We start from the raw sequence: 87,689 nt of genomic DNA on the forward strand, positions 1-87,689 counted from the left end.
TTGCACTTGACCTGACAAGTTTAAAAAGCAGTCTGTATAACCTTATCTTCTCTTGAGTAGATTTTGAAACCACAAACCGTCAAGTCGGTATCATATCAGAAAAAAGAATAGAACTCGACGTCACCATGCAACGCAATCAATCCGCACGAGATGTTGAATAAAACCAAATTACTTGGGATTTTACATCAAAAAAAAAAGCACTTCAATCGAAGTGCCTTAGTATATAAAATAAAAAAAATAACAAACTGTACCGCTACAAACACTCTGATAGCAGAACTTTTCAACCCGTGTCTGCAAACTGCTTCAAAACAATTATACAAATTTTCTCCATAAACTCATCAGCATACAAACACAATCCATTAAAATCAGTGCAATCCGAGGCAAAAACCTTGCGCAAAAACCCTAAAATCCAAAAAACCCAGCAAAATCAACCCTTTGCAGACCAGTTAGACGCGTTTGCAGACCAATTAGACAAGTTTTAGTCTGAGTAGTGTTGTTACAACGCAGCATAATAGTAGTGTTTATAAGGGTTTTGGAGGTTTTTTGGTTTTAAATGATTGAAATTTTGTTGAAAACTATGCCAATCTGGGGACATTAAATGCGAATTCAACGACCTTAAACACATTAAATTACAATCAGACGACCTTAAACGTCAATTTAACGACATTAAATTGCAATCTGACGACCTAAAATTGCGATTTCTTGACCTTATAACGTCATTTTTGGCTGTTGTATTTGCAAAAACGGCTTGTAAAGGATGTTTAAAAGTTAACCCTAGATGAAGGGAATGGATATGGTTAATCTTTTTTTAGAGTTGCATTAAAAATTGGATGGTATCCACATTATCCGCATAATCCCAAAGTTCTGGTTTTTGGGTTTTTCCAAAAGGAATGCTGTTTTCAACAATGTCATTGGAAACAATACATTGAATTTGCTCTGCGTCATTTTTTAATTGTGATTTTAGCACTTCAATATCGTCATAATATTCATAGAACACTGATGAGATAGGCGAGGCGTAACTGCTATCTTCTTTTAAAGTAAGAAACTCATTGTCCAATAATTTAAAATTACTCATCAGGAAAACCGCTTTGTTGTAATCGTAATTGTTGGAATATTTTTCGTAATAAATCACATCTTTATATTCGTAGATGGCTTCAAAAAAAGCTTTGAAATCATAGTCTTTTGGAACAAATAATTTGGACACATTTCTACAACCTAAACCAAAATACCTGAAAATATCTTCGCCAAGATTAATTAAATCCTCTTTAGTTTCATCACCAGTCAAAACAGCAACCGAATTTCGGTTTTTACGAATAATACTCGGTTTATCTTTAAAGTAATATTCAAAATATCTTGCCGTATTGTTGCTTCCGGTGGCAATTACAGCATCAAAATTTTCTAGTTTTCCGTCAGTAAAAGTGATGTACTTTTCAAAATCAGGATTTACAGCCATTAGATAATTCGCTAAAAACTTAATCAAATGCTGATCATTGGAAGAAGTTTTAACCAAAACTTTATGTCCAGAAATCAATACCGAAAGAAAATCATGAAACCCAACTAGTGGAATATTTCCAGCAAGAATTAACCCGACGGTTTTAGTTGTTACATTTGAAAAATTATAAGCAGACAACCATTTATTTAAGTTTTCATCTGTTAACGCATTTGCCCACGATTGCACTGAAAAATAAACTTGCTCTGGCGTAAACCAACCATTATGCGATTGTGATAAATGAATTAAATCTACAAAACGGTCAAAGTACAAATCGTTGTGAAGAACAGCTTCGTTTTTACGGTTATTATCTAATGAAAACTGACTTAAAAACTTCCCTAATTCAATAAAACACTTTTTTTTATCGATTTGTAACATGTGTAACTTGTTTATGAATGGTTTTGATTGTAATTTTGCACAAAAATAAGATAATAGAAAATAGAATATAGATAAAAGATGTAATTTTCAATAAAAGAAATTAGTTCTAATCATAAGTTGAGCATCAAAATCTAATATTTTGATATCTAAAATTTAATATTAAATAGCTATGGCAATCATAATAACTGACGAATGTATCAATTGTGGAGCATGTGAACCGGAATGTCCAAATACAGCAATATACGAAGGCGCTGACGATTGGCGTTACAAAGATGGAACCGCGTTAAGAGGAAAAATTGTTCTTCCTGATGGAACAGAAGTAAATGCAGATGCTGCACAAACTCCAATTTCGGATGATATTTATTATATCGTTCCAGGAAAATGTACTGAATGTAAAGGTTTTCACGAAGAACCACAATGTGCGGCTGTTTGTCCTGTAGATTGTTGCGTTCCCGATGATAATCATGTTGAAAGCGAAGAAACACTGCTAAACAGACAAGCTTTCTTACATAACGAATAAAAAATCTTCCCTTCAATTACCAGAAGGGATTTTTTTTGAAATATTTTTTGTTAATTTGTTACAAATGACCAATTAGTGAAAAAAACATTACTCTTACTTTTTTTAGTTTTTAGTTTCACTATTTCCGCTCAGGAAGTTGAGCGTTCTATTATCATTAAAGATGCCGATACCAATAATCCAATAGAAGACGTTTCTGTTTTTATAACCAAAACCAAACAGCTTTTACTCAGTAATTCCGAAGGAAAAGTCACCTTTGATTTGAACGGAATTTCAAACATTCAAGTATCGCATTCGTCTTATGTTACCGTAAATATTCGTTCCTCAGCATTATTGAAAACCGATAACATCATTTATCTAAAGAATAACACTAAAGATTTGGATGAAATCATAGTTACCAAACAACATCCGCAGAAAATCTTGAAAGCATTAGTTCAAAATTCCATCAAACAACTTACTGTTCCAGCACGATTAAAAGTCTATTCCAGAGAGTTTTTCAAGATGAACGGAACGTATTCGTATTACAACGACGGATTGATGAATTTTCAAATCTTTGGCAGAGATAAAAACTTTAAAAGCAATATTTTAGTAGAGCAAAATCGTTCCATTGGCTTGATAAATGAAGAAATTAGTGGTGATGTTTTGGGTTATAATCTAAACAACATTATGGAGAATTATTACAATTTCAAATACTTAGAACCTATTCTTGTTGAAAGAGCAAAAAAAGACTATGAATTTGTGATTAAAGTCTATTCGGCTAACAATAATTACAACTTAATTTCAGCAACGCCATTAGACGAAGGCAAAGGATTGAAAGACGATTTTACGATAATTTATGATCCCAAAAAGAAATTAATCATCGAAGTAAGTTCCATCATTGCACCATCTAGTTTAACTCGTTCCAAAGAAAAAACAGCAGTTGGTTCCAAAAATATTTATAAGTCTATTTTCAAAACTATTTACCGAACCGATACTCAAAACTATTATTTAGCTAGTTCTAAGGAAGAAATTGGTTTTGAGCGAGTTGACAAAAATAATATTACAACGGATATTGAAGTTCGCAATTACTTTGTCACGACTAATTTTAGCAATCAAAATTACATTTATAAAGAAAGCGAAGTCTTTAAAGAAAAAACACTTTATAACAAGAAAAACGTCATTCTTTCCGACTATTGGAACGTTTCTGGATTAGCCGCAACTGCTGAAGAAAAAGAAATAATTGATAAAATTGAATAGTATTTTGATTTTTTTATGCTTTTCAATTACTTAGAAGTATATTTGCAAACTTTTAAAATATACTTCATTCATGAAAGCAGGAATTGTAGGATTACCAAACGTTGGAAAATCAACTCTATTTAATTGTTTATCAAATGCTAAAGCGCAAAGTGCTAACTTTCCGTTTTGTACAATCGAACCTAATATTGGTGTTGTAAACGTACCCGATCCAAGAATAAATCGTTTAGAAGAATTAGTAAAACCAGAACGCGTTCAAATGGCAACTGTTGATATTGTTGACATTGCTGGTTTGGTTAAAGGCGCAAGCAAAGGCGAAGGTTTAGGAAATCAATTCCTAGCAAATATTAGAGAATGTAACGCAATTATTCACGTTTTACGTTGTTTTGATAACGACAATATTGTTCACGTTGATGGCAATGTAAACCCAATTCGCGATAAAGAAACTATCGATATCGAGTTGCAATTAAAAGACTTAGAAACGGTTGAAAAACGTTTGGAAAAAGTAAATCGCGCTGCCAAAACAGGAAACAAAGAAGCACAAGCTGAAAAAGCACTTTTAGATAGAATTAAAGAAGCTTTATTACAAGCCAAATCAGCTCGTACCGTAATTCCTCAAAACCAAGATGAAGAAGTTTTGATGGAAGAATTTCAACTAATTACCACAAAACCTGTTTTATACGTTTGTAACGTAGACGAAGGTTCGGCAGCAACAGGAAACAAATATGTTGACCAAGTTCGTGAATTAGTAAAAGACGAACAAGCCGAAGTAATTGTGCTTGCCGTTGGTACAGAAGCCGATATCACGGAATTGGAAACCTATGAAGAAAGACAAATGTTTTTAGAAGATTTAGGGTTAAAAGAACCAGGAAGTTCGGTTTTAATTCGTGCGGCTTACAAACTTTTAAAACTTCAAACGTACTTTACCGCAGGTGTGAAAGAAGTTCGCGCTTGGACAATCAACATTGGCGATACAGCACCAAAAGCTGCCGGAGTAATCCACACCGATTTTGAAAAAGGATTTATCCGTGCCGAAGTTATTGCTTTCGAAGATTATTCAACTTTAGGATCAGAAGCTAAATGCAAAGAAGCTGGAAAACTTCGCGTAGAAGGAAAAGAATACATCGTGAAAGATGGCGATGTGATGCATTTCCGTTTTAATGTGTAGTTGAGAGAAAAGAAAAAAGAATAAAGAAAATAGATTAACCGCAGAAGAGATTTTGCGGTTTTTTTGTTTAAAGTATTTTGGAATTAAAAGTTATCCCAAAAATCCGGATCTTGTTGGTCTAAATCTAAATTTTCATTGTAATAATCATTCTCTCTTTCGTATTCATAACTTGCTACTTCATGTTCGTTTAATAGGTCATTTAATTTATTTTCTTCATCCATTATTTTCACATGATAAAATGAGTTAGTACTATTTTCAACTTCAATAAAAAAATCTCTATTTTGATCAATCATTTTTGTGAAATCTTTTATTAGGTTTACGATAGGGTAATTTATCAAACCATCTTTATTAATTTGCATATCAACAACATTAATATAAAAACTTATAAAGTTTGAAATGTTTGCACTTTTGTAATAAAAATAGTTTATTAAAATGTTATTCAATTTTTCTTCATCTAATATTAAATAATTTGGATTATCTATTTTTTTATACATTTCATATAAATAAAGTAAGGAGTTATAATCCGTATAATTTTCTACAAAATTTTGATGAATGATTTGAATATATTTAATTCCATTACTTTTTTTAATTTTAGCACTTAAATACTTTAGAAAAGTATGTTCTTCTTGAAATTTAATGGTTTTTTCATAACTTATTTTTAAGTTATAATCATCTTCCAACTGATGTAAAGCGATGGTTTTTAGTAAATTTCCAAAAAAATCTTCATTAGATTTTAGATAAATATCTACATACTTTAAAGTCCAATGCTCATTATTATTTGTACAAAATAAACTAACAAAAGCTAATGAAAAAACTAGTTCGTCATCTTCTGTTCCGTTTAAATCTTTGAAAAAAAAATCTTCTAACTCGGAATCAATTTGTTTACGATTTAAACAATTTATAAAAATTAAAGCTTTTTTGAAATATTCAGATGAATTAAGATAGTTTGTTTTTTTATAAAAATTCAAGCCAATCTCTAAATAATATCTACCCAAAGACTCAAAGTTTTTAGTTAAAATATAGTTATTTTCTCGATAAGGATTTTTGTTTTTCATTTTTAAGAGATGATGTCCAAATCAAATGTAAATAAATTTTTATTGTAAAAAATAAAAGTTCAAATATATTCTAAGTAATTAACATAGTTTTTTTAATTTCGAGTACTTTTTTTGTCAATATCATTCTTAATAACTTCTTATTGCGCGTCTTTTAAAAACGCTCGTTTTCCACTATATTAGCAAAGAATCGATAGTTTTTAAAATGGCTCAAGAAACACAATATAACGAAGATAATATTCGTTCACTCGACTGGAAAGAACACATCCGAATGCGTCCAGGAATGTACATCGGAAAACTTGGCGACGGTTCTTCGCCCGACGATGGAATTTACATTCTCCTAAAGGAAGTAATGGACAACTGTATCGATGAATTTGTCATGGGTGCAGGAAAAGTGATTGAAGTAACCATCAAAGATAAAATGGTTACCGTTCGCGATTATGGCCGTGGAATTCCTTTAGGGAAAGTGGTTGACGTAGTTTCCAAAATGAATACCGGAGGAAAATATGATTCTAAAGCCTTTAAAAAATCGGTTGGTTTGAATGGAGTTGGTACGAAAGCGGTAAATGCATTGTCCAATTATTTCCGTGTAGAATCAGTTCGTGATAACCAACAAAAAGCGGCCGAATTTTCCGCTGGAAATCTTACTCTCGAAGAAGATGTTACTGAAACAACCAAACGAAAAGGAACCAAAGTTTCTTTCGTAGCCGATGAAACCATTTTCAAAAATTACAAATACCGAAATGAGTATATCATTCGTATGCTCAAAAATTACTGTTACTTAAATCGTGGCTTGACGATTTATTACAACGGTGAAAAATACGTTTCGGAGTTTGGTTTAAAAGATTTATTGGAAGAAACCATTACTGAAGAAGACATGCAATATCCAATCATTCATCTGGAAGGTGATGATATCGAAATTGCTTTGACACACAGTAAATCACAATATTCCGAAGAATACCATTCGTTCGTCAACGGACAAAACACAACGCAAGGTGGAACGCATCTGGGTGCTTTTCGTGAAGCGATTGTAAAAACCATCAAAGAGTTTTACAACAAACCTTTTGAAGCTTCGGATATTCGTAAATCGATAGTTTCGGCGGTTTCCATAAAAGTGGAAGAACCTGTTTTTGAAAGTCAAACGAAAACGAAACTAGGCTCAACGGATATTGGTCCGAATGGTCCAACAGTACGAACATTTGTAAATGATTTTATCAAAACAAAATTTGATAATTTTTTACATAAAAATCCCGAAACAGCCGATTTATTACTTCGTAAAATCCTTCAAGCCGAACGTGAGCGAAAAGAATTATCGGGAATTAGAAAATTAGCCAAAGACCGAGCTAAAAAAGCCAGTCTTCATAATAAAAAATTGCGCGATTGTCGTGTGCATTTAACCGATGCTAAAAATCCACGAAGTTTAGAAAGTACACTTTTCATCACCGAAGGAGATTCTGCTTCGGGTTCGATTACTAAAAGTCGTGATGTGAACACACAAGCCGTTTTTAGTTTGCGTGGAAAACCGTTGAATTCCTATGGAATGACCAAGAAAATTGTATATGAAAACGAAGAGTTTAATTTACTTCAAGCGGCTTTGGACATCGAAGAAGATATGGGCGATTTGCGTTATAACAATATCGTAATTGCTACCGATGCCGATGTCGATGGTATGCACATTCGCTTGTTGTTGATTACGTTTTTCTTGCAGTTTTTCCCAGAATTAATCAAAGACGGACATTTATATATTTTGCAAACGCCATTATTCCGTGTGCGAAATAAAAAAGAAACGATTTATTGCTACAGCGAACAAGAACGTGTTAATGCTATCGAAAAATTAAAACCAAAACCCGAAATCACCCGATTTAAAGGTTTAGGAGAAATTTCACCAGATGAGTTCAAGCATTTCATTGGCGAAAGCATTCGATTGGATCCAGTTATGTTAGATAAAGCCACAAGTATTGAAACCTTACTGGAATTTTATATGGGTAAAAATACACCAGACCGACAAGATTTTATTATCAATAATTTGAAAGTGGAATTGGATGTGGTGGAGAAATCGTAGCACGAAGTTTCACAATGTTTAGCACAAAGTCACACAAAATGATTTTTTAAAACTTGGTGGAACTTAGTGAAAATCTTTGAGTAACATTGTGCTATAAAACAAACAATTATGACAGAAGAGAATGAAATTAGCCGAATAATTTTAGATTGTGCATATAAAGTTCATACGAAATTAGGTTCAGGATTGTTGGAAAAAGTATATAGGGAATGTTTGGCTTATGAATTGATAAAATGCGGATTAGATGTTCAACAAGAAAAAGCCTTTCCAGTTATTTATGAAGACATAAAAATGGATTGCGGTTACAGGGTTGATATTATTGTAAATAATAAAGTAATTATTGAATTAAAAGTAGTTGAAGATTTTACAGTTGAACATACAGCTCAATGTTTGACCTATATGCGACTTTCAGAATGTAAATTGGGATTACTTTTAAATTTTTATAAAAAATCATTAAAAGACGGAATAAAAAGATTAATACTATAACATTGTGAAACTTTGTGAAAACATTGAGTAACATAGTGATACAAAAAACATGAAAGACGAAGAAGAAGATAACATCATTCCAAACGACGACGAGAACAACGAGCCGATGGAAAATAGCAATGAAAATGATTTTGATGAAGAAGTGCGACTTTCTTCGGGCAGTCATTTTTATGAAAACGACGAAAATCCAGAAGATACCATTACCAAAGTTACAGGAATGTACAAAGATTGGTTTTTGGATTATGCTTCCTATGTAATTCTGGAACGTGCTGTTCCGGCGATTGAAGACGGATTTAAACCAGTTCAACGTCGAATTATGCATTCCATGAAAGAATTGGACGATGGTCGTTACAATAAAGTGGCAAACATTGTTGGACATACGATGCAATATCATCCACACGGTGATGCCAGTATTGGTGATGCGATGGTGCAAATCGGGCAGAAGGATTTGCTTATCGACATGCAAGGAAACTGGGGAAATATTCTAACTGGTGATAGTGCGGCAGCTTCACGTTATATCGAAGCACGTATTTCTAAATTTGGTCATGATGTTTTGTATTCGCCAAAAATTACACAATGGGGAGTTTCTTATGATGGTCGTCGCGCCGAACCGATCAATCTTCCAGTTAAATTTCCTTTGCTTTTAGCTCAAGGTGCTGAAGGTATTGCCGTTGGTTTATCTACCAAAGTGTTGCCTCATAATTTCAATGAACTGATCGATTGTTCTATAAAAATATTAAAAGGAAAATCATTTACCTTGTATCCTGATTTTCCAACAGCCGGAATTGCGGATGTTTCCAATTACAATGACGGAATGCGTGGCGGACGAGTTCGTGTTCGTGCCAAAATCAATCAATTGGACAAACAAACCTTGGTAATTACACAAATTCCTTTTTCAACTAATACTTCAACTCTTATTGATAGTATATTGAAAGCCAACGAAAAAGGAAAAATAAAAATTAAAAAGATTGAAGACAATACTGCTGCCGAAGTAGAGATTTTAATTCATCTTCCGCCAGGTGTTTCTCCCGATAAAACGATTGATGCGTTGTATGCTTTCACTGCTTGCGAAACTTCGGTTGCGCCATTGGGTTGTGTGATTGAAAACCACAAACCGTTGTTTATTGGTGTTTCGGATATGTTGAAAATTTCGACTAATCGAACAGTAGATTTACTCAAACGTGAGTTGGAAATTCAATTGGACGAACTCGAAAATAAATGGCATTTTTCTACCTTGGAAAAAATCTTCATTCGTGAAGAAATGTACATCGATTTCAAATTGTATTCTGATAGAGAATCGCTTTACGAATACATGTATAATCGTTTCAAACCGTTCGCAAAATCGTTTGTTAGAGAAATTAACGACGACGATTTACAAAAATTGACACAAATTCCAATGATTCGCATTACGCGTTTCGATTCGGATAAAGCCGATGATGCCATTGCAAAATTGGAAGCCGAAATGGAAGAAGTAAAGCATCATTTGGATCATATTATTGATTTTACGATTGATTTTTTCCAAAAACTGAAAGACAAATATGGAAAAGGTCGCGAACGCCAAACGGAACTACGAAATTTTGACACGATTGAAGCTACGAAAGTGGTTCTCCGAAATACAAAATTGTATGTCAATAAAGAAGAAGGTTTTTTTGGAACTGGTTTAAAGAAAGACGAATACGTTGCCGATTGTTCGGATATTGATGATGTGATTGTGTTTTTGCGTGACGGAAAAATGATGGTTTCCAAAGTAGATGATAAAAAATTCGTTGGAAAAGACATTATTCACATAGCAGTTTTTGACAAAAACGATAAGCGAACCATTTACAACATGATTTATCGCGATGGTAAAAATGGTTCGGCGTTTATCAAACGTTTCAATGTTTCGGGAATAACTCGTGATAAATTCTACGATTTAACTCAGGAAAAAGCTGGAAGTCAAGTACTTTATTTTTCGGCTAATCCAAATGGTGAAGCAGAAACAGTTACTATTTTGCTACGTCAAGTTGGAAGCGTTAAAAAACTAAAATGGGATGTTGATTTCTCTGATATTGCCATAAAAGGTAGAGCTTCGCGAGGAAATACGGTTACCAAATATCCGATTAAAAAGATTGAACTAAAGGAAAAAGGAATTTCCACATTGCGACCAAGAAAAGTTTGGTTTGACGATACTGTTCAGCGATTGAATGTAGATGGTCGAGGCGAATTGCTTGGCGAATTTAGACCAAACGATAGATTGCTTTTAATCAATCAATCAGGGAAATTGAAAACAATTATTCCTGAATTGACAACCCATTTTGACGAAGATATAGTTGTAATGGAAAAATGGAATCCAAAGAAACCAATTTCGGCGATTTATTATGATGGTGAAAAAGAACGTTATTTCATCAAACGCTTTTTGGTTGAAAACGAAAACAAGGAAGAAATCTTCATTACGGAACACGAAAAATCACAATTGGAAATTGTTTCTACCGATTGGCGACCAGTTGCCGAAATTGTTTTTGCTAAAGTAAAAGGTGTTCAAAAAGACAACCAAACTATTAATTTAGAAGAGTTTATTGCAGTTAAAGGAATTAAAGCTTTAGGTAATCAATTAACAACGGATAAATTAAAACAAGTCAATTTATTAGAACCATTACCGTTTGAAGAACCGGAAGAAGAAATCCCAGAACAAATGGAAGTAACGGATGAAAATAATGTTTCCGAAAACATTCAAACTGAAACCGATGATGATGGTCAGATTACATTAAGTTTGGATTAAACAAAGATATTTAAGGTTAACTTTTTAGCCCCGATTGAAGTGGAAATAAAAAACCTTTCTGGTGTTCAGAAAGGTTTTTTTATTGTAACGAAAAGCGGGAATTGCGTTTACTGATAAATCCCGAGCGATTCGCTTCTAATTTTTAAATTATTCAATTTTTGTTACAGTTCCGCGTTGTTTTTTTGCATCGCCTACAAAGGCATATTCAAATGTATAGGTATTGTTTTGGGTAAACAAGATTTTCATGCTGATGGCTTTTTTTTCTTGCATATTTTTTGGATGTAGTTTTTGCAATACAAATTCGCAGTCGTTTACCCAGCGAACCGAAGCTGTATCAGTCTTTCCGTTATAGGTTTCGATTTGTAAATCGGCTGTTCGGGTAAAAACAGAAGTGTGTTTTTTGCCATCGATTTCTTGAGAGAATTCAAATTTTCCGGTTTTGAAATCGGCACATTTTCGTTCTTGTTCATAACACGAAATCATCAAAAAAGAGAGTAGAAGTAAGGCTGTTTTTTTCATAGGTTTATTTGAGACACAAATTTCACGAATTTTCACAAATTATTTTCTAGTATTTTGATTATTTATCACCATCAAAAAAAGCATCGGTTATGGTTTTTATTCCTTTGAAAGCAAAAAACACCGAAGTGATACAAAGTATAATTCCAATGGCTAAAACCAGGTAATGCCAATTGGTGTGTTGATTCATAAAAGCGTTATAAATCACACTCGGACCAAGAAACATCAACGGTAATGAACCCGCAAGATATTTAACGCCTTTTGCTAGTAAATCTCTATTTGTTGGCATGTTTTTTATTTTTTTTTACCAAATAAGGCACTTAAGGTCATATAACTTACATGACCTTAAGTGCCTTATATGTTTAATTTCTATGATTTTCAACTGCTTTTCTAACGCTGCCAAATTCTTTCAATAATTCAGCAGCTTTTTCATAATCCACTGGAATTTCACTCATAATCATTTTCACACCACGATCGACTAATTTGTCGTTGCTCAATTGCATATCGACCATTTTGTTGCCTTTTACTTTTCCGAGTTGTATCATCGTTGCAGTAGAAATCATGTTCAGCACCAATTTTTGAGCTGTTCCAGCTTTCATTCTTGAACTTCCGGTTACGAATTCTGGACCAACAACTACAACAACTGGAAATTGTGCTGTTAAAGCCAATGGACTTCCATCATTACAAGTAATACAACCAGTAATGATATTTTGCTCATTGCATTTTTCCAAACCGCCAATAACATAAGGTGTTGTTCCCGAAGCCGCAATTCCAATCACAACATCGTTTTTACCAATGTTTTCGTTTTGTAAATCAATCCAGGCTTGTTCGCGGTTGTCTTCTGCATTTTCTACAGCGCGACGAATGGCTTTGTCACCACCGGCGATAATTCCGTTTACTAAATCAAAAGGAACACCAAATGTTGGCGGACATTCCGAAGCATCAACAATGCCTAATCTTCCAGAAGTTCCAGCGCCAATATAGAATAATCTGCCGCCAAGCTTTAGCTTTTCGACTACTTTGGCAACTAAATTTTCAATTTGTGGTAATGCTTTTTCCACGGCAAGTGGAACGGTTTTGTCTTCTTTGTTAATATTGGTCAATAAATCAATAACCGACATAGTTTCTAAACTGTCGTAATGCGAAGATTGTTCAGTGGTTTTGGTGAAGTTCATTAGATTTTAATTTTTGGCAAAAAAAGCTATTCTGTCGTTAAATGGAAATTTGATATTGGTTACATACTCCAAAGTGTCATTTTTTAAGTAAAATTTGTCATTGGTAAACGTTGTATAATCACCATTTCGTTCATCTGGTTTGCAATCCTTTATTGAGGTTTCAAGTGTAAAATCTTCTCCAAATTTTGCAACTCTACAGTTATTACCAAAACCATTTACATATTGACATTCTTTAGAAGGAATACTATTTAAAATTAAGGTATCCTTTATGATTTTCCATGTTCCAAAAGAATTTGAACTCCATTGACAACCACTATCTTTATAATCAAAAGTGTTATCTGATTTGATGTTTAAGTGAGCTTTGTGAGGAATAATCGACTTTCTAGATTGCCATATTTTGACAAATTCATTTTTAGAAACGTCATTATCGTTGTGTTTTTTACACGAAGTAAATATTAATATTAGAATAATAATATAGTAATGGTTTTGAATTTCACTTATACTTTTTTTGAATAAACCATTAACCGACATAGTTTTCAAACTGTCGTAATGCGAAGATTGTTCGGTGGTTTTGGTGAAGTTCATTGTTTTTTTTTAATAAATACTTTCAATATGATCTTCTTTGGCTATGATAAATCTACAATTTTGAATTTCTCTTTCAATAATTGTCCAATTGGAATTAAAATAGGCGTGAAGTTGTTTTAAGGAACAATTCCCAATTTTGAAATAAACTATTTTTGGAAATGTATCTGATAAAAGAAATTTTGAATAAAAATCAGCATCTTTTGTTAGAATGATTAAATTATTTTTTAAAGCATAATTCCAAATTTCAGTATCAGTCATTTGCAAATTGATATCGGCTACAAAAATGAAATTATCGTGATTAAAAAAACTGAAGTTTTTAGGCAAATTAACATCTACTAGAAACAAACTCATTTTAACTGGCTAATTGAATGTCGTTTCTTTGTAAAGATAAATTCTTGAGTGCAAAGGCAACAGCAGCTTGAATATCTTCTTTTTCTAAAAAAGGATAGGCTTCTAAAATATCTTCAGCAGAATCACCTTCAGAAAGAAATTGAAGAATGGTTTCAACAGTAATTCTCAATCCACGAATGGTTGGCTTACCATTGCATAAATCTGGTAATATTGTAATTCTATCTAAAACTGTATTTTCCATAGTTTTATCCGTTTGATACAAATTTAGTTAAAAAAACAATATGATTTTACACAAAAACCGCCAACAAAATCCCCAAAATAATCATTGAAATTTTAGCAATATTAAATTTGTGTCCTTCACTGCTTTCAAAAATAATGGTAGATGAAATATGAAATAAAATCCCAATAACAACCGCTGTAATTTCGGTGTAATATTGCGTAATAAACGGAACATTATCGGAAACAAAAGTTCCTAGCGGTGTCATAAAAGCAAAAGTCAGCATGAAAATAAACAACGCTGTTTTATTCAATTCGGCATTGATGAAAAAAGTCGTCAAAATAATAGCGATAGGTAAGTGGTGAATGGCAATTCCATAAGCCAAATCATGATGATGACCAACTGGAAATCCTTCTAAAAAGGCATGAATGCACAAACTAATGAACAATAACCAAGGTATTCGAGCAATTTTATCATGACCATGAACGTGACCGTGTTCTGCACCTTTGGAGAAAAATTCTAAAATAATTTGGAACAAAATTCCAACCATAATAAATATTCCAACACTATGGCTATGAGTTTCATAAACTTCTGGAAGCAAATGCATCACGGTAATCGATAATAAAAATGAACCGCTAAATGCTAATAACAGTTTTAGATTTTTTTTCTTTTTTGGTTTAAGCAATAATGCAATTGCATAACCTAAAACAACTGATAATAAAGGAAGTAAATAGTTCATTTATTTGAATATCATTATTAATCGTTCGCTTGTATTCTTGTGAAACTTTTTCAACTTATAATCGCCAAAAGTATCCAACAGATAAATCCCAGCTTTGTCCATCATATTTTGGAAATCTTCCAAAGTGAATGCTTTTACTTTTTCCTCAAAATGGAATGTTTTTCCTTCGGTTTCAAAATCAATTTGCTTGATGATAAATCCGTCTAAAACAAATCGTTTGATATGAAAATCAATGTCATCAACGGTTTTTATTTCCTCAGGAATTAAATTTGGAATAACCTGATGTACGTTCATAAAATCAATCACAGCAAAACCATATTCAGACAAACTTTCTTTGATGGCGACTAAAGTTTGAAGATTGTCTTCTTCGTTTTCAAAATAACCAAAACTCGTAAAAAGATTGAAAATAGCATCAAATTTCTCTTCGTATGACTCGCGCATGTCATGAACGACAAAATGCAAGTTTTCATTTTCGTTCTTTTTGGCTTCGGCTATACTGTTTTCGGATAAATCAGCTCCAATTACATCAAAACCCAATTGATTTAAATAAATAGAATGACGACCTTTTCCGCAAGCTAAATCCAATACTTTGGCTTTTTCGGGCAAGTTTAAATAATGCGTCAAATTATCCATAAAAACTTGTGCTTCACGGTAATTTCGGTCTTTATAAAGAATGTGATAATATTTTGTATCAAACCAAGATTCATACCAACTTGACTGTTGATTATCGGTTTGAGATTGCTGATTTGTGATTTCTGACATTAATTCTTTTCAAATGAATTCTGAACCGACAAATTTAGTGTATTTTTGCCAAAATTATCCCAATTTAGAATTTGATATTTTAAGTTTGAAATTCAATTGGAATTTGGGATTTTTGAAATTGGAATTTATTCGATATGGAAAATTTTAAAATGGTAGCCAAAACCTTTTTTGGTTTTGAAGAAATATTGGCAAAAGAATTACAACAACTTGGTGCGCAAGAAGTTGAAATTGGCACTCGAATGGTAAGTTTTAAAGGCGATAAAGGTTTTATGTATAAAGCCAATTTGTCGTTGCGTTCGGCTTTAAAAATCTTGAAACCTATTTATCATTTTAGAGCTTTTAACGATCAAAGTTTATATAAAGGAATTCAAGGAATTGACTGGAGTAAATACCTAAATGCTAACCAAACTTTTGTAATTGACACTACTATTCATTCGGATAATTTCAAGCATTCGCAGTTTGTTTCTCAAAAAGCAAAAGATGCGATTGTAGATCAGTTTCGTGATAAATTTGGACAACGACCAAGTATTGATAAAGATTTCCCCGATTTAAGAATAAATATTCACATCGATAGAGATCAATGTTCGGTTGCACTTGATACTTCTGGAGCTTCGTTGCATCATCGAGGTTATAGAACAGCAACTAATATTGCTCCAATTAACGAAGTTCTTGCCGCAGGAATGCTTTTGCTTTCGGGTTGGGATGGAAGCTCTCATTTTCTGGATCCAATGTGTGGTTCGGGAACAATTTTGGTTGAAGCCGCGATGATTGCTTGTAATATTCCAGCCAATATCAATCGAAAAGAATTTGCTTTTGAAAAATGGAACGATTGGGACAATGATTTATTTGACCAAATTATTGATGCGTTGATGAAACGAACTAGAGAATTTCATCATACGATTGTTGGTTATGACAAAGCTCCGAGTGCTGTTCAAAAAGCAAAAGACAATGTTAGAAATGCTAATTTAGAAGATTACATCACAATAAGTCAAGCTAATTTTTTTGAAACCAAAAAAGAAACCGTTGGTCCATTACACATGGTTTTCAATCCGCCATACGGAGAACGTTTGGATATTGAATTAGAGCGTTTTTACAGAGAACTTGGCGATACGCTGAAAAATAATTACTCAAATACGAATGCTTGGTTCATCACGGCTAATTTGGAAGCATTGAAATATGTTGGACTTCGTCCTTCGAGAAAAATCAAGCTTTTCAACGGAAGTTTAGAAGCTCGATTGGTGAAATATGAAATGTATGAAGGAAGTAAAAGAACTAAGTTTCAACAACAAGAAGATTAGTTAAACATATAGCCAACAGTAAATTTTACAAAACCGTTTTGAGCACTAACATTATTTCCTGTGAAAAAATAACGATATTCATAAACTGAAGTTAGTCCTTGGTAAATTCCAACTTCAAAAAACATTTTGTTAATCGTAAATCCTGTTCCTAAGTTTACTCCAAAATCAATATCACTTTTTGCTTTTTCTGGATAATCTCCAAAAGATTTCTCGTTTACAAGAAAACCAATTTGCGGACCAGCAATTAAATAGATTTTGTTCCAAAATTTGAAGTCAATTGGAATATTGATGTAAGTAAGCTTTTTATCTAAATTATCTACTTCAAAATTTTCATAAACCACTGGATCAAAATCAACATTCATTGGCGTTCTGGTTCTGTCACCTTGTTGTGAGAAAATTAATTTTGGACGAAAAGCTACTTTTGGCGAAAGCTGTTTTTCATAAACCACACCAAGTTGCAACCCAAACGATTCTTCGGCAAGAACTTGACCAAATCCATCGGTAAAGTAGGAATAATTTACACCTGCAAAAGCGCCAAATTTATTTTGGGCAAATGAATTTATAGAAATCAATAGTAAAGCAATAATAATTTTCCTCATGGTTATTTTCGTTTTGCTATTTCTTCGTTAATTTTTTTCAAATTAGTAAAATTGACAATTATTAAAGGAAGAAATGCCATTGGTAGAATTATAAAAGCATTAAAACCGTTTTTGAAAGTTAAATAAACACCAGCAAAAAACTGTAATGAAACAGCAATAATTAACATTATGCTGGAAAACTTAGTCATTTTTGCTCTTTTTTCCAGTTCTTCAAGGCTTAATTCGGATAATTGAGGTTGTTTTTTCATGGTTGTTGTTTTTCTTTTTCTAAAATTGAGATAATATTTTTCACCTGGTTGGCTGCGATTTTCTTAGCTTTAATTCGCTTGTCTTTATCCAAAATAAAAATCACTGGAGTTGAATATACATCATATTTTTCGATAATGTTGTTCAAATGCGGACCATCATAAACGTTGATAAAATCTAGATTGTGTTCCGCGATGTATTTTTTGTATTTATCAGAATCGTATAACGTGTAAACACTCATCACTTTTACATCGATTTTATTTTTCAATAATTCGTGATAAACTTCTTTCAGTACTGGAATTTCTTTTTGACAATGACCGCAATCAACATCCCAAAAAACTAGAATAGTATAATCGGCTTTGATGTCATGAAGTTTTACAAATTGTTTGTTTAATTCCGCTTGATTGGCATAAAAAAGTTTTGTGACTTCTTCGCTCGTTGTTGCGGTTTCAAAGCCAAGTTGTTTAATTCGGGCACTGTTTTTTACATCAATCATCGAAATATCGGGAGCAATTGCACCAACCGTTATGGGTTTTAATTTATCAGCTCGTTTTATAATTCGTTGAACGCTAGTTTCATCTTGATAAATTCCCGTTGCTCGTCCGGTTTTAAAATAAGTATCAGACATATGGACAAAAACTTTGTCAAATCCCATGATTTTTGACGATTCATACGTATATGTAAAATGACTGACTAGCAACTTATAAAGCAAGCCATTAGGTTCAACTTTGGCTATCATTTTGTCCACTTCAACCGTTAACGAGTCGGGATGAGGAAAAGCAACTTGATCAAAATACTTTTTTAATTTGTTGAAAAAAAACGGATTTCTAAAAACACCTTCGTCTTTAAAATTAACGTCTTTCCAATAATTTTGTTTGTAATACTTGAAAACCGCCAAACTATCTGGTCTGCCATTTGAAGCTTTTGGAACATTTTTTAGCGTTTTTTCCGATTTTAAATTGATAACATCTGCAATAAAAGTTCCTTTATTTTTGGCAATAAAATCTTCTTCTAAATTTTGAACTCTTAATTCAAAATCTTGCTGTTTAGCAAGAATTTGTAGCGAATCGTTTTTAACTTTTATATTTAGATTTTGTTTAGAAGATTGAAAATCGGTTCCTTCTTTATTTAATTTCTTGATGTAATCAAAGAAGTTGTTATGAATAATTGAATTTACAGCAGTGAGATTATTAACAATATTTGCTCCAATTTCTGAATTAAATTCCAATTTTTGATTGGTATCATCTACAAAAAAATCGAAGTAAATTGTTTTCTGTTGACTGACTAATGAATAAACACCTTTGTTGAGTTTTGTTTTGCCTGTAAAAACAATTTTCCCGTTTTTTATCGTGGTACAAGTGTCTTTAATTAACGTTTTGTCAAATTGATAAAAGGTTAAATAGGCGAGTGTGTCTTTGCAATTTTTTAAATTAATAGTAATATCATAGCCGTTTTGGGCATGACTTGTAAAAACAGAAAGACAAAAAAATAAAAAAAATATTTTCTTCATAGCATTAATGCTTTTTTAAATTGCATATACTACAAAAATAATGGAAATTTAATTCTGTAAAAGATAAGTTTTAATTAAATTATTCTAAAAACTAAAGTCATCAAAAATTACAATTCCTTTACTTTCTAAATGATTTTTAATCAATTCTTCAGGATAATCATATTGTGTAGCTAAATCTTGTATAGAAACACCCGAAAAGAATAAAGCAACAAGCGTTTGAACTATATTAGCTTCTAGCTCAATATTAGTTGGTTTCTGTTCTTCATATGGAATAATAGGTTCGTCAACAATACTTCTGATATTGCTTAATTTTTTCACTATGATATCTAAATCGTCTTCGGGAATTTCAAGGAATTTCTCTTCACCTTTTGGGATTGGTGTTTGATAAAGCATCACAATTCGTTTACCGAAATCATCCAACTTATAACGAATTTTATAGTTGTAATCTGTAACGTTCATGATAAAATAAATTAAATTAATATAAATTTGGGTAATGCAAATATAATTAATAAAATGCCTACGATATTTTATTTTAACATAATTTTGTCGGTAAATTTTATCCTTTTGTCGGATTTTTTACTTTTAAGTTGATAAAATTGAGTAATTTGCTATGTTTTATAGGACTAAAATTATTTTAAAATTTTAAATAAAAAAACATGTATTATCCTACTTCTTTAATTCCTTTTAGAAATATCCAACGCATATAAATCTTTTCACCTGTTGGACTTGAAATAGCTTGAAATTTAGGTGCCAAAATTGTCCCAATAACAAATGCAGTTAAAGGAATCCAATAACCTGTTAAATTGGTGTATAGGTCAATTAAAAATCGGAAACTGATGAAAATAACTGCAAAACAAACTAAGTTATACAGTAGCGCTTTGGTTTTTTTACTCATTTTATTTTTTTATTTTTTTGTTTCTTCCTTTTCTTTAGGTTTTACTTTCGATTTATATAAAGGAATAAAATAGGAAACCGAATAATTAAACCCGATGCCAAATTCTCCACCATAGGTTTTATTAAACCCAGGAATGTATAGATTTTCAAAATTATTGGGCTCTTTTTGTGAAATCAATCGGTTTAGTCGAAAACTAAAGCCAACAAATACATTGTCAAAAACTTCAGCTTTTACACCAGCTACAACTTCCATCCACTGAGCCGTTAATCCTTTGAATTCATCTCCTGATTGAACTTCGGTTGGAATACCAAAATAATGATTAGAGTCATAAATCGTGTAACTGTTTAAAGTATGACTAAAAGTACTAAAACCATAACGTAAACCAACGTAGATTTGATTTTCCATATCAAGCCAGTTTTCAAAGGCGTTGTAATCAAATCCAACTCTAATGTAAGAACCTTTGGTTGTAAAATTTAGCTGTTCATCATCAACCGTTTTGTCTTCGTTACCAATTTCAGCAGCGATGTAATGCTTTCTGGTTAATCGATAATCGCCAACTAGTTCTAATCCACGGTATTTATCTTCATAAAAAGAACGTGTTAATTTGAATAAATCAACCCCAACTCTCAAACCGTATCGTTCCATTTTTGGAGCAATACTATCTTTTTCTGTGGTAACTTGAGCTTGCGTTAGTAATGAAACTAACATCAAAGCAATACTAAAAGTAAATTTTGATATGTGTTTCATTTTCAGTTGATATACTTTTGTTTTCAATAAATATATTTTTTATCCATTTTAGTTCTGGCGTGTCATTATCTGTATGCACAATTCCATTATCAGCATTCAATTGATAAACGGTTTTATAACCACATGCTCTAGAAACAAAAACTTGATTTCTCGTGTAGTTAAACTCAAGAATATCTTCATTTTTGATAAGATCGTTTGTACTGTTTAAAGTTAAACTATATCGAGTTACATCGTCAGTAATTTTTAGCGGTAATTCTATTTTACTAACTGCTGTAAACGTATCTAACTCATCAGTCATTCCAACACCTGTAACTTTTAGATTAGTCACATTCAAATTATTAGCAGGTTGAGCAATATTAAAAAACTCAATAATCAATCGAGGCGTAGTTTCATCGCTACAAATGTCGTCTTTCTCACAAGAAGAAAAACCAAAGGCAACTAAGACTATAAAAAGCAATTTTTTCATTTTTCTTTATTAATTGGTGATTAGTAAAAAGTGATAATAAAGACTATTTACTATTTACTATTTACTATTTACTATTTACTTATCTCAGTTCCAAAAGTACAACATTTTCAACATGATGCGTTTGCGGAAACATATCAACAGGTCGAACACGAGTTACTTTGTATTTTTCGTCCATCAAAGTTAAATCTCTAGCTTGCGTAGCCGAGTTACAACTTACATAAACAATTTTTGGCGCACCTGTTTTTAATAACATCTCAACAACATCTTTATGCATTCCATCTCTTGGTGGATCGGTGATGATAACATCTGGTTTGCCGTGTTGTGCAATAAAAGTATCGTTGAAAACGTTTTTCATATCACCAACATAGAATTCGCAATTCGTGATTTCATTGCGTTTTGCATTTTCTTTTGCATCAGCAATAGCCTCGGGAACGGCTTCTACACCAATAACTTTCTTTGCTTTTTTGGAAACAAATTGTGCGATAGTTCCGGTTCCTGTATATAAATCATAAACCGTTTCGTTTCCGGTTAAACCAGCAAATTCGCGAGTGATTTTGTATAATTCGTAGGCTTGATCTGAATTGGTTTGATAAAACGATTTGGCATTAATACTAAAATGCAAACCTTCCATTTCTTCCAAAATATAATCTCTTCCTTTAAACAGTTTAATATCTTGGTCATACAACGTATCGTTGGCTTTACCATTGATAACATATTGTAGCGAAGTGATTTGTGGAAATTGTTCTGCAATGTGATTTAAAAGTAATTCACGTTGCGTTTTATTTTCTTTAAAAAACTGAACTAAAACCATGATTTCACCTGTTGAAGCCGTTCTAATCATTAACGTTCTCAACAAACCTTCGTGATTTCTAGCATCAAAAAAGGGTAACTCATTTGCTACTGCAAAACGCTTAATTTCATTGCGAATAGCGTTTGACGGATCTTCTTGTAAGTGACATTTTGAAATATCCAAAATCTTATCCCACATTTTTGGAATGTGAAATCCTAATGCATTTCGGTTTCCTAAATCATCATCCGATTTTATTTCGTCTTCGGTTAACCAACGCTGATTAGAAAAACCAAATTCCATTTTATTACGATAGAAAAACTGTTTTTCTGAACCTAAAATTGGCTCAAAATCAGGCAATTCAATTTTTCCGATACGTTTTAAATGATTATAAACTTCTTGATTTTTATAGAACAATTGCTGTTCATATTTCATATTTTGCCATTTGCAACCGCCACAAACACCAAAGTGCTCGCAAACTGGTTCAACTCTATGGCTAGACAGTTCATGAAATTTTATGGCTTTACCTTCATAATAGGCTTTTCTTTTTTTGAATGTTTGCACATCAACCACATCGCCAGGAACAACGTTTGGTATAAAAATAACTTGACCTTCTGGAGCTTTAGCTACCGAGACACCTTTGGCGCCAGCATCTAAAACGGTTATGTTTTCAAAAATGACTTTTTTTGTTTGTTTTCTTCCCATAGCGCAAAAATAAACTATTGCACAAAACTGTATAACGATTTGCAGAATTTATTTTAAAAAACAAACGACGCTAGTAATGTAGCGTCGTCTGAAGAATTTGTGGTAATCTATTCTTTTTTAGTATGAAACGTTTATATTTCCTTCGGTTAGTGTTAAACCATCCATATTGATTGTTGTTAGTATTCCCGAAAATGTTCCAATAATTTTAGTATCGTTACTTTCGGTTATATCGGCAGTAATATCAGCGCTTCCCATTTGGTAATGCGTGCCGTTATTGATGTATTGCACAAAATAAACACTATCTGAACCCAATTTATTTTTACCCAAAGAAATTCTAATGTTTTTAGTATTATCATTCGTTTGCGTTCCTTGAAGAACTAAATCGGTATAGTTTTGATATTTTTCTTCGGTAACAGTTAATGAACCAAAAGTTCTTAATTCGTCATTAATTTTAACCGATAAAGTTCCGGTGGCATTATGAATTTTGTTTTTAATATTGTCATCATCGTCAGAGCAAGCAATGAAAGCAGAAGCAATAAAAAGCAGAGTAAAGGCGTAGAAGATTTTTTTCATTAAAATAAATTTTGAATGCCAAAGATGTCACAAACCAGTTGGAATGGCAAAAAATATCTACCAACTACACAAAAACTCGTTATAATCATAAAACATGATTTTTACCACATTATGATACAAAAAAAACGCCTCAAAATGAGACGTTTACTGTTTTATGAAAATTTTAGATTATGGTTTTACATCAATTGTACCATCAGTAACGGCAACATTTCCCATACCAACATCGCTAACCAAAATACCCGAAAAAGTTGCTTTTACTTTAGTATTTGAGCTTTCAGTAACGTTAGAAACAATACCCGGACTAGAAAGGTCATAATAGTTTTCACCGTCAAAATATTGAATATAATAAATACTTTCTGTTCCTATAAAATCTTTCCCAAGCGAAATTTGTATTGACTTTGATGGATCGTCCGATTGAATTGCGGTAACTATATAATCGGAATACTCATCATATTCTTCTTCAGTTACAGTAACGTTTATAAATTTCTTAGAAACACCATCAATTTTTGCCGAAAGTCCAGTTTCGGGTTTGTCATCGCTAGAACACGAACTAATGCCAACAGCAACGACAATAAGTGTTAAAAGGGTTAAAAATTTTCTCATTTTGTTTGTTTTGTGGGTTTCTACAAATTTAAAATTTTTTTTAAAATTTTACACAAATATAAACTAATATGTTAAAACTTTATTGTTATCTAAAATGACACACGGATTTTAAGGATTAAACAGATTGACACAGATTAAATCCGTTGAATCTGTGTTAATCTGTGGCAAATAATCAAACATCTCCTAGAATAAATCATTATTTAGAATTATTGTATTTGCTTATCTTTACGCCATGAAACACCTAGCACTTCTCCGCGGCATCAATGTATCGGGACACAACATGATAAAAATGGAAGCATTGAAAAATATGCTGGAAAACATGGGTTTTACTGGCGTGGAAACCTATATTCAAAGTGGAAATGTGTTTGTTACTAGTGAAGAAGAAAATGGTTCGGCAGTTGGTTTTAAAATCAAACAAGAAATTTATAAAGTTTTTGGACACGATGTTCCAGTGATTGTGGTTACTAAAAACGACTTGGAATTGTGTTTTACAAACAATCCGTTTTTAAAGGAAAAGGAAGTTGATATCAAGAAATTATACGTTGCTTTTATTTCTAAAGAATTACCGAGTTCTGCCATCAATGAGTTAAAAATAAGTCAATTCAAACCTGATGAAGCCGTGATTGATGGCAACAGAATTTTTATAAAATATGCTGTTGGCGCGGGAAAAACGCGCTTGGACCAAAAGTATATTGAGAAAAAATTAAACGTAACAGCAACCATGCGAAACTATAACACGGTGAGCAAATTATTGGAAATGTATCAAGAGAGAATTGAACAATAAATTGTAAATTAGCCAATAAATACACAAAAAAACATGGGTGGTAAAAGCACTTTTAAAAGTTCTATTTCGGGCATTGAGTTTCCTGAGCACGACAGAGTTTGGGGAAAATCCATCAGAGCAACTATTTTTGATTTGATAAAAAGTGATTATCCTAATTTTGATGCAAAAGAATGTATTTCTGTTAGTGAGCTTAACTATTACAGAGAAAAATATATTTCAAAATTTCTCCAAACCGAAGTCAAAGAGCTTACTGATTTGCAGAAAAATGTAATTCATTCATTATCTGATGATACTTCTTTTGTTTCCAAAGTAGAAGATAATGAAGAAAACCGTACCATAGGACAAATTGTGGCCGATAAAGTAGCGGCATTTGGCGGAAGCTGGACTTTTATTATTTCCTTTTTCATCTTTTTGCTTCTTTGGATTGGAGCAAATGTTTTTATATTGATGAACAAAGGTTTTGATCCTTATCCTTTTATATTGCTCAATTTGATTTTGTCTTGTGTGGCAGCTTTACAAGCACCGGTTATTATGATGAGCCAAAATCGCCAGGAAGAAAAAGACCGAGAAAGAGCAAAAAAAGATTATATGATTAATTTGAAATCTGAATTGGAAATTAGAATGCTTGATGAAAAATTGGATCATTTGATAATGCATCAGCAACAAGAGTTAATTGAAATTCAAAAAGTTCAAATTGAAATGATGAATGATATACTAGAAAGAATGAAGAAGTAAAAAAGTTAAAGCAATATCGAATTTTAAATTGGCATTTAATTTTACTACTTTTGTTATCAAGGGATGATTTCTCTCCATTAAGAAGGAATTGATATTACAGAATTAAAATTACAAAAAACAATGTCAGTTTTAGAAAAATTAACTTCCGCCGATGCTATTGCATTAGAAGACAAATATGGTGCGCACAATTATCATCCGCTACCAGTAGTATTGAGTAGAGGTGAAGGTGTGTATGTTTGGGATGTTGAAGGAAAGAAATACTACGATTTTCTTTCGGCTTATTCGGCAGTAAATCAAGGTCATTGCCATCCAAAAATTGTTGGAGCTATGATTAATCAAGCACAAACGTTAACCTTAACTTCTCGTGCTTTTTACAACGACAAACTTGGTGTTTATGAAGAATTCATCACAAACTATTTTGGTTTTGACAAAGTTCTTCCAATGAATACTGGAGCAGAAGCAGTAGAAACGGCTTTGAAAATCTCCAGAAAATGGGCGTATGAGAAGAAAGGAATTCAGGAAAACCAAGCACAAATCATTGTTTGTGAAGGTAATTTCCACGGAAGAACAACCACTATCATTTCGTTTTCTAATGATGAAAATGCTAGAAAGAATTTTGGTCCATACACCGAAGGATTTATAAGAATTCCATATAATGACATCGATGCTCTAGAAAAAGCACTTCAATCGTCAAACAATATTGCCGGATTTTTAGTTGAACCTATTCAAGGTGAAGCTGGCGTTTATGTTCCAAATGATGGTTATTTGGCAAAAGCAAAAGCATTGTGTGAAGCGAATAACGTTTTATTCATTGCCGATGAAGTTCAAACAGGAATTGCTCGTACTGGAAAATTATTAGCCGTTCATCACGAAAATGTGCAACCTGATGTTTTAATTTTAGGGAAAGCCGTTTCTGGTGGCGTTTATCCAGTTTCTGCCGTTTTGGCCAATGACGAAATCATGAATGTGATTAAACCAGGACAACACGGTTCAACTTTTGGTGGAAATCCAGTTGCGGCTGCAGTTGCCATTGCGGCATTGGAAGTTGTAAAAGATGAAAACCTTGCTGAAAACGCAGAACGATTAGGAGCAATTTTCAGAGAAAAAATAGGAGAGTTTGTTACTAATTCAAACATTGCAACGCTTGTTCGCGGAAAAGGTTTGTTGAATGCCATTGTGATTAACGATACTGAAGAAAGCGATACGGCTTGGAATATCTGTATGAAATTAGCAGAGAATGGTTTACTAGCAAAACCAACGCATGGAAACATTATTCGTTTTGCTCCGCCATTAGTTATGAACGAGGAACAATTACTTGATTGTGTTTCGATTATCATTAATACGTTAAAGGAATTTGAGAAGTAAAAACTCAAATTCATTAGAAATAATAAAACCGTCTCGTTATAACAACAAGACGGTTTTTCTTTAGGGTTAAAATTGAAAATACTATTTGTTTTGCATTTGTCTAATTAACTCCATAAGTTGCTGTTGTTGCTCAACATCTTTTCCAGTAACTTTCATGTAGATATAATAAATTAAAGACAATACACTTAGTGCTAAACCTACATAATTCACGATTTTCCATGTGTTTAAACTTCCGCTAATGTATTGCTCTGGATTTTCTGCGTATATTTTTTCTGCTTTATTTGCTAAAAAAATTCCTATTCCAGATAAAATAACTCCTAGAATTCCACTAGTACAACAACAACCTACATACGATAATATTCCTAAAATCATTACAGCTTGTTCGTTGGGAAGCTTTTGTTTACCTTCAAAATTGTTAAAGTTTGATTGTTCCATAAAATAAAAGATATAGTTAATAATTGGTTACACGATAAAAATAGGAAACAACCATAATTACAGCATTGGTTACAGCTAAACCAATAATTGCTTTTTGGTAGTTTCGAGATTTGTCAATAAAATGAAGTGCTAAAACAATAAAAAATAAAAGCGTTGTAAAAATGGCAGGAAACATATTAAAAGCGCCAACAAAATCGCCTTTGAGTAAAAGCATCAATGAACGCTGTGTTCCACAACCGAAACATTCGATGCCAAAAAGTTTTTTGTTCATGCAAGGCAACATATATTCTTCCATTGCTACTTTCTTTTAAAGAAAGAACAAGTTTACAAATTATTTTTTCAATAAAAAATGGTATCGCTGTAAAGTTTCTTATTTTTGAAATAAAAAAAAGCATGTTTCAAGTTGGTGATAAAGTTTCAGTTTTAGATGATGATATCGATGGAGTAGTGGTTTCTATTAAAAATCAAGAAGTTACTATTGATACTTCGGATGGATTTTTGTTGACTTTTCAAGCAAATGAATTAATTAAAATTGGAAATTCAGCAGAAATTGATTTTAATTTCAGCAAAGCCAAAGTTATTAGCGAAAAAGAAATTCCAAAGCCAAACTATATCAATAAGGAGAAAAAATCCAAAAAGGAAGTTCCTGTTCCTGATTTTGATTTACACATTGAAAAATTAGTGAAAAACTATAAATCAATGAGTAACTATGAAATTTTAACCATTCAAACGGAAACTGCTAAAAAGCATATCGATTTTGCTATCAGAAACCGAATTCCAAAAATTGTTCTAATTCACGGTGTTGGCGATGGTGTTCTTAAATCGGAAATTAATTTTATGCTTGGTCGATATGATGGTGTTACGTTTCAAGATGCTAATTATCAAAAATATGGTCTTGGCGCAACAGAAGTGTATTTCAAGCAAAACAAATAAAAAAAATCCCGAGTACCAATCGGGATTTTCATTTTCCAAAAACTAACTAATTATAATAAATTAAATTTATCCTTAAGCTACGCTGCTTTCTTGACCAACGATTTTTTTCAATACTGTTTTGATTAATACTTTGTTAGTAGTAATTCCAGAGTTGATTAATTGTTTTCTACCAAATGATAAAGTAGCTGGTTTATCATTTGAAGTTTTGTTTACACTTCCAACGAACCAAACCGCAAATTCAGTAGTTGTTGCAGCAACAGAATTTTCAGTAGAAACCATTTCTGTAGTTGGTTCAACAATAGAAACTTCATTTTTAGTTTCTTGACCAAATACAGTTGAAGTTGATAAAAACATAACTACAAATAAAACAAATAAAGTAACGATTGAGTTTCTTTTTGAAGTATTTGTGTTTGTTGTTGTCATATCTTTTGTTTTAGTTTCTGTTTTAATTCTGAACCAAAACTACGTCGATGATGCAACGAGGTGAAAATTTTTCGATAATTAACTCTAAAAGTCGTTTAAACGACAAAATCAACAATATCAAGGGTTTTGAGCGTTTTTTTAGTGCAGTTCATCTATAAAATGTTAAAAAAACGTGTATTTCATCGGTGAAATTCCAATAATTTCTATGAACTGCGCAAATCAAAATAGAAACTACTTTTAAAAACATAGAAAATGGTATTTTCTTAGTAAATTGCGTCATAATATATTTGTCACATGAAAGTAGATCAAAAAGGACACACCACTACTATAAAGAATACGCAGTATAAAACCGCTGAATTCATAACTAAACTTACGCATGAATACAACAGCTTTAAAAATCAAAACCTTATAATTGATTTATCGACTGATAAAGAAATTGTTATGGAAGATGTAAAATCGTTTTCAGAATTAATAAAGAAACACAAAAAGAATAAAAAATCATTCGTATTAGTAACCGATTCTATTGATTTCAACAAAGTTCCAAGCAGTATAACATTAGTTCCAACGCTTCTTGAAGCTCACGATATAATTGAAATGGAAGAAATAGAACGCGATTTAGGTTTCTAAAAAACAACCATGAAGTTAACAATATTAGGTTGCTATGCGGCAACACCACGAACCATTACCAATCCAACATCGCAGGTTTTAGAAATTAAAAACCGAATGTTTCTTATCGATTGTGGCGAAGGAACTCAAGTGCAACTTCGCAAAAACAAAATCAAATTCTCATCCATTAATCATATATTTATTTCCCATCTTCATGGCGATCATTTCTATGGATTAGTAGGTTTGATTTCAACGTTTATGCTACTAAATCGTCAAACCGATTTGCACATTCACGGACCAAAAGGCATCAAAGAAATCATTTTATTGCAACTAAAATATTCTAATTCTTATACTGGTTACAATTTATATTTCCACGAATTAAGCGCTACCAAAAGCGAAATCATTTTTGAAGACGAAAAAGTAATCGTAAAAACCATTCCGCTAAAACACCGAATTTATACCAACGGATTTTTATTTCAGGAAAAAATTGGTGAACGAAAACTAAACATTGACGAAGTTCAAAAACACAACATCGAAACCTGTTATTTTCAAAACATAAAAAACGGAAAAGACATTACGCTCGACAACGGAACGATTATACCTAATGCCAAATTGACTTTTGATCCGCCAAAACCAAAAAGTTATGCCTTTTGTAGCGATACGATGTATGACGAAACTATAATTCCGATAATTCAAAACGCTGATATTCTGTATCACGAAACCACTTTTCTTGAAACCGAAGCTGATAAAGCCCAAAAAACTATGCACAGCACCGCAAAAGAAGCCGCAAAAATTGCCCAACTTGCCAATATAAAACATTTGATTTTAGGACATTACAGCACGCGATATGACAATATTGAACTGTTTAAAGAAGAAGCACAAACCATTTTTGAAAATGTAACATTAGCAGACGACGGAAAAACATTTGATTTCAATTAATTCATTTTGAAGCGAATCGTTCGAACTTTTTTGTAAACGTAATTCCTGCTGTTCGTTTCAATCTGTCATTGCGAGGAACGAAGCAATCTCATAATCAAACCTTGGAGAAGCAATGACAGGATTTTCACTTCCATCAGGGCTAGTTGAAAAACCATTTTATAATCAGGAAACTTAGTAACTTAGCAACATCAAATCATAAGTCAATGAAAGATTTAAGCAACTATAGAAAATCATACGAAAAGAGCGAACTTCTTGAAACTAATATTCCCGAAGATCCAATCAATCTTTTCAACCGTTGGTTTCACGAAACCGAAGATTTTAGCAACATAGAAGAAGTCAACGCCATGACGGTTTCAACCATTGGTTTAGACGGATTTCCAAAAAGTAGAGTAGTGCTACTTAAAAAATTCAACGAAGAAGGTTTTATTTTCTACACTAATTATAATTCCGAAAAAGGAAAAGCAATACTAAACAACCCAAACGTTTGTTTGTCTTTTTTTTGGCACAGTATGGAACGACAAATTATTATTAAAGGTATCGCCGAAAAAACATCAGCAACAATTTCCGATAATTATTTTGCTTCTCGACCAGATGGAAGTAAACTTGGCGCAATAGTTTCGCCACAAAGTGAAGTCATTCCATCCAGAGAATTTTTAGACACAAAATTAAAAGAGTTAGAAAAGGAATTTGAAAGTAAAGAAATACCAAGACCAGAAAATTGGGGTGGATTTTTAATTCGACCGATAGAAGTAGAGTTTTGGCAAGGAAGAGCAAATCGACTTCACGATCGAATTAGATATAAACTCGAAGACAATTTCAATTGGAAAATTGATCGATTATCTCCTTAAAATGAAATCAAACCACTTTTTAAGTGGTTTTTTTAATTTTTGCTACTAATGAATGTATGCGTTTTTCATTTAATTTGTAAGTTTATTATATCTTAAAAGTATTAAATTGTGCATTTAATCGATTTTATTTGTATTTTAAACGATAATTGATGTAAGTTTGACATACCAAATCTACAACAACACGTTCTTACAATAAAAATTTAAAGATTAGATTATTTTAAAGTGTTTGCCCCAACATCTACTTTATTAAACTTAACCTACTAACTACTATGAAATCAAAAATGTTTAGAGCATTGTTGATATTATCAATTGTGTTCACTACCGTATCTTGTTCATCAGACTCATCTGAAGAAGTTTCAACTCAAGAAGCTGTTGAAGTAAACTATGCTTACAATCAGACTGAATCAAGAATTGTGGAATTAATCAATAATCATAGAGAAAGCATAGGATTAAATCCATTAGAAGTTATCAATTACATTTCTATAAAATCAGAAGGTCACAACGAGTACATGATTGAAAAACAATCTATCAGTCATGACGGTTTTCAACAGCGTTCTCAAAATATTATTCAGGTTTTAGGAGCTGAAAAAGTAGCTGAAAATGTTGCTTACAACTATGCTACAGCAGAAAGTGTTGTTGCCGCTTGGAAAAATAGTCCTGGACACAGAGCTAATATAGAAGGTGATTTTACACACTTTGGAATATCTGTTTCAGTAGATGAAGCAACTGGAAAAAAATATTACACGAATATATTCATGAAAGAAAAATAGTTTGATTATTGTTTTGTTTGATTTTGACAGATCACTTTAAAAACTCATCCATAAACGGTGAGTTTTTTTATTTAAAACCGAGTTTTGATTTTAATTTTAAAAACAATAATGCAATCGAATAAGCTTCATCAAGAGCAAAATTTCTTTCGCTTTGTGGAATTTTATACGCGTTTTTCAATTCTTCTAATGAAAATGATTTATTAGTAATATCATACAGTTTTTGATGCATTATTTCAATATCCAAAGCCTCGTTTTTTAGTTTGCCACATTCCATTTTTTCCAAAACTTCATTAATCATTTCAATATCAAAATGAATTCGATGACCAACTAAGGTTGCGCTTCCAATATATTTTATAAATTCTTCAATAGCAAGCGGTTCAGCAAACTTGGGTAATTTGCTTTCCATTAAAAAATCGTTAGACAAACCATTGTCATGCAAGTATTTATATTGTAAAATAACCAATTCCAATGTATCATTTACACGAATAACATCTTCGGTAATACCAATGGCACCAAAGGAAAGAATAACATCTTTTTTGGGATTTAAACCTGTTGTTTCGGTGTTTAAAATAACGTATCGATTTGATTTATTTTCAAATTCTGCTACGTAATTCTTCCAAAATTCAGGATAGTTTTTGCTTTTTATCCAATCAAACATTATGAAAACTGTGTTAGTTGAAAACGATCTTTAATTAATTCTTCTAATTCTTTCATTGGAACCAAAGCTGCTTTGATTTTTTCACGATCAATTTTTGTTAACTCATCAATATTAATGAATTGTCCCGTTGAATCATTTTTTAAACCTTCGAGCGTTCTGTATTTGGATAAAACTTGAAAAGCTTCTGCACAGCTAAGATATATTTCAGAATATTTTGGATCTGCCATAGCCAATTGCTTAAATCTTAAATAGGTATTGTTTACACCTTTGATTTGCATACTCAAAATAAGCAATCGAGCACCATCGATTAAAGGCATAATTGCTTTGGTTTTAATGTCAAATTTCCCTTTGTTTTCGCCTTCTTCTTCGAGGTTGAATTTTTTAAAGAAATTAAGCGGTGGATTTTTTCGTAAAGTATCGTTTCCTAAATAGTCAAAGAAAAGATTGTTGTTTTTTACATTATTAAAAATAACTTCAGTTAAAGCATCTTCAATTTTATTTTCGCCAAAAACGATTTCATAATCAAAGAAAATACTACTCATTTCATCGGTAATTTCACCTGGAGTTTTCATCCAATTGTTGTATTGTTTTACCCAGTCAGTCAATGATTTACACCAAGTCATATTACTTGCCATATGACCATTTGGACAATATAAAAAACCAACTTTCTCTAGAATAGTAGTCACTCTTTTTGAAAGCTTTATAAAATAATCTTTTACATCTCTGTATTTATCGGCAGCAACATCTTCAAATATCAAAATACTGTCTTGATCAGTCAATAAAAGTTGTTCTTTTCTACCTTGACTTCCAATGCTTAACCAAGCAAATCGTGCTGGTGGCGAACCTAAATCGAGTATAGCCAATTCAATTGCACGTTTGTTTATTGCTGAGATTATTTCGCCTGAAATATTATAAATATGTGCTAACGGAATATTTTTTGCAATTGAAGATTGAATTAAATCGGTTAGTTTTTCTCGAACTTGTTTCAATTCTTTTGGCGTTAAAGCACGTTTAATTTCTCTAACCAAAACGCCTGGATTATTGGATTGAGCAACAACCAAATCGTGTTCAGAAATTACACCTTTAACATCAGATTTATCAGAACCATCAACGGTTACGCAAAGATGACTAACGCTGTGTTTTAGCAACATTAATTGCGCTTCGGCTACAGAAACATTCTCAGAAACCGTAACAACAGGCGATGACATAATTTTATCAACAGTAGAAATAAGGGGAAATCTTCCGTTGGCAATTTTGCTCCTAAAATCGGTATCAGTTACAATTCCGATGGGAAAATTCTCTTCAATAACAATAACACTATTGCTTAAATTATCTGTCATCAATTGGGCAACATCTTTCACAACAGCTTTTGACGCAATTTTTAAAGGAGTTTTATTATAGCTCAATGACTGAAAATATTGAATTTCTCCAGAAGTTTGATCGGAATAAATAGTATCAGTGATTAAATTTCCTCGTTTTTCTTTATCAAATGAATTTCTTGTATTAGAAGCAAAACTTTCTAAAAGAAAATCAAGCACATTTGGATTTTGTGATACAAAAGGTTTGAATATTTTAATAGGAATTGCATAAACTATGCTGTCTTCGCGAGCTTTTGCTGTCATCATATAATTGTTTTTAGCAAAAAACGGACGCAAACCAAAAACATCTCCGGCATAACATTTATTAAGCATTGTTTCTTCGGCATCAGCAATGAATGACAAATGAATAACACCAGAAGCTACAACATAAAAACTTTCGTGTAATTTATCTTCAATTTTAAACAACGTTTTGTTTTTTTCAAGCATTATGACGCCAATGCTGTTGCTAACTTCAACGAGTTCGTCATGGCTTAAATAATTAAACGGTGCGTATTCTTTTAAAAATATGGCAATATTTTCTGCAATTGTATTCATGGATTTGCTAAAAATTATTTTACAAAAATAAGGAATGTTATCGTGCTAAAATTATTTCTTTTTTAAAATTTATGAGAAATAGTTAAGAGTGGTTTTTGTATTTTCTATTTTACATAATATAAATTATAGTTCATATTTATTTGTATTCTTTATTGGTAACTAATTCCATTTCACGACATTTTAATTTTTATAATATCAGAATAATTTGCACAATATAATTCTAAAAATACAGTTATAAACACTTGAAACAAAGAATGTTAATAACTTTATTGATGTGAAATTATGTTTTTAACTACAAAACAGTTCTTTTTTGTAAGTATAATTATCAAAAATTAATAGAAATACGCATTTCATCGATTTTTACAACATTTTTTTACACTTAAACGATAAAAGTTGCACTTAAACTATTTAGATTTGTCAAATCACTTTCAGTCCCCAAATCTAGAAAGTGATAAAGTATAAAAAATTAAAAACTAAAACCTACACGATTATGAGAAGAGTTTTTACAACATTAGTTTTATTTTTTGCTTTATTAGCAAATTCACAGAACACTACTGTGAACTACACTGTATCTACAGAAAATTTTCCAAATCCAGAAAGAGGATTTTATCACCACAAAGAAACTAGAGCTTCAAATTATTCGCTCTTAACTCAAAGTAGTTTAGCAAATTACAGAACGAATGAAAAAATCACTTTGATTTTGCGTTTGTATTATTTGGATCAATTTTTAACGTCTCCAATTTCGCAAACTTTTTTAGATAACATTACTACCGACATGACAAGAACTAGAAATGCTGGAATTAAATGTATTTTGAGATTTGCATATTCTAGCTCAACAACATTAGGACAACGCGATGCTTCAAAAGCGCAGATTTTATCTCACATTCAACAATTAACTCCAATTTTTAATGCTAATAGTGATATCATTACTGCTGTTCAAGCTGGTTTTATTGGAACGTATGGTGAATGGTATTATACTGATCATTTTGGAATGAATCCAACTACCGCTGATTATGCAAATCGCCGAGAAGTTGTTGATGCATTGCTAACTGCATTACCTTCTTCTATTAAAATTCAAGTTAGAACTCCAAAATTAAAACAAAGGCTTTTCAACTCGACTGTTGCTTTAACTCAGTCTCAATATTTCAACAACATTGCAGGTTCACGTGTTGGACATCATAATGATTGTTTTCTTTCTGATGCTTCAGATGTTGGAACTTATACTAATATTGCAACAGAGTATCCATATTTAACACAAGAAACTAAGTTCGTTCCAATGGGCGGAGAATCATGTGATTTTGATCCAAATCGTTCTACTTGTAATGTTGGAACTTCAGAAATGGCACTTTTTCATTGGTCATATATGAATATTGACTATTATCCTGAAGTAATTGATGGATTTGAAGACAATAATTGTTTAAATGACATCAAGAAAAAATTGGGTTATCGTTATGAATTAGTTTCGGGAACTTTTCCAAATACAGTTTCATCTAACGGTTTATTGAATATTGCTCTTACTATAAAAAACACCGGATTTGCATCGGTTTATAATGACAGAACTGCTTACATCGTTTTGAAAAATACAGTAACAAATCAAACCTATTCGTTGCCATTGGCTTCTAATCCAAAGCTTTGGTTAGATACGAATGTAATTCCGATTAACGAGCAATTAACGTTACCAAATGACATTGTTCCAGGTAATTATCAAATGTATTTGCATTTACCAGATAAAAGTGCAACTATTAGCGCAAGACCAGAATATGCAATTCGTTTAGCCAATGAAAACACATGGGAAGCAACAACAGGTTACAATAAATTGAACCATACTTTAAATGTTACTCAAGCTCTTTCTGTAGCTGATAATACTAGAATTAACCCAGTAATTTATCCAGTTCCAGCAAATGATGAACTGATTGTAGAAATGGAAAATATCTCAGATTTTAAAGTAACATTATACAATACTTTAGGTCAAAACTTCAACATTTCTTCAAATGAAATAGCTGGAAATAAATTGAGTTTAAATACGCAAAGTCTTTCTGATGGTGTTTATTTACTTCGTTTTGAAAACGGAAATATCGTTGACACTAAAAGAATTATCGTGAAACACTAATTGTTAAAAATACCTACACTAAAATCGGAGTTGAGAATTATTTTAGCTCCGATTTTTTATTTCGCTTGCTTTTTCTTTAAACTATGTTTAATTCCAAGTTGAACCGCATTAGAATAATACAATGATTGAACGAAGACTTCTACTCCAACGTTAATTTCGGTATAATCAAAAAGTAAATAATTTAATGTTCCTGTATATCGCTGAAATTTATCACTAAAGTCATCTAAGAAGTACGAACCTTCAACTCTTATATTGAAATCATCGGTATCTTTTCCAAATTTAGCTGCCATTCCACCGCCATAATAAAATCGGTCGTCAATTACCCAATATGGATAACCAAAGCGTAAAAAATAAGCATACTCACTTTTAAATGAACCTTGAGAACGAGATGATTCTATAAACGGTAGAATTTTCAGTTTCTTGTCAACGCCATCATCATAAAATACTTTTCCAGTAATTGAACCTTCATAAGTATCGCCTGTAACAACATAAGTATCTTCAGTACTACTTGGATTGTAATAATTTCCTTCTAGCGAAAGATTAGCATTTAAAAATCCAAATAAATAAACGTCTTGGTAATAATTCAACTGAAATCTATAAATACTTTTACTATGTGCGCCACCAGTTTCTGCAGGTGCAATTTTAAATATCAATGAGCTGAAATTCTTTTCTTTAGACAAATTTATTCCCGATGAAAATTGGAAAAATGCCTTACTTTGATTGCTATATTCTAATCGTCCTGATGTCCAGTAATTCAGTTTATTTTCTTTAACTGCTCGAGTGAATTTATACTCAATTCCATAAACATCATGCGTTAAATTGTGCAATTCATCTTTAATGTCAAAATCTAACTCATACATTTTACTGAACGTTGCACCAAAAGAATGAATGTTCTGTTTTTTGTCGAAAACATTATACGAAAATGAATTTTTTACCGCAGAATTTAATTCTCTGTTGGTTTCTAACGAACTGTCCAATTTTAGAAAATCACCATACTTTTTTCGGTCATTTTTCATGATTTCTTTCAAAACTTCAGGATAAAACAACTCTACGTGATTTTCAACCAAATCCAATTGCAGATTTCGTTCTTCATAAATTACATCTTTGTTGTAACTAGCGCGCAAAATTTCTTTTTCTTCAAAACTATCAGGCAACGAATTGGCAATTATCCATGCGTTTTTAAATTTTCCAGTATCACTATAATAAGTACTCATCAAAGCTTTTGCCTTATAATCATTTGGATTTTTCTCGATATGATTAGTGTATTCATTTACCAGTAAATCATTTTCTTTAGCTTCAATTAACCAATTCATTTTGCTAAGAAAATCAATTTCTGGAGAAAAACTTGACCATTCATAAGCTTTCAAATACATTTTCTCCTCGGCATACAACCAAGCAATTGATGATGCTAAGTTTTCATAATCAGCCGATGGAGTAATGTTTTCTAGTAATTTCAAAGCCGCTTTTGGATCATAAGCCAATAGAAACTCAAGATACTTTAGCATCGTTTCTTGAGAACTATCAATTTTAATTAAATTCTCTAACGCAAACTTGATGTGTTCTTTATTTTCTTCAGAATTGTAGCTTTCAATATAATCGGTTAGAATGGATTTATCATTTGGTTTTGCATACATCTGCATTCGTAGCCATTTTTCTCTTTCGGCTTCGGTTGGATAATAAGCAACTTCACTTAAACTGGCTGAATACATAATATTTTCTGTCGTTGGATATTTTGCAATATGAGAATCAAGCATTTTCCAAACGTCATTTCCTTTTTCTTCCCAAGTCATGTATGTTGCATATTTGTTCCAAGTTGCAGCATCAATTTTAGCTTCAGAAAGCATTTTTTGTTTCAGCGCAGCGATTTCCTTTTTTAAATCTTCTTCGGATGTATCAACATAAGTTTGCTCGATTTTAAAATCTTGCATTTTTGTATTGAAAATAGCATAATCTTGTCTTACTGCTTTTTGAATAGCTGCTAAAGCATTGATTTCTAATGTCGATTTATGAAATAAGTCAATCATTTTTAGTTTCGATTTATTGGTATAAACCGAATATAAATTTCCTTCTAAATAAGGTGTTTTTCTATAAATTGCACCTTCATTTTTTAGTTGAGCTTCTATCCTACTTGCGTTTTCATTACTTCCGTATAAAAACCAATATTGTTTTTCTGTGATTGATTCTTCGTTATTTAATTCTTGTACCAAATATTCGCCATTACCCGATTCATGACTAAATTTTGAAGCACGCCAGTCATTTATCAAATAACTTCCATCTGTTCCTTCTACAAAACGTAACTGTGGATAACGTTGTTTCATGTCTTTAATAATTCCTCTAAAAGCTGGATACATTGCGCGATTAGAATTCTTAGTTTTATGCCAACCTAAAGCATCAGTATTTCTAAGTGCATAATTTCCTTGGCTGATATTTTTTTCGCCCGGAATTTGAAAAACATCATCAGGATGAACAAAATGTATCCAAATTCCAGTGTATAAATAAACCGAATTTAGCGCAAAATTGGCTTCTTCTTTTAGATAAAAACCGCTGGCAGTTCTAGGAATATCGTATAATTTTGGTTCTAATGCATCAAAATCAAATTCACGATTTCCTCCATCTTTGTATTCTCCGTTATAAATACTACACATGAATTTAATCGATGGCATTCCTTTCACCAATTGATGTAAACCTGTTTTGTCAATAACATTGGATGGCGGAACATAAATTGATGGCAAAGTACCAAAACCGTTAATTCGCCATTTTTTTTCGGCTGAAGCCAATGATAAACGCATGAATTCTGGGTTTTTCCATTCGCTTTGAACCAATGAAACGTGATTATAACCGTGAAAACCTAATTCGTGACCATTTTTTAGAATATCTTTTGATAACCAATTACTTAAAACTTGATTTTGACCATTGATAGATGCTTTTTTTCCATCCCATTGATTGAATAAAAATGGCGGTTGAATATTGTTGTCATAATCAAAAGTGGTTAACGCAACATATTTTATATCAAATTCATCTGCAAGTTTAACCATATCTGGCCACCAAGTTTTATACACATAATCCGATAGATTTTGTTTCAATTCCGAGGCAATTGGTTCTTGCATTACATCATATAAAGGCGAAGGAAAATCGTCAAGATGAACGGTGTTTACATTGGCAATTGGATAAGGAATTGCTTCTAAACCTTTTAAAATTCCCGAGAATAATAAACCTCTATCAGCTTTTTCATTATAATTTGTTGTATTATAAAAGATTACTTTTCCGTTTCCAATTTTGTTTTCGGTAATTAATGGATAGTATTCGTTGTTAGCAGCTGTAGCAAAAACTTTCACATTTTCGTTGAAATTATTTCTTTTTAGTCCAAAGAAAATAATGTCTTTTGAGAACTTTTTACCACTATAACCTGGCAACATTGGGATTTTAAAATTATATCCAGCCGAAGCCACATCGATGTTCATATCGGCAGTTGGTTTTAAGCCAATTAAAAACGAAAATCGTGAATCTTCACTATTATAAGGTAAATATAACGTTCCGCCTTTAGCAATAAAATCAATGATTTTTTCTATTGTTGATGTACTAACTTTTTTAGTATTGTAAAATCCAAGAACACGTGTGGTTTCAAAAATTTCTGCGCCAGTATTCCATTCGTTTAACGAAACACTTTTTATGGGCATTTTAGTATAATCGCATACTTTTTTAATGTGATTAAATGTTTTAACATTCTCTAAATCATTGTTATCTACAACAAATTGTATAACCGGCGGATTATTTGGCGATTCATTAGTATAACGTCTTAATTCTCTTTCGTCATTATTAGAATTAAAGAAATCAAATTCATCTGTATTGGATAATTTTTCCAATTTTCCACAACTTGTTACTAAAAGAATTATCAATAAAAGTGACAGTTTTTTTAGTGATTGTAAGGCGTTTATATTTTGATTTAACTTTATCATATTTTGAAAATTAAGTCATTAATTCGAGCTTCATTTGGTTTGTTTATTATTTCATAAACATCAAAAACTTCGTTACTATAAATTACGTTTATTTTTCGACCTCTTTTCTTTAAGGTGTTTATTTGTTGTAGAATTTCTCCCGAAATATTATAGCTATCATCAAGCGATGTTATTGTTTCTGATTTTTGCTTGTAAACAAAAACGATGACACTTTTTGGCAATACATTATCAGGATTTTTAATAAAGTATTCTTTGTTTTTTAAGTTTTTAAAATACAGCGAATCTTTTTCTAGATAGTTGTCTAAAAACGCATCATAATTGATGAAAAAATGCTGATTTGTACTAATAGAATGCGCTGCATAATCGTTTACAACCGCATAAGAAAAAGAGAAAAATTCGCTAGAAATATTTTCATAAGCATCTAAAATCTTTCGAGCTGTAGCATCTGATTGTTTTAATTTTGCAAACTCAGGTTGCTGAAAATAGATTGCTCCAAATGATAACGATGCAATGGTAACCACAGCAAAATAAGGTTTTACAACCATTACTTTTTTATACAACGGATATAAAATTCTCAGTACAACAGCTACTGCAATCCCAATAAATATTGGAATGTAAACGGCAATGGCTTGTTTTGTCATTTCTCTATCCAACCATTGATTGTTAACATTACTCAACAGAATTAGAAATATAAAAAGGATCAAAAACGTAAATGATTCCCGCCAATTTTCTTTAAATCCATAAGTCATTACCAATAAAAAGACGATTAATCCAACCGAAATTACAAGATAATAACTCATCAAAAGATTGTATGGTACTATTAAATGAGGAAAATAGGTATAAGAACTCGCAGCAATCAAACTCGAATTGATAAATAGCTCAAAGTCATAACCAAGATAGTAACATTCTAATCCATAGATAGTTGCTAAAATAATTATTGAAAGTAAAAATGCTTTTAGAACAATTAAATTATAAGAATTATATAATCGCTTTGAAAATATAAATCCAATCACTAAAAATGGTAAAACCAATATTAATAAGGTAAAAATATCAATTAAACCAATGGCAATAAATGCAAAAATATAGTTCAATAAATAATTTCGTTTACTACATTTTAAAAGACTTGGATTTAAGTAATAAACCATCGCTGGAATAGCCAATGAAAGTGCCAAAAACATTGGTTTGTGCTGTAAAATATAAGAAATATTGATTGGCGAAAGCACATAACATAAAGCAAAAAACAGACAAGCTACGATTGGTGCAATTATCCTTGAAGCTGTTATTTTACTAACACTCCAAAAAATAAGAATTCCAATCAATACCGATTCAATAATTCCCATAGATTCAAGTGCTATTTCGGGAGAAATACTTGATATTTTACTGTAAAAATTGATTAAAGCCAATTCGCCAACAGGTGTTACACCATTATAAAACCAGCGTTGTCTATCAAAATCAATTACAGTTTCTAGCTCTAAAATCCATAAATTGGACAAAGCATAAAGATCATATTTTGTAAAATAATAGCGACTGAAAAAAGTTATAAAACCTAAAACTGCCAACAATGGCAACATCCAAAGACGTTTTGCTCTAGTTTTGGAATTGGTTTTTGTACTGATATAGTAAGACCAACTTTTTTTTAGCTCTACATTTTTAATAAGCTCAAATGTTTTTTGTTTTATTTTCCTGGAACTAAACGCTAATGATTTTCCTATCAATCGAATACCTAAATAGTCAATAACAATAAATAAACTAAATAAAACTATTGTGTTGAACAAATTGTAAATTCCTAATTGAACCAATACAAAAAGTAAAATAGTTAGCAAACTTCCATATTTAAACCACTGATTTGCAATAAAATCAAAGATATTTTCTTGTTTATGGTAATTGATAAATTTTCTGTTCAAATAAAACAATACCAAAACCAATAGACAAAGTCTAAAAAAACCTAATGCTATAGTTGATGAATATATCATTTCTTGTAATTTGGTAGGGTTTGTAAATCAATTTTTCCAATAAAATAGTCTAATTTGTATTTAGCTAATCGCAATGCTATTTTGTCATACAACGCTTTAGTATCGGCATATTCTACTAAAATAAACTTGGTATTGTATTTCGTTTTTAATGAATCTATTCGGTTAATGTAGGTATCAAATTCTTGTTTGTTTCGTAAACCATACTTTTTATCTTTAAAAGTATAACTGCTCGCCACTGACTCTACTACTACTCCATCAATATACTTATGGGTATTTTCTAATAATTCTAAACCTGCATTTTGATAAAAAACTTTGTTTGGAAATTTAGCAGCAATAATTTTTAGAAATTCTATAGCTTCTTTTTTATCCTCTTTTTGTGGTCCAAACTGAGTGAAATTATCTAAATTATCAAGAAACATTCCATCAAAACCTTTATCAAAAGCTTCTGTCATTAGTTGTAATAAAACTTCTTTTGTTTTTTCTGATTTTAAATCTAAATAATGACTATCCCAATTATTGTTTTTACCTAATGTTATGTTCTTTAATTTTTTATAGTGTTTAGCTTGACTATTTACTTCACCTAAACTGATATAAGCTAAAACCTGTTTATTGTCTTTTTTTAATTGCTTAATTTCGGTTAAATTAAAATGAAATGGCTCAATAATGACTTGATTATAATTTTTAACTAATGCTGTATTGAACTTTCCGTAACAAAATAAAACAGTGCTTTTGTCTTCATTTTTACTGAAAGTTCCTGGTATCAAAACGGATGGCAATAACCAAAGAAAGAATTTAATAGGCTGCATAATAATAGTAATCAAGATTATTAAAAAACTTTCTGCTTTCTACAAAAGTATAACACATATAAAACACTGAACCACAAAACATTCCGATAACGCTGTACTCATAAGAAACAAATCTACTCAGAATAAACCCAACTACTACATTTATAACACAAGCCAATATAATTCCTTTTACTGGAATATCTGGTCGTCCTAAAGTAAACATATACAACGAATTAAGCATTCCCCAAGCCAAAAAGAAATATCCTATTCCAGCGATTATACAAACTCGAATACTAACAGCATCTAGACTTTGATTGAATTGTCCTTTATAACCCCAAGAAGCCGTAATGATGTAATAAATTAAAATGGAAATCAAAACACAGGTTAATACTAGCAATAATATACTATGCCAGTACATTTTTATAAACTGTTTGTTGAACTTTTCTGGCGTATCAAATGAGGTGATTTTTTGACCTATATCAAGAAATTTCGTAAACGAAACAATACTATATTCCAAAACTCCAGTCATTAGAAGAAAAACTAAAATGGCCAAATCCATTCCTAATTCATAATCTTTTTCAAAATAGACAATTAGCGGTAATTTCCCTTCTGTATCTGATGTCCAAGCTAGAATTCTATCAATAAAGATGAAAATATAAACAGCCGTTCCGTAGAAAAAATACTTGTAGTTTTGATACAATAAAATTGGTGTTTTAAATCGAATATTGGTATGATTTTGGTTTTTCTTTATTTTAAATTTGAAAAAGAAAATCAAGAAAAGAAACGAAATTAATATTGCACAAGATATTCCAATCCAATGGGTTACATAAATTAGAAGTGTTGTTTTTTCCTTAGCAAAAACTGCCAAAGCTGTTCCAGCCAAAATCGCTACCGAAATTACCCAGCGTTGTTTAATTGTATGCAATGGTGCAAAAACCAATAGTAATAAACCTATTAGAAATGCATAGGTAAAAATAACCAGCAATACATTAAACGGAAATAAATGAAAAAAGATATTGAAAAATGAAATAACAAAAATGACAAATAATAAACTCTTTCCACCTTTTCTTATCAAATAAAAGATGGTTTCTTTTGCCATTTGATAATCTTCATAATTCCAATAAAAAGTAGCTTGTCTTCCAATAACTTGAACAAATCCACCAGTTACAATAAGTCCAACCATTACACCAAGTACAACTGCTGTTGATTGAATTTCGTTAAAACCAATGTAAGTCCAAAGCGAATAACCAAATAAAATAATGGCAGCAATTTGAAGAAATACAGGAAGTAAATGAAGTATTCCTAAAGGATAATGTTTTGCAAAAAGTCGCGCCTTTACATGAACATAATCCGAAACTTGAATGGTTTCATGTTTCTCAATATCTTCTTTTTCTTTACTATTTTTTAATTCTGAATAATCGGCAAGTGAATTTATTTCTTTAAAAATATAATCTGCCAAAGATTTTATCGATTCAAAACCGTAATCGCTTGGAACATCAATATCTCTAATTCCTAAAGATTCTATAGTAGCAATAACTACCCTGGAACTTACAGGTTTGCCGATTTTATCTTTGACGCTTTGCATCAAAAATTCAGTGTTTTCGTAGTGGTTTTTCATTGTAGATTGGTTAGGGCAAATATAAATGAAAACTCCTTAATTTACAGAGCTATTATGAAGCTTCTTGCGCTTCTCCAATTTCCATTTGAGCAAAAATTGGGTGTGGCGTTTGAACATCTTTTCGAGACATTACTTTCTCATAAGCATATTCGTATCCTTTGATGAACTTATTAATCGTGAAATTTTCTACAACTTTTCTACGAGCATTTGCTCCCATTTGTTTTCTCAACAATTCGTTTTGAAGCAATTCCACTACTCTTTTTCCAATTTCAACGTGGTCTTTTGGTTTACAAATAAATCCACAAGATGAATCTAACGCTTCAGAAACTCCACCAACATCAGTAGCAACAACTGGAATTCCACAACTCATCGATTCGATAACTGTATATGGAAAACCTTCAGAAATTGAGGTTAAAATTGAAATATCGCCTTCACAGAAAATTTTACTTGGTTCTGCATGAAAACCAGCCAATTTGAAATTATCTTTTAAACCAAGTTCGGCGATAAGTTTATTACATTCTCTAGTATATTCTGGAACGGCTTCATTATCTCCATAAACCAAATATTGAACATTTGGAATTGATTTTTTAACTTCTGCACATGAACGTATCATAGTTAGAATGTCTTTTAATTCAAATATTCTTGCAGCAGAAACAACCGTTGGAACATCTTTTGTTCGTTCTGGTTTTGGAGCAGGAACAAATACATTATGATCAACTCCGTTATAAATCACATCAATTTTATCAGGATTTGCACCATACATTTTTTCCCAACTCATGTTGAATTTATTTACCGAAAGTATAACGTCAGCTTTGTAATATACTAATTCTGTGATGCTTTCAGAAAAACGAATTAATAATTTTTTCAAGAAAAATGAATACTCCGATGTGTTGATTGCAATTAATCGTTCTCTAATGAAAACACCATGTTCTGTAGCAATTATTGGCGTATCATATTTATATTTTAAAACCAATGCAGGAATTACTGGAAAACCCGAGATTGTTAAATGTGAAATATCAGCTTTTGGAACATCAATTGATATTGGTATCAAGAAACGATAAATCCAACGCATTCCTAGTGTTAAATCATATAAAGTAGCTTGCTCATTATCTTTTGAAATGATTTCTTTTACTAATGAACAAAACGATTTCCAAACTGATTCGTGAAGCATTGTTTTTTTGTAATCGTGAGTTTGAAAATAATTCCACATGTTGTAGATGATAACATCAAAATCAGCAGCAACTCTTGTGTCTGAATAAATACTTTTGATTAATTTTTCGAATATTGGAATAAATTTCTCTACAATATCCTTATCGTCTGAACGCTCTTTTGTTTTTACTATTTTATGAAATTTTTTGCCATAATTAACCATTTCTTGTGGTTCAAGCGGCGACCATAGCGGAACTTGTATTACATTTTTAACACTTTCGCTCAATTTGTATTTTGGCTCAACTTCAAAAGCTGCGTTAATGGAATATAAGTCGAAGTTTGCATTTTTAACTTCATTACATAACATGTGTGACCAAGTAGAAACTCCTCCGCCGTTAAATGGATAAGTACCTTCAAGAATCAATAATACGTCATATTTATTTTCCATGATATTTGATTTTTTTAGTGTAAAAAAAATGTCCGTTTTATAGTAATAATAAAAACTTAAACTTTTAACATTTAATTACATGACAAATTTATTTCGAAATCAAAAAGAATTGTTATTTCTGACAATATATCTGTTAAAACCAAAAATAATATCGACGAAATGCATTTACGTGAAAAATATATCGATGTAAAACATCGTTACTATTATTTCAACTAGAATATAACGCTGTTTTATTAAAAAAAAGGTGTTTTTCAATAGATTGATTATTAGAGATTTAGTTTTTCTCTAAATTTTTTACCTATGGCTAGGCTTAGCTTTTGTTTGTAGTCTTCTATTAACCATTCGCGGTAATTCTTACTGGTTTTGCCTAAACAGTTGATGAATTGCTTCACACGACTTTCTATATCGTCGAAAAGAAGTTTTGAAAGCATTCGAGCTTCATAGAGTTCGTCGGCATTATCAACACACATTGCGGCATGTTGATCGATAGATTTATCCATAACTACTTTGGAACGAAGATTTTGCTTTGTGATAATCTTAAATTCTTCTTCTACATCAAAACTAATGTCAGTGGAATTTTTAAATTTTTCTCTAACAGCTTCGGGCATTTGATAGTTGAAGTTTCTTTCGATTTCGGCATCATCTCTTAAATTCTCCAAATAATATTCTGGGTTTTTAAAAATATGTTGCCAATCAACCGGTTCATTCCAAAGTCCAAAACGCAACGCATTGTTTCCTAAATCAATAATTGAAAACTCTGATTTGTTAGGTAATTTTCTCGAACCGCGACCAATCATTTGGAAATAAAGTGTTAACGATTTTGTTGCTCGATTAAGAATAATCGTTTCAACTGTTGGTTCATCAAAACCTGTGGTTAAAATTCCAACTGAAGTTAAAATGGCATCGGGTGTCTTTTTAAACCATGCCAGTATATCTTTTCTATCTTCATTGGAAGTCGTATTATCCAAATGTTTTATTGGATATCCAGCTTCTTTAAAAGTATCATACACGTATAGCGAAGTGTTAATGCCGTTATTGAAAATTAGCGTTTTTTTACCCAATGATTTTTCGGTATATGCATGCAACAATTTTTCTTGCATAATCATGTTCATATACAAATCATCGGAAGATTTAACGGTGTAATCGCCATTTATTCCAACTTTTAACGAAGTTAACCCAACATCATAACTGTAAGTTGTTGCTCTTGCTAAAAATCCTTGGTCAATAAGCGTTTGAATAGTATCACCAACGATTAATTCTGAGTAATTTTGATACATTGGCAACTTGATATTTGAGCTCAATGGAGTTGCTGTTACACCAAGTATAAAGGAGTTTTTAAACGATTTTAATAATTTTCTAAACGAATTATAATGTGCTTCATCGATAATTACCAAACCAACATTATCAATCAACAGCTTTTCATCGTTTAACCTATTTTTCAAGGTTTCAACCATAGCTACAAAACAAGAATATTCATCTTGATCGGGCAATTCTTTGATATTGCTATTGATTATTTTGTTTTTTACACCAAAACTTTTTAGCATTTTTGAGGTTTGTTTACAAAGCTCAATTCGATGGGTTAAAACAACTACTTTTTTATTGTGTTTGGATAAATAGCGTCTAACAATTTCCGAAAAAATTACCGTTTTTCCGCCACCAGTTGGCAATTGATACAATAAATGATAATTATTTGGCGCGTTATCAAGTCGGTCAAATATCTTGTCAATATCTTTAACCTGATAAGCATAGAGTTCTTTTTTATCTTCTATTTCCGAAATAATATCGCTTTTTGACATCTGGTTTTTGCTAATTTGCAAAAGTACTACTAAAAATCATTTTAATTTTCGTCTGTTAAAAAATTAACTATTTTATTATATTCAAAAAACATTAAATAGCTTTGCTAAAATTTTTAATTATGATAAGATTGTTCAAATTCGTTGCTATAGCCGAAGGTATTTCGTATTTGGTTTTATTTTTTAACATGTTAGTAATCAAACCTACAAACATAGATTTGTATAAAAATTTACTTTTCCCAATTGGAATGGCACACGGAATATTGTTTATCGCTTATGTACTTTTGGCTTTTCTGATAAAAAAAGAACAAAATTGGAGTTTTAAAGATTTAGCAATCGTTCAATTGGCTTCACTCCTACCTTTTGCTACCTTTTATATTGAAAAAAAATATGTAAAAAATGCATAATCTACTCGAGAAATTATACGGTTGGAGTTATCCATTACTGAAAAAACTTGACTTAGGCGAAACCTTTTCGGCTTATGCAAGTTTGACTATCAATATCGTTTTGCTATGTACGATTGCCTATTTTATTTTTCAGTTATTTCGATATTTTTTAGTTAGAGCAATGATTGTCATTGCCCGAAAATCAAAAACTAGATTTGATGATTTTTTGGTTACAAACAAAACGGCCAAATACATTTCTCATTTAATTCCGTTACTTTTTATTTATAAATCGGTTCCAGTAATACTAAAGAATTTTGTTTATTGGGAAGGCATTTTTGGTAAGCTTGTTGGTATTTATATTGTGATATTAAGTTTATGGATTATCAAAACCATTTTTAATGCACTTCGCGATTATTTAAAGCAAAATCCGTCTTATAGAGACAAACCAATTGACAGCTATATTCAAGTGATAATGATCGTGTTATGGATTTTTGGTTTCTTTATAATTGTTTCCAAAATCTTTGACATCAACACCGGAAGAATGCTTGGTGCTTTTGGAGCAATTTCGGCTATTATCATATTGATTTTTAGAGATACAATTTTGGGTTTTGTAGCTAGTGTTCAAGTTTCGCTAAACGATATGGTTCGAATTGGCGATTGGATAACTTTTGACAAATTTGGTGCCGATGGCGACGTAATCGAAATCAACCTTGCTACTGTAAAAGTTAGAAATTTTGACAATACAACAACTACAATTCCAACCTACAGTATGATTTCGGATTCGTTTAGAAACTGGCGCGGAATGATTAATTCTCCCGGAAGAAGAATAAAAAGACATATTTTAATTAAAGCTACAAGCATTCGTTTCTTAAAAGAAGATGAATTAGAAGAATTGAAAAAAATACAATTAATTACAACCTACATAACACACAGGCAAAACGAAATCAATAAGTTCAATACCATAAATAAAATTGATAAATCTATTTCAATTAATGGTAGAAATATGACAAACTTTGGGCTTTTTAGAAAATATATTTCTAATTATCTACAAAATCATCCCGGACTTAATAAGAATATGATGCTAATGTGCAGACAGTTACAACCAACTTCACAAGGAATTCCTTTGGAAATATATGCCTTTTCAAGTGATAAACGCTGGGAAAACTACGAACATATAATGTCTGATATTTTTGATCATGTTATTGCGTCAATTCCCTATTTTGATTTAGAAATTTATGAATTAACTTCAGATAAATTCAACTAATCCGTCAATCTATCTTTTACATATTCTATTTGAGTTTTTCCGTGTGCTTTTGGTTTTCCATCTTCACCAAGACTTACCATTGTTATAGTTTCAATCGAAATAATTATTTCTCTTGTCATCATGTTTCTAACTTGACAGGTTAAAGTTATAGACGAATTGCCAAATTTTACCACATCAATTCCAATCTCTACAATATCACCTTGTCTAGCCGAACTTCTAAAATTAATTTCCGACATGTGTTTGGTTACAATTTTAGGATTTTGAAGTTGAATGATTGAATACAAAGCCAATTCTTCGTCTATCCAAGCTAATAATCTACCGCCAAAAAGTGTACTGTTTGGGTTTAAATCTTCGGGTTTTACCCATTTTCTAGTGTGAAATCTCATTTCTATTTTTTTTTTCAAATTTACTATTAGATTATGGATTACAATTGTTTTTTACAAAATCTTAACCGAAAACCTTTTCGTTACATCTTTACTAAAATCTACAGAAAAAATAATCTAAAAAATACCTTTTTTTACATTAAAATAACCCTTTAAAATTGAAAAACATTGATTTTTAAATGTAAAACTATATATTTGCATTTGTAACATTTTTTTGCACTCCAAATATACATTTATGAAAAAACAACTACTGGTATTGTTTGCATTCTCAACTTTTACTTTTGTTTCCTACGGACAAGAGGAAAAGACTACCAAAAAAAATAAAGCAACAAAGGAACTTGAAGATAATCAAGAAATTGTTTATGATGCTTATAATAGATGGTCTGTTGAATTAACGGCTGGTCAAGCAAAAGGAATAAAACCATATCAAGCTGGATATTTTTCCAGTAATCCTGGAAAAGTTCTTGGCGGAATTCAGTTTAATTCTTATGGCGCAGCAGCAAGATACATGATTAGTCCTAAGTTTGGTTTTAAATTAGGCTTCAACTATGATAAATTTACCAATCAAAAAAATAGCGGAAGTCTAGATTTTGAAACCTATCAATACAGAGCAAATCTTGAAGGTGTTGTAAATGCTGTTCGCCTATTTGGTATTGAAGAATCTCTTGGAAGATTTGGATTATTACTTCACGGTGGTTTTCAAGCTTCTAGGATGACTTCAACTATATATGATATTAATGAATGGAATGGTGGTTTAATTTTTGGATTTTCTCCTCAATTTAGAGTTACAAAAACAATTTCAATCGTTAGTGATTTTAGCTTTCTAAGCAACTTTAGACAACATTTCAATTGGGATGGTTCTTATGCTGATGCAAATAACAATTTGTCTGGACAAATGTCAAGTATTAGCTTAGGATTATCAATATCATTTGGGAACGAAAAAATTCATGGAGATTGGGCAATCATTGAAGATCCAAGAGATAAAGAAATTGATGAACTTGAAGCTAGAATTGGTGAAATAGAAACATTAATGAACGATACCGATAAAGATGGTGTTCCTGATTATTTAGATGCTGAAAACAATTCGCTTCCTGGTGTAGCAGTTGATACTAAAGGTAGAATGGTTGATTTAAACAATAATGGTGTTCCAGATGAATTAGAAAGATATGTCGATAAATCAATTGACAAAAATAATAAAGCAAACGAAACAACTGTAAGCGATGGAATGGTTACCAAATTAATTAACGATGGTTACATTGCTGCTTATTTTGATACTAATAAACGTGTACCAACTTCAGCTTCTACTGATAATATTGGATTTATTCTAAACTATCTAAAAAATAACCCTTCAAAATCAATCGATATTATTGGTTATGCAGATGAAATTGGAAGCAGTGAATACAACGACAAATTATCTGGCGATAGAGCTGAAAGCATTAAATCTATCCTAACAAAAGCTGGAATTTCTCCATCGAGATTAAATATCCAAGCTAACGGAACAGATAAATCAGTTGATAAAAACTCAGATTTAGCAAGACGTTTGGTTCGTAAAGTAATCTTTAAAATCAAATAACTAATTAACAATTAGTTTTTAATAACTTCAATAACCTCTGTAAATTACAGAGGTTATTTTTTTTAACTTTAAAAGAAAAAATGGAAGCCAGAGATAACCACGTTCTTGAAATTAGAGGCGAAGCTTTAGGAACAATAACCAACCAATCTTCAAATGAAGAAGTTTTTCAAAACAAAACACTTCGCCCAATTCTTAAATTACAAAACGATTTGTTTATTGCCGTATTCATTAATTATGCTGTCAAACAAAAAGGTGTTTTCTTTTCTTTATCTCCCGAAAAAAAAATGGCTTACATTGAAAATGTTATCCAACGTGATATTAAGTTCAGAAACTCATTAAAAGGAATGATATTCGGACTTTTTACAGTTGATGAATATAATGAGTATATTCAAAATTCATCCAATCTAAACAAGCGAATGATGAACATGCTTATTGAACGTTTAAAAAGCCAAATTCAAGTCATTACAATCGAAGAATAACCAATTTCTTCTTATTTTTAAATAAAAATCAGCATTTTTAGTGTCGTAAACTCTTACGAACAAACTCTTATTATCCTAATTTATTGACAATTATTAAAATCTTCTATTAATTTAAGGACTTTTATTGGCAAATTTTCAATAGCTAAATATTAATAACTATTTTATCGTAAAACTTAAGTATAATCAAACTTTTGAATTTTTTACAATGTTTTTTTTATTATAATTGTTAAAACAATTAACATTTATGAAAGAAGAATATTTTAAATGGTACTCACCTAACCTAAGTCGCGAAATTGAAATGTTAGTTTTTGGTCATGCAGGTTATCCAGTTATCCTTTTTCCAACTTCAATGGGAAGTTTCCACGAAAACAAAGACCAAGGATTAATTGAAAGCGCGCGATGGTATATCGAACAAGGATTAATCCAAATATTTTGCCCAAACAGTATTGATAAAGATAGTTTTTACAATAAAAAAATTCATCCCGTTCACCGTATTCAAAATCATGTTTGGTATGACAAAATGATTTGTCACGAAATTGTAGAACGAGTAAAAAACAATACTTATTCTGGAAAAGTTGTTGTTGCAGGTTGCAGTTTTGGAGGTTATCATGCTGTAAATTTTGCCTTCCGCCATCCAGGTTATGTAAGTCATGTGTTTTCTATGAGTGGTGCTTTTTCTATCAAAAGTTTTATGGATGGACATTGGGACGATGATGTTTTCTACAATTCTCCCGAAGATTATCTATACGGTTTAAACGATGGTGAACTCTGGAATATGGATATTATTCTTGGAACATCCAATTGGGATATATGCTTTGATGCTAATTTGAAACTAAGTAAAATTCTAGCACAAAAAGACATTCCTCATTGGCTTGATGTTCGCAAAGACAGAGAACACGATTGGCCAGTTTGGAAGGAAATGTTTCCTCATTATTTATCCCGAATTAAATTCTTTTAAAAACACTCAATAACATTAATAAAACTAAGAATATGAAAAAAATAGGTATTTTATTTGGAATGGAAGACACATTTCCGCAAGCTTTCATCGACAGAGTAAATTCTAAAAATATAAAAGGTATCGTTGCCGAAGCTGTAACCATTGATAAAGTGGTACAAAATAAACCAACAGAATATGCCGTAATTATTGATAGAATTTCGCAAGACGTTCCATTTTATCGTGCGTATTTAAAAAATGCCGCTTTAACTGGAACTCATATCATCAATAATCCATTTTGGTGGAGTGCTGATGATAAATTTTTCAATAACTGTTTAGCAGATGTACTTGGCGTTCCGTTACCTAATACTGTAATTCTTCCATCGGCAGAACATCCAACGGATACAACTTCAAAATCGTTTAGAAATCTTGCTTTTCCTTTAGATTGGGATGGAATTTTTGATTACATCGGATTTCCAGCGTATATGAAACCTTATGCTGGCGGCGGATGGAAAAACGTTTATCGACTAGAAAACAAAGAAGAATTTTGGGAAAAACATCGCGAAACTGGGCAATTAGTAATGCTTTTACAAGAAGAAATTGTGTTCCAAGATTACTATCGCGTGTATTGTTTGGGCGGAAAAGCCGTGAGAATTATGCCTTATGAACCAAGAAATCCACATCATTTGCGCTATGTAGTTGAAAATCCAAATACCGATAAAAAACTGATGGCAACTATTAAAGATTATACTTTACGTCTTTGCAAAGGTTTAGGATATGATTTCAACACGGTAGAATTTGCTGTTCGCGACGGAATTCCTTATGCAATCGATTTTGGAAATCCAGCTCCAGATGCCGAATTGACTTCGGTTGGTGCCGAAAATTTCGAATGGGTTGTGGAAGAAGCAGCAAAAATGGCAATCGATTTTGCTAAAAAACACAAAGATGGAAAATCCAACATGACTTGGGGAACATTCATCAAGGATTCTGTTAAATAGTTTTCAGTCTCAGTAATCAGTAAACACACTGAAAACTGCGACTGCGACTGAATACTAAAAGTAATAATTATGCAAAAAAAACTACCCGTATTCACTCTTGGTGTAGAGGAAGAATACCAAATAATAGATCCGATAACCCGAGATTTACGCTCGCATTTGTCAAAAATCGTTGACGGAGCAAAAGTAACACTAAACGAACAGGTAAAAGCTGAAATGCATCAATCAGTTGTTGAAGTTGGAACCATGATTTGCAATAATGTGAAAGAAGCCAAATGCGAAATCAAAGTTTTGCGAAGTAAAATTGTTGAATTGGCAGACAAACAAGGTTTGGTTGTTGGTGGCGCAGGAACGCATCCTTTTTCACGTTGGCAAGACCAACCCATAACTGATGATCCGCGTTATCATCATATTGTAAACGAATTGCAAGATGCGGCACGTTCCAATTTGATTTTTGGAATGCATTGCCACGTTGGTATTGAAAATCGTGAAATTGGTTTACAACTAATGAACCAAGCGACCTATTTCTTGCCACACATTTTTGCACTTTCCACCAATTCGCCTTTTTGGGAAGGACGAAATACGGGTTATAAATCTTTCAGAACCAAAGTTTTTGATAAATTTCCACGAACAGGTTTACCCGAATATTTTGATAGCGTTCAGTCTTATGATAACTATTTAGATACATTGGTAAAAACAGGTTGCATTGATAATCCGAAGAAAATTTGGTGGGATTTGCGTTTGCATCCATTTTACAATACGATTGAATTCCGTATTACCGACATGAGTTTAACTGTTGATGAAGCTATGTGTATTGTGGCGATTATTCAAGCAATTGTTGCAAAACTGTACAAGCTAACCATTTCAAACACAAGTTTTAACATCTATAGATTGGCATTGATAAAGGAAAATAAATTCCGTGCTGCTCGATATGGAATTGATGGAAAAATGATTGATTTTGGTCTAAAAGAAGAAGTAGAAACCAAACTTTTACTACACGAATTACTTGAATTTGTTGACGATGTAGTCGATGAACTAGGCAGTCGAGATGAAATTAATTACATCCATACCATTTTAAACGAAGGAACAGGTGCTGATAAACAGTTGCGTGTTTTTGAACAAACCCACGATTTATCAAAAGTGGTTGATATGATTACTAGCGAATTTACAAGAGGTTTATAAAATTATAATTGATTTTTCAAATTGACTTTTGAAGTTGATTTTTGAATTTGACATTGAAATTGAAAAAGTTATCTTTGCATCATCAAATAGTTAAATAATGAGCAACCAAATCCGTGTAGCAGTTTTAGATATGTATAATGGCGAACCCAATCAAGGAATGCGCTGTATTATAGATATTATCAATCGATTTAACCAAATGGTTACGTTTCAGATTTTTGATGTTCGAGGTAAAAATGAATTCCCCGATATTAAAAAGTTTGACATTTACATTTCCACTGGCGGACCAGGAAATCCATTGGAAGGCGATGGAAATTGGGATTTAAAATGGTATGATTTTATTGAACAATTATGGCAATGGAATAAAGAACAAAAGACAAAAAAACACGTGCTTTTTATTTGTCATTCGTTTCAAATGGCGTGTCATCACTTTGGTTTAGCAACTTTAAATAAAAGAAAATCAACTTCTTTTGGCGTTATGACTATTCATAAAACCGAAGCTGGAACGTATGATCCAATTCTTGAAGGATTACAAAGTCCTTTTTACGCCATTGATAGCAGAGATTTTCAAGTAGTTCAACCAAAATTGAGCATTTTCAACAAAAAAGGTGCTCAAATTATAGCTTTAGAAAAAATTCGAAATCATGTTGAATACGAACGAGCGATTATGGGAGTTCGATTTTCAGATGAATTTGTTGGTTTACAATTCCATCCCGAAGCTGATGCGTTAAGTTTTATTGCCAATTTAAAAAGCAAAGAAAAAAGAGAAAATATCATCGCGATGAAAGGGAAAAACAAATTCCGCGACATGCTTGAGGATTTATTGGACGAAGATAAAATCTACAAAACCAATGAAACGATTATCCCTAACTTTCTTCGAATTGCTATAAACGATTTGATGAAACATAGAAAAACGTTATCTAATTAGTATCAAGTATAAAGTATTAAGTATCAAGACTATATTTTGACTGTCAAAATCTTAATACTTAATACTCAAATCTTAATACTTAAACCATGAACACTAACTATAGAAACCTATTCAACCAAGCTTTTTCAGTAGAAAAATACAATGCTTTCATTGACGACATCAACTCAGATTTTGATTATAAAGTAACCTTTAGAATTGGAGAAACACCGTTTTTTATTTCCAATGAATTAAAAAAACAATTACTTGAAGGTTGCCAACAAGTGATTGATTTTATTCAGCGTGATGATTTCAATAGTTTAACCGAAAGAGCTTTGGAATTGAACAGAAAAGTTCCAAATCAAGATAATCATACTACTTTTTTAGCCATCGATTTTGGAATTTGTGAAGAAGATGGACAAATTGTTCCAAAGCTAATTGAAGTACAAGGATTTCCTTCCTTATTTAATTTTCAAAATCATTTATCCGAGAAATTCGTTTCTCATTATCCTTTTTTATCAGAACTCACACCTTTCTTAAATGGTTTAAATCAGGAAAGTTATCTAGCTTTAATTAAAGAAGTTATCACTAATAACATTCCAATAGAAAATGTAATTCTGCTGGAAATTGAACCTGAGAAACAAAATACCAAAATCGACTTTTATTACTGCAAGAAAGACATCGGAATTCCATTTGTTTGCGTAACTGAATTATACGAAAAAGGAAAGCAATTGTTTTATAAAAATGATAAAGGTGAAGAAATTCAAGTAAAACGAATTTACAACCGTGTGATTTTTGACGAATTGGATTTACGTACTGATTTACAACTCAATTTTGATTTCTCAAAAAGCTATGATGTAGAATGGGCTGGACATCCCAACTGGTTTTTCCGAATTAGTAAATTCATTTTGCCTTATTTGAAAGGAAAGTATTTTATTGAAACCACACTTCTATCCGATTTGAAGGAAATTCCAAATGATTTAGAGAATTATGTATTAAAACCTTTGTTCTCTTTCTCCGGAAGTGGCGTTATTTTCCACGTAAAACGAGAAGATATCGAAGCTGTAACTGAAAAAGACTTATACATTCTTCAGAAAAAAGTCCATTACAAACCAATCATTCAAAGTCCTGACGGATTAGTAAAAGCCGAAGTACGAATTTTAGCCGTTTGGCCAAAAGATGACGAAAAACCGACATTAGTTACCAATTTAGTTCGACTAAGTCGTGGCGAAATGATTGGTGTAAAATTCAACAAAGATAAAGATTGGGTTGGCGGAACTGTTGGAATGTTTGAGAAGTAATGCAATCTTTTTTTTAATCCAATACGCAAACTTGTCATTTCGACGAAGGAAAAATCGCATCAGCAAAAGATTATGTGATTTCTCCTTCGTCGAAATGACAAATTAAAAATATATCTTTTTTATTTCCAAAAAACTCTTTTCTGTCGTAATTAATTGCTCAACAATTTCTTTTCGCAATTCATCCAAATCATCAAATTGTAAATACTTTGACCAAGAGGTTTCGGTTAGAATTTCTTTAATGATTTTGATAGTTTTTGCAGTTTCGGAGGCATTTCTTAGAACATATTTCGGCTCATAATCTGGTGAAAGTTTATGATAAAAATTTACTTCATTTGAAATAAAATCTACTTTTATAAAAAATAATTTTGAGGTTTCATCATTTGGATAAAAATCGGTCCAATTGGCAAAACCAACTTTCATTTGCTGTGATTTGAAGTTATCATCGGCTATCAATCGCCAGCGACAATTGGCAGCTCTTCCCCAATGATTAGAAATTCGATACACACCAACTTCTGTAAAAATATAACCACTACACGATTTGCTTTTGTGACTTAACGGTAGATTTTCAATTTCAGCAAAAGAAACTTCTCGCCAAAGGCAAAAAGTATATTTGTGGAAGTTAAGTTTGTTATAGGTTTTCAAGAAACTTTTTTTTAAAAACCGCAAATTCGCAAATTAAAGTCATTTTAATAAAATCATTAAGATATTAAGTTTCATTAAGATTGTCACCTTTAATTTTCCTTAAATCTATTAATGATTTCAAATTAATAATTCGTGAATTTGCGGTAGACTATTAATGCAACTTTTTAACCGCTTCTTGCTGTGCAACAGTAGCAAAATCTCGAACTAATCTTTCGGCATAATCGTCTAATAATTCACGAACTCTAGCATGATTATCGCTTTTTACAATCAAACCAGCGTGATATTCTAGCGGCACGCGGAAACACACTTCGCTATCGTTGAAACCAGACAAATCAGGATGTTCAAATTTGGATAAAGTCAATACAATTCCGGCAAAGCCTTTGTTTATTTTTGGTAATTTATATTCTTTTCCTTTTACCAAACTATCTTCAATTTTTGCCCATTCGCTCCAAAGATTTACACCCGAAGCTGCTTCAACCATTTCAGCTAAATGTGCACCGCCAACTCGCGACGATGTTTCCAAAAAGTAAATTTTTCCATCATCATTGCATTTGATAAACTCGGTATGATTGGCACCGTGTTGCATTCCAAAAGCTTTCAAAACTTGTTCGTTTACCTTTTTAATTTCTTTGTCATCTTTTGTGTTATATGGAATATTGGCACTTCTAAAAATTCCGCCACCTTGCGAAATTTCCATTGGTGTTGCTAAATATTGCGACGTAATAGAAAAAATAGTTTTTCCGTTTATATTCAATCCGTCACAGTGATAAACCGCTCCGGGTTTAAATTGTTCCACCAAATATTTAATACGGTTTTCATTACCTAATTCGTGGATTTTTTGCCACAATTCTTCTTTGGAATGTACTTTCATAATTCCTGATGCCGAAGCTTCGGAACGCGGTTTTAAAACCCAAGGTGCATCAACGTTATCAGCAAATTCATTGATTTCTTCATCGTTAAATAAAGCGCTAAACGCCGGAATTGGAATTCCTGCATCTTTCGCACGCATGCGCATTGCCAATTTATCTCTAAAATATCTTCCAGTGGTTTGTCCCATTCCTTGCATACGCAGATTTTCACGAAGAAACGCTGCTTTTTCAACATCAAAATCGTCCAAGGCAACAATACCGTCAATTTTTTTGTGACGCATTAAACTCGCCACTCCAGAAAGTAAATCTTCTAAATTCCAATCAACATCTTGTCCTGGCATGAAAAATATTTCATCAATATATTCCATTGCCCAAGGTTTATCACGCAGTTTTTCGGAAGTAATTAGGTAAACACGATTTCCTTGTTTTTTTAAATTAATTAAAAAATCATTTCCCTTGAAATAATTTGAAATACAAATAAAGTTTTTGATTGGATTTTCCATATACTATAAATTTTCGATGAATTTAGTAATTAAATGTACGCCATAAGCCGTGGCGTGTTTGGTTTTGGCAAATTCGCTATCGCCAAAAGCAACTCCTGCAATGTCAAGATGTGCCCAAGATGGATGTTTTTCGGTAAAAAATTCTAAAAACTTAGCTGCCGAAATGGCTCCAGCAACTGGTTTTCCTGAATAGTTTTTTACATCGGCAATTTCACTATCAATATCGCCTTTATAATCGTCCCAAAGTGGCAATTGCCATAACTTCTCGCCTATTTCTTTTCCTGAATTTTGTAGACTTTTTGACAAATCATCATTGTTGGTAAACAAACCGGCACATTCGTAGCCTAAAGTTCCAACAACGCTTCCGGTTAAAGTAGCCAAGTCAAGAACGGTTTCGGGTTTGTAATTTTTAATCAAATAAGACAATCCATCGGCAAGAATTAATCGACCTTCGGCATCGGTATCAATGATTTCAATCGTGTGACCTGAATAACTGTTAATCACATCACTAGGTAAAAATGAAGTGGCATCAACCGAGTTTTCACAAGCCGGAACAATTGCGGTAACTTGATATGGCAATTGCAAATCGGCTATCAATTGCATCGCGCCTAAAACAGCTCCAGCTCCAGCCATATCACATTTCATTTGCACCATTCCGGCCGTTTTAATATTCAAACCGCCAGTGTCAAACGTAATTCCTTTTCCGACCAAACCGATATGTTTTTTGGCATTGGCTGGCTTGTATTCCATAATGATAAATTGCGGTTCGCGCGCACTTCCTTGACCAACGGAAAGGAACGAATGCAAACCAATTTCAGTGGCTTTTTCTTTGCCAAAAACAGTTACGTTGAAACCATATTTTTTTCCGGTTTCGGTTGCCCAATCGGCTAAGTATTTTGGTGTTACTTTATTTGGTGGTAAATCAACTAAGTTGAATGTTTCGAGTTGTGCATTGGCAATTTTTATTCCTTTTTCAACATCAGAATGAATGTCTTTTTTGGTTAAAATCTGTAATTCAAAATCTTCCTTTTTAAACGAATGAAGCTCTGATTTTTTATAATGACCTAAATCGTATGTTCCTAATAAAAGTCCGGAAATCGTGGCTTCAACTTGGTCGTTTTTGAATTCATCCGGAATTACCAGAGCAACATTTATTCCAAAAACATCTTTTTGTTTGGCTGAAATTCTGCGAAAAATGGTTTTCAATGCTTTGTAATCAATGTCTTTTCCTAAACCGATAAAAACATGTGTACAATCGTATTTTTCGACCAAATAATGCGTGTCTTTTTTTCCATAAAACACTTTTGAAGGAACCGAAATTCCGTGATATTCTATCGGAACAATACTTTTTACATTGGTTTCAAAAACAGGAATTAAAATGGTTCCTGTGAAATTATCTAGACTTTGGATGTATTTTGTTTTCATTTTTTTGTCATTGCGAGGAACGAAGCAATCGCGTCCTCAAATTATTTTTATTTTCTTAACCACTAAGAACACAAAGGTGTCACGAAGTTCACAAAGTTTTTAGTGTTTAAAATTTGATCATTTACTCATTTTTATCACTAAAAAACAACCATTCAATCGCTTTTGGAAATTCATCGCTCCAATAACGTTCGTTATGTTTTCCTTCCATGTTAATGCTCAATCGCACTTTCATTTTTTCGGCAAAACCTTCTTTGTTCAATAATCGTTTTTTGAAATTTTTGACATGATCAATCATCGTTGCACTTTCATCGCCACCAGCATAAAGATAAATTCTCGTGTCTTGTGGTTCATCCATATCAAGGAATGACAATTTGATTTTTGGCACAACCCAAAGTGATGGTGAAAAAATCATCAGTTTTCCAAATACTTCGGGATACATAATTCCGGAAAAAATGCTGACCAATCCGCCCATCGAACTTCCGCCAATTCCTGTAAATTCACGTTCGGGCTTGGTTCTGAAATTTTCATCCACAAACGGTTTTAAGGTATCGGTTAAAAAACGAATGTATTTTTTGCCTTCGCCAGTTCCGAGAACAGTATTGCCAACATTATATTCTTTAATCCGTTCTTTTTCAGCATGTTCAACCGCAATAACGATAATTTTTCCAATTTTATATTCAGCCATTACGGCTAATTTCTTGTCGATTTCCCAATTACCATACTGTGCATTTTCATTGAACAAATTTTGTGCATCTTGAAGATAAATTACAGGATAATGTTCGGTTGATGTTTCATAATCGTGTGGCAACAAAGCCCAAACTCTGCGGGTTTTGTTCAACTGTGGAATTTCGAATTCTTCGGAAATTAAATGTACTTTGGGTAAAAATTTGGATTTAAAAGGCAACCAATTGTGACGCCATTTTGCAACGTGTTCTTTGCGAACGCCATTTTTTTGTTTGCAACTTCTATTTTCGGTACGATTTCCAAATTTATCAATTTCAACTTCGCTCCAATCGCCACGAGTGAATTTATATAGCAATTCATCGGGATAATTGAAATCGTGAGCAAACTTAAAATGATACAAACCTTGTCCAACGCGTTCCATTTCGAAGTTTTTGTCTTGGGTAATCCAATTATTGAAATTTCCTGAGATATAAACTGGTCGTTCGTCGTCTTCGTCTGTGGTTAAAATAATATTGAGTTGAGGTTCAATTATTTTTTTGCTTTCTACATCTTCAACTAAGTTTTCTACTTCTTTTTGCATTCTAATTTTTGTTAATCCTAAAAAGTAAATATAGGTTATTAACTATTGAAAACAAAAGGATTTTGAAAAATTAGCATATCAATGAAAATGCTTCGTTTTTATTGAAAATAATATAAAAAAAGTAATTTTTGAGTAACTCTACTACGTATTATTTAGTAAAACTAATCGTAGCTTTTGTACCAACATTTTCTTCACTTTCCAATTTCACATCAATTTCGAGCAAATCGCAAAGACGTTTTACAATCGATAATCCCAAACCTGTTCCTTTAATTTCGGGATGATTGGTTGAATTGGAACGATAAAATTGATTAAAAATCATATTGATATCTTCTTTTGGAATTCCGATACCGAAATCAATAATATCACATTGAGCTTTTCCATCAGAATGATATAATTTCACAATAACATTCGAACCTTTATTCGAATATTTTATGGCATTTGTCAATAAATTAGTAACAATTATGGAAAACAAATAGTTATCAGTTTGAACAGTCACTTCTTCTGAAAACTCCGTTTGACAATTCACTTTTTGCTCTTTTATGGCTTGAGCATTTCTTGAAATTACATCGGTAATTAAACTATTCAAATTAACCTTTTCCAGCTTGATATTTTGCCTTTGATTTTCAAATCGTGCTAATAAAAGTAATTCGTCAACCAAATGATTTAATCGGTTTACTTCGCTTATACAAAATTCAATTTTTTCTTTGTATTCTTCTGGTTTTCTTTCTTTTCTGATTAAAACTTCAAGTGTTCCTTTAATTACCGCTAATGGCGTTCTGAGTTCATGCGATGCATCGGAAGCAAATTGTTTTTCTCGAACAACTGCATTTTCAATTCTATCCAACAAGTTGTTTATCGTATTGGAAAGTAAATGTAATTCGTCTTTGTTTTGAGGCAAAGGAATACGTGATTTTAAGTTGTCTTTGGTAATAAAATTTGCCGTATCGATTATAGAACTTATCGGCTTGATACTTCGTCCTGCAAAGAAACGAGCAATTAAAAACAGTACCAATAATATCAACGGATAAGCAATCAACATTACTGTAAAAAGGTTGTTTAAAACCATCACAGAATCTTCAAGCGACATAGCAACAATTAAATAACCAATAATTTTTGTTCCTTGATATAGCGGAACTTGAATTTGTCTAACTGAAATATCTTCTAATTTGGTGTCAAATAATTCATTTACAGATGTTTGTTTGCTAAATGCGAGTTGTTTTTGTTTTAAATTAGGCGATTTTTCAACTAAAGTTCCAAGTTCATCCACAAATTGAATAAATGCCGGACTTACTTCTACTTTGTTAAATTGCTTTGTTTTCCATTGTTCTTCGCGAATAAGCAAAACACAATTTTCTATAACTTCAATTTCCTTTAAATGCTTAGTAACTTCGGATTTAATTTCATTATTTACCCGAACGTAAACACTATATCGTACTATAGAAAAAATGACAAAAAACACCACAAAAATCAATAATCCTGTAGTGATAATATAGTTTGATGCTATTCTATTTTTAAACGAAAGTTGTTTCATAATCAATCATTAGCCATATAGCCAACACCTCGAATGGTTTTTATAAAATCTTGTTCTACTTTTAAGTTGAGTTTTTTTCGGATAGCGTTCATAAAAACATCAATAACGCCAGTATCGTATTCAAAATGAATATCCCAAACGTCTTGAATGATTTCGGTTCTGGTGCAAACTTTTCCTTTATTTTTCACCAAATAATGCAATAAATCGAACTCTTTTTGGGTTAACGAAACTTCATTTCCATCGACTAAAACTTGGTATTTTTGGGTGTCAATTTCCACATTTCCAAGTACTAAAACTGGAGAATTTATCTTATCGCGAAGTTGAACTTTAATTCGTTCTAGCAATTCATCAAAACTGAAAGGTTTCTTGATATAATCGTTTGCGCCAGCTTTCAATCCTTCGATTGTTTCTTGAACAGTATCTTTTGCCGTTAGGAAAATAATTGGCGTTGTGGTATTTTTTTCTCTAAAAGAAGTACAAATTTCATAACCTGTCATTTGTGGCAACATCCAATCGAGTAAAATCAAATCGAATTTATGATTTAGAGCCAATTCCAAACCTGTTTTACCATTATTTGCTGTGGTAATTTCATAACCTTCTTCTTCCAATCCTTGTTGGAGAAACTGCATGATGCCGATTTCGTCTTCTACTAAAAGTAATTTCATATTGTTTTTTCTGAACTATTTCGTTTTCAAATTAATGAATTTAGTCATTCATTATCAATAAAATACTCAATTTAATTGGGTAAAAATACTTCATATTTGATTAAGAATTTTATTTTAAACACATTTTAAGCAAAAGTTAACCCAATGACGAACTAAAAATTTAATGATAATTTTACATGTAAAAATGTTAAACTTTGCTTGTAAATACTGCTTTGAAGCGTACCTTTGCAACCTTTTAATTTAGAATTATAAATAAAATTTCAACATTATGAATGCAAATCCTTGGCACGATGTGTCTTATGGTGAAGATGCTCCAAATATTGTAAACGGAATCATCGAAATTCCAAAAGGTTCGAGAGCAAAATATGAATTAGACAAAGACAGCGGAATGATAAAATTGGACCGCGTTTTGTATTCTTCGGTATATTATCCAGCTAATTATGGTTTTATTCCAAGAACATACTGTGATGATCATGATCCGTTGGATATTTTAGTTATTTGTCAAATTGACCTTATTCCGATGTGTTTGGTAGAAGCAAAAGTTATTGGCGTAATGCGAATGATTGATGGCGGTGAAGCAGATGATAAAATTATTGCGGTTGCTGCTGGTGATCCAAGTGTGAACCACATCAACGATATTTCGGAATTGCCACAACATTTTATTTCTGAAATGAGAAGTTTCTTCGAAGACTATAAAAAATTAGAGAAGAAAACCGTTATTGTTGAAGAGTTTCAAGATAATGTTGTTGCTAAAGAAATCGTTCAAAAAGCTATCGAAGATTATAACAATAAATTTACCAAATAAGAATTTTAAAATTCTAAAAAAGTGCTATGTTACGCTTCAACAAAACATATTTTCTACTAACGATTTTACTGTTTTGTACCGAAGTTTTCATAGCACTTTTTGTACACGATAACTTCATTCGTCCTTATTTTGGTGATGTTTTAGTGGTAATTCTGATTTATTGTTTTATTCAAACGTTCTTTAATTTGTCTAAAACAAAAACTGCAATTTATGTTTTGCTATTTGCTTTTTTAGTCGAAACATTACAGTACTTCAACTTCATTACTTTCCTTGGATTAGAAAACAATAAAGTAGCCAAAACCATCATTGGAAATTCATTTTCCTTTCACGATTTATTGGCTTATGTTGGAGGAATTTTGATTACACTTGGAATTGAAAAAATAGTTTCAAAAAAGAAAGAAACATTACAATAAACCGTTGTATTTTCTAACAAACCATTCGGTTGCCAAAGAAATTGCGATTAATATCAACAACCAAATCCAATCAATCAAAGGCGATTTTTTAACCAACGTTTTTTGAATAGCTTTATAACTTTCGTCAGCTATTAATTGCTTTACCAAAACATCGGCTTGATTTGCCAAATAAGCTTTTCCGCTGGTTTGATTTGCCAATTGGTTTAGTTTATTCCAATCGGGATTTACAAATTGCTTTTCGATATCAAAATCCAAAACTTCAAGCGTGCTGCTGTAAACCGAATTAGAATTCAGTTCTTTTACCGTAAACGAATAATTTCCAGCAGCTAATCCGTCGAGATTTACTTTAAACGAATTGGAAGTTCGCAGCAAATCGTATTTTTTCTGTTGCTTGGTTTTAGCATTGGTTACAGCAATCGTCAACCTTGCTTTTTCGTCCAACTCGTAGTTTTTATTGAAATATTGCGCAGTAATTTCTATCGCTTCTCCTGAATTGTAAAAGCGTTCGTGATTTACAACCAATGATTTTCTGGAGTTATTAGAAGCCAAAAACTGAATGGTTTTGTCTAAGAAAATATCAAAGTTCTCAAAATTTTTATTCTTCAGATAAACCGCAGCACGCCATTTCCAAATGTTTTCACCAAAAAGAAATGCACTTCTATTTCCTTGATTTTCTGCAAAAGCAAACAACGGTTGCTCGGCAGAAATTCCTCTGATAGTTGCCGAAAGTAATTCGTTGATATTGCCTTTTGGCGTAATTTTTCCAAATGAATTTTCTAATGGCGGAAACTGTTCAAAACCGATATTATCTAAAGCAAAAAGATTAAACTGCGAATTAAATCCAGCCAAAAAATCTTCTTTTTGATTGCTCATTTTAAAATCAAAATGGTCTTGATATTGGTTCAAAAAATTAAAATCGGTTGTATTTCCTGTGATAATCCAAGTATTAATTTTAGCATTTTTGTTTTGTTCAAAAACTGATTTAAACGTTCCGTTTGGCTGATACAAAACTAAAATATTGTAATTCTGTAAACTATTGATTTGATTTGGTTTAATCAAAGTTACTTTACGTTGCGCATTAGTTTCTATACTTCGTTTTATCGCACCTAAATCGGGATGCGAAATATCCGAAACCAAAGCAACTTCTGTCTTTTGATCAATAACTTCTACAGCAAAGTTTTTAATATTGTTATAGGTATTTTTCTCTTGCTCTTTTGAAGTTATCGATGCTTTGAAAATTTGTAAACCAACTTTTTCGGCAGGTAATAAAACATTAAGCGTTGCCGATTTTTTAGACGGCGAAAACGAAACCGTTTGCTCATTTAAAACCGAATTTCCTTGCGTGATTTTGAAGGTTGCATTCACACTTTTCGTTCCGGCATAATTCAGGAAAACTTCAACCGGGAATTTATTTTTGTGAAACGCATATTTGTTGACATTCAGTTGCGTAACTTTTAAATCCAAATACGTCGTGGTATCGCCAACAACCAAAGGATAAACTTTGTTTTGCGGATTAAATGTAAAAACATAATCTTCGCCAGAAGTTTGATTTCCATCTGAAATTAAAACCGTTGGAAACGTTTGATTTTTGTAAATGTTTTTAAGATTTTTGGCAACGACATCAATATTGGATTGCTTTCCTTTAAAATTAACGCTATCCGAAGGCAAAAAATCTTCATCAAACTGATAAGTTTGTATGTCAAATTTATCGGCTAAATCTGAATTGGATTTTAGTTTGTTGAACAATTCCAATGCTTCCTTATCTGATTTTAAATCTGCCATCGAAGCCGAATTATCAATAACAATTGGCAAAGGAGTTTTGACTGTTTCTGTTGTTTTTCGGGTAATAATTGGATTAATCAATAAAAGTAATAATCCAAAAACCGAAAAGAAACGCAAAAAAGCCAAAAACAATGTCACTTTTGACCTGCTTTTGACTTTATAAAAATATTGGTAAAATGAAACGACAAATGCGATTACTAAAGAAAGTACAATCAATAAAATAGTATTTGTCGTCATTTAGTTTAAATAAACAGGTTTTAGTAATCAGTTGTTTATTACTTATTTAAAAAATCATTATTTTTATTCTTTATCAATTTTATAACAAATAAAATTAATGCCAAAGCTTCTAATAACATTCCAAAAGTTAACAAAACACTTCCAGTAATTGGACCAATTTCTAAGTGTAAAATTTTGAATAATGCACCAAAAATGATATACATAATTCCAATAACAAAAATGACTATTAGATATTTATTTTTCATAAAATTTCAAAATTCTAAATTCTAAATTCAGATTAAGTAAGCATTCCTCCACAAACATTCAATACTTGTCCAGAAACATAAGCACTCATATCGGAAGCAAAGAAAAGACAAGCATTGGCAACATCTTCTGGAGTTCCACCGCGTTTTAATGGAATAGAATCTCTCCAACCTTGAACCACATCGTCATTCAATTTAGCCGTCATTTCAGTTTCTATAAATCCTGGTGCAATAGCATTACATCGAATATTTCTTGAACCTAATTCCAACGCCACTGATTTAGTAAAACCAATCATTCCCGCTTTGGAAGCAGCATAATTGGCTTGTCCAGCATTTCCTTTCACACCAACTACAGAACTCATGTTAACGATAGAACCTTTACGGTTTTTCAACATGATTTTTTGAACCGCTTTGGTCATATTAAACACCGATTTCAAGTTGATTTCGATTACTTTGTCAAAATCTTCTTCGCTCATTCTCATCAATAAGTTATCTTTTGTAACTCCGGCATTGTTGATTAGTACATCTACATTTCCAAAATCCGCAATAACATCATCAACCAACTTTTGAGCTTCGTTAAAATCGGCAGCGTTTGATTTATATCCTTTGGCTTTAATCCCTAAAGCCGACAATTCATTTTCCAATGCTAAAGCACTTTCGGCAGACGAACTATAAGTAAAAGCCACATTAGCACCGTGTTGTGCAAAAACTTTAGCAATTCCGCTTCCAATTCCTCTACTTGCGCCAGTGATAATGGCTACTTTTCCTTCTAATAATTTCATATCAGTAAAAATTAGTTTGTTTATTTTTTATCGAACTACAAATATAGCGGAATAATGAAGTATTAAAAATGGTTTAACAAAAAAATCTGTTTTTGATTTTAGTAGCGAATCGTTTGGGCATTTTTGCTATCCGTTTTCCCGCTGTTCGCGCTACACGGTAGCTCGCTTCCATCTGGGCTAAAAATGATACTATTTGAATTCTTGGTTGCTGTCATCCCCAAAAATAAATCTTCAAAACAGCAGTTAAAATAATAGAACTTCTGGAAAAACAAATCGTTCTTCGGTTCAATCGTTTCAAATGGGTTCTTAAAGTCAAGTTCAATCTTTCAACATGATTAGTAGCAAATCGTTTTATTGAATGAAACTTTTCTTCTATCAAATATCGATAGTTTTTTAATCTATCCTTGAAAATCTTTTTAGCTACTGATAATTTTAAAGTATTTAAAACAAAACTTAGTGTTTTATTAGTTCGTTTTCCAACAGAAAAGGTCACAACTTTTTTAGTTTCTCTTTCAAAAGCCAATACTATCCAACTAAAATTTCTTTTATGACGGATATAAGTACACATTTCATCTACTTCATACGTTTTTCCTTTACTGATAATAGGCTGATGAAGCCTTTAGCAATTGTTATAATTCTTTTTAATAAAGTCGTCGTAGAAATTTCTAATATTCTTGCCGTACTTCTAATACCCAAACCTTCTTTGGTAAATTCAATGATATTTTGGTTTACATCTTGATTCCATGCTTTATAAATATAGGTTGCAACTTTGGTTTTATGGCATATTTTACAGATATATCGTTGATTTCCTGATTTTGTCTTGCCATTCTTTACCATCAAATTCTTTCCATCAACACATCTGAAACACTTGATTGTTTTTGAAGTCATTTTTAGGGGTTTTAAAGCCTTAAAAATAAAACAACAACCCGAAGATTGTTGCTTTATTCATTAAAATCATTTTTCATAGTATTGAAAATCAATATCTAATATTTTTAAAATATCAAATCAACACATCTGATACATTACCCTTTCTTTTTTAATACTATCACATTCTTAACCATCTCATTAAATTCATTTTTCCTTTCCTCTTTTACACCCACATAACCTACGACATAATCACCAAGTATAAACTCTAACCAATATAAATTTTTATTTACTCCTTCATTTTTAATTATATCAGATGAAATAGTATTTCTTTTGTTATAACCATTTATTCCTATAGAGAAAAGATTATCATAGTTCAATCTTGAACCATTATAAATATTACTCGAAACATAAAAAATAGAGCTATCTTTATAAACAAATCTATACTCACAGAATCCTTTAAGATTTATCTTTTTAATCGAATAACCCTTTGATAATTTTGTTTCAATATAGTCAAATGATTTCTCTTCTAAAAGACATTTAGAAAAATTAAGCCTTTCATTAAATGTCTTTTCTTTAGTTTGCGTTGAAGAACATTTAACTAACAAAAGACTAACAATTATTAAAATTACATTTTTTCTCATTGCCCCATAAATATAATCGTTGGTAATTGCCCGATAGCGCGGATTTGCAATCCGTGCCCGCAAACCACTTCAAAACAAATCTAGTAAATAACATCTAAATTGAGACAAATACTTAAAACAAACTCAAAAAAAAAATCCCAAAAACTAATTTTTGGGATTTTAAATATGTATTCTAAAAAGAATATTATCCTATAACTTCTTTTACTTTTTTACCAATTTCAGCAGGAGAATCAACTACGTGAATTCCGTTTTCTCTCATGATACGTTTTTTAGCTTCTGCTGTATCATCAGCACCACCAACGATGGCACCAGCATGTCCCATTGTTCTACCTTTTGGAGCTGTTTCTCCTGCAATAAATCCAATAACTGGTTTTCTATTACCATCAGCTTTTATCCATTTAGCAGCATCAGCTTCAAGTTGACCACCAATTTCACCAATCATAATGATAGCTTCTGTTTCTGGATCGTTCATCAATAACTCAACCGCTTCTTTAGTTGTTGTTCCAATAATTGGATCACCACCAATTCCGATTGCAGTAGTAATTCCTAATCCTTGTTTCACCACTTGATCAGCCGCTTCATACGTTAAAGTTCCTGATTTAGAAACGATACCTACTTTTCCTTTTTTGAAAACAAAACCTGGCATGATACCTACTTTTGCTTCTTCTGGAGTAATAACTCCTGGACAGTTTGGTCCAATTAAACGACACTCTTTTCCTTTGATGAAGTCATACGCTTTAATCATATCTGCAACCGGAATACCTTCAGTAATCGTAATAATTACTTTAATTCCAGCATCAGCAGCTTCCATAATAGCATCAGCAGCAAAAGCTGGTGGAACGAAAATGATAGAAGTATCTGCTCCTACTTGATCAACTGCATCTTTAACGGTGTTAAAAACGGGTTTGTCTAAGTGCGTTGAACCACCTTTTCCTGGGGTAACACCACCAACAACATTGGTTCCATATTCAATCATTTGAGAAGCATGAAATGTTCCTTCACTTCCTGTAAATCCTTGTACTATTATTTTTGAATTTTTATTAACTAAAACGCTCATGTGTGTGTTTATTTAATTGATTTATTTTTAAGTATTGCAAAAGTAGAAAATAGTAATTAGTAAATAGTGATAAGTGATTAGTTTTTTTGTAAAATTTCTATACATTATTTGGATTACCACTTTGAAATAGAAACTGTCAACAGAAAACCAACAACTGAAAACTATATTAAAGCTGGCTCATTTGATAGCCACGATACAATTTATTATCTTTTACTTCCCAAATAACCATAAAATGAGCTAAAAGCATTTCTTCTCTTGGGTTTTCAATCGTTTTTACATATTGCGAATAACGAACAGCAACCGTATTTCCTTCTTCTACAAGATGTGAAATTTTATACTTTGAACGAACATAGGTTTTTCCTAATTCATTACTAATTCCGATGAGCTGCTCGTGATTGAGTTTCAAAAAACCTTTGGTACTGTGCCATTCCAAAATAACTTCGGGATGCAAAAAATCATTTACGGTTTGGGCTTCGAGAATTACATCTGATTTGTAAAAATTTTGAACGATATCTTTTGCGCTCATAATCTATTTAAGTTTATCTAAAATTTCTGGAATACGTTTAACATTGGCTAATTGCTTCAGTTTTTCACGAGATTCTTCTACTGGTGTACCAAAATAGCTTTTTCCACCTTCAATAGATTTGGTTACACCGGTTTGACCAAGAACAACGGCTTTTGCGCCAATGGTAATTCCACTAGTAGTTCCAACTTGTCCCCAAAGTGTCACTTCATCTTCAATGATTACGCAACCTGCAATTCCCGTTTGTGAAGCAATCAAGCATTTTTTACCAATAACGGTATCATGACCAACATGTACTTGGTTATCAATTTTGGTTCCAGCACCAATAGTGGTATCGCCAGTAACGCCTTTGTCAATCGTACACAAAGCGCCGATTCCAACATTGTCTTCAATAACAACTCTACCGCCAGAAAGCAATTGATCAAAACCTTCGGGACGTTTTTTATAGTAAAAAGCATCTGCTCCAAGAATGGTTCCCGAATGAATAATAACATTATCGCCAATAACTGTGTTGTCATACACAATTACGTTGGCATGAAGCAAACAATTATCGCCAATCGTTACATTATTTCCAATAAAACAATTGGGTTGAATTACCGTATTTTTTCCAATAGTAGCCGAAGCCGAAACACTAACATTTGCCGCAACAAACGGACGAAAATGTTTAGTCAAAGTATTAAAATCGCGAAACGGATCATCAGAAATCAATAAAGCTTTGTCTTCTGGGCAATCAACTTCTTTATTGATTAAAACAATTGTCGCTGCCGATTGCAAAGCTTTATCGTAATATTTTGGATGGTCAACAAAAACAATATCACCGGGTTCAACCACGTGAATTTCGTTCATGCCATGAACCGCAAAATCATCGGCTCCAACATAGTGGCAACCGATGATAGCAGCAATTTCTTTTAAAGTATGTATTCTTGAGAATTTCATTCTTTTAGTGATTAGTGAATAGTGATTAGTGAATAGAAAAAACTAATTACTATTCACAACTTACTAAAGACTAGATTATACTCTTTCCATGTATTTTCCGGTAGCAGTATCAATTTTGATTTTATCACCTTCATTGATAAACAACGGAACATTGATTGAAGCACCTGTTTCCACTTTTGCAGGTTTAGTTGCATTAGTAGCCGTGTTTCCTTTTACACCTGGTTCAGCATAAGTAACTTCAAGAACGATAGAAGCTGGCATATCTACTGCAAGAGGTAAATCAGTTTCAGTATTAATTTGAACCATTACGTTTGTTCCTTCTTTTAATAAATCCGGAGCATCAAGTACATCTTTGTTTAATGTGATTTGCTCGTATGTTTCAGTATTCATGAAATGGAAATCATTTCCTTCAGCATATAAATATTGGAAAGTGTGTGTTTCTACACGAACAACGTCAATTTTATGACCAGCAGAAAAAGTATTGTCTAATACTTTTCCGTTAGTTAATGACTTTAATTTTGTTCTAACGAAAGCTGGACCTTTTCCAGGTTTTACGTGAAGGAATTCAATGATTTTATAAATATCATGATTAAATTTAATACATAATCCGTTTCTAATATCTGCTGTAGATGCCATTTGTATGTTTATTTGTTAATTTATTTCTAATTGTATTTTTAATTGTACACTTCTAAATTCAAATTTCTGAATTCTAAATTTAATAAGCTCCAGTATATCCTTTCATAATTCCTCGTGAAGAACTACGGATAAATTGTAAAATCTCGTCGCGTTCAGGCGTTGCTTCCATTTCGGCTTCGATAATAGCTAAAGCTTGTGAAGTATTGTAATTTTTTTGATATAATATTCGGTAGATGTCTTGAACTTCTCTAATTTTTTCGGAAGTAAAACCTCTTCTTCTTAAACCAACTGAATTGATTCCTACATAAGATAAAGGTTCTTTTGCTGCTTTAGTAAACGGCGGAACATCTTTTCTAACCAATGAACCACCCGAAACCATAGCATGATCTCCAATGTGAATAAATTGATGAACTGCTGCTAAACCACCGATAATAGCATAGTTTCCAACCACTACGTGTCCAGCCAATGCAACACCATTTACAATAATTGCATTATCGCCAATGTGACAATCATGAGCAATATGTGCCGTTGCCATAATCAAACAGTTTTTTCCAATAACGGTTTGCCCAGAAGCAACTGTACCACGATTAATGGTAACACATTCTCTAATGGTAGAATTATCTCCAATGATTGCCAATGAATCTTCGCCACCAAATTTTAAATCCTGTGGAACGGCTGCAATTACTGCACCAGGAAATATGTTGCAATTTTTACCAATTCTTGCACCTTCCATAATGGTAACGTTAGAACCTATCCAAGTTCCTTCGCCAATGACAACATTGTTATGAATAGTAGTAAAAGGATCAATAACTACATTACGTGCAATTTTTGCTCCTGGATGAACGTATGCTAAAGGTTGATTCATGTTATTTGTTAATTTGTTATTTGTTAATTTGGTTAAACGGAATCAAATAACCGAATCACCAAATGATCAAAAATTTATTGTTTTTTTGCAATTTGTGCCATCAATTCGGCTTCCGCAACCAATTTACCATTAGCATAAGCATTGGCTTGCATGTGGCAAATTCCTCTACGAATTGGTGAAATCAAATCACACTTGAATACTAATGTATCGCCAGGCAATACTTTATGTTTGAACTTCACGTTGTCTATTTTCATGAAGTAAGTTAAATAATTTTCAGGATCTGGAACCGAACTTAATATCAAAATTCCTCCAGTTTGTGCCATTGCTTCTACTATTAAAACACCTGGCATAACTGGCGCACCAGGAAAATGTCCTACGAAGAAATCTTCATTCATAGTGACGTTTTTCAAACCAACCACATGACTATCTGACATTTCTAAAATCTTATCTACCAATAAAAATGGCGGACGATGAGGCAACATTGCCATGATTTTATTAACGTCCATCAATGGTTCTTTGTGTAAATCATACACAGGAATTTGATTGCGTTGCTCTATTTTAATGATTTTTGATAATTTCTTAGCAAATTGAGTGTTTACAAAATGTCCAGGTTTGTTAGCAATAACTTTTCCTTTAATTTTGGTTCCAACCAATGCCAAATCACCAACGACATCAAGTAATTTATGACGTGCTGCTTCGTTTGGATAATGCAAAGTAAGATTGTCTAAAATTCCGTTTGGTTTAACCGAAATATTATCTTTTCCAAAAGCAACTTTCAAGTTTTCCATTGTTTTTGGCGAAATTTCTTTGTCAACATATACGATAGCGTTATTCAAATCGCCACCTTTGATTAAACCATTATCCAAAAGAGTTTCTAATTCGTGAAGGAAACTAAAAGTTCTACAATCGGCAATTTCAGTTTTAAATTCACCTATATTTTTCATAGTAGCATTTTGAGTACCCAATACTTTTGTACCAAAATCTACCATTGTAGTAACTTGATAATCATCGGCTGGCATCAAAATAATTTCGCTTCCAGTAGTTTCATCAGTAAACGAAATTACTTCTTTTACTACATAATAATTACGCTCAGCATCTTGTTCAACAATTCCAGCTTTTTCGATTGCTTCAACAAAAAATTTAGACGAACCATCCATAATTGGCGGTTCAGAAGCATTTAATTCAATAATGACATTATCAACATCACAACCAACAAAAGCTGCCAAAACATGCTCTGAAGTTTGAATTTTAACACCTAATTTTTCCAAGTTTGTACCACGTTGTGTATTGACTACATAATTGGCATCTGCTTCAATAACTGGACTTCCTTCTAAATCAACTCTAACGAAAGTAAAACCATTGTTCACTGGTGCTGGTTTAAAAGTCATAGTAACTTCTGCTCCTGTGTGTAATCCAACTCCGGTTAATGAAATTTCGTTTTGGATGGTTTTTTGTTTAACCATTTTAATCTATTTTTAGTTTAGTTTGTTTTCTTTTTTAAATTTTCTAAATCGGCTACAATTTTAGGTAAATTTCTAAAATGTACATACGATTTATTCCAATCTCCATAATTAAATGATGGCGAACCTTGTAATGTTTCTCCATCTTTTACACTTTTCCCAACACCTGATTGCGCTTGAATTCGAACATTATCGCCAATAGTAATATGACCAACAATTCCAACTTGTCCGCCAATCATACAGTTTTTGCCAATTTTTGTCGAACCTGCAATTCCAGTTTGAGAAGCAATTACGGTATTTTCTCCAATTTCAACATTGTGAGCAATTTGAATTTGATTATCAAGCTTCACTCCTTTTCTAACAATAGTTGAACCTAAGGTTGCTCTGTCAATTGTGGTACATGAACCAACTTCAACATCGTCTTCTAAAATCACGTTACCTATTTGTGGTACTTTATTATAAGTTCCATCTTCTTGCGGCGCAAAACCAAATCCATCCGAACCAATAATAGTTCCGGAATGAATAACACAACGACTACCAATTACTGATTCAGAATAAATTCTAACACCAGCAAATAAGATGCAATCATCGCCAATGGTTGTATTATCGCCAACAAATGAATTAGGATATATTTTTACATTCTTTCCAATCGTTACGTTCTTGCCAATGTAGCAAAAACTTCCTAAATAAAGGTTTTCTCCATAAGTTACACCTTCAGAAATAACCGATGGTTGCTCAATTCCCGATTTCATCAACTTCACCTGATTGTAATATTCAAGCAATTTTGAAAACGATTTATAAGCATCATCAACTTTTATTAAAGTGGTAGAGATTTCATTTTCGGGTTCAAATGAATTGTTAACGATAGTAATCGTTGCTTTGGTAGAATATATATAATTGATGTACTTTGGATTAGCTAAAAATGTTAGCGAACCTTCGGTACCTTCTTCTATTTTGGATAGTTTGAAAACTTCTGCATTAGGATTGCCTATTACTTCGCCTTCTAAAATTCCTGCTATTTGCGCTGCTGTAAATTTCATCGCTACAAAAGTATAAAAAAATAGATTTTAATGTTAATTTTCGATAAGTTGTTTTGGAAAACATATAAAATACTTGGTCACAGGTTTGGACAAAGCTTTTAAGTTCAATTGGTCCGAAGCTTCGACTACATCTTCAATTGTTTTGTCTTTTTTCAATATTCTAATAGGTTCAGCTTCTTTGTTGTAGGCTTGATTTTTAATTTTTCCTTTAAAAATAAAATATTCAGCTTCTTGATTACTTACATTGTTTTGTTGCGAAAAAGCAGCAATATATTGAGTTAAAACTTCTTTTGGAAATTTATCGCTACTCAGTTTTATTTTAGGTAAATCACGATTGATAATCATTTTACTCAAACTGCTTAAAATGAAATCGTCATGATATTGCCAAGTTTTTAAAGCGGAAACAATATCAAAGTCATCAAGTTGAGCAAATGTATTCAAATCGTTAGTCGTAAAACTTTCCATTGTGATTTGATTTTCCATGAAAAACTTAAACGGTTTGCTGCATTCTACCGCAATTCCTTTGTGCAATAATTCTTTTGCTCGCTTTAAAGTTTTAGTCAATGTAAGTTCTGCTACTAAGCTAGTTTTATGTAAATAAGCTTGCCAATACATTAATCTTCTTGCCATCAGAAATTTTTCGATTGAATAAATTCCTTTTTCTTCCATAACCAATACATCATCAACTACATTGAGCATTTGAATTAATCGATCAGAATTGATATTTCCTTCGGCTACGCCAGAATAAAAACTATCGCGTTTCAAGTAATCCATTCTATCCATATCCAACTGACTTGAAACCAATTGCAACATAAATTTTCGATGATATTCGCCTTTAAAAACTTGAATAGCTAAACTTAATTCACCACTAAATTCAGTATTTAATTGTTCCATAAAAAGCAACGAAATTTCCTCATGATGAACTGCTACAATACTGTGTTCCATAGCGTGAGAAAACGGACCATGACCAACATCGTGCAACAAAATAGCAATCAAAAGCGCATTTTCTTCTTCTTTAGAAATTGCAACTCCTTTAAATCGAAGTACTTCAATTGCTTTTTGCATCATGTGCATTGCTCCAAGCGCATGATGAAAACGAGTATGATGCGCACCAGGATAAACCAAATAAGACAAACCCATTTGCGAAATCCTACGAAGACGTTGAAAATAAGGATGCTGAATTAAATCGTAAATTAAGGTATTGGGAATGGTTATAAAACCATAAATTGGATCATTGAATATTTTTAACTTATTGGTTTGGCTCACTTTGTAAATTTTAATTAGACCAATTGTTTAAAATACTGAAGTAGTATTTTATTATTGTCTTTTGTTGGTGTAAAAACTTCTAATATTGCTGGTTTTTCATTGTTTTCAAAAAAGGATTTTAAATTTTCTTTCAAATTTTCAGAATCACTAGCAACGTAATAATCAAATTGGAACATTTTTGCCAAATGTTCTGCTGTTAAACAATGAGAAGTTTCAAAAAAGGTATTGAAGACTTGATTTTCTTGATGACCTGGAAGAATTCTAAAAATTCCGCCACCGCCATTATTAATTACAATTATTTTAAAATCTTTGGGAATATAATCGTTCCAAAGCGCATTACTATCATATAAAAAGCTAACATCACCTGTAATCAACAAAGTGGGTTTTTCGCTAGCAATTGCACTACCAATAGCTGTTGAAGTACTGCCATCAATACCGCTTGTTCCTCGATTACAAGCTACATCTATAGAAGCAGCAATCTTAAACAACTGTGCATATCGAATAGAAGAACTATTACTAAAATGCAGATTTAAGTTCTTAGGTAGCTTTTTTAAAATAATTTCAAAAGCTTTTAAATCAGAAAATGGAATAGTTTTTAAATAACTTTTGTGTTTTATTTTTCTATCAGCAAAAACAGAGGCAATTCTGTTTTTATAATCACTTTCAACTGTTTTTACATAAGGCAAAAACTGAGTAAAAAACTGATTGGGAGAAACATGGAAATGCTTTGTCAAAATTCCAAAAGTATCATATGCTCTAAGTTCATCAATATGCCAATGATGTTTTGGTTTGTATTTTCGCAAAAAAGTTTTAATTCGTTTTGAAACAATCATTCCACCAAAAGTGATAAGAATTCTTGGCTGTAACATCAATGAATCTTTGGCACTAAATGGAGTTATTAAAGTATCTATTTTATTTATAAAACTGGAATGATGCAAATTTGAAGTAGACTCAGTCATTACCACTACTGATGGAAAACTTGCCAATAATTCTATCCATTTTTGTTCGATAGAATTTGGAGGTAACTCGCCTACTAAAACTAATATTTTTTTACTATGGTTCCAAAGTGTTGAAAAAGCAATGATATCATCAATGGAAACTAATCGATAAATTTTGAACAAACTGGTAATGTTGAAATCGACTGAACGTTTTTTTACCGTTTCATACAAAGGTTCTTCAAATGGAACGTTGATATGTGTTGGACCTTTTTTCCCAATAGCAACATTGATAGCTTCATTGATAAAAACATCATTTTCATCGGAAACATCTTCGGTTAAATTAGCATTGTACAACGAATGATTGCTAAAAACATTTTCTTGACGAATGGTTTGTCCATCACCAATGTCTATTTTATCTTTTGGCCTATCAGCAGAAATTACTATCAATGGAATTTGGCTGTAATAAGCTTCAGCAAAAGCAGGATAAAAATTCAACAATGCCGAACCCGAAGTACAAACAATTGCAACCGGTTTTTGTTTTTGTTTTGCTAATCCTAAGGCAAAAAATGCAGCACTGCGTTCGTCAGCAATACTGTAACATTTAAAATTTGGATTATTAACAAAACCAATTGTTAAAGGTGCATTTCTTGAACCCGGACAAATAATGATATCTATTACACCTTTAACATTACAAATTTCAATGATGCTTTGCGCTAAAGGTATTTTTGGGTAAATCATTTTTAAAGGTTTGCTTATACAAATATATAAAGAAATCGGCTGATTTTCTACTATTTTAAGGTTAAAACCATCAAAATACTCGTTGAAATTGATAAAACAAACTTCAATCCTTTTTTATACTTTTGAAAAATGGAAATTAAACTAAGAAACTATACTGAAAATGATGCCGATACTATTGTTGCTATCATTAATCATGTGATTTTAAACTCTACGGCTTTATATGATTATAATCCGAGGAATGTAGCGTTACAAATTGAAATTTTTGACGAAAAACTAAAAAAAGGGTTTCCAATTATTGTGGCAACATTGGATGAAAAAGTAGTTGGATTTGGTTATTATAGTGAGTTTCGTTTCCGTGATGCTTATCGATTTACGGTTGAACATTCGGTTTACGTTGACCAAAGTTTTCACGGAAAAGGCATCGGAAAATTAATTATGAATGAGCTTATTCTTTTGGCAAAAAAACAAAAACTTCACACGATGATTGGCGTTATTGATGCTGAAAATGAAAGTAGTATTACTTTTCACGAGCAATTTGGATTTACAAAAGTGGCTGTTTTAAAAGAAACAGGTTATAAATTTGACCGTTGGTTGCATTCGGTAATTATGCAAAAAATGCTAGACTAATTTCTTCTCAATATTTTTTTGACATAAAAAAACTGAGTAGTTAACTCAGTTCTATTCCGTTTTTTTCTAAAATATTTAGCAAATAATCGCTTTGTTTAGCGTCATATTTTTCAACGCCACTTTGATACCATTTTTGGATAATATCAATTTGATATGCTGTATATCCATCAGAATTTATACTCATTCCAAGCATTCCTGCTAAAAGAAAATCCTCCAAGACTTTATTAGTAACAATCAATTGTGGAATGCCATGTATGATTTTTCCGTTCATGCTTTCGTAATCTTCACGACCTTGACGAAAACCATAGTTGTAACCTTCACTTTGATTAGTATCAAAATCGATATTCGGGTTTAATCCTCTTGAATATCCTTGGATATAATCTTTTCTATATACTGGGTTGAAAATATTATTCATTTCTTTTGATGTGGTGTTAAATAATTTTTAATCAAAACTATAAACTATGGTTATTAAAAAAATGAATAATCGTTGAATGCATTAAAAAAATCTATTAATCACGAAGCTATTGGAGTTAATCGATGTTTACTTCCGATGAAATACGAATTGATTCCAAAAAAAAATCCCGAAAAATTTCGGGACTAATTTCTTTATTGTAAACTCGCTAAACTCTGTTCGATTGTAGCAATTTTTGCTAAAGCATCGGCTTCTTTTTTTCTTTCGTTAGCAATAATTTCGGGCTTGGCATTGGCAACAAATTTTTCGTTGGACAATTTAACCTGAACCGATTTTAAGAAACCTTGTGTGTAAACTAACTCTTCGGTTAACTTAGCAATTTCGGCAGCTATATCAATATTTCCAGAAACTGGAATAAAATATTCATTCGATTTTACTCTATAAGTCAATGCACCATCAATCTTTTCAGAAATATATTCCAATGAAACGATGTTTCCAAGTTTGGTAATCACGCTATCAAAATAAGTTGACACTTTTTCGTTGTTTACCACTTTTAAATCAATAGCATCTTTCATAGCGATATTCTTTTCTTTTCGAATAGTACGAACGCCAGCAATAACTTCGGCAGCAAAATCAAAATCAGCAATTAATTTTTCATCAAATGATTTCAAAACTGGATATTCTGCAATAATTAAAGCTTGCTCAGGAGTTCTTTCAGTGATATGTTGCCAAATTTCCTCCGTTAAAAACGGCATAAACGGATGCAATAACTTCAAATTAGCTTCAAGCATTTCAATCGCTTTGTCAAATGTAGCTCGGTCAACAGGTTGCTGGTAAGCTGGTTTTATCATTTCTAAAAACCACGAACAGAAATCATCCCAAACCAATTTATAAATTCCCATCAATGCATCAGACAAACGGTATTTTTCGAAATTTTCTTCAATTTCAACTAAGGTTTGTTGCAACTTGGCTTCATACCATTCAATGGCAACTTTAGAGCTTTCTGGTTGCGGAATATCGGCAACTTCCCAACCTTTTATCAATCGGAAGGCATTCCAAATTTTGTTAGCAAAAGCTTTACCATTATTGCATAATTCTTCGTCAAACATAATGTCATTTCCTGCCGAAGCGCTCAGAAGCAATCCAACACGAACACCATCAGCACCGAATTTTTCAATCAATTCCAAAGGTTCAGGCGAATTTCCTAATGACTTAGACATTTTACGACGTTGCTTATCACGAACCAAACCTGTTAAATATACATTGGTAAATGGTTTTTCTCCTGCATATTCATATCCTGCGATAATCATTCGAGCAACCCAAAAGAATAAAATATCTGGTCCAGTTACCAAATCATTGGTTGGATAATAATATTTGAAATCTTCGTTTTCTGGTTCAAGAATTCCTCCAAAAACTGCCATTGGCCACAACCAAGAAGAAAACCAAGTATCTAAAGCATCGGCATCTTGACGTAAGTCGGAAGTTTGAAGTTGGGCGTTTGAAGTTTTCTCTCTAGCTAGTTTTAAAGCATCTTCAATATTTTCAGCAACTACAAAATCTTCTTTTCCATCACCATAATAATAGGCAGGAATTTGTTGTCCCCACCAAAGTTGGCGTGAAATATTCCAATCACGTATATTTTCTAACCAATGACGATACGTATTATTAAAACGACTTGGATATAATTTAATTTCTTCAGTTTCTAAAACGGCTTTGATGGCTGGTTTTACCAATTCTTCCATGCTTAAAAACCATTGATCAGAAAGTCTTGGTTCGATTACGGCTTTGGTTCTTTCGGAAGTTCCAACTTTATTAAGATGTGTTTCTGTTTTTGATAAAGCACCAATAGTTTCTAATTCTTTGGCTATTTCTTCACGAACTACAAAACGGTCTTTTCCTTGATAATGCAATCCAAATAAATTTAACGTGGCATCTTCATTGAAAATATCGATGATTTCAAGATTGTGTTTATCGCCAAGTGTTTTATCGTTTACATCGTGTGCTGGCGTAACTTTTAGACAACCTGTTCCAAATTCTACATCAACATATTCGTCTTCAATAATCGGGATAACTCTATTGCAAACAGGAACGATGGCTTTTTTTCCTTTTAGATGAGAAAAACGCTCATCGTTTGGATTAATACAAATTGCGGTATCACCAAAAATGGTTTCAGGACGCGTTGTTGCAACGGTCAAGAAATCTTCAGAACCTTCAATTTTATAGTTGATGAAATAGAGTTTTCCTTGTCTTTCTTCAAAGATTACTTCTTCGTCTGATAATGTTGTTTTGGCTTCTGGATCCCAATTTACCATTCGGTAACCGCGATAAATGTATCCTTTGTTGTATAAATCTACGAATGATTTTATAACAGAAGCTGACATGTCTGCGTCCATCGTGAACTTAGTTCTATCCCAATCACAAGAACATCCTAACTGTTTTAGTTGCTCAAGAATTGTTCCTCCATATTTATCAGTCCAATCGTAGGCGTGTTTTAGAAACTCTTCGCGAGTTAAATCGCTTTTGTTAATTCCTTCACTTTTTAGTTTGGCTACCACTTTGGCTTCGGTTGCAATGGATGCGTGATCGGTTCCTGGAACCCAACATGCGTTGAAACCTTTTAATCGCGCACGACGAATTAATACGTCTTGAATGGTGTTGTTCAACATATGTCCCATGTGCAGCACTCCAGTTACGTTTGGAGGTGGAATGGTTATGGTATATGGTTTTCTATGGTCTGGTTTTGAATGAAAATAGTTGTTTTTCATCCAGTAGTCGTACCATTTTTTTTCTACGGCTGCGGCATTAAATTGTGCTGGTGTCATATTTTTATTTTATATCTGAATTAGATATTTGATTTTTTAAGTTTTACTTTAGATTACAAAAATTCGATTAGTTTCCTTTTTAGCCCTGATGGAAGCGAGCTACCGTGTAGCGCGAACAGCAGGAATAAGGATTATAGATACAAACCGTAGACTCGCTCATGATTGAACGAAGGAATTTGTTTATAAATCTGTATTAATTTGTTTTGGTACACTTTTTGTAATTTGATTTGCAAAAGTAGTTAATCTGTACTTTAGAAAAAATTAAGAATTAAATTTTTGTGTATTAATTTAAACGAAGTATTTTTACAGAAACCAAATATTAAAATTTTTAACCTATGAAAAAATATTTACTTTTAGCTTTAGTTACCTTTGGTAGTGCTGTTTTTGCGCAAAGTGGTGCGAAAATTGAGTTTAAGGATAAGGACAATACTATTGATTATGGTACTGTTAATAAGGAAGATGATAATGGTTTGCGTGCTTTTGTGTTTACTAATACCGGTGATGCGCCACTGATTATTAAAGATGCAAAAAGTACTTGTGGTTGTACGGTTCCAAGTTTTCCAAAAGAACCAATTGCTCCAGGTCAATCAGGAAAAATTGAGGTAAAATACAATATGAACACTGGTCCGATTAGAAAAACGATTACAATTGAAACCAATGCGGTAAACTACGAAGAAGGTCGTGTTGCTTTGAAAATAAAAGGAGAAGTGGTTGTAAAACCAGTAGTGAATTTGCTGGAAAAGAAATCAAATAGTCCGTTGATGCAATAAATAAAGTAAAAGCTCCGAAAATCTTCGGAGCTTTTTTTATAGAATTTTTTTGAGCTGAAATTTAATTTTGATGGGTTTGTTATTTCGAACTACTTCTAGCGTGATGGTTTTTCCTTCTTCGGATTTTAATAAATTATTTATCTTTTCAATAGTCATTCGTTGCATGTTTTGGTTATCGATTACGGTTATTTTGTCTCCTATTTTTAGTCCAGCTTTTTCGGCAGGTGAATTTGGACGGATGTTTGAGACTTTAAAAATGGGTTTTAAATAAAACCTTACTTTTAGTCGGTTTTCAAATCCACTGTCGGTATAGACTTTTATTCCATTAGTTTTTTCTTCTATCGTTTCGTTGTACCATTCTAATCCATTATGTTGCACTTCTATTCCACTCATATTGAATTCGAAGGGTTCGTCTATTTTTGCATTGGGTTTTGTATAGATAGCATTGTTTTTGTAATCAAAAAAAATTGTATATCGAGAAGTAATTTCGCCACCTATTGAACCTACTCTATTTTCAACAAAATTGACACTTTTTAACGAAACAGAATCTGGATAAGTTGCAATGGGTTCGTTTATAACAACACCGCCAAACTCTAAAGCCGATAATCGACCACGTTTTCCATAAATACTTCCGCTGAAACCTCTTCCGAGATAATCGTCTATTACTTCATTTGGATAAATTATTTCGCTGTTTTTAACTTTAAATAACCAAAGTGCATCGCTATTGCCCGTATCGATTAGTAGTTTCGACTTTTGCTTTACTTTGTCTTTTTTTATGTTTAAATGTACGTAAGGTTTATTCAACTCCAGAGAAATGCTGTCTTTATGGTAACTTTTTAATTGATTTCTACTCTTTTTATCTTCATCAGAATAAATAGTGACTTTCCTTTTTTTGTAATCAATTTTAATCAAATGGTCTTTAAAAAAGTTATATCCTAAAATTCCATTCACAGGAATTCCAACCTGAGAAGAAAAATTAATTTCTTGATCGAGAATGATATAAACTGTGTGGTGATTATCGGAAAAACTTTTTACACTTAATACATTATTCGATGATTTATAAGCATCAATGGCTTCTTCTTTTCCAAGTCCTTTCAATTTAATACTTTCTACATGATTTAACTCTATTTCATTAGTTTCATCAAGACTAAACAATATAGTTTCATCAACACCAGTATCTAACAAAAAAGTCAACTCTTCACCGTTCAGGTTAACTGGAATAAACATTAAATTATTTATTAATTGAAACGGAATTGTTACCTTCTTTTTATTAGTAGCAAACTTAAATTCTGATTGAGCGTTCGTTGAAATGGCAATAAAAACGAAAAAAAATAAAAATGATTTAAACATTAGCAATGATTTTTGCTAATTTAATAAAAATATAGTTTCCAATTTTAAAATCAAACTTTTATAAACTCGTAATTAGTTGGTTTCAAAAAAAAATTATCGCAATTTTGCACAACTAAATTTTTAACATCATGCCTAAAATTTCAACCAAAGGTCAGCAAATGCCTGAATCTCCAATTCGAAAATTAGTTCCTTATGCAGAAGGTGCAAAAAAGAAAGGACACAAAGTATATCACCTAAATATTGGTCAACCTGACATAAAAACACCCGAAGTTGCTCTAAATGCTATCAAAAACAACACTATTGAAACATTAGAATATAGCCATTCGGCAGGTTTTGAAAGCTATAGAACTAAACTTTCTAATTATTATAAAAACCACGGATTACCTATCAATACTGAAGATATTATCATTACAACTGGTGGTTCTGAGGCATTACTTTTTGCAATGGGTAGCACTATGGATAATGGCGATGAAATTATTATTCCGGAACCTTTTTATGCAAATTACAACGGCTTTTCTACAGCTTCTGGCGTAAATGTTGTTCCCGTAATTTCTACTATAGATGAAGGTTTCGCTTTACCTCCTATTTCGGCTTTTGAAAAATTAATTACACCAAAAACTAAAGCTATCTTAATTTGTAATCCAGGAAACCCAACGGGTTATTTATATTCAAAAGAAGAAATTTTACAACTTGCCGAAATTGTAAAAAAACACGATTTATTCTTAATTGCAGATGAAGTATATCGCGAATTTATTTACGATGGCGATGAGCATTTCTCTGTTATGAACGTTCCTGGAATTGAAGAAAATGCTATTATGATTGATTCAGTTTCAAAAAGATATAGCATGTGTGGAGCAAGAATTGGTTGTATTGTTTCAAAAAACAAAGAAGTAATGTCAACAGCTATGAAATTTGCACAAGCTAGATTAAGTCCGCCAACTTATGCGCAAATTGCTAGTGAAGCAGCATTGGATACTCCACAAAGTTATTTTGATGATGTTATCAATGAATATAAAGAAAGACGTGACACACTTATTTCTGAATTAAACAAAATCGACGGTGTAAAAGTAGCCACTCCAAAAGGTGCTTTTTATTGTATTGCTAAATTGCCCGTTAAAAGCGCAGATGATTTTGCCAAATGGTTATTAGATTCTTATGACAACAATGGCGAAACCGTAATGGTTGCTCCTGCGGCTGGATTTTATTCTACGCCAAATGTTGGTTTAGATGAAATCCGAATTGCTTATGTATTGAAGAAAGAAGATTTAGTTCGCTCTGTTGAAATCTTGAAAGATGCGCTGACCAAATACAATAAATAATATTTTATTACTACTTAAAAAAGTAATTTGATTACATAAAAAAACCACTCAATCGAGTGGTTTTTTTGCATATTCATAGTCCAAAACATATTTCTAATTCTGATTTCATTTCTTCTACATTGCCATTTCTTTGAAGCGAGTGACTTGTATTTTCTTGCTTTCCATTTTCCCGCTGTACGCTTTTACACGGTAACCGCTTCCATCGGGGCTAAAAGATAAACGAATTGAACTCTTGGTTTCTTTCATCACTAATTTGATACATTACCAATATTAAAGATAGCTCAAATATTAAGAAAAATTATCAATTATTTCAAGGAATTCCAAAATTTGCATCTACTACATAGCTAAAGTATACCTTCGCCCTACTTACTGTATGAAGAGTGTATGAAAACACAAGGTTCATAAAAGTAATTTAAATAACACTTAATCCCATAAAAAAACCACTCAATTGAGTGGTTTTTTTGTTGTTTGTTATCTTATCGTTTTAACGAGAAGTGCGCTTTAAATTCTTTCATAACACCTGTTTCTGGGTATTCTACCTTGAACCAGTAATCGGTTGATGGCATTAACTGTCCGTTGAACGTTCCATCCCAACCGTCGCTTTTCGAACTGATTTGTTTTAATAGTTTTCCATAGCGGTCAAATATATAAATTTTAGTCGCATCAGCAAAGTTTTCTAATCCTTTTATATTCCATGTGTCGTGATAAC

General features: G+C 31.9%; 86 protein-coding genes. 30 read left to right on the plus strand and 56 right to left on the minus strand.

The genetic code is table 11. The features are described 5' to 3' along the window. Positions 1 to 808 precede the first annotated feature (808 nt). Positions 809 to 1,867: an acyl-CoA reductase gene (locus tag G6042_RS03850; protein ID WP_169522995.1), complete on the minus strand. Its 1,059-nt coding sequence runs from the start codon at positions 1,865 to 1,867 to the stop codon at positions 809 to 811. Between the two features lie 169 nt (positions 1,868 to 2,036). Here G6042_RS03850 and G6042_RS03855 point away from each other — a divergent pair, with 169 nt between their 5' ends. The 3 genes from G6042_RS03855 to ychF all read left to right on the plus strand — a co-directional run bounded on the left by G6042_RS03855 (position 2,037) and on the right by ychF (position 4,785). Then, positions 2,037 to 2,387: a 4Fe-4S dicluster domain-containing protein gene (locus G6042_RS03855; RefSeq protein WP_169522996.1), complete on the plus strand. Its 351-nt coding sequence runs from the start codon at positions 2,037 to 2,039 to the stop codon at positions 2,385 to 2,387. 75 nt (positions 2,388 to 2,462) lie between these two features. Then, on the plus strand, positions 2,463 to 3,620 hold the full coding sequence (locus tag G6042_RS03860) for a peptidase associated/transthyretin-like domain-containing protein (protein WP_169522997.1): 1,158 nt from the start codon (positions 2,463 to 2,465) through the stop codon (positions 3,618 to 3,620). A 70-nt stretch (positions 3,621 to 3,690) separates the two neighbouring features. Then, entirely contained in the window at positions 3,691 to 4,785 is a 1,095-nt protein-coding gene (gene ychF / locus G6042_RS03865) for a redox-regulated ATPase YchF (protein WP_169522998.1), read from the plus strand. Between the two features lie 83 nt (positions 4,786 to 4,868). On the opposite strand, the gene G6042_RS03870 is transcribed toward ychF, so the two are convergent. Beyond that, on the minus strand, positions 4,869 to 5,840 hold the full coding sequence (locus G6042_RS03870) for a hypothetical protein (RefSeq protein ID WP_169522999.1): 972 nt from the start codon (positions 5,838 to 5,840) through the stop codon (positions 4,869 to 4,871). Positions 5,841 to 6,042: 202 nt separating this feature from the next. Here G6042_RS03870 and G6042_RS03875 point away from each other — a divergent pair, with 202 nt between their 5' ends. The 3 genes from G6042_RS03875 to G6042_RS03885 all read left to right on the plus strand — a co-directional run bounded on the left by G6042_RS03875 (position 6,043) and on the right by G6042_RS03885 (position 11,140). Next, a complete protein-coding gene (locus G6042_RS03875; protein ID WP_169523000.1) occupies positions 6,043 to 7,899 on the plus strand; it encodes a DNA topoisomerase IV subunit B in 1,857 nt (618 codons plus the stop codon). 108 nt (positions 7,900 to 8,007) lie between these two features. After that, positions 8,008 to 8,382 (plus strand): GxxExxY protein, encoded by a 375-nt coding sequence (locus G6042_RS03880; protein ID WP_169523001.1) that lies wholly within the window; start codon positions 8,008 to 8,010, stop codon positions 8,380 to 8,382. Between the two features lie 49 nt (positions 8,383 to 8,431). Beyond that, positions 8,432 to 11,140, plus strand: coding sequence for a DNA gyrase/topoisomerase IV subunit A (locus G6042_RS03885; protein WP_169523002.1), 2,709 nt, complete (start codon positions 8,432 to 8,434; stop codon positions 11,138 to 11,140). A 147-nt stretch (positions 11,141 to 11,287) separates the two neighbouring features. On the opposite strand, the gene G6042_RS03890 is transcribed toward G6042_RS03885, so the two are convergent. From G6042_RS03890 to G6042_RS03925, 8 genes are all read right to left on the minus strand, one after another. After that, entirely contained in the window at positions 11,288 to 11,659 is a 372-nt protein-coding gene (locus tag G6042_RS03890; protein WP_169523003.1) for a DNA topoisomerase IV, read from the minus strand. Between the two features lie 58 nt (positions 11,660 to 11,717). Beyond that, positions 11,718 to 11,945, minus strand: a complete 228-nt coding sequence (locus tag G6042_RS03895; RefSeq protein ID WP_169523004.1) for a DUF6095 family protein — start codon at positions 11,943 to 11,945, stop codon at positions 11,718 to 11,720. Between the two features lie 73 nt (positions 11,946 to 12,018). Further along, positions 12,019 to 12,831 carry an N-acetylmuramic acid 6-phosphate etherase gene (gene murQ / locus G6042_RS03900; protein ID WP_169523005.1) on the minus strand — a complete coding sequence of 271 codons (813 nt, stop codon included), beginning with the start codon at positions 12,829 to 12,831 and terminating at the stop codon, positions 12,019 to 12,021. 6 nt (positions 12,832 to 12,837) lie between these two features. After that, a complete protein-coding gene (locus G6042_RS03905) occupies positions 12,838 to 13,416 on the minus strand; it encodes a hypothetical protein (protein WP_169523006.1) in 579 nt (192 codons plus the stop codon). Between the two features lie 9 nt (positions 13,417 to 13,425). Beyond that, positions 13,426 to 13,767 carry a DUF5615 family PIN-like protein gene (locus tag G6042_RS03910; protein WP_169523007.1) on the minus strand — a complete coding sequence of 114 codons (342 nt, stop codon included), beginning with the start codon at positions 13,765 to 13,767 and terminating at the stop codon, positions 13,426 to 13,428. Position 13,768: 1 nt separating this feature from the next. Then, positions 13,769 to 14,008: a DUF433 domain-containing protein gene (locus tag G6042_RS03915; RefSeq protein ID WP_169523008.1), complete on the minus strand. Its 240-nt coding sequence runs from the start codon at positions 14,006 to 14,008 to the stop codon at positions 13,769 to 13,771. A 46-nt stretch (positions 14,009 to 14,054) separates the two neighbouring features. Further along, complete coding sequence (locus G6042_RS03920; protein WP_169523009.1) at positions 14,055 to 14,723, minus strand: ZIP family metal transporter; 669 nt, start codon at positions 14,721 to 14,723, stop codon at positions 14,055 to 14,057. Beyond that, positions 14,724 to 15,485 carry a class I SAM-dependent methyltransferase gene (locus tag G6042_RS03925; RefSeq protein ID WP_169523010.1) on the minus strand — a complete coding sequence of 254 codons (762 nt, stop codon included), beginning with the start codon at positions 15,483 to 15,485 and terminating at the stop codon, positions 14,724 to 14,726. A gap of 134 nt (positions 15,486 to 15,619) precedes the next feature. Between G6042_RS03925 and G6042_RS03930 the strand changes: the two genes are divergently transcribed. Beyond that, entirely contained in the window at positions 15,620 to 16,783 is a 1,164-nt protein-coding gene (locus G6042_RS03930) for a THUMP domain-containing class I SAM-dependent RNA methyltransferase (RefSeq protein ID WP_169523011.1), read from the plus strand. Here G6042_RS03930 and G6042_RS03935 read toward each other — a convergent pair. From G6042_RS03935 to G6042_RS03980, 10 genes are all read right to left on the minus strand, one after another. Next, entirely contained in the window at positions 16,780 to 17,382 is a 603-nt protein-coding gene (locus tag G6042_RS03935; protein WP_169523012.1) for a porin family protein, read from the minus strand. The two genes, G6042_RS03930 and G6042_RS03935, sit on opposite strands and share 4 nt — an antisense overlap. 2 nt (positions 17,383 to 17,384) lie before the next feature. After that, entirely contained in the window at positions 17,385 to 17,630 is a 246-nt protein-coding gene (locus G6042_RS03940) for a hypothetical protein (protein ID WP_169523013.1), read from the minus strand. Then, the gene (locus tag G6042_RS03945; protein WP_169523014.1) at positions 17,627 to 19,138 is read right to left on the minus strand and encodes a TlpA family protein disulfide reductase; all 1,512 of its coding nucleotides are present in this window, start codon (positions 19,136 to 19,138) and stop codon (positions 17,627 to 17,629) included. Before G6042_RS03945 ends, G6042_RS03940 begins: the two co-directional genes overlap by 4 nt. A gap of 84 nt (positions 19,139 to 19,222) precedes the next feature. Further along, entirely contained in the window at positions 19,223 to 19,597 is a 375-nt protein-coding gene (locus tag G6042_RS03950; RefSeq protein WP_169523015.1) for a hypothetical protein, read from the minus strand. 202 nt (positions 19,598 to 19,799) lie between these two features. After that, a complete protein-coding gene (locus tag G6042_RS03955) occupies positions 19,800 to 20,033 on the minus strand; it encodes a hypothetical protein (RefSeq protein ID WP_169523016.1) in 234 nt (77 codons plus the stop codon). Positions 20,034 to 20,042: 9 nt separating this feature from the next. Then, entirely contained in the window at positions 20,043 to 20,780 is a 738-nt protein-coding gene (locus G6042_RS03960; protein ID WP_169523017.1) for a DUF6048 family protein, read from the minus strand. Then, entirely contained in the window at positions 20,752 to 21,246 is a 495-nt protein-coding gene (locus G6042_RS03965) for a DUF6452 family protein (RefSeq protein WP_169523018.1), read from the minus strand. Before G6042_RS03965 ends, G6042_RS03960 begins: the two co-directional genes overlap by 29 nt. Before the next feature lie 79 nt (positions 21,247 to 21,325). Then, the gene (gene rlmD / locus G6042_RS03970) at positions 21,326 to 22,738 is read right to left on the minus strand and encodes a 23S rRNA (uracil(1939)-C(5))-methyltransferase RlmD (protein ID WP_169523019.1); all 1,413 of its coding nucleotides are present in this window, start codon (positions 22,736 to 22,738) and stop codon (positions 21,326 to 21,328) included. A 117-nt stretch (positions 22,739 to 22,855) separates the two neighbouring features. Next, complete coding sequence (locus G6042_RS03975) at positions 22,856 to 23,311, minus strand: hypothetical protein (RefSeq protein WP_169523020.1); 456 nt, start codon at positions 23,309 to 23,311, stop codon at positions 22,856 to 22,858. A 168-nt stretch (positions 23,312 to 23,479) separates the two neighbouring features. Beyond that, on the minus strand, positions 23,480 to 23,914 hold the full coding sequence (locus G6042_RS03980; protein ID WP_169523021.1) for a hypothetical protein: 435 nt from the start codon (positions 23,912 to 23,914) through the stop codon (positions 23,480 to 23,482). Positions 23,915 to 24,146: 232 nt separating this feature from the next. Between G6042_RS03980 and G6042_RS03985 the strand changes: the two genes are divergently transcribed. The 3 genes from G6042_RS03985 (at position 24,147) to rocD (ending at position 26,798) form a co-directional block, all read left to right on the plus strand. Then, positions 24,147 to 24,698 carry a DUF1697 domain-containing protein gene (locus tag G6042_RS03985; protein WP_169523022.1) on the plus strand — a complete coding sequence of 184 codons (552 nt, stop codon included), beginning with the start codon at positions 24,147 to 24,149 and terminating at the stop codon, positions 24,696 to 24,698. A gap of 33 nt (positions 24,699 to 24,731) precedes the next feature. Further along, the gene (locus G6042_RS03990; protein WP_169523023.1) at positions 24,732 to 25,433 is read left to right on the plus strand and encodes a DUF1003 domain-containing protein; all 702 of its coding nucleotides are present in this window, start codon (positions 24,732 to 24,734) and stop codon (positions 25,431 to 25,433) included. 120 nt (positions 25,434 to 25,553) lie between these two features. After that, positions 25,554 to 26,798 (plus strand): ornithine--oxo-acid transaminase, encoded by a 1,245-nt coding sequence (gene rocD / locus G6042_RS03995; RefSeq protein ID WP_169523024.1) that lies wholly within the window; start codon positions 25,554 to 25,556, stop codon positions 26,796 to 26,798. Between the two features lie 81 nt (positions 26,799 to 26,879). Here the strand turns inward: rocD and G6042_RS04000 are convergent, their stop codons facing one another. Together G6042_RS04000 and G6042_RS04005 are read right to left on the minus strand one after the other, a co-directional pair. Further along, entirely contained in the window at positions 26,880 to 27,233 is a 354-nt protein-coding gene (locus G6042_RS04000) for a CCC motif membrane protein (protein ID WP_169523025.1), read from the minus strand. A 16-nt stretch (positions 27,234 to 27,249) separates the two neighbouring features. Then, positions 27,250 to 27,528: a DUF2752 domain-containing protein gene (locus G6042_RS04005; protein WP_169523026.1), complete on the minus strand. Its 279-nt coding sequence runs from the start codon at positions 27,526 to 27,528 to the stop codon at positions 27,250 to 27,252. A gap of 98 nt (positions 27,529 to 27,626) precedes the next feature. Here G6042_RS04005 and G6042_RS04010 point away from each other — a divergent pair, with 98 nt between their 5' ends. After that, positions 27,627 to 28,166 carry a Smr/MutS family protein gene (locus G6042_RS04010; protein ID WP_169523027.1) on the plus strand — a complete coding sequence of 180 codons (540 nt, stop codon included), beginning with the start codon at positions 27,627 to 27,629 and terminating at the stop codon, positions 28,164 to 28,166. 72 nt (positions 28,167 to 28,238) lie between these two features. On the opposite strand, the gene G6042_RS04015 is transcribed toward G6042_RS04010, so the two are convergent. Continuing rightward, positions 28,239 to 28,589: a hypothetical protein gene (locus G6042_RS04015; RefSeq protein WP_169523028.1), complete on the minus strand. Its 351-nt coding sequence runs from the start codon at positions 28,587 to 28,589 to the stop codon at positions 28,239 to 28,241. Between the two features lie 294 nt (positions 28,590 to 28,883). On the opposite strand from G6042_RS04015, the gene G6042_RS04020 reads away from it, so the two are divergent. From G6042_RS04020 to G6042_RS04035, 4 genes are all read left to right on the plus strand, one after another. Then, positions 28,884 to 29,216 carry a ribonuclease Z gene (locus G6042_RS04020; RefSeq protein WP_169523029.1) on the plus strand — a complete coding sequence of 111 codons (333 nt, stop codon included), beginning with the start codon at positions 28,884 to 28,886 and terminating at the stop codon, positions 29,214 to 29,216. A gap of 9 nt (positions 29,217 to 29,225) precedes the next feature. Then, complete coding sequence (locus G6042_RS04025) at positions 29,226 to 30,134, plus strand: ribonuclease Z (protein WP_169523030.1); 909 nt, start codon at positions 29,226 to 29,228, stop codon at positions 30,132 to 30,134. A gap of 203 nt (positions 30,135 to 30,337) precedes the next feature. After that, positions 30,338 to 30,982 (plus strand): pyridoxamine 5'-phosphate oxidase, encoded by a 645-nt coding sequence (gene pdxH / locus G6042_RS04030; protein ID WP_169523031.1) that lies wholly within the window; start codon positions 30,338 to 30,340, stop codon positions 30,980 to 30,982. A gap of 281 nt (positions 30,983 to 31,263) precedes the next feature. After that, a complete protein-coding gene (locus G6042_RS04035) occupies positions 31,264 to 31,752 on the plus strand; it encodes a CAP domain-containing protein (protein WP_235933186.1) in 489 nt (162 codons plus the stop codon). A 67-nt stretch (positions 31,753 to 31,819) separates the two neighbouring features. Here G6042_RS04035 and G6042_RS04040 read toward each other — a convergent pair whose 3' ends face one another. Further along, positions 31,820 to 32,410, minus strand: coding sequence for a 3'-5' exonuclease (locus tag G6042_RS04040; RefSeq protein ID WP_169523033.1), 591 nt, complete (start codon positions 32,408 to 32,410; stop codon positions 31,820 to 31,822). Continuing rightward, positions 32,410 to 34,323, minus strand: a complete 1,914-nt coding sequence (locus tag G6042_RS04045) for a DUF294 nucleotidyltransferase-like domain-containing protein (protein WP_169523034.1) — start codon at positions 34,321 to 34,323, stop codon at positions 32,410 to 32,412. The genes G6042_RS04040 and G6042_RS04045 overlap by 1 nt, the downstream gene beginning before the upstream one ends. 490 nt (positions 34,324 to 34,813) lie before the next feature. Between G6042_RS04045 and G6042_RS04050 the strand changes: the two genes are divergently transcribed. Beyond that, positions 34,814 to 36,433 carry a T9SS type A sorting domain-containing protein gene (locus tag G6042_RS04050; protein ID WP_169523035.1) on the plus strand — a complete coding sequence of 540 codons (1,620 nt, stop codon included), beginning with the start codon at positions 34,814 to 34,816 and terminating at the stop codon, positions 36,431 to 36,433. Between the two features lie 56 nt (positions 36,434 to 36,489). Here G6042_RS04050 and G6042_RS04055 read toward each other — a convergent pair whose 3' ends face one another. From G6042_RS04055 to G6042_RS04080, 6 genes are all read right to left on the minus strand, one after another. Then, entirely contained in the window at positions 36,490 to 40,389 is a 3,900-nt protein-coding gene (locus tag G6042_RS04055) for a DUF2194 domain-containing protein (RefSeq protein ID WP_169523036.1), read from the minus strand. Next, entirely contained in the window at positions 40,386 to 42,362 is a 1,977-nt protein-coding gene (locus G6042_RS04060; RefSeq protein WP_169523037.1) for a hypothetical protein, read from the minus strand. Before G6042_RS04060 ends, G6042_RS04055 begins: the two co-directional genes overlap by 4 nt. Next, positions 42,359 to 43,168, minus strand: coding sequence for an endo alpha-1,4 polygalactosaminidase (locus G6042_RS04065; RefSeq protein ID WP_169523038.1), 810 nt, complete (start codon positions 43,166 to 43,168; stop codon positions 42,359 to 42,361). Before G6042_RS04065 ends, G6042_RS04060 begins: the two co-directional genes overlap by 4 nt. Beyond that, the gene (locus G6042_RS04070) at positions 43,155 to 44,765 is read right to left on the minus strand and encodes a hypothetical protein (RefSeq protein ID WP_169523039.1); all 1,611 of its coding nucleotides are present in this window, start codon (positions 44,763 to 44,765) and stop codon (positions 43,155 to 43,157) included. The genes G6042_RS04065 and G6042_RS04070 overlap by 14 nt, the downstream gene beginning before the upstream one ends. Before the next feature lie 52 nt (positions 44,766 to 44,817). Then, the gene (pelF, locus tag G6042_RS04075) at positions 44,818 to 46,362 is read right to left on the minus strand and encodes a GT4 family glycosyltransferase PelF (RefSeq protein WP_169523040.1); all 1,545 of its coding nucleotides are present in this window, start codon (positions 46,360 to 46,362) and stop codon (positions 44,818 to 44,820) included. Positions 46,363 to 46,628: 266 nt separating this feature from the next. After that, positions 46,629 to 48,158: a DEAD/DEAH box helicase gene (locus G6042_RS04080; protein WP_169523041.1), complete on the minus strand. Its 1,530-nt coding sequence runs from the start codon at positions 48,156 to 48,158 to the stop codon at positions 46,629 to 46,631. A gap of 119 nt (positions 48,159 to 48,277) precedes the next feature. Here G6042_RS04080 and G6042_RS04085 point away from each other — a divergent pair, with 119 nt between their 5' ends. Together G6042_RS04085 and G6042_RS04090 are read left to right on the plus strand one after the other, a co-directional pair. Beyond that, positions 48,278 to 48,562 carry a DUF3817 domain-containing protein gene (locus tag G6042_RS04085; RefSeq protein WP_169523042.1) on the plus strand — a complete coding sequence of 95 codons (285 nt, stop codon included), beginning with the start codon at positions 48,278 to 48,280 and terminating at the stop codon, positions 48,560 to 48,562. Then, entirely contained in the window at positions 48,555 to 49,805 is a 1,251-nt protein-coding gene (locus tag G6042_RS04090) for a mechanosensitive ion channel family protein (RefSeq protein ID WP_169523043.1), read from the plus strand. The genes G6042_RS04085 and G6042_RS04090 overlap by 8 nt, the downstream gene beginning before the upstream one ends. On the opposite strand, the gene G6042_RS04095 is transcribed toward G6042_RS04090, so the two are convergent. Then, on the minus strand, positions 49,802 to 50,191 hold the full coding sequence (locus G6042_RS04095) for an acyl-CoA thioesterase (RefSeq protein ID WP_169523044.1): 390 nt from the start codon (positions 50,189 to 50,191) through the stop codon (positions 49,802 to 49,804). The two genes, G6042_RS04090 and G6042_RS04095, sit on opposite strands and share 4 nt — an antisense overlap. Before the next feature lie 232 nt (positions 50,192 to 50,423). On the opposite strand from G6042_RS04095, the gene G6042_RS04100 reads away from it, so the two are divergent. From G6042_RS04100 to G6042_RS04130, 7 genes are all read left to right on the plus strand, one after another. Next, positions 50,424 to 51,761 (plus strand): OmpA family protein, encoded by a 1,338-nt coding sequence (locus G6042_RS04100; protein ID WP_169523045.1) that lies wholly within the window; start codon positions 50,424 to 50,426, stop codon positions 51,759 to 51,761. Positions 51,762 to 51,841: 80 nt separating this feature from the next. Next, the gene (locus tag G6042_RS04105) at positions 51,842 to 52,240 is read left to right on the plus strand and encodes a glyoxalase (RefSeq protein ID WP_169523046.1); all 399 of its coding nucleotides are present in this window, start codon (positions 51,842 to 51,844) and stop codon (positions 52,238 to 52,240) included. Positions 52,241 to 52,484: 244 nt separating this feature from the next. Further along, on the plus strand, positions 52,485 to 53,198 hold the full coding sequence (locus tag G6042_RS04110; protein WP_169523047.1) for an esterase family protein: 714 nt from the start codon (positions 52,485 to 52,487) through the stop codon (positions 53,196 to 53,198). Between the two features lie 32 nt (positions 53,199 to 53,230). After that, entirely contained in the window at positions 53,231 to 54,172 is a 942-nt protein-coding gene (locus G6042_RS04115; protein WP_169523048.1) for an ATP-grasp domain-containing protein, read from the plus strand. Between the two features lie 69 nt (positions 54,173 to 54,241). After that, a complete protein-coding gene (locus G6042_RS04120; RefSeq protein WP_169523049.1) occupies positions 54,242 to 55,351 on the plus strand; it encodes a carboxylate-amine ligase in 1,110 nt (369 codons plus the stop codon). A gap of 97 nt (positions 55,352 to 55,448) precedes the next feature. After that, positions 55,449 to 56,276 carry a type 1 glutamine amidotransferase gene (locus G6042_RS04125; RefSeq protein WP_211161631.1) on the plus strand — a complete coding sequence of 276 codons (828 nt, stop codon included), beginning with the start codon at positions 55,449 to 55,451 and terminating at the stop codon, positions 56,274 to 56,276. 86 nt (positions 56,277 to 56,362) lie between these two features. Continuing rightward, positions 56,363 to 57,553 carry a hypothetical protein gene (locus tag G6042_RS04130; RefSeq protein ID WP_169523050.1) on the plus strand — a complete coding sequence of 397 codons (1,191 nt, stop codon included), beginning with the start codon at positions 56,363 to 56,365 and terminating at the stop codon, positions 57,551 to 57,553. 102 nt (positions 57,554 to 57,655) lie between these two features. Here the strand turns inward: G6042_RS04130 and G6042_RS04135 are convergent, their stop codons facing one another. From G6042_RS04135 to G6042_RS04160, 6 genes are all read right to left on the minus strand, one after another. Further along, the gene (locus G6042_RS04135) at positions 57,656 to 58,195 is read right to left on the minus strand and encodes a hypothetical protein (protein WP_169523051.1); all 540 of its coding nucleotides are present in this window, start codon (positions 58,193 to 58,195) and stop codon (positions 57,656 to 57,658) included. Between the two features lie 151 nt (positions 58,196 to 58,346). Continuing rightward, positions 58,347 to 59,567: an ATP-grasp domain-containing protein gene (locus tag G6042_RS04140; RefSeq protein ID WP_169523052.1), complete on the minus strand. Its 1,221-nt coding sequence runs from the start codon at positions 59,565 to 59,567 to the stop codon at positions 58,347 to 58,349. 3 nt (positions 59,568 to 59,570) lie between these two features. Beyond that, a complete protein-coding gene (locus G6042_RS04145) occupies positions 59,571 to 60,992 on the minus strand; it encodes a leucyl aminopeptidase family protein (RefSeq protein ID WP_169523053.1) in 1,422 nt (473 codons plus the stop codon). A gap of 121 nt (positions 60,993 to 61,113) precedes the next feature. Then, positions 61,114 to 62,256 (minus strand): alpha/beta hydrolase, encoded by a 1,143-nt coding sequence (locus G6042_RS04150; protein WP_169523054.1) that lies wholly within the window; start codon positions 62,254 to 62,256, stop codon positions 61,114 to 61,116. A 148-nt stretch (positions 62,257 to 62,404) separates the two neighbouring features. Then, complete coding sequence (locus tag G6042_RS04155) at positions 62,405 to 63,787, minus strand: sensor histidine kinase (RefSeq protein ID WP_169523055.1); 1,383 nt, start codon at positions 63,785 to 63,787, stop codon at positions 62,405 to 62,407. 2 nt (positions 63,788 to 63,789) lie between these two features. Further along, a complete protein-coding gene (locus tag G6042_RS04160) occupies positions 63,790 to 64,452 on the minus strand; it encodes a response regulator transcription factor (RefSeq protein ID WP_169523056.1) in 663 nt (220 codons plus the stop codon). 268 nt (positions 64,453 to 64,720) lie between these two features. Here G6042_RS04160 and G6042_RS04165 point away from each other — a divergent pair, with 268 nt between their 5' ends. Together G6042_RS04165 and G6042_RS04170 are read left to right on the plus strand one after the other, a co-directional pair. Further along, a complete protein-coding gene (locus tag G6042_RS04165; protein ID WP_169523057.1) occupies positions 64,721 to 65,257 on the plus strand; it encodes an inorganic diphosphatase in 537 nt (178 codons plus the stop codon). Between the two features lie 26 nt (positions 65,258 to 65,283). Then, positions 65,284 to 65,670, plus strand: a complete 387-nt coding sequence (locus G6042_RS04170; RefSeq protein WP_169523058.1) for a ribosomal maturation YjgA family protein — start codon at positions 65,284 to 65,286, stop codon at positions 65,668 to 65,670. On the opposite strand, the gene G6042_RS04175 is transcribed toward G6042_RS04170, so the two are convergent. From G6042_RS04175 to menD, 14 genes are all read right to left on the minus strand, one after another. Continuing rightward, complete coding sequence (locus tag G6042_RS04175) at positions 65,662 to 67,689, minus strand: hypothetical protein (RefSeq protein ID WP_169523059.1); 2,028 nt, start codon at positions 67,687 to 67,689, stop codon at positions 65,662 to 65,664. The two genes, G6042_RS04170 and G6042_RS04175, sit on opposite strands and share 9 nt — an antisense overlap. A gap of 38 nt (positions 67,690 to 67,727) precedes the next feature. Beyond that, on the minus strand, positions 67,728 to 67,934 hold the full coding sequence (locus tag G6042_RS04180; RefSeq protein WP_169523060.1) for a GldL-related protein: 207 nt from the start codon (positions 67,932 to 67,934) through the stop codon (positions 67,728 to 67,730). Positions 67,935 to 67,966: 32 nt separating this feature from the next. Continuing rightward, the gene (gene fabG / locus G6042_RS04185; protein ID WP_169523061.1) at positions 67,967 to 68,713 is read right to left on the minus strand and encodes a 3-oxoacyl-[acyl-carrier-protein] reductase; all 747 of its coding nucleotides are present in this window, start codon (positions 68,711 to 68,713) and stop codon (positions 67,967 to 67,969) included. A 211-nt stretch (positions 68,714 to 68,924) separates the two neighbouring features. After that, positions 68,925 to 69,601 (minus strand): IS1 family transposase gene (locus G6042_RS14730; protein ID WP_449404251.1). Its coding sequence is split into 2 segments (ribosomal slippage): positions 68,925 to 69,322 and positions 69,322 to 69,601, totalling 678 coding nucleotides; the frame shifts between segments, so codons are not numbered across the junction. A 134-nt stretch (positions 69,602 to 69,735) separates the two neighbouring features. Beyond that, on the minus strand, positions 69,736 to 70,221 hold the full coding sequence (locus G6042_RS04195; RefSeq protein ID WP_169523062.1) for a hypothetical protein: 486 nt from the start codon (positions 70,219 to 70,221) through the stop codon (positions 69,736 to 69,738). 184 nt (positions 70,222 to 70,405) lie between these two features. Continuing rightward, a complete protein-coding gene (sucD, locus tag G6042_RS04200) occupies positions 70,406 to 71,278 on the minus strand; it encodes a succinate--CoA ligase subunit alpha (protein WP_169523063.1) in 873 nt (290 codons plus the stop codon). Between the two features lie 166 nt (positions 71,279 to 71,444). Continuing rightward, positions 71,445 to 71,804, minus strand: a complete 360-nt coding sequence (locus tag G6042_RS04205) for a nuclear transport factor 2-like protein (RefSeq protein WP_169523064.1) — start codon at positions 71,802 to 71,804, stop codon at positions 71,445 to 71,447. A gap of 3 nt (positions 71,805 to 71,807) precedes the next feature. Beyond that, positions 71,808 to 72,737, minus strand: a complete 930-nt coding sequence (locus tag G6042_RS04210) for a UDP-3-O-(3-hydroxymyristoyl)glucosamine N-acyltransferase (protein ID WP_169523065.1) — start codon at positions 72,735 to 72,737, stop codon at positions 71,808 to 71,810. A 75-nt stretch (positions 72,738 to 72,812) separates the two neighbouring features. Then, on the minus strand, positions 72,813 to 73,373 hold the full coding sequence (efp, locus tag G6042_RS04215) for an elongation factor P (protein ID WP_169523066.1): 561 nt from the start codon (positions 73,371 to 73,373) through the stop codon (positions 72,813 to 72,815). A 79-nt stretch (positions 73,374 to 73,452) separates the two neighbouring features. Further along, complete coding sequence (lpxA, locus tag G6042_RS04220; protein WP_169523067.1) at positions 73,453 to 74,238, minus strand: acyl-ACP--UDP-N-acetylglucosamine O-acyltransferase; 786 nt, start codon at positions 74,236 to 74,238, stop codon at positions 73,453 to 73,455. A gap of 74 nt (positions 74,239 to 74,312) precedes the next feature. Beyond that, positions 74,313 to 75,701, minus strand: a complete 1,389-nt coding sequence (locus tag G6042_RS04225) for a bifunctional UDP-3-O-[3-hydroxymyristoyl] N-acetylglucosamine deacetylase/3-hydroxyacyl-ACP dehydratase (RefSeq protein ID WP_169523068.1) — start codon at positions 75,699 to 75,701, stop codon at positions 74,313 to 74,315. A 17-nt stretch (positions 75,702 to 75,718) separates the two neighbouring features. Next, positions 75,719 to 76,738, minus strand: coding sequence for a UDP-3-O-(3-hydroxymyristoyl)glucosamine N-acyltransferase (gene lpxD / locus G6042_RS04230; RefSeq protein WP_169523069.1), 1,020 nt, complete (start codon positions 76,736 to 76,738; stop codon positions 75,719 to 75,721). A gap of 33 nt (positions 76,739 to 76,771) precedes the next feature. Then, the gene (locus tag G6042_RS04235) at positions 76,772 to 78,004 is read right to left on the minus strand and encodes an HD domain-containing protein (RefSeq protein WP_169523070.1); all 1,233 of its coding nucleotides are present in this window, start codon (positions 78,002 to 78,004) and stop codon (positions 76,772 to 76,774) included. 14 nt (positions 78,005 to 78,018) lie between these two features. Beyond that, positions 78,019 to 79,680: a 2-succinyl-5-enolpyruvyl-6-hydroxy-3-cyclohexene-1-carboxylic-acid synthase gene (gene menD, locus G6042_RS04240; RefSeq protein ID WP_169523071.1), complete on the minus strand. Its 1,662-nt coding sequence runs from the start codon at positions 79,678 to 79,680 to the stop codon at positions 78,019 to 78,021. A gap of 129 nt (positions 79,681 to 79,809) precedes the next feature. Between menD and G6042_RS04245 the strand changes: the two genes are divergently transcribed. After that, positions 79,810 to 80,307 (plus strand): GNAT family N-acetyltransferase, encoded by a 498-nt coding sequence (locus G6042_RS04245; protein ID WP_169523072.1) that lies wholly within the window; start codon positions 79,810 to 79,812, stop codon positions 80,305 to 80,307. 40 nt (positions 80,308 to 80,347) lie between these two features. Here G6042_RS04245 and G6042_RS04250 read toward each other — a convergent pair whose 3' ends face one another. Continuing rightward, complete coding sequence (locus tag G6042_RS04250; RefSeq protein WP_169523073.1) at positions 80,348 to 80,722, minus strand: hypothetical protein; 375 nt, start codon at positions 80,720 to 80,722, stop codon at positions 80,348 to 80,350. Between the two features lie 191 nt (positions 80,723 to 80,913). Next, positions 80,914 to 83,541, minus strand: coding sequence for a valine--tRNA ligase (locus tag G6042_RS04255; protein ID WP_169523074.1), 2,628 nt, complete (start codon positions 83,539 to 83,541; stop codon positions 80,914 to 80,916). A gap of 335 nt (positions 83,542 to 83,876) precedes the next feature. Here G6042_RS04255 and G6042_RS04260 point away from each other — a divergent pair, with 335 nt between their 5' ends. Further along, a complete protein-coding gene (locus G6042_RS04260; protein ID WP_169523075.1) occupies positions 83,877 to 84,311 on the plus strand; it encodes a DUF1573 domain-containing protein in 435 nt (144 codons plus the stop codon). Between the two features lie 36 nt (positions 84,312 to 84,347). On the opposite strand, the gene G6042_RS04265 is transcribed toward G6042_RS04260, so the two are convergent. Next, positions 84,348 to 85,661, minus strand: coding sequence for a PDZ domain-containing protein (locus tag G6042_RS04265; RefSeq protein ID WP_169523076.1), 1,314 nt, complete (start codon positions 85,659 to 85,661; stop codon positions 84,348 to 84,350). 128 nt (positions 85,662 to 85,789) lie between these two features. On the opposite strand from G6042_RS04265, the gene G6042_RS04270 reads away from it, so the two are divergent. Continuing rightward, a complete protein-coding gene (locus G6042_RS04270; RefSeq protein ID WP_169523077.1) occupies positions 85,790 to 86,980 on the plus strand; it encodes a pyridoxal phosphate-dependent aminotransferase in 1,191 nt (396 codons plus the stop codon). 476 nt (positions 86,981 to 87,456) lie between these two features. On the opposite strand, the gene G6042_RS04275 is transcribed toward G6042_RS04270, so the two are convergent. Beyond that, a partial coding sequence (locus G6042_RS04275) for a T9SS type B sorting domain-containing protein (RefSeq protein WP_169523078.1) occupies positions 87,457 to 87,689 on the minus strand: 233 nt, incomplete at its 5' end.

It is taken from the genome of Flavobacterium solisilvae (assembly GCF_012911605.1).
Classification (GTDB): domain Bacteria; phylum Bacteroidota; class Bacteroidia; order Flavobacteriales; family Flavobacteriaceae; genus Flavobacterium; species Flavobacterium solisilvae.

Coding starts and splice junctions, on each gene's coding strand:
- G6042_RS03850 (WP_169522995.1), bottom strand. CDS start 1,867: ATGTTACAAATCGATAAAAAAAAGTGTTTTATTGAATTAGGGAAGTTT.
- G6042_RS03855 (WP_169522996.1), top strand. CDS start 2,037: ATGGCAATCATAATAACTGACGAATGTATCAATTGTGGAGCATGTGAA.
- ychF (WP_169522998.1), top strand. CDS start 3,691: ATGAAAGCAGGAATTGTAGGATTACCAAACGTTGGAAAATCAACTCTA.
- G6042_RS03870 (WP_169522999.1), bottom strand. CDS start 5,840: ATGAAAAACAAAAATCCTTATCGAGAAAATAACTATATTTTAACTAAA.
- G6042_RS03875 (WP_169523000.1), top strand. CDS start 6,043: ATGGCTCAAGAAACACAATATAACGAAGATAATATTCGTTCACTCGAC.
- G6042_RS03880 (WP_169523001.1), top strand. CDS start 8,008: ATGACAGAAGAGAATGAAATTAGCCGAATAATTTTAGATTGTGCATAT.
- G6042_RS03885 (WP_169523002.1), top strand. CDS start 8,432: ATGAAAGACGAAGAAGAAGATAACATCATTCCAAACGACGACGAGAAC.
- G6042_RS03890 (WP_169523003.1), bottom strand. CDS start 11,659: ATGAAAAAAACAGCCTTACTTCTACTCTCTTTTTTGATGATTTCGTGT.
- G6042_RS03895 (WP_169523004.1), bottom strand. CDS start 11,945: ATGCCAACAAATAGAGATTTACTAGCAAAAGGCGTTAAATATCTTGCG.
- murQ (WP_169523005.1), bottom strand. CDS start 12,831: ATGAACTTCACCAAAACCACTGAACAATCTTCGCATTACGACAGTTTA.
- G6042_RS03905 (WP_169523006.1), bottom strand. CDS start 13,416: ATGAACTTCACCAAAACCACCGAACAATCTTCGCATTACGACAGTTTG.
- G6042_RS03910 (WP_169523007.1), bottom strand. CDS start 13,767: ATGAGTTTGTTTCTAGTAGATGTTAATTTGCCTAAAAACTTCAGTTTT.
- G6042_RS03915 (WP_169523008.1), bottom strand. CDS start 14,008: ATGGAAAATACAGTTTTAGATAGAATTACAATATTACCAGATTTATGC.
- G6042_RS03920 (WP_169523009.1), bottom strand. CDS start 14,723: ATGAACTATTTACTTCCTTTATTATCAGTTGTTTTAGGTTATGCAATT.
- G6042_RS03925 (WP_169523010.1), bottom strand. CDS start 15,485: ATGTCAGAAATCACAAATCAGCAATCTCAAACCGATAATCAACAGTCA.
- G6042_RS03930 (WP_169523011.1), top strand. CDS start 15,620: ATGGAAAATTTTAAAATGGTAGCCAAAACCTTTTTTGGTTTTGAAGAA.
- G6042_RS03935 (WP_169523012.1), bottom strand. CDS start 17,382: ATGAGGAAAATTATTATTGCTTTACTATTGATTTCTATAAATTCATTT.
- G6042_RS03940 (WP_169523013.1), bottom strand. CDS start 17,630: ATGAAAAAACAACCTCAATTATCCGAATTAAGCCTTGAAGAACTGGAA.
- G6042_RS03945 (WP_169523014.1), bottom strand. CDS start 19,138: ATGAAGAAAATATTTTTTTTATTTTTTTGTCTTTCTGTTTTTACAAGT.
- G6042_RS03950 (WP_169523015.1), bottom strand. CDS start 19,597: ATGAACGTTACAGATTACAACTATAAAATTCGTTATAAGTTGGATGAT.
- G6042_RS03955 (WP_169523016.1), bottom strand. CDS start 20,033: ATGAGTAAAAAAACCAAAGCGCTACTGTATAACTTAGTTTGTTTTGCA.
- G6042_RS03960 (WP_169523017.1), bottom strand. CDS start 20,780: ATGAAACACATATCAAAATTTACTTTTAGTATTGCTTTGATGTTAGTT.
- G6042_RS03965 (WP_169523018.1), bottom strand. CDS start 21,246: ATGAAAAAATTGCTTTTTATAGTCTTAGTTGCCTTTGGTTTTTCTTCT.
- rlmD (WP_169523019.1), bottom strand. CDS start 22,738: ATGGGAAGAAAACAAACAAAAAAAGTCATTTTTGAAAACATAACCGTT.
- G6042_RS03975 (WP_169523020.1), bottom strand. CDS start 23,311: ATGAAAAAAATCTTCTACGCCTTTACTCTGCTTTTTATTGCTTCTGCT.
- G6042_RS03980 (WP_169523021.1), bottom strand. CDS start 23,914: ATGAGAAAATTTTTAACCCTTTTAACACTTATTGTCGTTGCTGTTGGC.
- G6042_RS03985 (WP_169523022.1), top strand. CDS start 24,147: ATGAAACACCTAGCACTTCTCCGCGGCATCAATGTATCGGGACACAAC.
- G6042_RS03990 (WP_169523023.1), top strand. CDS start 24,732: ATGGGTGGTAAAAGCACTTTTAAAAGTTCTATTTCGGGCATTGAGTTT.
- rocD (WP_169523024.1), top strand. CDS start 25,554: ATGTCAGTTTTAGAAAAATTAACTTCCGCCGATGCTATTGCATTAGAA.
- G6042_RS04000 (WP_169523025.1), bottom strand. CDS start 27,233: ATGGAACAATCAAACTTTAACAATTTTGAAGGTAAACAAAAGCTTCCC.
- G6042_RS04005 (WP_169523026.1), bottom strand. CDS start 27,528: ATGGAAGAATATATGTTGCCTTGCATGAACAAAAAACTTTTTGGCATC.
- G6042_RS04010 (WP_169523027.1), top strand. CDS start 27,627: ATGTTTCAAGTTGGTGATAAAGTTTCAGTTTTAGATGATGATATCGAT.
- G6042_RS04015 (WP_169523028.1), bottom strand. CDS start 28,589: ATGACAACAACAAACACAAATACTTCAAAAAGAAACTCAATCGTTACT.
- G6042_RS04020 (WP_169523029.1), top strand. CDS start 28,884: ATGAAAGTAGATCAAAAAGGACACACCACTACTATAAAGAATACGCAG.
- G6042_RS04025 (WP_169523030.1), top strand. CDS start 29,226: ATGAAGTTAACAATATTAGGTTGCTATGCGGCAACACCACGAACCATT.
- pdxH (WP_169523031.1), top strand. CDS start 30,338: ATGAAAGATTTAAGCAACTATAGAAAATCATACGAAAAGAGCGAACTT.
- G6042_RS04035 (WP_235933186.1), top strand. CDS start 31,264: ATGTTTAGAGCATTGTTGATATTATCAATTGTGTTCACTACCGTATCT.
- G6042_RS04040 (WP_169523033.1), bottom strand. CDS start 32,410: ATGTTTGATTGGATAAAAAGCAAAAACTATCCTGAATTTTGGAAGAAT.
- G6042_RS04045 (WP_169523034.1), bottom strand. CDS start 34,323: ATGAATACAATTGCAGAAAATATTGCCATATTTTTAAAAGAATACGCA.
- G6042_RS04050 (WP_169523035.1), top strand. CDS start 34,814: ATGAGAAGAGTTTTTACAACATTAGTTTTATTTTTTGCTTTATTAGCA.
- G6042_RS04055 (WP_169523036.1), bottom strand. CDS start 40,389: ATGATAAAGTTAAATCAAAATATAAACGCCTTACAATCACTAAAAAAA.
- G6042_RS04060 (WP_169523037.1), bottom strand. CDS start 42,362: ATGATATATTCATCAACTATAGCATTAGGTTTTTTTAGACTTTGTCTA.
- G6042_RS04065 (WP_169523038.1), bottom strand. CDS start 43,168: ATGCAGCCTATTAAATTCTTTCTTTGGTTATTGCCATCCGTTTTGATA.
- G6042_RS04070 (WP_169523039.1), bottom strand. CDS start 44,765: ATGAAAAACCACTACGAAAACACTGAATTTTTGATGCAAAGCGTCAAA.
- pelF (WP_169523040.1), bottom strand. CDS start 46,362: ATGGAAAATAAATATGACGTATTATTGATTCTTGAAGGTACTTATCCA.
- G6042_RS04080 (WP_169523041.1), bottom strand. CDS start 48,158: ATGTCAAAAAGCGATATTATTTCGGAAATAGAAGATAAAAAAGAACTC.
- G6042_RS04085 (WP_169523042.1), top strand. CDS start 48,278: ATGATAAGATTGTTCAAATTCGTTGCTATAGCCGAAGGTATTTCGTAT.
- G6042_RS04090 (WP_169523043.1), top strand. CDS start 48,555: ATGCATAATCTACTCGAGAAATTATACGGTTGGAGTTATCCATTACTG.
- G6042_RS04095 (WP_169523044.1), bottom strand. CDS start 50,191: ATGAGATTTCACACTAGAAAATGGGTAAAACCCGAAGATTTAAACCCA.
- G6042_RS04100 (WP_169523045.1), top strand. CDS start 50,424: ATGAAAAAACAACTACTGGTATTGTTTGCATTCTCAACTTTTACTTTT.
- G6042_RS04105 (WP_169523046.1), top strand. CDS start 51,842: ATGGAAGCCAGAGATAACCACGTTCTTGAAATTAGAGGCGAAGCTTTA.
- G6042_RS04110 (WP_169523047.1), top strand. CDS start 52,485: ATGAAAGAAGAATATTTTAAATGGTACTCACCTAACCTAAGTCGCGAA.
- G6042_RS04115 (WP_169523048.1), top strand. CDS start 53,231: ATGAAAAAAATAGGTATTTTATTTGGAATGGAAGACACATTTCCGCAA.
- G6042_RS04120 (WP_169523049.1), top strand. CDS start 54,242: ATGCAAAAAAAACTACCCGTATTCACTCTTGGTGTAGAGGAAGAATAC.
- G6042_RS04125 (WP_211161631.1), top strand. CDS start 55,449: ATGAGCAACCAAATCCGTGTAGCAGTTTTAGATATGTATAATGGCGAA.
- G6042_RS04130 (WP_169523050.1), top strand. CDS start 56,363: ATGAACACTAACTATAGAAACCTATTCAACCAAGCTTTTTCAGTAGAA.
- G6042_RS04140 (WP_169523052.1), bottom strand. CDS start 59,567: ATGGAAAATCCAATCAAAAACTTTATTTGTATTTCAAATTATTTCAAG.
- G6042_RS04145 (WP_169523053.1), bottom strand. CDS start 60,992: ATGAAAACAAAATACATCCAAAGTCTAGATAATTTCACAGGAACCATT.
- G6042_RS04150 (WP_169523054.1), bottom strand. CDS start 62,256: ATGCAAAAAGAAGTAGAAAACTTAGTTGAAGATGTAGAAAGCAAAAAA.
- G6042_RS04155 (WP_169523055.1), bottom strand. CDS start 63,787: ATGAAACAACTTTCGTTTAAAAATAGAATAGCATCAAACTATATTATC.
- G6042_RS04160 (WP_169523056.1), bottom strand. CDS start 64,452: ATGAAATTACTTTTAGTAGAAGACGAAATCGGCATCATGCAGTTTCTC.
- G6042_RS04165 (WP_169523057.1), top strand. CDS start 64,721: ATGAATGCAAATCCTTGGCACGATGTGTCTTATGGTGAAGATGCTCCA.
- G6042_RS04170 (WP_169523058.1), top strand. CDS start 65,284: ATGTTACGCTTCAACAAAACATATTTTCTACTAACGATTTTACTGTTT.
- G6042_RS04175 (WP_169523059.1), bottom strand. CDS start 67,689: ATGACGACAAATACTATTTTATTGATTGTACTTTCTTTAGTAATCGCA.
- G6042_RS04180 (WP_169523060.1), bottom strand. CDS start 67,934: ATGAAAAATAAATATCTAATAGTCATTTTTGTTATTGGAATTATGTAT.
- fabG (WP_169523061.1), bottom strand. CDS start 68,713: ATGAAATTATTAGAAGGAAAAGTAGCCATTATCACTGGCGCAAGTAGA.
- G6042_RS04195 (WP_169523062.1), bottom strand. CDS start 70,221: ATGAGAAAAAATGTAATTTTAATAATTGTTAGTCTTTTGTTAGTTAAA.
- sucD (WP_169523063.1), bottom strand. CDS start 71,278: ATGAGCGTTTTAGTTAATAAAAATTCAAAAATAATAGTACAAGGATTT.
- G6042_RS04205 (WP_169523064.1), bottom strand. CDS start 71,804: ATGAGCGCAAAAGATATCGTTCAAAATTTTTACAAATCAGATGTAATT.
- G6042_RS04210 (WP_169523065.1), bottom strand. CDS start 72,737: ATGAAATTCTCAAGAATACATACTTTAAAAGAAATTGCTGCTATCATC.
- efp (WP_169523066.1), bottom strand. CDS start 73,373: ATGGCATCTACAGCAGATATTAGAAACGGATTATGTATTAAATTTAAT.
- lpxA (WP_169523067.1), bottom strand. CDS start 74,238: ATGAATCAACCTTTAGCATACGTTCATCCAGGAGCAAAAATTGCACGT.
- G6042_RS04225 (WP_169523068.1), bottom strand. CDS start 75,701: ATGGTTAAACAAAAAACCATCCAAAACGAAATTTCATTAACCGGAGTT.
- lpxD (WP_169523069.1), bottom strand. CDS start 76,738: ATGAAATTTACAGCAGCGCAAATAGCAGGAATTTTAGAAGGCGAAGTA.
- menD (WP_169523071.1), bottom strand. CDS start 79,680: ATGATTTACCCAAAAATACCTTTAGCGCAAAGCATCATTGAAATTTGT.
- G6042_RS04245 (WP_169523072.1), top strand. CDS start 79,810: ATGGAAATTAAACTAAGAAACTATACTGAAAATGATGCCGATACTATT.
- G6042_RS04250 (WP_169523073.1), bottom strand. CDS start 80,722: ATGAATAATATTTTCAACCCAGTATATAGAAAAGATTATATCCAAGGA.
- G6042_RS04255 (WP_169523074.1), bottom strand. CDS start 83,541: ATGACACCAGCACAATTTAATGCCGCAGCCGTAGAAAAAAAATGGTAC.
- G6042_RS04260 (WP_169523075.1), top strand. CDS start 83,877: ATGAAAAAATATTTACTTTTAGCTTTAGTTACCTTTGGTAGTGCTGTT.
- G6042_RS04265 (WP_169523076.1), bottom strand. CDS start 85,661: ATGTTTAAATCATTTTTATTTTTTTTCGTTTTTATTGCCATTTCAACG.
- G6042_RS04270 (WP_169523077.1), top strand. CDS start 85,790: ATGCCTAAAATTTCAACCAAAGGTCAGCAAATGCCTGAATCTCCAATT.